General features: G+C 66.5%; 109 protein-coding genes and 1 riboswitch (1 of these 110 cut by a window edge). Of the genes, 64 read left to right on the top strand and 45 right to left on the bottom strand.

From position 1 onward, the window contains the following. Positions 1-589, bottom strand: the beginning of a protein-coding gene (locus tag AC1D0A_RS05325) for a DNA polymerase III subunit alpha (protein ID WP_476945326.1). 2912 nt of this gene lie to the left of the window's left edge; only the first 589 of its 3501 coding nucleotides appear in the window; it begins with the start codon at positions 587-589; its stop codon lies off the left edge, out of view. After that, positions 586-921 (bottom strand): DUF6504 family protein, encoded by a 336-nt coding sequence (locus AC1D0A_RS05320; RefSeq protein WP_028277549.1) that lies wholly within the window; start codon positions 919-921, stop codon positions 586-588. The genes AC1D0A_RS05325 and AC1D0A_RS05320 overlap by 4 nt, the downstream gene beginning before the upstream one ends. A 230-nt stretch (positions 922-1151) precedes the next feature. Here AC1D0A_RS05320 and AC1D0A_RS05315 point away from each other — a divergent pair, with 230 nt between their 5' ends. Beyond that, the gene (locus AC1D0A_RS05315; protein WP_018773194.1) at positions 1152-1538 is read left to right on the top strand and encodes a hypothetical protein; all 387 of its coding nucleotides are present in this window, start codon (positions 1152-1154) and stop codon (positions 1536-1538) included. Positions 1539-1545: 7 nt separating this feature from the next. On the opposite strand, the gene AC1D0A_RS05310 is transcribed toward AC1D0A_RS05315, so the two are convergent. Next, a complete protein-coding gene (locus AC1D0A_RS05310) occupies positions 1546-1872 on the bottom strand; it encodes a chorismate mutase (protein ID WP_028277548.1) in 327 nt (108 codons plus the stop codon). A 14-nt stretch (positions 1873-1886) separates the two neighbouring features. Here AC1D0A_RS05310 and AC1D0A_RS05305 point away from each other — a divergent pair, with 14 nt between their 5' ends. Then, on the top strand, positions 1887-2309 hold the full coding sequence (locus AC1D0A_RS05305; RefSeq protein WP_459384960.1) for a VOC family protein: 423 nt from the start codon (positions 1887-1889) through the stop codon (positions 2307-2309). 67 nt (positions 2310-2376) lie between these two features. Here AC1D0A_RS05305 and AC1D0A_RS05300 read toward each other — a convergent pair whose 3' ends face one another. Continuing rightward, positions 2377-3123, bottom strand: a complete 747-nt coding sequence (locus AC1D0A_RS05300; RefSeq protein WP_279293845.1) for an SOS response-associated peptidase — start codon at positions 3121-3123, stop codon at positions 2377-2379. Positions 3124-3407: 284 nt separating this feature from the next. Here AC1D0A_RS05300 and AC1D0A_RS05295 point away from each other — a divergent pair, with 284 nt between their 5' ends. From AC1D0A_RS05295 to AC1D0A_RS05280, 4 genes are all read left to right on the top strand, one after another. Next, the gene (locus tag AC1D0A_RS05295) at positions 3408-3665 is read left to right on the top strand and encodes a mycoredoxin (RefSeq protein ID WP_011692168.1); all 258 of its coding nucleotides are present in this window, start codon (positions 3408-3410) and stop codon (positions 3663-3665) included. A 132-nt stretch (positions 3666-3797) separates the two neighbouring features. Beyond that, positions 3798-4883, top strand: coding sequence for an S-(hydroxymethyl)mycothiol dehydrogenase (locus AC1D0A_RS05290; RefSeq protein WP_243177339.1), 1086 nt, complete (start codon positions 3798-3800; stop codon positions 4881-4883). An 11-nt stretch (positions 4884-4894) separates the two neighbouring features. Beyond that, entirely contained in the window at positions 4895-5542 is a 648-nt protein-coding gene (locus AC1D0A_RS05285) for an MBL fold metallo-hydrolase (protein ID WP_476945325.1), read from the top strand. 67 nt (positions 5543-5609) lie between these two features. Next, entirely contained in the window at positions 5610-6110 is a 501-nt protein-coding gene (locus AC1D0A_RS05280; protein WP_243177337.1) for a DinB family protein, read from the top strand. A 527-nt stretch (positions 6111-6637) separates the two neighbouring features. Here the strand turns inward: AC1D0A_RS05280 and AC1D0A_RS05275 are convergent. Then, on the bottom strand, positions 6638-6775 hold the full coding sequence (locus tag AC1D0A_RS05275) for a hypothetical protein (protein WP_243177336.1): 138 nt from the start codon (positions 6773-6775) through the stop codon (positions 6638-6640). Between the two features lie 254 nt (positions 6776-7029). On the opposite strand from AC1D0A_RS05275, the gene AC1D0A_RS05270 reads away from it, so the two are divergent. Both AC1D0A_RS05270 and AC1D0A_RS05265 read left to right on the top strand, forming a co-directional pair. Next, a complete protein-coding gene (locus AC1D0A_RS05270; RefSeq protein ID WP_476945324.1) occupies positions 7030-7788 on the top strand; it encodes a VOC family protein in 759 nt (252 codons plus the stop codon). A gap of 56 nt (positions 7789-7844) precedes the next feature. After that, positions 7845-9287, top strand: a complete 1443-nt coding sequence (locus AC1D0A_RS05265) for an AAA family ATPase (RefSeq protein WP_476945323.1) — start codon at positions 7845-7847, stop codon at positions 9285-9287. A 28-nt stretch (positions 9288-9315) separates the two neighbouring features. On the opposite strand, the gene AC1D0A_RS05260 is transcribed toward AC1D0A_RS05265, so the two are convergent. Beyond that, complete coding sequence (locus AC1D0A_RS05260) at positions 9316-10104, bottom strand: GNAT family N-acetyltransferase (RefSeq protein WP_243177333.1); 789 nt, start codon at positions 10102-10104, stop codon at positions 9316-9318. A gap of 292 nt (positions 10105-10396) precedes the next feature. On the opposite strand from AC1D0A_RS05260, the gene AC1D0A_RS05255 reads away from it, so the two are divergent. Together AC1D0A_RS05255 and AC1D0A_RS05250 are read left to right on the top strand one after the other, a co-directional pair. Next, entirely contained in the window at positions 10397-12034 is a 1638-nt protein-coding gene (locus tag AC1D0A_RS05255) for an FAD-dependent oxidoreductase (protein WP_476945322.1), read from the top strand. Between the two features lie 54 nt (positions 12035-12088). Continuing rightward, positions 12089-13429, top strand: coding sequence for a cytochrome P450 (locus AC1D0A_RS05250; protein ID WP_476945321.1), 1341 nt, complete (start codon positions 12089-12091; stop codon positions 13427-13429). Positions 13430-13528: 99 nt separating this feature from the next. On the opposite strand, the gene AC1D0A_RS05245 is transcribed toward AC1D0A_RS05250, so the two are convergent. Further along, positions 13529-13840, bottom strand: a complete 312-nt coding sequence (locus tag AC1D0A_RS05245; protein WP_476943489.1) for a hypothetical protein — start codon at positions 13838-13840, stop codon at positions 13529-13531. Between the two features lie 209 nt (positions 13841-14049). Continuing rightward, positions 14050-16605 carry an AMP-binding protein gene (locus AC1D0A_RS05240; protein ID WP_476945320.1) on the bottom strand — a complete coding sequence of 852 codons (2556 nt, stop codon included), beginning with the start codon at positions 16603-16605 and terminating at the stop codon, positions 14050-14052. Between the two features lie 224 nt (positions 16606-16829). Here AC1D0A_RS05240 and efeO point away from each other — a divergent pair, with 224 nt between their 5' ends. The 4 genes from efeO to AC1D0A_RS05220 are packed head-to-tail and all read left to right on the top strand — an operon-like array spanning position 16830 to position 20103. Further along, positions 16830-17750 carry an iron uptake system protein EfeO gene (gene efeO / locus AC1D0A_RS05235; RefSeq protein WP_243177328.1) on the top strand — a complete coding sequence of 307 codons (921 nt, stop codon included), beginning with the start codon at positions 16830-16832 and terminating at the stop codon, positions 17748-17750. Next, positions 17747-19159: an iron uptake transporter deferrochelatase/peroxidase subunit gene (efeB, locus tag AC1D0A_RS05230; protein ID WP_476945319.1), complete on the top strand. Its 1413-nt coding sequence runs from the start codon at positions 17747-17749 to the stop codon at positions 19157-19159. The genes efeO and efeB overlap by 4 nt, the downstream gene beginning before the upstream one ends. Positions 19160-19174: 15 nt before the next feature. Next, the gene (locus tag AC1D0A_RS05225; protein ID WP_476945318.1) at positions 19175-19654 is read left to right on the top strand and encodes a metalloregulator ArsR/SmtB family transcription factor; all 480 of its coding nucleotides are present in this window, start codon (positions 19175-19177) and stop codon (positions 19652-19654) included. Continuing rightward, positions 19654-20103 carry an SRPBCC family protein gene (locus tag AC1D0A_RS05220; protein ID WP_243177326.1) on the top strand — a complete coding sequence of 150 codons (450 nt, stop codon included), beginning with the start codon at positions 19654-19656 and terminating at the stop codon, positions 20101-20103. Before AC1D0A_RS05225 ends, AC1D0A_RS05220 begins: the two co-directional genes overlap by 1 nt. Positions 20104-20189: 86 nt before the next feature. Here the strand turns inward: AC1D0A_RS05220 and AC1D0A_RS05215 are convergent, their stop codons facing one another. Both AC1D0A_RS05215 and AC1D0A_RS05210 read right to left on the bottom strand, forming a co-directional pair. Beyond that, the gene (locus AC1D0A_RS05215; RefSeq protein WP_476943486.1) at positions 20190-20723 is read right to left on the bottom strand and encodes an N-acetyltransferase family protein; all 534 of its coding nucleotides are present in this window, start codon (positions 20721-20723) and stop codon (positions 20190-20192) included. A 23-nt stretch (positions 20724-20746) separates the two neighbouring features. Continuing rightward, positions 20747-21007, bottom strand: a complete 261-nt coding sequence (locus AC1D0A_RS05210; RefSeq protein ID WP_476945317.1) for a hypothetical protein — start codon at positions 21005-21007, stop codon at positions 20747-20749. Positions 21008-21186: 179 nt separating this feature from the next. On the opposite strand from AC1D0A_RS05210, the gene AC1D0A_RS05205 reads away from it, so the two are divergent. Next, the gene (locus AC1D0A_RS05205; protein WP_243177323.1) at positions 21187-21444 is read left to right on the top strand and encodes a DUF1387 domain-containing protein; all 258 of its coding nucleotides are present in this window, start codon (positions 21187-21189) and stop codon (positions 21442-21444) included. A gap of 349 nt (positions 21445-21793) precedes the next feature. On the opposite strand, the gene AC1D0A_RS05200 is transcribed toward AC1D0A_RS05205, so the two are convergent. Further along, on the bottom strand, positions 21794-23113 hold the full coding sequence (locus AC1D0A_RS05200; RefSeq protein WP_243177321.1) for a carboxylesterase family protein: 1320 nt from the start codon (positions 23111-23113) through the stop codon (positions 21794-21796). A 12-nt stretch (positions 23114-23125) separates the two neighbouring features. Continuing rightward, positions 23126-23833 carry a FadR/GntR family transcriptional regulator gene (locus AC1D0A_RS05195; RefSeq protein ID WP_028276186.1) on the bottom strand — a complete coding sequence of 236 codons (708 nt, stop codon included), beginning with the start codon at positions 23831-23833 and terminating at the stop codon, positions 23126-23128. Positions 23834-23956: 123 nt separating this feature from the next. Between AC1D0A_RS05195 and AC1D0A_RS05190 the strand changes: the two genes are divergently transcribed. The 3 genes from AC1D0A_RS05190 (at position 23957) to AC1D0A_RS05180 (ending at position 28306) form a co-directional block, all read left to right on the top strand. Next, a complete protein-coding gene (locus AC1D0A_RS05190) occupies positions 23957-25366 on the top strand; it encodes an SLC13 family permease (protein WP_476945316.1) in 1410 nt (469 codons plus the stop codon). Positions 25367-25448: 82 nt separating this feature from the next. Then, positions 25449-26714 carry a CaiB/BaiF CoA transferase family protein gene (locus tag AC1D0A_RS05185; protein WP_476945315.1) on the top strand — a complete coding sequence of 422 codons (1266 nt, stop codon included), beginning with the start codon at positions 25449-25451 and terminating at the stop codon, positions 26712-26714. After that, positions 26708-28306, top strand: a complete 1599-nt coding sequence (locus AC1D0A_RS05180) for a carboxyl transferase domain-containing protein (RefSeq protein ID WP_476943481.1) — start codon at positions 26708-26710, stop codon at positions 28304-28306. The genes AC1D0A_RS05185 and AC1D0A_RS05180 overlap by 7 nt, the downstream gene beginning before the upstream one ends. Here AC1D0A_RS05180 and AC1D0A_RS05175 read toward each other — a convergent pair. Further along, complete coding sequence (locus AC1D0A_RS05175) at positions 28279-29025, bottom strand: lipoate--protein ligase family protein (protein ID WP_476943480.1); 747 nt, start codon at positions 29023-29025, stop codon at positions 28279-28281. The genes AC1D0A_RS05180 and AC1D0A_RS05175 overlap by 28 nt on opposite strands. A gap of 16 nt (positions 29026-29041) precedes the next feature. Between AC1D0A_RS05175 and AC1D0A_RS05170 the strand changes: the two genes are divergently transcribed. After that, a complete protein-coding gene (locus tag AC1D0A_RS05170) occupies positions 29042-29425 on the top strand; it encodes a DUF2177 family protein (RefSeq protein ID WP_028276183.1) in 384 nt (127 codons plus the stop codon). 1 nt (position 29426) lies between these two features. Here AC1D0A_RS05170 and AC1D0A_RS05165 read toward each other — a convergent pair whose 3' ends face one another. Then, the gene (locus AC1D0A_RS05165) at positions 29427-30230 is read right to left on the bottom strand and encodes a thioesterase family protein (protein WP_243177316.1); all 804 of its coding nucleotides are present in this window, start codon (positions 30228-30230) and stop codon (positions 29427-29429) included. Positions 30231-30416: 186 nt separating this feature from the next. Here AC1D0A_RS05165 and AC1D0A_RS05160 point away from each other — a divergent pair, with 186 nt between their 5' ends. Beyond that, positions 30417-31136, top strand: coding sequence for an endonuclease/exonuclease/phosphatase family protein (locus tag AC1D0A_RS05160; RefSeq protein ID WP_028276181.1), 720 nt, complete (start codon positions 30417-30419; stop codon positions 31134-31136). A gap of 61 nt (positions 31137-31197) precedes the next feature. Here AC1D0A_RS05160 and AC1D0A_RS05155 read toward each other — a convergent pair whose 3' ends face one another. Continuing rightward, positions 31198-32313, bottom strand: coding sequence for an alkaline phosphatase family protein (locus AC1D0A_RS05155; protein ID WP_476945314.1), 1116 nt, complete (start codon positions 32311-32313; stop codon positions 31198-31200). Between the two features lie 151 nt (positions 32314-32464). On the opposite strand from AC1D0A_RS05155, the gene AC1D0A_RS05150 reads away from it, so the two are divergent. Then, the gene (locus tag AC1D0A_RS05150) at positions 32465-33505 is read left to right on the top strand and encodes an isopenicillin N synthase family dioxygenase (RefSeq protein ID WP_028276179.1); all 1041 of its coding nucleotides are present in this window, start codon (positions 32465-32467) and stop codon (positions 33503-33505) included. Between the two features lie 80 nt (positions 33506-33585). Here the strand turns inward: AC1D0A_RS05150 and AC1D0A_RS05145 are convergent, their stop codons facing one another. The 4 genes from AC1D0A_RS05145 to AC1D0A_RS05130 form a co-directional block, all read right to left on the bottom strand. Beyond that, a complete protein-coding gene (locus AC1D0A_RS05145; protein ID WP_476945313.1) occupies positions 33586-34053 on the bottom strand; it encodes an SRPBCC family protein in 468 nt (155 codons plus the stop codon). A 50-nt stretch (positions 34054-34103) separates the two neighbouring features. Continuing rightward, complete coding sequence (locus tag AC1D0A_RS05140; RefSeq protein ID WP_243177313.1) at positions 34104-34301, bottom strand: YegP family protein; 198 nt, start codon at positions 34299-34301, stop codon at positions 34104-34106. A gap of 218 nt (positions 34302-34519) precedes the next feature. Continuing rightward, positions 34520-34723: a DUF5671 domain-containing protein gene (locus tag AC1D0A_RS05135; protein ID WP_476945312.1), complete on the bottom strand. Its 204-nt coding sequence runs from the start codon at positions 34721-34723 to the stop codon at positions 34520-34522. Further along, a complete protein-coding gene (locus AC1D0A_RS05130; RefSeq protein ID WP_476945311.1) occupies positions 34720-35241 on the bottom strand; it encodes an LpqB family beta-propeller domain-containing protein in 522 nt (173 codons plus the stop codon). Before AC1D0A_RS05130 ends, AC1D0A_RS05135 begins: the two co-directional genes overlap by 4 nt. Before the next feature lie 103 nt (positions 35242-35344). Between AC1D0A_RS05130 and AC1D0A_RS05125 the strand changes: the two genes are divergently transcribed. After that, complete coding sequence (locus AC1D0A_RS05125) at positions 35345-36799, top strand: DUF5129 domain-containing protein (protein ID WP_476945310.1); 1455 nt, start codon at positions 35345-35347, stop codon at positions 36797-36799. A 15-nt stretch (positions 36800-36814) separates the two neighbouring features. On the opposite strand, the gene AC1D0A_RS05120 is transcribed toward AC1D0A_RS05125, so the two are convergent. Next, positions 36815-37009 (bottom strand): DUF1918 domain-containing protein, encoded by a 195-nt coding sequence (locus AC1D0A_RS05120; RefSeq protein ID WP_243177309.1) that lies wholly within the window; start codon positions 37007-37009, stop codon positions 36815-36817. A 293-nt stretch (positions 37010-37302) separates the two neighbouring features. Here AC1D0A_RS05120 and AC1D0A_RS05115 point away from each other — a divergent pair, with 293 nt between their 5' ends. From AC1D0A_RS05115 to AC1D0A_RS05105, 3 genes are read left to right on the top strand one after another with little or no spacing between them, the layout of a single operon-like run. After that, positions 37303-40494, top strand: coding sequence for an efflux RND transporter permease subunit (locus AC1D0A_RS05115; protein ID WP_476945309.1), 3192 nt, complete (start codon positions 37303-37305; stop codon positions 40492-40494). Continuing rightward, positions 40491-40958: an efflux RND transporter periplasmic adaptor subunit gene (locus AC1D0A_RS05110; RefSeq protein ID WP_028276172.1), complete on the top strand. Its 468-nt coding sequence runs from the start codon at positions 40491-40493 to the stop codon at positions 40956-40958. The genes AC1D0A_RS05115 and AC1D0A_RS05110 overlap by 4 nt, the downstream gene beginning before the upstream one ends. Before the next feature lies 1 nt (position 40959). Then, complete coding sequence (locus tag AC1D0A_RS05105) at positions 40960-44100, top strand: efflux RND transporter permease subunit (protein WP_476943473.1); 3141 nt, start codon at positions 40960-40962, stop codon at positions 44098-44100. A gap of 27 nt (positions 44101-44127) precedes the next feature. Here the strand turns inward: AC1D0A_RS05105 and AC1D0A_RS05100 are convergent, their stop codons facing one another. Then, positions 44128-45234 carry a serine hydrolase gene (locus tag AC1D0A_RS05100; RefSeq protein ID WP_476945308.1) on the bottom strand — a complete coding sequence of 369 codons (1107 nt, stop codon included), beginning with the start codon at positions 45232-45234 and terminating at the stop codon, positions 44128-44130. Positions 45235-45384: 150 nt separating this feature from the next. Here AC1D0A_RS05100 and AC1D0A_RS05095 point away from each other — a divergent pair, with 150 nt between their 5' ends. The 5 genes from AC1D0A_RS05095 (at position 45385) to AC1D0A_RS05075 (ending at position 49319) form a co-directional block, all read left to right on the top strand. After that, positions 45385-45942, top strand: a complete 558-nt coding sequence (locus AC1D0A_RS05095; RefSeq protein ID WP_476945307.1) for a dihydrofolate reductase family protein — start codon at positions 45385-45387, stop codon at positions 45940-45942. A 138-nt stretch (positions 45943-46080) separates the two neighbouring features. After that, the gene (locus AC1D0A_RS05090) at positions 46081-46890 is read left to right on the top strand and encodes a phosphatase PAP2 family protein (protein ID WP_476945306.1); all 810 of its coding nucleotides are present in this window, start codon (positions 46081-46083) and stop codon (positions 46888-46890) included. Between the two features lie 2 nt (positions 46891-46892). Continuing rightward, positions 46893-47636 carry a DedA family protein gene (locus tag AC1D0A_RS05085; RefSeq protein WP_476945332.1) on the top strand — a complete coding sequence of 248 codons (744 nt, stop codon included), beginning with the start codon at positions 46893-46895 and terminating at the stop codon, positions 47634-47636. Between the two features lie 5 nt (positions 47637-47641). Beyond that, positions 47642-48319: a response regulator transcription factor gene (locus AC1D0A_RS05080; RefSeq protein WP_476945305.1), complete on the top strand. Its 678-nt coding sequence runs from the start codon at positions 47642-47644 to the stop codon at positions 48317-48319. Continuing rightward, a complete protein-coding gene (locus AC1D0A_RS05075) occupies positions 48312-49319 on the top strand; it encodes a sensor histidine kinase (protein ID WP_476945304.1) in 1008 nt (335 codons plus the stop codon). Before AC1D0A_RS05080 ends, AC1D0A_RS05075 begins: the two co-directional genes overlap by 8 nt. Positions 49320-49464: 145 nt before the next feature. Here the strand turns inward: AC1D0A_RS05075 and AC1D0A_RS05070 are convergent, their stop codons facing one another. Beyond that, a complete protein-coding gene (locus AC1D0A_RS05070) occupies positions 49465-50151 on the bottom strand; it encodes a hypothetical protein (protein WP_476945303.1) in 687 nt (228 codons plus the stop codon). A 7-nt stretch (positions 50152-50158) separates the two neighbouring features. Beyond that, positions 50159-50361, bottom strand: a riboswitch (cyclic di-AMP (ydaO/yuaA leader). A gap of 202 nt (positions 50362-50563) precedes the next feature. Here AC1D0A_RS05070 and AC1D0A_RS05065 point away from each other — a divergent pair. Together AC1D0A_RS05065 and AC1D0A_RS05060 are read left to right on the top strand one after the other, a co-directional pair. After that, complete coding sequence (locus AC1D0A_RS05065) at positions 50564-50812, top strand: hypothetical protein (protein ID WP_223916806.1); 249 nt, start codon at positions 50564-50566, stop codon at positions 50810-50812. After that, on the top strand, positions 50809-52014 hold the full coding sequence (locus AC1D0A_RS05060) for a cation:proton antiporter (RefSeq protein ID WP_476945302.1): 1206 nt from the start codon (positions 50809-50811) through the stop codon (positions 52012-52014). Before AC1D0A_RS05065 ends, AC1D0A_RS05060 begins: the two co-directional genes overlap by 4 nt. Positions 52015-52072: 58 nt before the next feature. On the opposite strand, the gene AC1D0A_RS05055 is transcribed toward AC1D0A_RS05060, so the two are convergent. Further along, the gene (locus AC1D0A_RS05055) at positions 52073-52777 is read right to left on the bottom strand and encodes a DNA alkylation repair protein (protein ID WP_476945301.1); all 705 of its coding nucleotides are present in this window, start codon (positions 52775-52777) and stop codon (positions 52073-52075) included. Positions 52778-52902: 125 nt separating this feature from the next. Here AC1D0A_RS05055 and AC1D0A_RS05050 point away from each other — a divergent pair, with 125 nt between their 5' ends. From AC1D0A_RS05050 to AC1D0A_RS05040, 3 genes are all read left to right on the top strand, one after another. Beyond that, positions 52903-53508: a hypothetical protein gene (locus tag AC1D0A_RS05050; protein WP_243177299.1), complete on the top strand. Its 606-nt coding sequence runs from the start codon at positions 52903-52905 to the stop codon at positions 53506-53508. A gap of 350 nt (positions 53509-53858) precedes the next feature. Further along, complete coding sequence (locus tag AC1D0A_RS05045) at positions 53859-54656, top strand: esterase/lipase family protein (protein ID WP_476945331.1); 798 nt, start codon at positions 53859-53861, stop codon at positions 54654-54656. A gap of 268 nt (positions 54657-54924) precedes the next feature. Further along, on the top strand, positions 54925-56028 hold the full coding sequence (locus AC1D0A_RS05040) for a glycoside hydrolase family 16 protein (protein ID WP_476945300.1): 1104 nt from the start codon (positions 54925-54927) through the stop codon (positions 56026-56028). A gap of 91 nt (positions 56029-56119) precedes the next feature. On the opposite strand, the gene AC1D0A_RS05035 is transcribed toward AC1D0A_RS05040, so the two are convergent. Then, complete coding sequence (locus tag AC1D0A_RS05035) at positions 56120-56773, bottom strand: aspartate/glutamate racemase family protein (protein ID WP_476943463.1); 654 nt, start codon at positions 56771-56773, stop codon at positions 56120-56122. A 305-nt stretch (positions 56774-57078) separates the two neighbouring features. Here AC1D0A_RS05035 and AC1D0A_RS05030 point away from each other — a divergent pair, with 305 nt between their 5' ends. Further along, entirely contained in the window at positions 57079-57417 is a 339-nt protein-coding gene (locus AC1D0A_RS05030; RefSeq protein WP_243177296.1) for a hypothetical protein, read from the top strand. A gap of 9 nt (positions 57418-57426) precedes the next feature. Here the strand turns inward: AC1D0A_RS05030 and AC1D0A_RS05025 are convergent, their stop codons facing one another. From AC1D0A_RS05025 to AC1D0A_RS05010, 4 genes are all read right to left on the bottom strand, one after another. Further along, complete coding sequence (locus tag AC1D0A_RS05025; protein ID WP_243177295.1) at positions 57427-58224, bottom strand: glycoside hydrolase family 16 protein; 798 nt, start codon at positions 58222-58224, stop codon at positions 57427-57429. A gap of 43 nt (positions 58225-58267) precedes the next feature. Continuing rightward, positions 58268-59239, bottom strand: a complete 972-nt coding sequence (locus tag AC1D0A_RS05020) for a dienelactone hydrolase family protein (RefSeq protein WP_243177294.1) — start codon at positions 59237-59239, stop codon at positions 58268-58270. Between the two features lie 186 nt (positions 59240-59425). Then, positions 59426-59896 (bottom strand): nuclear transport factor 2 family protein, encoded by a 471-nt coding sequence (locus tag AC1D0A_RS05015; protein ID WP_476943462.1) that lies wholly within the window; start codon positions 59894-59896, stop codon positions 59426-59428. A gap of 189 nt (positions 59897-60085) precedes the next feature. Beyond that, positions 60086-63652, bottom strand: coding sequence for a choice-of-anchor D domain-containing protein (locus AC1D0A_RS05010; protein ID WP_476945299.1), 3567 nt, complete (start codon positions 63650-63652; stop codon positions 60086-60088). A gap of 345 nt (positions 63653-63997) precedes the next feature. On the opposite strand from AC1D0A_RS05010, the gene AC1D0A_RS05005 reads away from it, so the two are divergent. Together AC1D0A_RS05005 and AC1D0A_RS05000 are read left to right on the top strand one after the other, a co-directional pair. Continuing rightward, a complete protein-coding gene (locus AC1D0A_RS05005) occupies positions 63998-64693 on the top strand; it encodes a maleylpyruvate isomerase family mycothiol-dependent enzyme (protein WP_243177291.1) in 696 nt (231 codons plus the stop codon). 105 nt (positions 64694-64798) lie between these two features. Continuing rightward, the gene (locus AC1D0A_RS05000) at positions 64799-65839 is read left to right on the top strand and encodes a Gfo/Idh/MocA family protein (protein ID WP_476945298.1); all 1041 of its coding nucleotides are present in this window, start codon (positions 64799-64801) and stop codon (positions 65837-65839) included. A gap of 48 nt (positions 65840-65887) precedes the next feature. Here the strand turns inward: AC1D0A_RS05000 and AC1D0A_RS04995 are convergent, their stop codons facing one another. Then, positions 65888-67006 (bottom strand): aminotransferase class V-fold PLP-dependent enzyme, encoded by a 1119-nt coding sequence (locus AC1D0A_RS04995; protein WP_243177289.1) that lies wholly within the window; start codon positions 67004-67006, stop codon positions 65888-65890. A 12-nt stretch (positions 67007-67018) separates the two neighbouring features. Next, a complete protein-coding gene (locus tag AC1D0A_RS04990; RefSeq protein WP_243177288.1) occupies positions 67019-67534 on the bottom strand; it encodes a mycothiol transferase in 516 nt (171 codons plus the stop codon). A gap of 207 nt (positions 67535-67741) precedes the next feature. On the opposite strand from AC1D0A_RS04990, the gene nicT reads away from it, so the two are divergent. Both nicT and AC1D0A_RS04980 read left to right on the top strand, forming a co-directional pair. Continuing rightward, positions 67742-68851, top strand: a complete 1110-nt coding sequence (nicT, locus tag AC1D0A_RS04985; protein ID WP_476945297.1) for a Nickel transporter NicT — start codon at positions 67742-67744, stop codon at positions 68849-68851. Positions 68852-69255: 404 nt separating this feature from the next. Continuing rightward, complete coding sequence (locus AC1D0A_RS04980; RefSeq protein WP_476945296.1) at positions 69256-70272, top strand: alpha/beta fold hydrolase; 1017 nt, start codon at positions 69256-69258, stop codon at positions 70270-70272. A gap of 2 nt (positions 70273-70274) precedes the next feature. On the opposite strand, the gene AC1D0A_RS04975 is transcribed toward AC1D0A_RS04980, so the two are convergent. Further along, positions 70275-70775 (bottom strand): TetR/AcrR family transcriptional regulator, encoded by a 501-nt coding sequence (locus AC1D0A_RS04975; RefSeq protein ID WP_243177285.1) that lies wholly within the window; start codon positions 70773-70775, stop codon positions 70275-70277. A 234-nt stretch (positions 70776-71009) separates the two neighbouring features. On the opposite strand from AC1D0A_RS04975, the gene AC1D0A_RS04970 reads away from it, so the two are divergent. The 6 genes from AC1D0A_RS04970 to AC1D0A_RS04945 all read left to right on the top strand — a co-directional run bounded on the left by AC1D0A_RS04970 (position 71010) and on the right by AC1D0A_RS04945 (position 77383). Beyond that, positions 71010-71516 carry an LURP-one-related/scramblase family protein gene (locus AC1D0A_RS04970; protein WP_243177284.1) on the top strand — a complete coding sequence of 169 codons (507 nt, stop codon included), beginning with the start codon at positions 71010-71012 and terminating at the stop codon, positions 71514-71516. A 14-nt stretch (positions 71517-71530) separates the two neighbouring features. After that, positions 71531-73750, top strand: a complete 2220-nt coding sequence (locus tag AC1D0A_RS04965) for a transglycosylase domain-containing protein (RefSeq protein ID WP_243177283.1) — start codon at positions 71531-71533, stop codon at positions 73748-73750. Positions 73751-73881: 131 nt separating this feature from the next. Continuing rightward, positions 73882-74439, top strand: coding sequence for a hypothetical protein (locus AC1D0A_RS04960; RefSeq protein ID WP_243177282.1), 558 nt, complete (start codon positions 73882-73884; stop codon positions 74437-74439). 2 nt (positions 74440-74441) lie between these two features. Then, entirely contained in the window at positions 74442-74990 is a 549-nt protein-coding gene (locus tag AC1D0A_RS04955) for a hypothetical protein (RefSeq protein ID WP_476944646.1), read from the top strand. Between the two features lie 269 nt (positions 74991-75259). Continuing rightward, positions 75260-76561 carry a wax ester/triacylglycerol synthase domain-containing protein gene (locus AC1D0A_RS04950; RefSeq protein WP_243177280.1) on the top strand — a complete coding sequence of 434 codons (1302 nt, stop codon included), beginning with the start codon at positions 75260-75262 and terminating at the stop codon, positions 76559-76561. 135 nt (positions 76562-76696) lie between these two features. Continuing rightward, on the top strand, positions 76697-77383 hold the full coding sequence (locus tag AC1D0A_RS04945; protein ID WP_243177279.1) for a TM2 domain-containing protein: 687 nt from the start codon (positions 76697-76699) through the stop codon (positions 77381-77383). Between the two features lie 62 nt (positions 77384-77445). Here AC1D0A_RS04945 and cls read toward each other — a convergent pair whose 3' ends face one another. From cls to AC1D0A_RS04920, 5 genes are all read right to left on the bottom strand, one after another. After that, positions 77446-78912 (bottom strand): cardiolipin synthase, encoded by a 1467-nt coding sequence (cls, locus tag AC1D0A_RS04940; RefSeq protein ID WP_308197205.1) that lies wholly within the window; start codon positions 78910-78912, stop codon positions 77446-77448. Positions 78913-79295: 383 nt separating this feature from the next. After that, the gene (locus tag AC1D0A_RS04935; RefSeq protein ID WP_459385017.1) at positions 79296-79700 is read right to left on the bottom strand and encodes a universal stress protein; all 405 of its coding nucleotides are present in this window, start codon (positions 79698-79700) and stop codon (positions 79296-79298) included. Next, complete coding sequence (locus AC1D0A_RS04930) at positions 79697-81229, bottom strand: tripartite tricarboxylate transporter permease (protein ID WP_459385018.1); 1533 nt, start codon at positions 81227-81229, stop codon at positions 79697-79699. Before AC1D0A_RS04930 ends, AC1D0A_RS04935 begins: the two co-directional genes overlap by 4 nt. Before the next feature lie 9 nt (positions 81230-81238). Next, on the bottom strand, positions 81239-81826 hold the full coding sequence (locus tag AC1D0A_RS04925) for a tripartite tricarboxylate transporter TctB family protein (protein ID WP_028277912.1): 588 nt from the start codon (positions 81824-81826) through the stop codon (positions 81239-81241). 5 nt (positions 81827-81831) lie between these two features. Beyond that, positions 81832-82833: a Bug family tripartite tricarboxylate transporter substrate binding protein gene (locus tag AC1D0A_RS04920; RefSeq protein WP_476945295.1), complete on the bottom strand. Its 1002-nt coding sequence runs from the start codon at positions 82831-82833 to the stop codon at positions 81832-81834. A gap of 142 nt (positions 82834-82975) precedes the next feature. On the opposite strand from AC1D0A_RS04920, the gene AC1D0A_RS04915 reads away from it, so the two are divergent. The 8 genes from AC1D0A_RS04915 (at position 82976) to AC1D0A_RS04880 (ending at position 92462) form a co-directional block, all read left to right on the top strand. Next, positions 82976-83860 carry a LysR family transcriptional regulator gene (locus tag AC1D0A_RS04915; RefSeq protein WP_476945294.1) on the top strand — a complete coding sequence of 295 codons (885 nt, stop codon included), beginning with the start codon at positions 82976-82978 and terminating at the stop codon, positions 83858-83860. Positions 83861-83989: 129 nt separating this feature from the next. Beyond that, entirely contained in the window at positions 83990-84904 is a 915-nt protein-coding gene (gene kdgD, locus AC1D0A_RS04910; RefSeq protein ID WP_028277909.1) for a 5-dehydro-4-deoxyglucarate dehydratase, read from the top strand. Between the two features lie 11 nt (positions 84905-84915). Continuing rightward, positions 84916-86547: an aldehyde dehydrogenase (NADP(+)) gene (locus AC1D0A_RS04905; protein ID WP_243177274.1), complete on the top strand. Its 1632-nt coding sequence runs from the start codon at positions 84916-84918 to the stop codon at positions 86545-86547. Continuing rightward, entirely contained in the window at positions 86544-87872 is a 1329-nt protein-coding gene (locus AC1D0A_RS04900) for an enolase C-terminal domain-like protein (protein ID WP_476945293.1), read from the top strand. Before AC1D0A_RS04905 ends, AC1D0A_RS04900 begins: the two co-directional genes overlap by 4 nt. Positions 87873-88057: 185 nt before the next feature. Further along, complete coding sequence (locus AC1D0A_RS04895; RefSeq protein WP_476945292.1) at positions 88058-88978, top strand: AEC family transporter; 921 nt, start codon at positions 88058-88060, stop codon at positions 88976-88978. Positions 88979-89078: 100 nt separating this feature from the next. Next, positions 89079-90206, top strand: coding sequence for an L-talarate/galactarate dehydratase (locus AC1D0A_RS04890; protein WP_028277905.1), 1128 nt, complete (start codon positions 89079-89081; stop codon positions 90204-90206). Positions 90207-90216: 10 nt separating this feature from the next. Continuing rightward, positions 90217-90921: a FadR/GntR family transcriptional regulator gene (locus AC1D0A_RS04885; protein WP_243177271.1), complete on the top strand. Its 705-nt coding sequence runs from the start codon at positions 90217-90219 to the stop codon at positions 90919-90921. Positions 90922-91097: 176 nt separating this feature from the next. Continuing rightward, positions 91098-92462, top strand: coding sequence for an MFS transporter (locus AC1D0A_RS04880; protein ID WP_476945291.1), 1365 nt, complete (start codon positions 91098-91100; stop codon positions 92460-92462). Between the two features lie 65 nt (positions 92463-92527). Here AC1D0A_RS04880 and AC1D0A_RS04875 read toward each other — a convergent pair whose 3' ends face one another. Both AC1D0A_RS04875 and AC1D0A_RS04870 read right to left on the bottom strand, forming a co-directional pair. Next, a complete protein-coding gene (locus tag AC1D0A_RS04875; RefSeq protein ID WP_043436522.1) occupies positions 92528-92716 on the bottom strand; it encodes a hypothetical protein in 189 nt (62 codons plus the stop codon). A 75-nt stretch (positions 92717-92791) separates the two neighbouring features. Next, positions 92792-93262 (bottom strand): MarR family winged helix-turn-helix transcriptional regulator, encoded by a 471-nt coding sequence (locus AC1D0A_RS04870; RefSeq protein ID WP_223916881.1) that lies wholly within the window; start codon positions 93260-93262, stop codon positions 92792-92794. Positions 93263-93343: 81 nt separating this feature from the next. Between AC1D0A_RS04870 and AC1D0A_RS04865 the strand changes: the two genes are divergently transcribed. After that, positions 93344-94054 carry a hypothetical protein gene (locus AC1D0A_RS04865; protein ID WP_028277901.1) on the top strand — a complete coding sequence of 237 codons (711 nt, stop codon included), beginning with the start codon at positions 93344-93346 and terminating at the stop codon, positions 94052-94054. A 337-nt stretch (positions 94055-94391) separates the two neighbouring features. On the opposite strand, the gene AC1D0A_RS04860 is transcribed toward AC1D0A_RS04865, so the two are convergent. Continuing rightward, the gene (locus tag AC1D0A_RS04860; protein WP_459385023.1) at positions 94392-94772 is read right to left on the bottom strand and encodes a DUF7793 family protein; all 381 of its coding nucleotides are present in this window, start codon (positions 94770-94772) and stop codon (positions 94392-94394) included. A gap of 163 nt (positions 94773-94935) precedes the next feature. On the opposite strand from AC1D0A_RS04860, the gene AC1D0A_RS04855 reads away from it, so the two are divergent. Next, complete coding sequence (locus AC1D0A_RS04855) at positions 94936-95238, top strand: DUF4193 domain-containing protein (RefSeq protein WP_028277900.1); 303 nt, start codon at positions 94936-94938, stop codon at positions 95236-95238. Between the two features lie 33 nt (positions 95239-95271). Here AC1D0A_RS04855 and AC1D0A_RS04850 read toward each other — a convergent pair whose 3' ends face one another. Next, positions 95272-95829: an FtsX-like permease family protein gene (locus AC1D0A_RS04850; RefSeq protein ID WP_476945290.1), complete on the bottom strand. Its 558-nt coding sequence runs from the start codon at positions 95827-95829 to the stop codon at positions 95272-95274. 229 nt (positions 95830-96058) lie between these two features. Between AC1D0A_RS04850 and AC1D0A_RS04845 the strand changes: the two genes are divergently transcribed. Next, the gene (locus AC1D0A_RS04845; protein WP_476945289.1) at positions 96059-97609 is read left to right on the top strand and encodes a M1 family metallopeptidase; all 1551 of its coding nucleotides are present in this window, start codon (positions 96059-96061) and stop codon (positions 97607-97609) included. A gap of 51 nt (positions 97610-97660) precedes the next feature. Here AC1D0A_RS04845 and ggt read toward each other — a convergent pair whose 3' ends face one another. Then, positions 97661-99481, bottom strand: a complete 1821-nt coding sequence (gene ggt / locus AC1D0A_RS04840; RefSeq protein ID WP_476945330.1) for a gamma-glutamyltransferase — start codon at positions 99479-99481, stop codon at positions 97661-97663. Positions 99482-99677: 196 nt separating this feature from the next. Here ggt and AC1D0A_RS04835 point away from each other — a divergent pair, with 196 nt between their 5' ends. Next, the gene (locus AC1D0A_RS04835; protein WP_476945288.1) at positions 99678-101339 is read left to right on the top strand and encodes an HNH endonuclease signature motif containing protein; all 1662 of its coding nucleotides are present in this window, start codon (positions 99678-99680) and stop codon (positions 101337-101339) included. Positions 101340-101481: 142 nt separating this feature from the next. Continuing rightward, the gene (locus AC1D0A_RS04830; protein WP_243177265.1) at positions 101482-102000 is read left to right on the top strand and encodes a DUF2087 domain-containing protein; all 519 of its coding nucleotides are present in this window, start codon (positions 101482-101484) and stop codon (positions 101998-102000) included. Positions 102001-102139: 139 nt separating this feature from the next. On the opposite strand, the gene AC1D0A_RS04825 is transcribed toward AC1D0A_RS04830, so the two are convergent. Then, a complete protein-coding gene (locus tag AC1D0A_RS04825; RefSeq protein WP_028277894.1) occupies positions 102140-102445 on the bottom strand; it encodes a hypothetical protein in 306 nt (101 codons plus the stop codon). Between the two features lie 233 nt (positions 102446-102678). On the opposite strand from AC1D0A_RS04825, the gene AC1D0A_RS04820 reads away from it, so the two are divergent. The 3 genes from AC1D0A_RS04820 to AC1D0A_RS04810 all read left to right on the top strand — a co-directional run bounded on the left by AC1D0A_RS04820 (position 102679) and on the right by AC1D0A_RS04810 (position 105915). After that, positions 102679-104241: a phospholipase D family protein gene (locus tag AC1D0A_RS04820; RefSeq protein ID WP_243177264.1), complete on the top strand. Its 1563-nt coding sequence runs from the start codon at positions 102679-102681 to the stop codon at positions 104239-104241. 239 nt (positions 104242-104480) lie between these two features. After that, positions 104481-104861: a nuclear transport factor 2 family protein gene (locus AC1D0A_RS04815; protein ID WP_243177263.1), complete on the top strand. Its 381-nt coding sequence runs from the start codon at positions 104481-104483 to the stop codon at positions 104859-104861. Between the two features lie 247 nt (positions 104862-105108). After that, positions 105109-105915, top strand: a complete 807-nt coding sequence (locus AC1D0A_RS04810; RefSeq protein ID WP_476945287.1) for an SDR family oxidoreductase — start codon at positions 105109-105111, stop codon at positions 105913-105915. Positions 105916-106000: 85 nt separating this feature from the next. Here AC1D0A_RS04810 and AC1D0A_RS04805 read toward each other — a convergent pair whose 3' ends face one another. Together AC1D0A_RS04805 and AC1D0A_RS04800 are read right to left on the bottom strand one after the other, a co-directional pair. After that, the gene (locus AC1D0A_RS04805; RefSeq protein WP_476871718.1) at positions 106001-106861 is read right to left on the bottom strand and encodes a 3-hydroxyacyl-CoA dehydrogenase; all 861 of its coding nucleotides are present in this window, start codon (positions 106859-106861) and stop codon (positions 106001-106003) included. Positions 106862-106886: 25 nt separating this feature from the next. Next, entirely contained in the window at positions 106887-107519 is a 633-nt protein-coding gene (locus tag AC1D0A_RS04800) for a TetR/AcrR family transcriptional regulator (protein ID WP_476945286.1), read from the bottom strand. A gap of 69 nt (positions 107520-107588) precedes the next feature. Between AC1D0A_RS04800 and AC1D0A_RS04795 the strand changes: the two genes are divergently transcribed. Together AC1D0A_RS04795 and AC1D0A_RS04790 are read left to right on the top strand one after the other, a co-directional pair. Continuing rightward, positions 107589-109997: an alpha/beta fold hydrolase gene (locus AC1D0A_RS04795; protein ID WP_476945285.1), complete on the top strand. Its 2409-nt coding sequence runs from the start codon at positions 107589-107591 to the stop codon at positions 109995-109997. Between the two features lie 242 nt (positions 109998-110239). After that, entirely contained in the window at positions 110240-110875 is a 636-nt protein-coding gene (locus tag AC1D0A_RS04790; RefSeq protein WP_476945284.1) for a hypothetical protein, read from the top strand. A 448-nt stretch (positions 110876-111323) separates the two neighbouring features. Here AC1D0A_RS04790 and AC1D0A_RS04785 read toward each other — a convergent pair whose 3' ends face one another. After that, a complete protein-coding gene (locus AC1D0A_RS04785; protein ID WP_028277887.1) occupies positions 111324-111749 on the bottom strand; it encodes an acyl-CoA thioesterase in 426 nt (141 codons plus the stop codon). Between the last annotated feature and the right edge of the window lie 519 nt (positions 111750-112268).

Raw genomic sequence — 112268 nt, 5'->3', positions numbered from 1 at the left:
TGCTCAGCGGTTCCCCGGGCGGGCTGAGCTGGGACACAACCTCTGCCGCCAGCGTTCCGGGGGGCATGGCGTCCAGCCAGCGTTTGAACAGGGTGCGGGGCCGCAGGTAGCGCCGGCCGCCCATGGCCCGGCCGACGTCGGAGTCCGGGCCGATCAGCACTGTCAGGACCGGCTTCAGGGTGTCCGGGTGCAGGGTGCGGGAAGCCAGTTCCGCCCGGGTGACGGCCACCGGCACTATTCCCTGCGCCTTGCCCGTAGTGCGGGCGTGGGCGTCGGAGATCAGCCGGCACAGCGCCCGGTAGCCGGCACCGTTGTTGTGTCCGTGCGCCAGCACGACGACGCGTCCCCCGAGCTGGGTGCGGTGGTCGCCGTCGTCGTCAAAGACCGCAAGGTCCACCCCGACGATTGCATCCAGCCCGGCTGCCATGCACGCCTTCAGGTGCTTGACGGTTCCATACAGGCCGTCTCGGTCCGTGCAGGCCAGCGCGGTGGCGCCGTCAGCGGCGGCCGCGGCGGCAAGTTCATCCGGCCAGGAGACGCCATAGTGGGCGCTGAACGCGGTGGAGACGTGCAGGTGGGTAAAGCTCATGCTGATTCGGGCTTCCGGAGGGGCTGGAGGGCGTCGTGGATCTTCAGGAGCCGCCACCGGCCGCTGCCGACATGCCGGGTCAGGTCAAGGGTGAGGGTGGAATCCGCGGCGTGATCCCCGGCCGCACGCACCTGTACCCGCCAGATCTCATGATCCACCAGGCCCGGCCCGCTTCCGAGTGGCGCCCGGCGTTCCTCGGCCCACCACTGGCGGCGTTCGTACCAGCGGACGGGGTCAGCGCAGACCGTGTAGCGCCGGCCGGCCCAGTCGAGGCGCAGGGGCTGGCCGGAGGGCGTGCAGATGACATCCACGGACTCGCTGAAAATACCCACGTTGCCTCCCGACCCAGTCCGGGCTGGAGCCGGCCCAGTCCCCGCTTCGACTTCCTACGTCCATTCCGCTTCCGACGCCTTCTGTTTCAGCGCCCTCTGTTTCAGCGCCTTCTGTTTCACGCCCTTTATTTATTCGAACATATCTTCGAATAAATCCAGTCTACGTCGCGGAGCCGACAAAACCCAGATCGGGGGTGGACGGACGATTGCACAGGTAGCAGGATTGAGCCATGAGCTCCCATATCGCACTCCTGAAGCACGTAAAGATCGCCGCCAAGAATTCAACCTTGGTGGCGACCTTCGATATAGACGGAAATATCCCGGGGCAAGGCGCCTACGTGGTGGGCCTGCTGGCAGCCGGGCCGGACTACTCCCATCAGCGCAGACTGGGCATTGAGTTCATGAACGGCGAGGCCGTGTCCTTCTACTACTTCAACCATGACGGCACGGAAGAGAACTTCGACCTCAAAGGCGTGGAACACTCAGGAAACACCATCACGGGAAACTTCCCCATCGCGACTGTGCTTGGCCTGCCCAAGGGCCATCTCATGACGGCCTTCAGCGATTGTGACGGCCGGGACTACCAGGCCAACGTGCCTGTCGAAGAAGCCCTCTAGGCACCTTCTAGGAGCTGGACTTGTACACTTCCAGCTCGAGCGTGATGAAGGCATCGATCATCGCCCGGTAGGTCTTCTCGACAAGCTCGACGTCGATGTCCTTCTTTTCCGCTGTGGCGCGGACGTGTTCGATGACCCGCTCCACACGCCCGGGCGCACGGACCTCGGCGCTGTCCGCCTTGAGGGTCCCGGCGATCCGGATCAGCCGTTCCCGGCGCCCGATCAAGGACACGATCTGCTCGTCCACCTCGTCAACAGCCACCCGCACGGCGGCGAGCTGTTCGCGGTCGGCCTGGGCGGCCTTGTCGTCTGCGTGATTTGTGGGCATGTGCATGACAGTATCGAAAGATGCAGCCACGAGTCGACTTCATATCGCTAGGTGTCCGCAGTGTTGACGCCTCACGCCGCTTCTACGTCGATGGCCTCGGATGGCCGGTCCACCGGGAAGTCCCCGGGGAAGTGCTCTTCATCCAGGTCAACCACGGCCTCATCCTCTCGCTCTGGGACGCGGGTCAAATGCAGTCCGAGGCGGCCACCGATCCCCCTGCCGGCATTGCCTGCATCACGCTCAGCCACAACCTGGCCGGCACGGCGGACGTCGACCGGGTGATGGCCGAAGCCGGGACCGCGGGAGCCCGCATCGTTGCGGCACCGAAGACCCAGCCCTGGGGCGGCTACACCGGCTACTTCGCCGATCCCGACGGCTACCGCTGGGAGGTCGCCTTCAACCCCGACTGGTCGGTCGACGGCGACGGCAAAGTAACGCTCTGACCTCAGGTGACCATTACCGCCCCGTGCCTCGGCAGCCGCCGGGCACCTTGACAGGGCGGAGTACCCGCTAGAACAGGCTCCCCACCGGCTGGATGAGTTCCGGTGAGTCATTCCTGACGTTCCCGACTGCGGTTCCGACGGCGTCGATCGTCCAGCCTTCCGCGACGTCGTGCGCCCCGGCCCGGACCAGATCCACGAGCCCGGCCGCGTCATCGGCCTGCGGGTCCAGCCACGTCTGCATGGTCTCGCGGTTCATGGGCAGCGGAACCCTGTCATGCAGCGCGGTCAGCTCGGCCAGCATTCCCCCGGCGTAGCCCTCCGGCGGCGAGTCGGTGGTCATGATCGAGGTCGAGAGCATCCAGCGCTCCGGGTCGCCCTCTTCCTTGGACGGGTCCCGCCACCATTCATAGAGTCCCGCGAAGACAATGGGGCGTCCGTCCTTGGGATGGACGTAGTAGGGCTGCTTGGTGCGGCCCTCACCCTTCCACTCGTAGTAGCCGTCAGCCGGGACGGCGCAGCGACGGGCGCGGGTCGCTTTCCGGAAGGCGGGCTTCTCCAGCACGGTCTCGCTGCGGGCATTGATCATCTTCGACCCGATGCCCGGGTCCTTGGCCCAGGACGGCACCAGGCCCCACCGCGCAATGTGCAGTTGGCGGACCGGTTCTCCCTCCACCAGCCGTTCGAGCAGGATCGGCACATCCGCCGTCGGGGCCACGTTCCACGACGGCGGAATCGCGATCTCATCCTCCAGCCCGGCATCGAATTCGGCCAGCAGGTCTCCGACGGCCCGGGCCATCACGTAGCGTCCACACATGGCACCAGCATGCCACCGCACCCATCCCATGTCATCCGCCCAGCCGCCGTCGCGCACCCTGCGGGAAGACCATTTTGAGCCCGCCGAGGTCGCCGGCAACGTGCGAACTCGCCGGAACTTTCCGGCGACTTCGCATCTTTACCGCGAATTCGCGTCCGACGGAGTAGGGGGCAGCCTTCTCTGCGGGAATAGCGGGCTGCGGGGTACGGTTGATGACAGTGACGTACGACTTCAGTGGGGCCGGCCCGATACGCCGGCCCCACCACTTACTTGAGGAGAACTTCGTGGACTTCACCCCGGAATCCGGCACCATCACCATGTTTTCGACCACGTGGTGCGGCTACTGCAACCGGCTGAAGAAGCAGCTGGACGCACAGGGCATCGGGTACACCGAGATCAACATCGAGGAAGTCGAAGGCACGGCCGATCTCGTCGAGCAGCTCAACGGAGGCAACCGCACCGTCCCCACCGTGCTGTTCCCGGACGGCACCGCCGCCACCAACCCCTCCGCAGCTGAGGTCAAGAGCCGCCTCGCCGCCTAGGCCCTTCCTGCATCCAAGGACACCACCAAACCACGACGGCGCGGCCTCCCAAGGGCCGCGCCGCCGCCCGTTGTGCCAGTAACCAGTAAGTCGTGCCAGCAATCCGCGTTCCAGAACAGAGGAGCTTGTTTCATGGTCCATAAAGTCAAAGCCGCAGTAGTCCGTTCCAAAAATGCCGACGTCACCCTGGAGACGATCCTGGTGCCGGACCCGGGCCCCGGCGAGGCCCTCGTGGACATCCTCACCTGCGGTGTCTGCCACACCGATCTGCACTACAAGCAGGGTGCCATCAACGACGACTTCCCCTTCCTGCTCGGCCACGAGGCCACCGGCGTTGTCAGTGCCGTGGGACCGGATGTCACCGAGGTCGCCCCCGGGGACCGCGTGGTGCTGAACTGGCGGGCCGTCTGCGGCGAGTGCCGCGCCTGCCGCCGGGGCCAGCCGCAGTACTGCTTCAATACCCACAACGCCACCCAGAAAATGACGCTTGAGGACGGCACCGAGCTGACGGCCGCGCTGGGCATCGGCGCCTTCGCCGAAAAGACCCTCGTAGCGGCAGGCCAGTGCACCAAGGTGGACGACGACGCCGATCCCGCCGCCGTCGGCCTGCTCGGCTGCGGCGTCATGGCAGGCATCGGCGCGGCGATCAACACCGGAAACGTCCAGCGCGGCGATTCGGTCGCCGTGATCGGCTGCGGCGGAGTCGGCACGGCGGCCGTCGCCGGCGCAGCGCTCGCCGGCGCCACCACCGTGATCGCCGTCGACATCGACGCCAAAAAGCTCCAGCGCGCCACGGAGCTCGGCGCCACCCACACGGTGGACTCCTCCGCCGTCGACCCCGTCGAAGCGATCCGCGAACTGACCGGCGGTTTCGGCGCCGATGTGGTGATCGACGCCGTCGGCCGCCCGGAAACATACAAGCAGGCCTTCTACGCCCGGGACCTCGCCGGCACGGTGGTCCTGGTGGGTGTGCCGAGCCCGGAGATGACCCTGGAACTGCCGCTGCTGGATGTGTTCGGCCGCGGCGGCTCGCTGAAGTCCTCCTGGTACGGCGACTGCCTGCCTTCGCGTGACTTCCCCACGCTCATCAGCCTCTACCGGCAGGGCAAGCTGGACCTGGACGCCTTCGTGACGGAGCGGATCACGATCGACCAGATCGAGGAAGCCTTCACGAAGATGCACGCCGGCGCTGTGCTGCGCTCGGTGGTGGAACTGTGAGCGCCGGCCCCATGAGCATCCGGATCGACCGGCTGGTGACCTCCGGGACGTTTTCCCTCGATGGGGGCACCTGGGATGTTGAGAACAACGTCTGGATCCTCGGGGACGACGCCGAATGCGTCATCATCGATCCGGCCCACGATCCCGCTGCCGTGGCCGCGGCCGTCTCGGGCAGGAAGGTCACGGCAATCCTGCTCACGCACGGCCACGATGACCACATCGGCGCAGTCGGAGCCCTCCGGATGCTCGTGAACGCGCCCGTGTACCTGCACCGGGCCGACTGGATGCTGTGGGAGCGGGTGTTCCCCGGCACCGAGCCGGACCACGCCATTGCCGACGGCGACACATTCGACGTCGCAGGGGCAAGGCTCGTGGCACTGCACACCCCCGGCCACTCGCCCGGGTCCGTGTGCTTCCTTCTCGAAAGCGAAGGCACCGTGCTCAGCGAAAAAACAGTGTTCAGCGGGGACACGCTGTTCCAGAGTGGCCCCGGGGCGACGGGCCGTTCCTTCAGCGACTTCCCGACCATCATCGAGTCCATCCGGACCCGGCTCCTGCCGCTCCCGGCCGACACGACGGTCCGGACCGGCCACGGGGATCCCACAACGATCGGCGCCGAAGCACCGCACCTTGAGGAATGGATCGCCCGCGGCCACTGACCGCGTCCGCGGAAAGGCCCGGCCCACCGCTTCCGGACCGGGCCTTTCAGCCATAGGATGTGGGGCCATGAGCTCTCGCACCAGCATGGATCCGGCAACACTGGCCGCGGACCTGCGTACCCAGTTCGATGCATTCCTCGATGAGCATCGCGCGGACCTGCACGCCTGCCTGGACGGGCTCACCGAAGAAGAGGCCCGGGCCTCGCTGGTGCCGTCGCGGACCACCCTCCTCGGGCTGGTGAAGCACGCCGCCTTCGTGGAGAAGGTCTGGTTTGACGAGGCCATCACGTGCCGGCCCCGGGCGGAGATCGGCATTCCGGCCACCCCCGACGAATCGTTCATCCTGGCGGATGACGACACCATCGCGGACCTCCAGGCCGCCTACCTCCAGGCCTGCGGGGACTCACGGCGTCGGGCCGCTTCGCTCGGCCTTGACGACCTTGTCAGAGGCAACCGGCGCGGCCCGCTGCCGCTGCGGTGGGTCTACCTGCACATGCTCAGGGAACTCGCCCAGCACTGCGGCCACGCGGACATTCTGCGCGAGCAGATCCTCGCTGCGCGCACCTGACGGCACCGGCCTCCCGGGTCAATGTTCTGAACCAAAAGAGCGGCATTGAACAAAGGGTGCTGGTGAGCGCGGATGCGGCCACCCCCGATTGGTTTTCACAGGGCCGCATCCGCGCTGGTCTAGGGAAGCCCGGGTTCAGGCTCTGGTCCCGCGTGCCGGCCGCGTAATCGCGCCCCGATCAGCTCAGACACCACAGCGGGGGCGCGCAAGGAAGCAGGCCAGCCGGAAGTCGTGCCCGATCTAAAGGCCAACGCCGTGAACTGGACTACGGCACTGCCGGGGACAACGACTCTGGTGGCCATGAGATAGGAACTCCCGCAACGAAGATTGCAGCCTCTGCCTGACCAAATTCAGAATAGCAATTGCATTTGCCTTGCAAAAGGAAAAGCGAGTAACAATTGATATGCTGTTATTCCGGCCGATATCCCGTGGTCCGGCTCACCGTCTCCAGGCCCCGGTGTTTGTAAGGACCACCGTCCGGAAAGATGTGGGATGCGGATGAGGTCAACCGGCCGGTGCGCTGGCCGTCATTTCGTGGACGGGGCGTATTCCGGGTAGTAGCGCTGGATCTCCTGAACGGTCTTGCCGGCCCTCACCATTCGCTCAACGGACATCATGCTCCGGACTTCCTCGTCCGAGGACCGGGTGCTGTTCCACGGTCCCATCGTTCGGTAGCAGAAGTCATTCGGATCGTTCAGCCTGGCGAGTTTTCATTCCTCTATTCATGGTTCCCCAATTGGCCAGAAATATGTTGGCGAGCCTACCGCACAGGTGCCAGGTTTCCCGAGCGACGGTGTTTTCCGCTCGGTCATGGAGGTTCGGCAGTTTGCCTCGCCGGAATCGCAGATGGGTCTTGATCCACTCCGCGGTCCTGGGAAACAATGTTCGCGGAATAATGGGCCCCGGAGAAAGGGTTTCAATGACAGCGCGGGATACCTCCTCAGTCGGTGCTCCGTGCTGGGTCGACACCTGGCAGCCCGACCCCCAGACGGCCAAGGACTTCTACGGTCCGCTCTTCGGGTGGACTTTCGACGACCCGACGCCGATGCCGTCCGGTTTCGACGGCGACTATTACGCTGCGCGCCTCCGCGGTCGGCTGGTTGCCGGAATCGGACAGGCGCCGCCGCAATCGCCGCCGGGGTGGATCACCCACGTGCGTGTCGTAAACGTCGGGGAAGCCTTGGCTCGTGCCGAGCGGGCGGGGGGCAAGCGCCTGGGGCCGTTTGGTGCCGGCCCGGATAACCGTATTGCTGTGCTCGCCGATGCCACCGGCATCCCGTTCTGCCTGCGGCAAGCAGGAGGGAACGACGGCGCCCAGCTGGCCAATGAGCCGAATTCCTGGGCCATGAGCTCGCTGCACACCACAGATCTCGGGCGGGCCCAGGCGTTCTACGGTGCAATGTTCGACTGGGAACTCGAACCCGTCCCGGACGCCCCCTTCTCGCGGTGGCTCCGCTCCGGCCGGGTAGTGGCAGTGGTGGCAGCCACGGACGGCGTCGCGGTCCCGCCGCATTGGAGCGTCAATTTCGCCGTCCGCGACGCGGACGCCATTGCCCGGCAGGCCCTAACACTGGGTGGCAGCATCTTGATGGCGCCCATGGACTCGCCGGGATTTCGCAGCGCCGTGATCAGGGACCCCCACGGCGGCACCATCGCGGTCAGCGCAACTACCGGCTGACGCTTGCTGGAGAGCATGAGCGCCACACCGATTTGCGGCGCTGGTAGGGTCAGCCCATGGATGAAATTTTGGGGAAGTTCATCAACGATTTCGCGCGGCTCGTGGAGCTTGCGCAGTCCGGGCAGCGTCGGGGGCAACCGGGTACCCAGCTGCTGACTGCGCTCACCGAGCATTTGGCGGTCCGGGCCGAATCAGTGTCAGTAGTGGTTGAGGAGATTCCGCCGCACCGATTCGTGGACGCAGACATCCTCATGGAAGAGCTCGCCGCAGAGGATCCTGAGTTCCGGCTCGTGGGCATCGGCGGCGGCGACCAACGCCACCATCACTCGCTGAGCGACATGCTGCAGCAGTCCCAGCTATATCCGCAGTTCCCCCTGTCCCAGCCGGACTACGCCAACTTGGCTGTCGGGCCGGACGAACAACGGCAGGCCGTGGCACTGGGGCTCTGGCTATTCAGCCATGGAGGCAGTCCGATCGCCGTGCTGCAGCGGGACGCCAACCCCCGGTACGGCCGGCAGTCAGCTTCCCTTGAGGTTTTGGCCGGCGCTACAGATAAGGCCGCACGCTTCCTCTCGGAGTTCCGCAATCGGATGCAGCACCGCAGCGTGCTCAAGGGACAGGTCATTTCCCTGGTGATGGGCGAGTATGGTCCCAGCGCGGCCGGGGTGACGTTCCATGCACGGCCCGTCCTTGCCGCGTCGGATGTCATCCTGCCGGATGGCCTGCTGGAGAGAGTGTCGGACCACGCCTTAGGTATCGCCGAGCACCGTGAGACTCTGATCAGGTACGGCCAGCACCTCAAACGCGGCGTCCTGCTCTACGGCAGGCCGGGGACGGGCAAGACCCACACGGTACGGTATTTGTTGAGCCGGAGCGAAGGTGTCACAGCAATCCTTCTTTCGGGAGGATCGCTCGCCAGGATCTCAGAAGCCGCCACCATGGCCAGGGCGCTGCAGCCCTCCATCGTCGTCCTTGAGGACTGCGACCTCATCGCCGAGGACCGCAGCTTCGGGCACGGACCACAGCCGCTGCTATTCGAGGTGCTGGACGCCATGGACGGTTTGACCAGCGACGCGGACGTGGCGTTCGTCCTCACCACCAACCGCGTGGACATGTTGGAACGCGCCTTGGCCCAGCGTCCCGGCCGTGTGGACCTGGCCGTGGAAATTCCTATGCCTGCCCGGGCGGAGCGGGTTGCGCTGATCACACTGTATGCCCGCAGTATTCCCCTCAGCCCGAGCTCGATTGAAGACGCCGCCGCCCGCACCGAAGGAACCACCGCCTCGTTCGCACGCGAACTCGTCCGCCGCGCGGTCGTTGCCGGCGCATTGGACGGCGCGCCGGTGGCGGACCATCATCTTCAGAAGGCTGTGGATGACCTGATGGCCGACAGCGCCGCGCTCACCCGAAGCCTCCTCGGCAGCGGCGCCGGAGACGGCTCTGAGGGCATGGGCGGACCGTTCCCCGGACCGCCGGCGGCCTTCCATCCCGGGGGCTAGGACGCACCGCGCCAGTGCAATTGGGCCCTCAGCGCCGCCACCGGTACGGGGTGGTCGTTGAGACTCGCAGCAATCCATAGCGTTCCAGGATCGGTCGCGAATATTCAGTCGAGTCACTGTGGATGAGTTTCTTCCCGAGCGCCAGCGCGGCCCGGGCCCGGGCGGCGGTGAGGGCCCGGTAGATACCCTGGCCACGCCATTCTGGACGCGTCGCCCCGCCCCAGATGCCCGCGAATTCCGTACCCGGCACCGGCTCGAGGCGGCCCGCGCTCACGATCAGTCCTTCGTGTTCGGCCACCCACAGTTCCATGCCGTCATCGCGCGCCATGCGTTGCAGGATTGCGTCGGCGTTGCCGTCGGAGACGTCAACGCCGAAAACCTCGTCCTGCATCGCGCTCATGGCGCGGATGTCCCGTTCTGCGCTCACCGGCCGCAGGCTGACGCCGGGCGGGAGCTGCACGTCCGCATTCAACGCGTTTGCCGGTCCGATCATGATCGACTCGGTCTCATCGGGCTCAAATCCGTTGTCGAGCAGTGCCCCGTGGAGTCCGGGTGCATGATCGTGGCCGCGGGTTTTCCACTCGACCCGCACGATCGCGGGATCGCTGCGGTAAAACGCGAGCGCTTCGGCCACCCACTGCGCGATCGTCCGGGCGTTGGCCCCATCGAGGTTCTGATAGGTCACGAAGCCCCTGCCGCCTGCGAAGGTCACCAGCCGCAGCGGACCCAGCCGTTCAACGCCGCTGGCACCGGGCGTCTCGGCAGCTGTCCGGAGTTGCTGGTCGTACGCCACAAGAAGTTCTTCAGAAAGAGTCATCGGCGTCCACCCTACAGCCACACCGGACACCGGACGCCGGATACAGGACACCCGGCGCTCACGTTCCCTCACCGAGGGGCAACTCGGCCGGAGCGATGGCTAAGTGTCACCTGCACTCCTGCCGCCGCCCCGAGCGCGGCCGCATGGCGAAGGTCCGCCTCCGCCGCAAGACCCCCCACGCTCCGCTCTGGAGGGCGTCCGCAGCCTCGCCGTACCCGGCCCCAGGCCTCTTCCGCGGCCAGCCCGCGAGGCTTAGACTCGATTGGCTTGAGCAAACAGGGAGAAGTTCGGCATGAGGCTCGTCGTCGATCTCACTAAGTGTCAGGGTTACGCACAATGCGCCTTCCTCGCCCCGGAGGTCTTCACGATCCAGGGGGACGAGGCACTTACCTACGATCCGGCCCCTGACGAGGCGCAGCGCACGAGGATCCGGCGGGCCGCCGCGGCCTGCCCGGTCCAGGCCATCCGCCTCGACCAGCTTGAAGAGCCGCAGAGGCCGCGGCCTCCCGAAGAAGCCCCGGGAACGGCCGCTGCCGCCGGAGGCAACGGGGGCACGTTCCTTCGATCCGGCAGGATTGTCATCGTGGGCACGTCACTGACCGGGCTGCGCGCGGCGGAGCGGCTGCGCGAGGAAGGGTTCACGGGCTCGCTGACTCTCATTGGTGAGGAAGCGCACGAGCCGTATGACCGGCCGCCGCTCTCGAAACAGGTCCTGGCCGGGTCGGTGCGGTCCGCTGACACGTCGCTGCCGCGCCGCCGGGGAATCGACGCCGACTGGCGCCTGGGCGTCGCGGCCACGGGTCTGGATCTCGCCGCCAGGCAGGTGCACCTCGCCGACGGTGGCCGGATCGGATTCGACAAGTTGTTGATCGCCACTGGCGTGCGGGCCCGGTCCTGGCCAAACGCGGCGGAGGCGGCGCTGGCAGGCGTGCTGACATTGCGGACCCGGGAGGACGCGGCAACGCTTCGGCAGCTCCTGGCCGCATGCCCTCGCCCTCGCCGGGTCCTGGTCATTGGCGCCGGGTTCATCGGCTGCGAGGTCGCTTCGGTGTGCCGCGAACTTGGCCTGCCGGTCACCGTGGCGGAGGCAGGCCCGGCACCGCTTGGCGCGGCGCTCGGCAGCGTGATCGGTGCAATTGCCGGAGATCTGCAGATCGAGAACGGCGTGGATCTGCGCTGCGGCGTCAGGGTCGTTTCACTGGAAGGCGATGCCGGCGGACAGCTGCGCCGCGCCCGCCTCTCCGATGGCACAACACTTGACGTGGACATCGCGGTCACCGCGCTCGGGACCGTTCGTAACGGTGACTGGCTCGCAGGCTCCGGATTGGCGAGCGGCGTGTGGGGTGTCGCGTGCGACGCCGGCTGCCGGGCTTTCGACGTCAACGGGCTGGTCACCGATGACGTCTTCGTCGCCGGCGACGTTTCCCGCGCCCCGCAGCCGATGTTCGGCTACCAGTTCCTCGCCGTCGAGCACTGGGGCAACGCGGTCTCCCAGGCCGAGGTTGCAGCGCACAACATGGTCAGCGGCGAAACGGCACGGTGGCCGCACCTGGCTGTGCCCAAATTCTGGTCCGTCCAGTTCGGCACCGAAATTAAGAGCGTGGGCGTGCCCTCGGTCGCCGATGAGGTCGCCATCGTGCAAGGATCGGTCGGATCCCGGCGGTTCCTGGCCGTTTACGGCTACAAGGGCCGCATCGTGGCTGCAGTGGCGTTCAACCAGAACAAATGGCTTGACTTCTATGAACCGCTGATTGACCAAGCGGCGTCCTTCCCGCCGACTTTCCACCATATTGACGAGCCGGACGATGCGCAGCCCGTGCCGGCCGGGTTCCAGCCTGCCGCCAGCCCCACCCAGGATGCGACCGTCGTCGTGACCGGCCACTATCCCAATGAGCGGCGCGCCAGATTGACTGACCGCCGCCTCCCGTAATGCGCCGCACCGGAGACCGGCAGCGACCGGCCCACGACCCAAGGAGCCTTCGCCATGGCCGAGCCCAGCACCTGGGAGCAGATCCTCGACTACACCAACCGGGCTAACCCCTACCCGTTCTACGACGAACTCCGCAAAACCCCCGTGAGACGCCTTCCGGACGGAAGCTATCTAGTGAGCACCTACGCGGAGATCGCCGCCCTGTTGCACGATCCACGGGTCAGCTCCGACATAACCCGCAACCCGGCTGCCGCCGCGGCGGGCGCCACGATTGGTGAGGACGGGGACGGCGCCGGCATGACGCCGACTTTCCTCAGCATGGATCCCCCGGATCACGACAAGTTCCGGCGGATCACCATGCGGCACTTCGGGCCGCCCACGACGCCTGGCAGGGTGGCCGGGATGGAGGCGCGGATGGCGGAAATTGTCACCGATCTGGTCGACAACATGGCGGACCGCAGCCGGATCGACGTCGTCGATGATCTGGCGTATCCCCTGCCCGTCACGGTGATCTGCGAACTTCTCGGTGTGCCCCCCGGAGATGAACAGCGCTTCCGGGTCTGGGTGGACCTGGCCCTGCAGTCCACCGATCCCGGACTCGATCCCGAAACCCAGCAAAAGAAGAGGATTGAGGCCGGCACGGAACTGCGCGCGTTCATGCAAGAGCTGGTCGACGCCCACCGGCAGGCCCCGGGGACTGACCTGCTTTCAGCGATGGCCACCGATGATGGCCCGGAGGGCCGCATGCCGGACGAACAACTGGTGAGCACCGGGCTTCTCCTGCTCATCGCCGGACATGAAACCACAGTAAACCTCATCTCCAACGGCGTGCTGACGTTGCTCCGCCACCCAGACGAGCTCCAGAGGCTGCGCGCTGACCCCGGCCTGGCCATCCCGATGGTCGAGGAGCTGCTCCGCTACGAGCCGCCCGTGCATTTCGTCCCGTTCCGCACCGCCCTCGACGACATCGACATCGCCGGCACCACCATCCCAGCCGGCGCCTCGCTCACCCTGGTCCTTGCTGCGGGCAACCGCGACCCCGCCCACGTCGCTGACCCCGGGCTCTTCATCCCTGACCGGGCCAACAACCAGCACCTCGGTTTTGGGGGCGGCGTTCATCTTTGCTTCGGGGCGCCCCTGGCCCGGCTGGAAGCGCAGATCGCACTCACCGAATTCGCCACCAGGCTGGAGAACCCGCGGCTGGTATCGGACCCACCGCCGTACCGGCCGAGCCCGTTCCTGCGCGGCCCCTCCCACCTCCCGGTAGACATCGACGGCGTCCTTGCCCCTGGCCGGGCAGCCGACGGGCTAGCTGCACGCGGCGGCGATCAACTGCCGCGCCAGGGCGAGGCCCTGCCTGGCCGGGCCTTCAGCCCCCAGCACGGCGGCCGTTGACAGCGTGCCGTTGAGGACCAGCAGGAGCTGCTCTGCCAAGATCCTCACCCGGGACCTCAGCGGGTAAGCCCCTGCCGACCGTCGCCCGGAAAATGCACTTCAGCGGGTGACGGTCAGCGGCTTCATCGGCATCACGCAGGACACCCGTTCGAGGCGGACGTCGCCAGCGCCCGCCACGCGGTTGTTCCTGCCGGTGTCATCGCACCAGTCAATGTTGTAGGGCACCGCGGTTACGGCGGCATCCCCCGCGGCTGTCCGGGCGGGCACGACAAACGTGTAAGTGAACCCGCCGGCGTCGTTCATGGCGCTGGTGGTATTCACGACTTCCACCCCGGTTGCGTCGGTGACGCTTACCTGGATGCGCGCGTTGTTGCCGTAGCGGGGGTTGCAGCCAGCGTCCGGGGCTGCCACCGTCACGCTTTGCCCCGGTGCGGCCGTCGTCGGGGTCAGCGAATAGGCGGGCGGAAAGCATGGCGGCTCCCCGCCCGTGGAGGACGAGCACCCCGATAGCGAGGCAGCCAGTACCAATGCGCCAACCGTGGCACGGATCGTGGAGCGTCGCCCGCTGTCTTTCAGACAGAAAACCATGCCGTCAGTGTCGCTGGTACAGCAGTCGGCGCCTACTGTTGTGCTGAATTCGTGCCCGGATCGTTGCCGGCGCCTGCCCGCCGGCGGTTGACCGCCCCCATCAAGCGCAGGCAGAGCGCCCAGTAGGCTACCCCCGCGGCCAGCGAGCCTGCCACGGCCAAGGCGGGGCTGATCCCGGCCAGCGGCGGATAGACCACCCAGTGGACAAGGTATGCGTAGAGGGAGGCGCTGGCGAGTACCACCATGAGTCGGCGGAGGACCTGCGGCACCGTAATGCTGGGGAGCCAGATGAGCAGCAGGATCCCGGCGAGGAGCGTGGCCTCCCGGCCGGGGTTCTCGAAGAATCCTGGAATGGTCAGGACTGCAATGACCGAGACCAGGCAACGCTGTGCGACGGTCCGGGACCGTGCGATAGCCCAGCCCAATGCGAAGAGCCAGAGCGCGGGCGCCGTGTGCGGCACGCCCGGGTTGACCAGCTCATACCGGGTCAGGAGCCCCACGCCGGTCAGCGCCAGCGGAAAGAGCAGCGGGAACCGCCGCTCGGCCCGGTCCGCCCACGGAATGGCCAGAAGCGCCGTCGCCGCGAGAAGCAGGTAGACGAGAATTTCGATGAACCAGAAGTGCCACTGGGTGCTCACCCCCTCCGGCCCGAGGACGGCGTTGAGCAGCACGATATTGGCGGGCGCGTAGTTGTCGGTGATCAGGAAGGCCACCGCGATGAACGCCATGCTCGGCACGATGATTCTTGCCACGCTGGACAGCTGCCTCCGCAGCCGCGGGAACCGCGTCCCAGAGAGCTGGAAGCGTGCGAAGTTGTAGCCTGCCACCGCCATGAGCACGTGGGCCGCACCCTGCCAGCTGAACAGCCCAACGTGCGTGCTGACGATCAGGACGATCCCGACGGCCCGCAGCACGATGCTCGTTTCCACGGGCGCAAAGAAGCGTCGACGCGTCCGGCCCGGTGCAGTTCGCGGCGGCACCAGGGCCCGGACCGGGGTCACGTGCCAATCCGGCGGGAGATGGCCCAGCGCCTGTTCCAGCCGTACCGATGCGGCCACGTAGGACAGTGAGTCCCCGCCCAGGGACACGAACGTGTCGCTGTCCGCGATGTCGGCGCACTCCAGCACGTCCTGGAAAATCTTCCGAACGCTGTCCGGAGCATTATTGTCCGGCGCGCCGGTTTCCGTCGCGGGGGCGGGTGCTGGCCCTGGTTTCGGCGCGGACAGGGCCAGGACGCCCCTGTAGTCGAGCTTGCCCGTGGCCAGGCGCGGGAGATGTTCGACGGCGTGGACCTCGAGGGCGGCTCGCGGCAGCCCCATGCCCTGGGCGAGGACCTTGCCCAGCAGGTGCGCGTCGTGGTCGCCTTCAACGGCGACGACGACGCCGTCGTCCGTCCCGGCGCTGGCCGCCTGCACACCGAGGTCCGCCAGGAGCCGCTCCACCTGCCCCAGGTCAACGCGCAGCCCGACGATCTTGACGAACCGGCTGCGCCGGCCCACCACTTCGTAGACGCCCGTCGGGTGCAGCCTGGCAAGGTCGCCGGTGCGGAGCTCCGTAACGGTCCGGCCCGCGGCGAGGTCCGCCGGGCATTCGGCATAGCCAAGCATGACGTTGGCGCCGCTGTAGACAAGTTCGCCGTGCTCCAGCCCCGGCACGGGGTCGATCCGGAACGAGCCGCCGGGCACCGGGATACCCACCGCGCCCGGCACCTCGGCCGCCAGTTCAGGAGGCAGATATGCCATCCGTGCCGTCGCTTCGGTCTGGCCGTACATCACGAAAAATTCCCAGCCGCTGCGGCGGCCAAGTTCGGCGTATTTCCGCACCGAATCCGGCCCCAGCCGGCCCCCGGCCTGGGTGACGTAGCGCAGGCCGGGCAGATCCATGTCCGCAAACCCGACCCGTTCCAGCAGTTCAAAGGTGTATGGAACGGCCGCGAAGGACGTGGCTCCCCGGCGTCGGAAGAGCTCCCAGAAGCACGGATCAACCACGGAAAGGCCGGTCAGGACCAGCCCGGCGCCCCGGAGCAGGTGGCTGTTGATCACGGACAGCCCGTAACAGTAGGACATCGGCAAAGTCGTCACGGCCCGGTCGTCGGGCCCGATGTTCAGGTACTGGGCAATCGACTCGGCGTTGGCCTGCAGGTTCGCATGCGAGAGCCGCACGAGCTTGGGCGAGCCCGTGGATCCGGACGTGCTGAGCAGGAGCGCGAGGTCCGGGTGAAGCTCATGGCGGGTGCCGGTCCGGCGTTCGTCCAGCAGGAGCTGACCGTTGCCGGATTGGACAACGACGTCGGGGTCGTAGGCCGCAACGAGGGATTCCAGGGCGGCCGGCTTGTCCTCCGGCAGGAGGATCAGCGGGTGGCCGCCGGCCAGGGCCGCCAGATAGACCACCAGAGAGTCGACGTCGTTGGCTGCGGCGAGCGCCACGAGGCGCCGCGKGGCGCCAAGCCGGAGGGCGAAGGCATCGACCCGCTCCGCCAGCTCCCGGTACGTCATTGCCAGGGTGTCAGTAAGGATGGCTGGGCTGTCCCCGTAGCTCGCAAGATCGGCGGCAAAGGGCACCCGCATCAAGTCAAGCTGCGTGGTCACCCGGACGATGTTATTAGATTAGGCTTACCTAATCCAAATTAGGGTACGAAAGGTTTGCGTAATCGCCGCGAATCGGTATCCTCCTTACTTAGGTGTACCTAAGTCGGGCCTGCCTCGGCGATGTTGCCGGGACAGCCCACACGGTCCCGCACCCCTGCCTCCGCACCCCTGCCTCCGCTCCCCCACACCGCACTGCTCCACCCCCACCGATCCAAGGAAACACCATGCCCAGCATCCCCCTGCCCAAAAACGCCCCCCGGTTCCGGAAGACGCTTGCCCTGTTGGCCGCGGCAACCGCCGTTCCGCTGGCCCTGGCCGGCTGCATGGGCAACCCAAAGGACCCGGGCGCCGCCGGACCCATCCAGGTCACGAGCAGTCCCGCCGTCGACGCCCACCTTCAGGGCCTGCTGGACACCGGCACCCGGCAATACTCCGCTTTCGTCGTGGATCAGACGGATCAGCTGGTTACCGGCACGAGGGCATTCGCGGCGGCTTACGCCGCCGGGGATGCGACGAAGGCCCGCGGGCTCTATGCCGCCACGCGCATGCACTGGGAGCGCATCGAGCCGGTCGCCGAGTCGTTCGGGGACCTGGACCCCAAGCTCGATGCCCGTGAAGCCGACCTCGAACCCGGCCAGGAATGGACCGGCTGGCACCGGGCCGAGAAGGACCTGTTCCCGCCGGCCGGCTACACGCCCCTCGCACCGGCGGAGCGTGCCACCATCGCCACGCAGCTTGTTGCCGACACCGAGGACCTGGCCCAGCGGACCCGCACTGTGGAACTCTCCGCGGACAAGATCGGCAACGGCGCCAAGGAGCTCCTGGACGAGGTGGCCACCGGCAAAGTTACCGGGGAGGAAGAAATCTGGTCCCACACCGATCTCTGGGACTTCCAGGCCAACGTTGACGGAGCCCGGACCGCCTTCGAGAGCCTGTTGCCTGCGCTGCAGCAGAAGGACCCGGACCTGGGCGAAGCGCTCGAGGCCAAGTTCGCTGCCTTGCAGGCCGGGCTCAAGCAGCATTCCACCGGCGCAGGCTTCGCCTACTACAACGACCTCAGCCAGGACCAGGTGCAGCAGCTCGCCTCCCTGGTTGATGCCCTGGGCGAGCCCCTGGCCAAGCTCACTTCGGCAGTAGCCCCGTGACCGGCTGCCCCTTCGGCGCCAACCCCCGCCGGGCCCCCGACGGCGGCGCCCCCGAATCAGCTAGCGCACCGGAACCAGCCAAGGCATCGGGAGCCGCCGCCATGCCCGCGCCGCCGGCAGCCCCCGATTCGGGAAAGGGCCGACTGTCCCGCCGCGGGCTCCTGTCCCTGGCAGGAGCCGGCGGCGCGGGCGCCGTCGCCGGTCTGGCCGCTGGCTTCCTCAGCCACGACGCCGTCGAGGCCGCGGCCGCCCCAGTGGCAGAACCCGGCGACATCATCGCCTTCCACGGTGTCCGGCAGGCCGGCATCGTCACGCCGGCCCAGGACCGTCTTCACATTGCAGCCTTCGACCTGGTCACGGAGGACCGTGCAGAGCTCATCCGGCTCCTGAAAGACTGGACGGACGCCGCCGCGGCGATGACCCAGGGGCGCAGCACGGGCAGCAGCGGCGCCGTCGATGGCCCCTACGACGCCCCGCCCGAGGACACAGGTGAGGCCCTGGACCTCGGGGCCGGCAGACTCACCCTCACCTTCGGGTTCGGCTCCGGCCTGTTCGAGAAGGACGGCAACGCCCGCTTTGGACTCGAGGGGCGCCGCCCGGACGCCCTGATCGACCTGCCGCACTTCCCAGGCGACGACCTCCAGCCCGGACGCACCGGCGGCGACATCGTGGTGCAGGCCTGCGCCGACGACCCTCAAGTGGCCGTCCACGCGATCCGCAACCTGGCCCGCATCGGCTTCGGGCAGACGCGCGTCCGCTGGTCCCAACTCGGCTTCGGGCGGACGTCGTCCACGTCGAGGTCACAGGCCACCCCGCGGAACCTTTTCGGCTTCAAGGACGGCACCAACAACCTCAAGGCCGAGGACACCGCTTTGCTCGAGGAGCATGTGTGGGCAGGCCAGGGAACGCGCCCGGAAGAGGGCTGGATGGCCGGCGGCACGTACCTTGTGGCGCGCCGGGTCCGGATGCACATCGAAATCTGGGACCGCACCTCACTGCGGGAACAGGAGGCGTTGATCGGGCGCACCAAGGGCGCAGGGGCCCCGCTCTCCGGCGGCGAGGAATTCACCGCTCCCGACTTCCAGATCCAGGGTCACGGCGGGGAACCGCTGATCCCGATGGACGCCCACGTCAGGCTCGCGCACTCGAGCCAGAACGACGGCGTCAAGATGCTCCGGCGCGGCTACAACTACGCCGACGGCTCGGACGGCCTGGGGCACCTCGACGCCGGACTGTTCTTCATCGCGTTCGTCACGGACCCCAGGACCCACTATGTGCCCATGCAGCTGGCCATGGCCAAGGAGGACACGCTGGCCCTGGAATACCTCAAGCACACCGGCTCGGGCCTGTTCGCGGTTCCGCCTGGCATCCGGGCGGGAGGCTTCATCGGCGAAGGTCTCTTCGCATGATGGCGGCAGTCACCGGTGCCCGCAGGCCGCCGGGCCCAGCGGAACCCGGCGAACTCCACGGCCCGATCTTCCGGACCCCAGCACCAGCGGACCCGGCAGGCTGACAGGCAGCCAGAAAACTTGACCCGTAGGAAATATCCTACCTATTATTGGTCCGTGCCAGTCAGAACGAAGGATTCTCCCACTGACCTTCTCTTCGGAGCGTTGGCTAACCCCACCAGGCGGGACATTCTGACGCTCCTGCTGGAGGGGCCACGAACCGCTGGCGAGATTGCCGAACGATATGACATGGCCCGACCAAGCGTGTCCGAGCATTTGAGGGTGCTGCTCGATCGGAACCTCGTCTCGGAGGAGCGGAGGGGACGGACAATTCGATATTTACTGACACCCGAGCCTCTTGCCGACGTTGCCTCGTGGCTGTCGCCTTTCGAGAAGTTCTGGCGCGCCCGCCTAAAAGACCTGAACCATACTCTCGAAAACCTGAAGGACACCTGATGTCATTGACGTTGACGGCCATAGAGCTCGACGAATTTCTCCCCCACCCGCCCGCAAAGGTGTGGAGGGCGCTCACGGAACCGGCCCTGATCGCGGCGTGGCTGATGGAAAACGACTTTGAACCCGTCATTGGGCACCGCTACACCATGCGCGGGACTCCTGTCCCGGCCGTAGGCTTCAGCGGTCTTGTCGCCAGTGAAGTTCTTGAAATTGACCCCGAACGGCTCCTGCGGATCTCCTGGCGGGACGCAGAAGCGGGCAACAACCTGAACAGCACAGTCACATGGACCCTGGTCCCCGAGGGGGCAGGGACACGACTGTTCCTCATCCACGAAGGATTCGACCCGGAAGAGCCGAGTCATGTGATCGCTCACCGCATTATGGGTGGCGGCTGGCGCGGACAGATCCTCAAGAAGCTGACGGAAACGTTGGCCCAGATCGGGGAGTAAAGAATCGGGGAGTAAAGACTCGTCAGGTTGAGGCGCTGGCTCTGAACACGGCGCTGGACGGGAGCCTGACGCCGGGGAGTCCTCGGCTAGCGCCCGGCGGGGAGGATCCGGCTGTGGCGCTTCTCGGCCACCGCCGGATCGAATCTCGTATCTTCCAGAGCCCCTCCGTCGTCGAGCCAACGGCGGTTGGTGTAGAAGCTGATAGCCCGATCGTTGCCCTTCTCCACCCAGAGAAATGCCCGTTCATAGCCGAGTTCGATCAACTGTTGTTCCGCGGCCGCGAACAGGACGGAACCTACGCCCTGCGCCCACCAGTCCGGATGCACGTTGATCGCGTGGAGCTGACCGGTTCCCGGGTCCGGGTCGCCGGCAGCAGGGCCGAGGATGGCGAACCCGGCAACCGCATCGGCGCTTTGGACGACGAGGTGAATGGTCCCTTGCCTGGGTTCAAGGATGTTTCGGCGCCAGGCGGATGCCGCGCGGTCGACGTCAAGGCCGTCCAGGTAATCATCGGTCAGGACGCCGCGGTAAGTGGCCCGCCAGGCCGCGATGTGGATCTCGGCCAGCCGTGCGGCGTCGTGCACGGTTGCGGCCCTGACACTGATGTCCGGAGTGGTCATGGTCCAGAATCTATCAACTGCGGTCACCGGGGCCGGGCGGCGCGCGCGAGGCGGCGGGCAAGGTAGCCGATGACGAGGACGCTGGCTGCGGCGAGGAGCCACGTGCCCGCGGATCCAAGGGCCGGGCCGCTCGTGCAGGTGCTGGCGGCGCCGGATTCCGCCGTGTAGTCGATGCACTCGCCTGTCCGAAAGCCGAGAAGCAAGGCGTCGACGGCGATCACCAACAAGATGGCACACACCCAGGGCCAAATCGGACGCCGGCCGGGCCGAGGCGTTTCTTCCACGGCCCTCCTCCGCATCTCCGTAAATGGGCTAGCCCTTGGAACTCCTGGCAGACATCACACTAGGGTCGATTCCGTCAGCGCGGTACCCTGCATTAACACCGTGTCGGCCTCCACCGGCCACGTCGACCGCTGCGGACCGGGCCGGCCGAACGGAACCGTTTTCTGGAAAGGTCCACGCAATGTCAGAATCTGATCTTTCGGCACTCCGGGAGCGGGCTGCCCGCGGTGACAACGACGCCATCGGCGAGCTCATCGAGCTGGCCGCGGAGCGGGAAGATTTCGAGGAGCTGCGAAAACTTGCCGACGGCGGCAGCCGCGACGCTGAGGATCAGCTGGTTGAACTCGCAGCTGAGAAGGAAGATCTGGATGAGCTTCGGCGTCTGGCAGCTGCCGGCAATACGGACGCCGCAGAAGTGCTGGCCGAACTCACTGAGTAAGCACTCCCGTATTTCGGCCGGGTCACCACAGCTGAAGTTGACTACGTCAATAGTCGCTGCAGCCTCTATGCTGCGCTGAGTCGCAAACGCGTCATCAACTCTGGGGGTTTGAAATTGGACCTTGGTCTGCTTGTTGCGGTTCTTTACTGGGCCTTTCCGGTGGCGGCGGTATTCGTCCTGGCGCGAACCGTATTCCGGCTGAACACGTATCTGAGGCTGCGGATCGCACAGCTTCGCGCGGAGGCCCCGGCCATTGACGCGGCAGAGCCACGACCCCATTTCCGTCCACAGGATTGATCAAATGTCGTCGATCCCTCCGAAAGCGCACGCCGTGTGAGGCCTCGGGAGTTCAGACCGAGCGGTACCGGAGCGAGCCGGGAATCTCTCCCCGGGATCCGAGGCCTTCCCCGTAGGCGAACCGTGCCCACAGCGCCCGCATCGCCCGGCCGTGGGCATTGACCTCGTCCCACGTCGCCCCCGCCAGGAGTCCGGCACCTTCCCACGTGCGCTGGTGGCCGAAGAGCAGGGGCAGGTCAACGGTGTGCGCGGCGCCATAGAGATTTCCCGGTGCGCGCCAGGACAGCACGTAGCTGTGGGCCCGCCCGCCCGCCCGGACATGCCGCCTGGCAAATTGCCTGGCCGCTTTGCCGTACACCAATTCCGTAACCACCCATGTGACCGTCTTGAGCACTGCGCTGCCGACCACGGGAATCCTCGCCACCCGGCCCAGGCGCGGGCTGCGCGGCAGAAACAGCCGGGCTTCCTCCGCTGTGTAGCCGATCAGGATGTCGATCGCCGGGGCAGCGGCATTCCAGGCCCGGTCAAGCCCGGATTCCTCGGGCAGGGGTGAATGCCCGTACTGGATCCCGAACGGCATGGCAGCCATCAGACCGAACTTCCTCGCCGCCCGCGCCACGTCTTCTTCAATAGCGACGACGTCCATCGCCGGAGTCGCGGCGGTAACCGCCTCCGCGGCCACCCCCATGGCGGCGGTCATCCTTTCCCGCCCCCGGGTAATGCCCAGCGGCGCACTTTGAATGATGGCGCGCTGGAAGAGTGACGCCGCGTCAGGGGTCGCCATGAGGTGCGCGACGGCGTCTCCGCCCGCGGATTGCCCGAACGCGGTGACGCGGCCCGGATCGCCGCCGAAGGATGCGATGTTGCGCTGCACCCACCGGAACGCCTCGATCTGGTCGAGCAGGCCGAGGTTGGCGGGACGGCCGGTGCTGGTGGACAAATATCCGAAGAGGCCCAGCCGGTAGGTCACCGAAACGACGATCACCCGGGTTTCGGCAACCAGCGCTGCGGGGTCGAAGATCGCCAGATCCCCGGAACCGGACGTGTAGGACCCGCCGTGCAGCCACACCATTACCGGCAGCCGTTCACCGTCGTGGAGATCGGCCGGCAGGGTGATGGTCAGGCGCTGGCAATCCTCGCTGCCCGGAAGTTCGCCGTAGCGGGTGCCGAGCACGTCATCCAGGAAGGGCACCGGCGCCTGCGGGCACGCCGGAGACAGGGATGTCGCCTCGAGCGTCTCGGACCAGTCGGGTGCCGGCGCGGGCGGCTGAAAGCGTTCCGCGGTGGCGTAGGGAATGCCGGCGGCACGCACGACGGCGCCGTCGCGCCATCCGGTGATCGGGCCACACGGCGGATCGAAGGAAAGGTTCACGTTTGTTCCGGTCTAGCTGTTCTTCAGGAGGGCAACGTCGGAGACAAGATCAATGTGCTCCAGCATCGCCGCCGCGGCGGCCGCCGAGTCCCCGGACCTGATCGCGTCGGCGATCTTGCGGTGGGAGGCGAGCGACTGCTCCGGCCGGCCGGGCTGTCCGAGCGATTCGAGGCGCGTTTCCAGGACCATGCCGGCAATGAAGGTCATGAGCTGGGCCAGGACCGCCGAGTGGGCCGCGGCGGTGACGGCCTGGTGGAACAGCTCGTCGCCGCGTGCGCCGCGGTCTCCCGAGGCGACCTCTGCCGCCATGGCTTCGAGGGCGTGATCGATCGCGTCCATGTCCTGCTCCGTGCGGCGGGCCGCGGCCAGTTCGGCCAGCTTGACCTCCAGCGTGCTCCGCGCCTCAACGATCTCGGGCAGACGGCTCCGGTGTTCGCGGAGGCCTTTGATCACGGATGGAACGTTCGGCCGGTAGACCAGCACCGCTCCGGTGCCGTGCTGGACGTCGATCACGCCAAGCACCTCGAGGGCCACCAGGGCCTGCGCCAGAGTGGCACGCGAAACACCCAACCGCTCGGCAAGTTCCCGTTCGGCCGGCAATGTGTCCCCGGGGCCCAGCTGGGCGGACTCGATGAAGTCCATGATCTGCTCCACCAGCTGCTCGTAAAGCCGGGGCCGCGAAACGCGGGAAATCTGATGCGTTGCCGCCTGCTTTGCCATGCGCGTCCTTCCAGCCTGTCCTGACCCCTAAGACTACCGGAGAACTATTGACAAAGACACCTAGTGTCTAGGAGGCTAGGCCACTAAGCCAGTAACGACCCACTTCGATCCGGAGGAACAACGATGTCCGCTCCCGTCCTGTCCATCATCATCCTGGCGGTGATGTTCCTTCTGGCCACGGTGCTGCCACTCAACATGGGTGCCTTGGCCTTCGTCGGCGCCTTCCTGCTGGGCTCCGTGGTGCTGGGGATGTCCACCAACGACATCCTGGCCAACTTCCCCGGCGGCCTGTTCCTGACCATCGTCGGGGTTACCTACCTGTTCGCCATCGCGCAAAACAACGGCACCATCGACCTGCTGGTCCGGGGCGCCGTCCGGCTGGTCGGCAGCAAGGTCGCCCTGATCCCGTGGGTCATGTTCGCCATCACCGCGGTGATTACCGCCGTCGGCGCCCTCTCCCCGGCCGCCGTGGCCATCATCGCGCCGATCGCCCTCAGCTTCGCCGCCAAACACAAAATCAATCCGCTCATGATGGGCATGATGGTGATCCACGGCGCGCAGGCCGGCGGCTTCTCCCCCATCGCCGTTTATGGCGTCACCGTCAACAGCATCATTGCCAGGACGGAGCTGGACGCCAACCCGATGGCGATCTTCCTGGCGAGTTTCCTCTTCAACCTGGCCATCGCGCTGGTGCTGTTTGTCGTCCTCGGCGGTGGCAAACTGCTGTCCACCCCGGGCGGGCGGCTGGTGGAACAGGCCGCAGAAAAGCGCCTGTCCGTCAGCGTGGGTGCCCGCGCGGCCGGCGTCACGCTGCAGGGATCCGGGTCCGACATCTCCGCCGCCGGCGTCTCGGCCAAGGGCACCTCAGGCTCTGGAACATCCTCGGCCGCCGGTCCCGCCCCGGCCGGCGCACCTCCGGCCAGCGGCGCCCGTGCATCCATGCCCCAGCTCATCACCATCCTTGGCCTGATCGCCCTGGCCGTCATCTCGCTCGGATTCAAGGTGGACGTCGGCTTTGTTTCAATCACCATCGCGATCGTCCTCGCCCTGGTGTCTCCCGCAGCGCAGAAGGGCGCCGTCAACAAGATCAGCTGGTCCACGGTCCTGCTTATCTGCGGCATGCTCACGTTCGTGGGAGTCCTCGAAGAAGCCGGCACCATCGCATTCGTGTCCGGCGGAGTGGCGGATCTCGGCATGCCCCTGCTCGCCGCCCTGCTGATCTGCTACATCGGTGCCATCGTCTCGGCCTTCGCCTCCTCCACTGCCATCCTCGCGGCCCTCATTCCATTGGCGGTGCCGTTTCTGGCCACCGGCGAGGTCGGCGCCGTCGGCGTGATCGCCGCCCTGGCCGTGGCCTCAACGATCGTGGATGTGTCCCCGTTCTCCACCAACGGCGCCCTGGTCCTGGCCAACGCGCCCGAGGACGTGGACAAGGACAGGTTCTACAAGCAGATCCTGGCCTACAGCGGCATCGTCGTCGCCGTCGGACCGGCCGTCGCCTGGCTGGTCATGGTAGTCCCGGGCTGGATGTGACCGCTGGATGTAGCCGACAAATCAACCAACCGCGCAAGCCCACCGCGCACCCGCCACGACCGACCAATGAAGGAACACGTCCATGAGCACCGAACCCATGCCCGACGCCGAAGGCCCCCTCACCGGCTATCTCGTAGTAGACCTGAGCCGCGCCCTCGCCGGCCCGCATGCCGGGATGATGCTGGCTGACCTCGGCGCGCGGGTAATCAAGGTGGAGAACCCCGGCACCGGCGACGACACCCGCGGCTGGGGGCCGCCATTCGTGGGCCCCGAGGATGATCCGCAGGCCACGTATTTCCTGTCCTGCAACCGCAACAAGGAATCCATTGCCCTGGACTTGAAGAGCGACGACGGGCGGGCAGTGCTGCGGGAGCTGCTGGAACGCGCCGACGTGGTCATCGAGAACTTCCGTCCCGGCGTCCTGGACCGGCTCGGATTCTCCGCCGCGCAGATGCACACCCTGAATCCGGCACTGGTGGTCCTCTCCATCACAGGATTCGGGCACGACGGGCCCGAATCCCAGCGCAGCGGCTACGACCAGATCCTCCAGGGCGAGGCCGGGCTGATGTCCCTGACCGGATCCGGGCCGGACGATCCGCAGCGGGTCGGGGTCCCCATCGCCGACCTCCTCTCTGGCATGTACGGGGCGTTCGGCACCCTCGCGGCGCTGCTCCAGCGTGAGCGGTCCGGCCAGGGCCAGATCGTCCGCACCTCATTGCTCGCGGCCCTGATCGGGGTCCATGCCTTCCAGGGCACCCGGGCCACGGTTGCGGGCGAAGTGCCGCAGGCGCAGGGCAACCACCACCCGTCCATTGCCCCCTACGGACTGTTCCACTGCCGGCAGGGCAGGGTGCAGATCAGCGTGGGAAGCGAGAAGCTCTGGAAGACGTTCGCCTCGACGTTCGGGATCGACGCCGCGCGGCCGGAGTTCGCCACCAATGCGGACCGCGTGCGCAACCGCGAGAAAGTCATCGAAGAAGTGGAGCAGGTGTTCTCCGATTTCGAGGCCGAGCCGCTGCTCACCAAACTCAACGACGCCGGCATCCCGGCCGGCAAGGTCAGAACCCTGGACGAAGTCTACGAATGGGAACAGGTCCACTCGCAGGGTCTGGTGATCGACGTCGAGCATAAGATCCTCGGCACCGTGAGCCTGCCCGGCCCGCCGCTGCGGTTCTTCAGCGCCGCCGGCACCAACGAAACCACGCTGACGTCCCACACCGCACCGCCGCTGCTGGACCAGGATGGGGAGCAGGTCCGGCGGTGGCTGGGGCTGACACCCGGCACCCCAGCCGGCGCCCGAGCAGGCGCGGCCACAGTCGCCGGCCAGGAAGGCCCCCGGGCATGCTGACCCGGCAGAAGGTCCGGCACCTGGACGCCACCGAACTCATCGCCGCGGTCCTCGATCCCGGGTCCTACCGCAGCTGGGACGCGCCCGTGGTGGACCCCGATCCCGGCCCCGAGTACCGGCAGGAACTGGCCGCCGCCCGGGCCAGGACCGGCGTGGACGAATCCGTCCTTACCGGCGAAGGCCTGATCCGGGGCCGCCGGGTGGCCGTCATCGTCAGCGAGTTCCGGTTTCTCGCCGGCTCCATCGGCCAGGCCGCCGCGGAACGGATCGTCACCGCCGTCGAACGGGCCACCCGCGAAGGCCTGCCCCTCCTCGCCGGCCCCGCGTCGGGCGGGACCCGCATGCAGGAAGGGACCATCGCGTTCCTCTCCATGGTCAAGATCAGCGCCGCCGTCCGCACCCACCGCAAGGCCGGACTGCCCTACCTGGTCTACCTGCGTCATCCCACCACGGGAGGCGTCATGGCCTCGTGGGGGTCCCTCGGCCATATCACCGCCGCCGAGCCCGGCGCCCTGCTCGGCTTCCTCGGACCCCGGGTCTACGAGGCCCTCCACGCCACCCCGTTCCCGGAGAACGTTCAGACGGCCGAGAACCTTTTCGACAAAGGGCTGATTGACGCGGTGGTCCCTCCCTGGCAGCTGTCCGACGTCGTCGACCGCGCCTTGGGCATCCTGGTCACCGGCCCCCGCCCGCCGGTCGCCGCGCCCGCCACGCTGTCCGTGAAGCCGTCCGGCGCCGGCGCCTGGGAATCGATCGGTATTTCCCGCGACCCCCGCCGGCCGGATGTCCGGCAACTGCTGGCGCACGGGGCCCGGGATGTTCTGCCGCTCAACGGCACCGGCCAGGGCGAAAAGGAGCCCGGCCTCCAGCTGGCCCTGGCCCGTTTCGGCAGGGAATCCTGCGTCGTGATCGGCCACACCCGGCCCCGGGCGACGCGGCCGACGGGCATGGGACAGACCGCGGTGGGGCCGGCGTCCCTCCGGGAGGCCCGGCGTGGCATGCGCCTCGCCGAGGAACTCGGGCTCCCGCTGGTCACCATCATCGACACCGCCGGTGCCGCCCTGTCCCAGGAGGCCGAGGAAGGCGGCCTGGCCGGCGAGATCGCCCGCTCCCTGCACGACCTCATCGGACTCAACGCACCCACGGTGTCCGTACTGCTCGGACAAGGATCCGGCGGCGGGGCACTGGCCCTCTTGCCCGCGGACCGCACCATCGCCGCCCAGCACGCCTGGCTCTCTCCTTTGCCGCCGGAAGGCGCGAGCGCGATCGTCCACCGGAGCACGGGCTTCGCCGCGGCCATGTCCGAGGCCCAGGGCGTCAACGTCGCGTCGCTGCACGCCAACGGACTTGTGGAGCACATCGTGGACGAACGGCCCGATGCCGCCGACGAGGCGCAGGCCTTCTGCCAGCGCCTCGGCCGGGCCATTGAATACGAACTCGCCATGCTCTCCACCGCAGGAGTCGACGAACTGCTCCCCGGGCGTCTGGCGAAGTACCGCAATCTGGGCAGCGTCCTTGCGCCAGTGGCGGGACGCCGCCCGGCGGGGTCACCGCTGGATGAGGCTCAGAGCAGGCTCGAGAACTCCGCGTAGCTGAGCGGGGCGTAGCGTCCGTAGGCGGCGATCACCGCGGCCTCGACCGCATCGACGTCGAGGCCCGGCACCAGGTCATCGGCCGCGCCGGCCGTCGCGGGGTCCCATTCGAGGCCGAGGGCGGCGTAACTGGCCTCCAGGACCGCGCGGATCGGGGCGGAGTCCGCCACCACGATCACGGAGCTGAAGAGCCAGCCGCCGGCGACCACCCGCTGGGCGGTGCCGACCAGCTTGATTCGGTGTTCGGGGACCTCCGGGTCGCTGCCGTGCACGCTGAACTCCCCGGGGCAGTACTCCCCCGGGATCTCGCCGACGCCGGCATCCACGCCGGCGTCGCGCAGTGCCCCGGCGAGCAGTTCGCCGAACCGCGAAAACCTCCCCTTGGCCCCGGCAATCGCGTCCGCATCGGGTTCCAGGTGATCGATGACGAGCGTTCGTTCGTGGTAGGCCGCCGCGCGGCCTCCGGCCTTGCGGACCAGCGGCTCGAAGCCCAGCTGCCGGCAGGCGTTAGCGGCGGCCTCGAAGCCGGGCAGGTGCGTGTCGCGCTGGCCGAAGGCGACCGTGGGGACCGGCCGGTACAGCCGCAAGGTGGGACCGAGTGAGCCGGTCTTGACCTTCTGGAGGAGCCCGAGCGCGAAGTCGAGGTCGGCCGCGGCGCCAAGTGATTCCTGCTGCCGCACCACCGTCAGTGTCCGGGACCCGGCTGGCGCCTGCGGCATGTTGTTATGCTCCCTTATGGTCATTCTGCAATTCCTCGTCGTAGCCGCCGCATTCGCCGTCATCGACGCCATCTGGCTCAAGACGATGAACCCGTTCTACCGCCGCCAGATTGGTGACCTGATGGCCGACAAGCCCAATCTAGGTTACGCGGTGGTGTTCTACGTGATCTACATTGCCGGGATCGTGTTCTTTGCCCTGACGCCAGCGCTCGACGGCGGCAGCTGGCTCAGCGCTGTGGGCTACGGTGCCGCGCTGGGCGTGTTTGGCTACGCCACCTACGATCTGACAAATGCCGCCACGCTCAAGACGTGGCCGTGGCAGCTGATCGTCGTGGACATCCTGTGGGGTGCCGTGTTGACGGCGCTGGCCACGTTGGCCGGCTGGCTCGTCTTCCACTGAGCTAGGACCTGCGCAGCGTCAGGATCTGTTCCGCGCGTCCGAACGGGCCTGTGAGGTCATGCAGCACCGTGGAGGTGAGCCCGATCCCGTCCGTACCGAACGTGACTTCGTTGTCCAGCCCCAGCCACTCCCCCTCCGGCTGCCGGTACATGTGGATCTGCAGGTCCAGGTTGGGGAAGGCGTAGCTGCCCTTGCCCGGCGGGACCCGGGCGGCAATGCCGTTCGCCGTGTCCACGAGGCCGACCAGCCGGGCGAGGTCGCCGCTGTCCGCCCGGTCTGTCAGCGGGTAGTCGGTGCGGAGCCAGACGGTTCCCGAGCCCGCCCGGTGGCCCTCGGCGATCCGCATGTGCAGGGAGGCGATGTAGCCGCCGGGCCAGACGGCCGCGGCGTCGTACGGCTCGCAGTCCTCCGGCGCCGGAATCCTGGGATCCTCGAAGGCCGCGATGGCGGACGTGTCAGAGGTGATCATCCGCCAGGCCGTGGCGCGAATGGCCGTGCGCCCGCCGGAAACGAGCTCGGCCTGCACCAGTTCGATGGTCCGGCCCGGGCGCAGGGTGGAGGTCACGATCTCGAACTCACCGCCGGGGATCAGCCCGAGGATTTCGTAGCTGAGCCGCGCCATGCGCATATCTTCGCGGGGCTCGTGCCGGGCCAGGCGGTCGGCCATGATGCCGGACGCGGGGGCCATGTGCTGCTCGTGTTCGTTCCAGGCGCCTTGGGCGTGGATGGTGGAGCGGAACCGCCCGTCCCCCAAGGCCTCGTAGTAGAAATCGCCCTCGGCAAGTTCCGGTAGTGCAGCAGTCAACGTCCGCCCTTTCGCATGGCTGGTGATTCCAGAACACACTATCCTGCTGCGCTTTCCGTGATCCCGGCCGCTGTGTTTCCGGCTCCGATCCGGCGCGGACCCCGGACGCGCGCTGCGCTTGTTCCCAACCGATCCGCTCGGACTGGGTAGACTCGGGTGAGGTTTTAACGACTATTCACCGAAGAGGTGCTCCCCCTGCTTAGAGTCATCAGCTACAACCTCCGCAAGCACGCGGCCAGCGGCGAGCTGGTCGATCTGGCACGTGATTTCGAGATTGATGCTTTGTGCCTCCAGGAGTGCGATACGGACGATCTGCCGGAGACCATCGGGGATCTGCACCTGGCCGATTCCACCAAGGGCAACCGGCTGGGCCTGGCGATCTATTACCGCATGAGCCGTTTCACGGCCTACGAGACCAAGACCTTCGCCCTTAAGAAGTCCATGCACGACCGTGTCCTCTCCCCCGCGCACGAGCGGCTCATCGGCACTCGTGTGACCGACAACGAGACCGACCACGAACTCGTCATCGCGTCCTTCCACGCGGCGCCGCTGACGGCGTCGAACTCTCTGCGGCGGAACCAGATCCATGCCGCCCACGCCGAGCTGCTCAGCATGGGTGGCGGGCTGATGTCACTGATGGTGGGCGACTTCAACTATCCGTTCTTCACCAAGTCCCTGACCGAGAAGATGAAGGACGCCGGCTACGACCTCACGATGAGTGACCGCCGGACCTATACCCGGTACAAGGTCTTCAAGGGCCATTTTGATTTTGCCACTTCCCAGGGGCTGGAGATCGAAAGCGTGGAGACGCTGCCCCGCGGCGCCTCGGACCACCTGCCCATCCTGATCTCGGCCGAATACGGCCAGGAGGCGCCCCCCAACGGTTCGGGACCTGCGGAGCATTAGCGGCCGGTCCTGCCGGGTCGGTGCTGACCGCCGGCGCTGCCGCTAGGAGATAGGTGACGCGCTAGGACCCCGCATTGAAGACGTCCCCGCCGAAACTGTCCAGGCCCGGCGCCCCGGCGTATCCGAGGCGCGGGAGCGAGAAGGCGTCTTCGATGCTGGCCAGGAGGCTGAAGTGGTTGTACGGCCGGTCCGACGTCGTGCCGCCCTTGGTGAGCGGCGAGAGGACCAGTGCACCAATCCTGCCGCCGGCCGTTCCTCCGGGCAGCAGCCCTGAGGGCCCAACTGTCTTGCCCTCGGACTCGTCGAAGGTGATCACCAGCATCCCGTCCTGTTTGAAGGCCGGGGAGTCCAGGATGGCCGGGACCTGCTGGCTCAGCCAAGTGTCGGCGGTGGCCAGTCCGCCTGCACTGCCGTCGACGCAGGGGTTGTCGTGGCCGTCATTGCAAAGATTGGGTGAGATGTAGGACAGGTTGGGGGTGGTGGCTACCGACTGGAGGTCACCGCGGAGTTCGCTGAAGTCCACCACGTTGCTCTGGCAGTCCGGCGACGAGGTGATGGCCTGGAAATACACGAACGGGTTGTGCCGCGTTGCGTACTGGTCACCCACCTTGGCGCCCTGGCTGGTGTCATGCCCGCCGAGGTCGGGATGACGGCACGGCGTGCCCATGTCTTCCATGTAGCCCTTCCAGGTCTTGCCTGCGGCACTGAGCTGCCCGGCGACCGTGGGGACCGAGGCCGGATAGACGCAGCCGGCGCCCTCCGCCAAGCCGAGCGCGCCCGTCCCCGTCAGCTCAAACGCGGCGTAGGTGGGGCAGTCCTCCCTCGTCATGGCGTTGGACGGCTGGCCGGAGATCTGGGCCAGGTAATTCGGGTTCGAATTGTGGGCGATCCCGTAGTACTTGGAAAGCAGGACACCCTGGCTGCGGAGCGTCTGCGACAGGTAGGGGGCCTCCGAGCCTGCGCCCCACACCTTGTTGTAGCCCTTGTTCTCGAGATTGATGACGAACACGTGCCCGGGCTTCGACGCCGCCCCCGCGGTGGCGGTGCCCCCGGCAGTGGGACCCGGATTGCCGCCCGGCGGCCCCGGCTCGCACGCCGCCGCCGATGCCACCAGGACTGCTGCAACAAGCAGCCGCGCGGCGATTCGTCGATTATTTTTCGTGGCAGTCCGGCTCATGGATTCCGGCTTTCTGATTGACCTGTCAGCGTGGCCTTGGCGGCTTCAGTGTCTGCACTCTTTCACACCGCGGTCAAGAAAACCCGCGAGGACCCTGCACAGTTGCTGGGAATGAGTTCAGTAGTGAATGCTGTGGTGGTAGTTTGCACTCATGGGCGCACCATCGGATTCCATTCCGCTCCTGGACCTGAGTACCGCCAGGGGGCGGGACGGCACGTTTGACCCGGCGTTTATTGATGCACTGCGCGACGCCACGCACCGGGTGGGCTTCTTCCAGCTGACGGGTTACGGGGCCCCTGCCGCCGAGGTGGACGAGCTCTTCGACGTCACGCGGCGCTTCTTCGAGCTTCCGCTTGAATCACGGCTGGAACTGGACAACCGGCTCTCGCCCCATTTCCGCGGTTACACGCGGCTGGGCCACGAAATCACCCAGGGGCGGCCGGACGCGCGGGAGCAGCTGGATTTTGGACCGGAGCGCCCCGCCGTCGAGGACTACCCGCCGGATCAGCCGTATTGGCTGGTCCAAGGGCCGAACCTGATGCCGGACCGGGCGTTGCCCGAGCTGCGCACCGTGTGCATGGCCTGGGCGGAACGGATGTCCGGCGTCGGGGCCGAATTGCTCAGCGCCATCGCCGTGTCGCTGGAACTGCCCGAAGGATACTTCGATGAACCCTTCCGGGACTCACCTGCCTGGATGGCCAAGTTGGTCCACTACGTCGGCGGCGTCGTCGCCGATGCCGGTCCGCAGGGTGTCGGCGCGCACGCGGACTACGGCTTCGTCACCTTGTTGCTCCAGGACCAGGTCGGCGGCCTGCAGGTACTCCCGCCGGGCACGGACAGCTGGATTCCAGTCGAACCCATTCCGGGGGCCCTGGTCATCAACCTGGGCGAAATGCTCGAAGTCGCGACCCAGGGTTACCTGGCCGCCACCATCCACCGCGTCGAGGCGCCCCCGGCCGGCGTCGACCGCTACACGGTCCCCTTCTTCTTCTCGCCCCGGCTTGACGCCGTCATTGAGCCAGTGCCCCTGCCTCCCGCACTCGCGGCCCGGTCCCGGGGGGTCACCGATGATCCGGACAATCCGATGCTCGCGTCCTACGGCGCAAACGTGCTCAAGGGCTGGCTGCGGGCCCACCCCGAGGTCGCCCGGATTCATCACCCGGAACTGGTCCGGACCACCGGGCAGGCCTGAACGGCAGCAGCACACCGGCCAACGTGCCGGGAATGACGAGCCGCCCGGCCCGAACGGCCCGCCCGGCGGCGTCCCCCCGCTCAGGCCTGTCGCTGTTTCACGGCGCCGGCCAGCGCGGCCAGGCCCTTTTCGAAGTCAGCGCCGACCATTTTGTCCATGTTCATGAACAGGGCGAACACTTTGCCGATGCCCTTGTTCTCCCCGGTCATCGTCCAGGTGACCTGGGTGCCGTCACCGGAGGGCGCGAACGTGAAGGAGGTGGGGTTGACCGCTTTGAAGGGCTTGGTGAATTCCAGACGGATCTTGATGTTGCGCGGCTCGGCCGTGTCCACGATTTCCATGGTGCCGGAGCCTGCCTTGCGGTTTCCGCTCCAGGTGTATTTGGCACCGACGCCGGAGTCGCTGCCGGAGTAGCTCCGTTCCATGGCCGGATCAACGGCCTCCCAAGGGGACCATTTGGTCCATTCGTGGAAGCTGTTGACCAGCGGAAAGATGTCCTGCGCCGGGGCTGGAATGACTGCGCTGCGGGTAACTTCATAAGTAGACATGCGGCAATCCTAGGCGGTGACCGGCCCAACCGGACGCGTGCCCTGCGGGTTCACCCCTTCTCAGCAGTTGCCTCCGTCAGATCGACCACCGGCGAGGCCGCGTTCTTCTTGACGGACTCGACCCCGCCCATGGCACTCGCCTTGGTCTTGTAGCTCTCCGAGGAGGCGATCACCTCGCCGTTGGAGGCCTTAAGCCGGAACCGGAATCCGCCGGACTTGTCTTTGTAGACCTCATACTTGCCAGCCATGGTGCATCCCTGATTTCTCCGTTGTTGTGGCCGGCCGGGGAGCCGGCACGGATCAGATTAGCGCCGCCGCAACCGGCTGACCAGAGTCCTTCGGTTGCCTGGCCCGACCAGGCTCAGGACAGGCCGGTCAGCCCTGCGAGCAGGTAGGCACCTGCCAGGTAGAGACCCCAGCCGATGGCGGACCGCTCCTCCGGGTCCTCGAGCCGCCGCCACACCGCCTACCACAAAAGGGCCGCGAGCGGCCCGCCAATCAGGGCGAACGCCAGCGAGCGCGCGAGCCCGGCGACGTCGTCCGGGGCCAGCTCTGTCCCCGCCACCAGCAGGCGGCCCAGCAGTCCGCTGAGCCCGACGGCGGTTGTCACCACCAGTGCGAACAGCAGCTCGTAGGTGATGAGCCGGCGCACTGTCCCTTGGGCGCTCATTGCTTCGCCTCGCCGGTGCACACTGCCAGCGGCCAGGGCACGGTGTCGATCAGCCAGCCATTGCCCGCCCGAACGAGATCGAACGCGTCCTCCACCTGGTATTCGGCGCTGCCGAAGGGACCGCCCGGCTCGGACACAGTGATGAGCACCCTCACGTCCGCGGATTCCGGCCGCTCGGTGGTGGACACCAGCGTGACTCGCAGGTTCCGGGCCGAAGGGCGGGCCCCGGTTGTGCACTTGCTCCGGGCGGCCGGCGTCAGGTAGGCAGAGGCGGCCGTCTCATCCCCGGCAATGACGGCTGCGGCATAGCGCTGCGCGACGCCGGCGGGCGTTGACTCGGCCAGGGGCGCGGGCTCCCTGCGGGTGAAGACCACTGCCAGCGCGATGATCACGATCACCGCGATCGCGGCCATGATGGCCAGCAGGGTCCGGCCAGGCCTGGTGCGGCGCGGCTCCCCCGCCTCCCCCGGCTTTTCCGGGCCGGGCTCCTCCGGCGGTCCTTCAGGCGGCGGCCTCATGGCCAAAGTATGGACGCCGTCCAGCGCACGGTCACGATGTCTTTCGTCCCCTTTCCGCGGCGTCCGCGTCGACGCGGCCGAAGCCAGCCACTACGCTCGGAAAATGGGAATCATGCGCAACGCCCTCGCCGCTGCTGTTGTACTGATGGCCGGCCTTCTCGGCGGCGCCCCGGCCGCGCTCGCCACGACGCCGACCGCCGTCGTCGTCGAAGACCGCGCCGGGGTGTTGGACCAGCGGACGCTGCTGCCGGCGGTACAGGCCACCGACTTTTATGAGCCCACCAAAGTTGCGGTGTACACCTATAACGGCACTGCCGCCGACAATCTGAACGAAGAAGTCCTGCGGTTCGCCCGCACCGAACATCCCGAATGGATCAGTGCTGACGGGCAGAAGTGGGCAGACGGACTGTTCATCTTCGCCCTGGATCCGGTGGGCCGGCATGTGGGGACGTACATGGGTGAGGACCGGAAGGTCTCCCCCGAACAGCGCGAGGACATCCAGAGCGCCGCCAAAGAGCTGCTTCGCGACGCGCAGTGGACCGAGGGCACCATTGCCGGGATCCGCCGCGGCGCCGAACTCATCAATCAGCCGTGGTACCGTTCCACAGCCTTCCTCGTCACAGCCTGGGCGGCGGTGGCCGCCGCGGTCTGCGCAGCCGCGGCGTGGCTGATCGTGCGGTGGCGGACCCGGGTGTCCAGCCGGAAGGAACTGGCCCGGGGCGACGCCAGCTACGCCAGTGTCAGCATGGACCTGCAGGTGACCGAGCTCAACGCCAGCACCATTCCCGAGTCCTCCCGGTACGGGAGCACGGTGCTGGAAAAACACCGCACGTTCGTGAACCGCTACGGCACGGCCACCGAACTTTCCAACCAGGTACACGCCCTTGGCAGCCGGGACCTGAGCCGCCGGCCCAACCTCAAACTGGTCCGGAGTTACGCCGATGCCGCGGCCGAACTCGACGCCCTGGACGACGTGATCGCCGATACCAATGCCCTGCTCAACCGGGGCTCGTCCTGGGCGGCCGCCTGGGACCGCCAGCTCGCGCCGTTCCGCAACGATCTGGACGGCGTAGAAGACCTGCTCAGCCAGCGCCGGGCCGAGGGAACCTCAGCGACGGCGGTGGCACTGCGGTCCTTCCGCGATGAAAGCCGGCGTAACATGGAGCGCTGGTCGACGGAACTGGCGGACGGCTCCATCACACCCGAAACGGCGCTGGACCGGTTGCGTGACGCCCGGACCCACCTCTCGGAGTTGTTGAAAAGTCACGCCGACACCCTGATCCAGGCCTTTGCCCGCAATGAGAAGGAAGCCGGGCTCATGCGCGAGGAAATGGACAGCGCGCAGGCGGGAACGAAGGCAAGATACGGCCGCACGTACGAGCCGAGCATCCTCGGAACGGTGTACCCGTCCTACTACTTCTTCTCGGTCCCGAGCTTCAACACCGGCTTCAGCAGCGGCGTCAGCAGCGTCAGCAGCGCGCGCGGCGGCGGCACCACCACCGGGTACGGGTCCAGCGGCGGAAGCTTTTCCGGGTCCGGAAGTTCGTCGAGTTTCTAGGGCGCGCTAACGGACTTAGGGCCCGCTCGCGGCCTTTTCGACGGCGAAATCTCCACCGGGGAACATGATCGTCTCGTGGCCGTCGTCGAACCGGACCAGGTACGGCGGCGCACCGTCGGCACCCTTCACTTCAAGGATCAGACCGTGCCGGTCCGTGGATTCGACCGTGGTCCCCCGGATGACGATGCGGTCCCCTGCGACTGCTTTCATGGCGATCACCTGTATCTCTATTGACGCCTGTGTGCCCGAAGATCATTATGGCTCTTATCGGCTGGGGGGCGCTATGGCCTGAGGTTGAGGAGCCGCGCCGTGAACCGTAAATGTGCAGTTGGCCAAGCAGGAAAAGCAGTCAGCACCCTTTTCCCGGTGATCGGTTTCGCGGCAGGACCGCTCCACGACCGGCTCCGTCCCTCCGCCCATCCCGACGGCCCGGGCTGCCGACGACGCCGAAGCTTCACCGACCTTGACGTGCACACTCCTGTGGGGCTTGCGGGGTACCGGCCATGATGCGGGCAATCGTGCGCTGGACGCTGCAGTTCAGGCTCCTGGTCCTGGCAGCAGCCGCGGGAATCCTGGCCTTCGGGCTCACCAGCCTGCCGAGCATGTCCGTGGACGCCTTCCCGGAATTTGCCCCGCCCCAGGTGGAGATCCAGACCGAAGCCCTGGGACTGTCGGCCGCCGAGGTTGAGCAGCTCATCACCTCACCCATGGAAGCCGACCTGCTGAACGGCGTCGCCTGGGTGGAGGCCATCAGGTCCAAATCCGTCCCTGGCCTGTCCTCGATCCAGATGGTCTTTAAGCCGGGGACCGACCTCCTCCGCGCACGCCAGCTGGTCTCGGAGCGGCTGACCCAGGCTCGCGCACTGCCCAATGTTTCGGCGGCGCCCGTGCTGATGCAACCGCTGTCCTCGACCAGCCGGGTCATGATGATCCGGCTGACCTCCAAGGACATGTCGGCCATCGACATGTCCGTCCTGGCCCGCTGGACCATGAAACCCGGGCTCCTGGCCGTGCCAGGCGTCGCCAACGTGGCGATCTGGGGCCAGCGCGACCAGCAACTCCAGGTCCTGGTGGACCCGGCGCAGCTCGAAGCCAAGGGCGTCACGCTGGATGAAATCATCAAGACGACCGGCAACTCCGTGTGGGTCTCGCCACTGAGCTACCTGGAGGCGTCCACACCCGGCACCGGCGGCTTCTTCGAGACGGGACACCAGCGGATCGGTGTCCAGCATGTCCTGCCGATCACCACGCCGGAGGACCTGGGCCAGGTCCCCGTCCAGGGTGCGCCAGGCAATCTCCTGCTCAAAGACGTGGCCACGGTGTCAACAGACCACCAGCCGCTGATCGGCGATGCCCTGCTGAGCAAGGAAGCCGAGTTGTTGCTGGTCATCGAGAAGTTCCCGGAGACCAACACGATGGACGTGACCCGGGGCGTTGACGAGGCCCTGCACGCACTCCAGCCCGGCCTGCCCGGGGTCGCGATAGATACAAGCGTCTACCGGCAGGCGTCCTTTATCGACGAAGAAATCGGGACGCTCGGCGCCGCCCTGCTCGTGACACTGCTGCTCATTGTCGCCCTGTTTGGGGCCTTCTTCCGCTCCTGGCGCACCGCCTTGATCAGCCTGATCACGATCCCGGTGTCGCTGACCGCGGCGGCGCTGGTGCTCGACTGGCGCGGCACCGGGATGAACACCATGGTCATGGCCGGCCTGGTGCTGGCACTGGCGGTCATCGTCGGAGACGTCGCGGAAGACCTCAGCGGCATCGCCCGGGCACGAAGGGCCGAGGCCAAGTCCCGCCGCGAAACGGCCGACGGCGGGACTGAGTCCACGCCGGCACAGGATGGGCAGCCACGTGATTCAGTGATCCCGGGCGCCCTGCGGGCAGCCCGCACGCCAATGCTCTACTCACTGCTGATCATGGCTTTGGCCCTCGCGCCCGCACTGTTCATCCCGGGTGAGAACGGCGCCCTGTTCGGACCCTTGGTGCAGAGCTACCTGATCGCCCTGGTTGTCTCGATGATCGTCGCCCTCACCGTCACGGCCGCCCTCGCGTTCGTCCTTCCCGCGGGTTCCAAGGCCCCGGAGAGGCGGTCCCTCAGGCGGCTTGAAGGCGCCTACGGCGGCTACGTGAAGCGACTGGCAGGGAAAACCCGGTGGGTGTTCGCCGCCGCCGTTGTGGCGCTGGCCGGACTGGCACTCGCACCCCAGCTGGCCGGAACCCATCCCGTGGTGCCCGTCCTGGCGGACAAGACCCTGGTGGTGCACTGGAGCGCGATCGCCGGAACCTCGGACCAGGAAATGAGCCGGATCACCGAGGCGGCGGCCGACGAACTGCGCACGTTGCCGGGCGTGGCCAACGTTGGCGGACACATCGGGCGCGCAATCACCTCCGATCAGGTCGGCGACGTCAGCTCCGGCGAGCTGTGGGTGACCGTGGCCCCCGAGGCGGCCTACGCCGACACGGCCGCCGCCGTCGACCGCGTGATCGCCGGTTATGCGGGCCTGACCAGCAAGGTCTCCACCTACCCGCAGGAACGCATCGACCAGATCCGGGAAGAAGCCGACAGCGGCTTTGCCGTCCGGGTGTTCGGACTCGACCCGGCGATCCTGCGGCAGAAGGCGGCGGAGGTCAAAACAATCCTGGAGCACACGGCCGGGGTGGCTAATCCCCACGTCGACCTGCCCGCCGAACAGCCCATCGCCGAAGTCAAGGTGAACCTCGCCGCGGCCCAAAAGGCCGGCGTCGTCCCCGGCGACGTCCGGCGCGCGGCAGCCGCCCTCCTGCAGGGCATTGAAGTCGGCAACCTGTACGAAGAGCAGAAAGTCTTCTCCGTCATCGTCAAGGGCGCCGCGGCCACCCGCAGCAGCCTGGACAGCGTCCGCAACCTGATCATCGACACCCCCAACGGCGGGCACGCCCGCCTCGGCGACGTCGCGCAGGTGACCATGGTCGGGAATGAATCCGTGATCCTGCACGATGACACCTCGCGCCGCATTGACGTGAAGGCTGACATCCAGGGTCGCCCGCTGGGCGACATCCAGCGTGACATCAACGCGTCCCTGCAGCAGATGCAGTTCCCGATGTCCTACCACGCCGAGATCCTCACCCAGTACGCCCAGCAGCAAAGTAATTACCAGTGGCTCTGGCTGCTCGCTGCGGTCGCCGCAGCCGGCATCCTGGTGCTGCTGCAAACGGCGACGGGGAGTTGGCGGCTCGCCGCCCCGCTCTTCCTGGGCCTGATCCTGGCACTGTCCGGCGGCGTGCTGGCCGCCCAGGCCACCGGGGGCGTCAACGCCCTGGTCGCCCTGGTCGCCTTCGCCGCAGTCCTGGGTATCGCCGTCCGCGGCGCCCTCCTGCTGGCAAGCCACGTACGGGACCTGCGGGCAACCGATGCTGAAGCGCCCTGGCCCGCGCTGGTGGTCCGCGGAAGCAGGGAGAGGCTGGGACCCGTCCTGATGTCCACCGTGATCACGGCCCTGGTGCTGTTGCCCCTGGTCCTGCTGGGCGGCGTCGTCGGAGCGGAAATCATCCTGCCGCTGGCCGTGATCATCTGGGGAGGCCTGCTGACAACTTCCTTCTTCACCCTGTTTGTCGTGCCCGCTGTGCTGCTTCGGTTCGAGCCGCAGCAGGCACCCGGCGCGCCGGCCGGCCCGGGCACCGCTGCACCAACTGAAAGCCGGGATGGGTCATGAACTCCACACCTTCGCCGCGGGGCAACAAGGTCGCGGTTTTCATCACTGCATTGATCGTGACGGCGTTCACGGCGCTCTCCGCTACAGGTTGCGCCCAGGCACCGGAGGCCGCACCGTCCGAAGGCGAACCGGCGGCGATCGCTGAAGTCCCGGGCACGGACCTTCACCGGCTCACCCTCACCGACCACGCCGTCGAACGGGTTGGGATCGCGACAGCGGTGATTGCAGTGGATCCCAAGACCGGGAAGCTCACTGCCCCCTACGGGGCCATCCTGTACGACAGCTCGGGCAAGGCGTGGGTCTACACCAACCCTGAGCCCCGGGTCTATGTCCGCCAAGCGATCACGGTCCAGCGCATCAACGGCGACGTTGCCGTCCTGACGGACGGGCCGCCGGCAGGGACCGTCGTCGTCACGACAGGTGCCGAGGAACTTCTCGGGACCGAATTCGATACGGCCGAGTGACATGCGCTGGCTCATCGGGATCAGCCTCCGTTTCAAGACGGTTGTTGTCGCCCTCGCGTGCGCCGTGATGCTGCTCGGTTCCCTGCAGTTGGGCGCCGCATCCGTGGATGTCTTCCCGGAATTCGCCCCGCCGCGCGTCGAAATCCAGACCGCATGCCTCGGGTTGACCGCCCAGGAAGTCGAAGAGCTCGTCAGTGTGCCGATCGAGGCCGCCGTGAGCGGCATGCCGGGCCTGGACGAGATACGGTCCAAGTCCGTGCCCCAGCTGTCCTCGATCGTGCTGCTCTTCCATCAAGGCACTGACCTGCTCAACGCCCGTCAGCTCGTCTCGGAACGGATGGCGTCGGTGACCGCGGCGCTGCCGACGTGGGCGGCCCCGCCGGTGATGCTGCAGCCGCTGTCCGCGACCAGCCGCGTGATGAAGATCGGGATGACGTCGTCGGAACATTCGCTCATCGAAATGTCCATGCTGTCCTACTGGACCATCCGGGCCCGTCTGCTGCGGGTCCCCGGGGTGGCCAACGTGGCCATCTGGGGCGAGCGGCTCCAGATGCTGCAGGTCCAGGTGGAGCCTGACAAGCTCAAGGCCCAGAACGTCTCCCTCAACCAGGTCATGGAAGTCACCGCCGGCGCCCTCGACGCCGGGCTGCTGAAGTACTCGCCGGGACGCTTCATCGGCACCGGCGGCTTCATTGACAGTCCGACCCAGAGGATGGGCGTCCGCCACGTCCAGCCGATCCAGACGCCCGCGGATCTGGCCCAGGTGACGATTCGGGAAAAGGACGGCGTGGCGCTGCACCTGGGCGACGTTGCCCAGGTTGTCGAGGACCATCAGCCGCTGATTGGTGACGCCGTGATCAACAACGGTCACGGGCTCATGCTGATCGTCGAGAAGCTGCCTTGGGGCAACACACTGGACGTGACCAAAGGCGTGGAGGAGGCCCTCCACGAGCTGCAGCCGGGCCTGCGCGGCATCAACTTCGACACCACGATCTTCCGGCCCGCCAGCTTCGTCGAGGAGGCGATCTCCAACCTCAGCATCGCGCTGTTGCTGGGCTGCCTGCTGGTGGTCATGATCCTCGTCGCGTTCCTCTTCCAGTGGCGCACGGCCCTGATCAGCATCATCGCCATTCCGTTGTCCCTGCTTACAGCCGCACTGGTGCTTTACTTCACGTCCAGCTCCATCAACACGATGGTCCTTGCGGGGCTGGTCATTGCGGTGGGCGTCGTGGTCGATGACGCGATCATCGACGTCGAGAACATCATGCGCCGCCTGCGGCAGCGACGCGCCCGGGGCAGTGACGAATCTGCGGCATCGGTGGTCTTGAAAGCCTCCCTGGAGATGCGCAGCCCGATCGTTTACGCGACCCTGATCATTGTGGTCGCCGCCGTACCGATCTTCTTCCTGGACGGTCTGACCGGCGTCTTCTTCCGGCCGCTGGCCGTCTCCTACACCCTGGCTGTCCTGGCCTCGATGTTCGTGGCGCTGACAGTGACGCCGGCTCTTGCCCTGATTCTGCTGGGCAACGCCAAACTCGAAGAACGCGATGCGCCGCTGGTCCGGGTGCTCAAACGCGGCTACCACGCCGCCCTGTCCAAGGCCATGAACCGGCCCCGGTTCGGCTACGCGGGCTTTGGCGTGCTGGCGGTGGTGGGTTTGGTCCTCGCTCCCCTGATGGGTTCTTCCCTGTTCCCCACGTTCAAGGAACGGGACTTCCTGATGCACTGGATCTCCGAACCGGGTACGTCTGCCGCCGAAGAATTCAGGATTTCCCAGCGCGGCTGTGAGGAATTCCTCAAGGTCCCCGGCGTCCTGAACTGCGGCACGCACATCGGGCAGGCATTTGCCGCGGACGAGATCGTCGGTGTCAATGCCGGCGAACACTGGATCAGCATCGACCGCCACGCCGACTACGACGCGACAGTGGCCGCCGTGGAGGACGTGGTCAACGGCTACCCGGGGCTGCACCGTGACGTCCAGACTTATCTGAAGGAGCGGATTGAAGAGGTCATCACCGGCGCCAGCGAACCCATCCTGGTCCGGGTCTACGGAGACGACCTCAATGTGCTCCGGGAACAGGCGCAACGGGTCAAGACCATCATGGACTCGATTGAGGGCACCGAGGACCCGCATGTGTCCCTCGAGGTGGAAGTCCCCCAGATTGCCGTGACGGTTAATCTGGCCGCGGCGCAGAAGTACGGCCTCAAACCGGGCGATGTCCGGCGCGCGGCCGCGACACTCGTGGCAGGCGAGGAGGTCGGCGACGTCTTCCGGGACGGCCGGGCCTACGACGTCCAGGTCTGGAGCACCCCGGCCACCCGCTCCTCCGTCACCAGCATCGAGGATCTGCCCATCGATACGCCCAGCGGAGCGCGGGTGCGCCTCGCCGACGTCGCGGACGTGAGCCTGCAGGCTACGCCGAACCAGATCGACCGCACCAACGGATCCCGCCGCGTCGAGGTGGGATCCTTCCTGGCCAACGGTGCGGACATGGGAACAGTGGTCGGTGAGTTGAAATCGCGGCTGGAGAGCCTGGAGCTCCCCACCGGCTACAGCGTGCAGCTGCTCGGCGAATACACCGAACGCGAGGCGGCAACGAACCGCCTGATGATCTACTCCGCGGCGGCACTTGTCCTGATCCTCCTGCTGCTGCAGGCGTCCTTCCGCAGCTGGCGGCTGGCCGTCCTGTCGCTGCTGACGCTGCCGGTCGCCCTGGTGGGCGGGGTCATAGCCGCCTACATGACCGGCGGCGTCCTGTCCCTCGGGTCCCTCGTTGGCTTCCTCACGGTGATGGGGATCGCCGCGCGCAACGGCATCCTGCTGATCAACCACTGCCAGCATCTGGAAACCTTTGAAGGCCAAACCTTCGGCCGCGACCTGGTGATGCGCGGGGCGGCGGAGCGGCTCTCGCCCATCCTCATGACCACCCTGGCCACCGGGCTTGCCCTGGTACCCCTGGTTGTCATGGGCAACATCCCGGGCCATGAAATTGAACACCCCATGGCCGTGGTTATCCTGGGCGGCCTGGTCACCTCCACCTTGCTCAATCTGTTCATCGTGCCCTCGCTCTATCTCCGGTTCGCCAAGTCCAGGAAGACCAGGGAGAAGGAACGCGCTGCCGCCGGGCCGGTGTCCGTCTAACAGCGGCAGGCGTCAGAACCTCAACCATCAGAACAGGGCGGCGGTCACGGTCCGGGTGAGCTGCTGAATGATCTGGGTGCGGGGGCCCATATCGGAGTAATTCCTGCCGCGGGTGTACACGACGAACACGAAGGCGCGGCCGTCCTTGTCCAGGACGGCCGCGTCATGCAGGTTTCCGAACAGCAGCCCGTACTTGTGGTGAACCCCTACTCCGGGCGGAACCGCCGGCGGGATCAGTGTCTCAAAGTTGGTGTTCTGCATATAGGACAAGAGCTGGGCGGTGTTGCGGGCATTGAGCAGCTGTCCCGTGTAGAGCAACTGGAGGGTCCTCGCCATTTCTGCGGGCGTCAGAAGGTTGACCGTGCGGTCGTAGGTGATCCCGATCGAGGCGGCGTAATCCGTGATGCCCCGCGCGCCGACCGCCCGCAGGATCAGTGCCCACGAGTCGTTGTTGCTCTGCTGGACCATCCGGCGGATCTGGGTACCGGCCGTCGAGTTGCCCATGGGGGCGGTCAGCGAGGCGCGGCCGGTCTCAACGAGGTGGTAATACGCCGACGCGGCCAGAATCTTTGCCGTGCTGGCGGCCACAAACTTGTCCTGGATCCCATAGCCATGGACCACGCCGTCGGAGACATCGATCAAGGACACCCCCAGGGCATAGGCACCGTTGGCCGCGATGATCCCGTTGATCTGGCTGTCCAGTTCCGCGTCAATGGCCGGGACCGCGACGGCAGGCACGGCGGGGATCTCAGCGGGCTTCCCGGCGGCCGCCGAGACGGCGCCGACCGCGGGCGAAGCAGTAGTTGGCGAAGCAGTTGCGGGCAGGTCAGACGCAGGCGGAACGGTCCGGCCGGCATCCGTGACCGGCGCCGGCGGCGTCGCTGCAGCGGCCGGCGGGTCAACGGGTAGCGCCGCCTGGACGCCTGCATAGACGCCGGCACCCACAAGGGCGAGTGCGACGGCGGCCGCCGTCAGATACTGTCGCCGGGTCCTTCCCGCACGCCGGGCGAGGGACCGCGGACCGGGCCGGGAACCGTCGTTGGCCCGGTGCCCGCCGGAGCGGTAGTGGCGCGGCGCCGGCTCAGGCTTCGGGACCGGCCCCGTGCTGTTGTTCGAATCGTTCGCAGGCATCATGCTTCCCCGAAGGTGACTGACCGCGGTGGGGCCATAGACTTCCAGCATTCTTCCCCCTGGCGGCTTCCCGCGCAAGGGTACGGCTCCGGGAAAAAGTGGGTCTGCCCTCCGAAGCAGCGGCGTACGCTGGTGAAAACGTAAGGAGCGGCGATGCGCAAAATCATCCTGGCCATGCAGGTGTCCCTCGACGGATTCTTCGAGGGCCCGGACCGCGACATTAGCTGGCACATGGTCGACGACGAGCTGCACCGCCATTTCAACCAACAGCTCAGCACCATGGGTGCCTTCCTTGACGGCCGCGTCACCTACGAGCTGATGGAAGAGTTCTGGCCCACCGCGGACCAGGACCCGGCCGCCGGCTCAGTGATGGCCGAGTTCGCCCGGATCTGGCGGGACATGCCCAAGATCGTCTACTCCCGGACGCTGACATCTGCCGCCTGGAACACCACCGTGGTCCGGGAGGTGGTGCCGGAAGAAGTGCTGGCCCTGAAAGAGCAGCCGGGCGGGGACCTGGCCCTGGGCGGGGCAGAACTGGCCGACACCTTCCGGCGGCTCGGGCTGATCGACGAATACTGGCTGTACGTCCATCCGGTCCTGATCGGACGGGGCCGGCCCCCGTTCAAGGCTGCGGACAGCATGGCCCATCTCCGGCTGCTGGAGACGCGCGCCTTCGGCAACGGGGTGGCGCTGTTGCGCTACGCCGCGTAGCCGGCACGGAGCAGCCGGGCTTGCGGCACACCGCTGCGGCCGGCGACGCGTCACTTTCTTAAGCGTTTCTTAACGGGCTGGCGGAAGAGTGGGAGTCGTCGCCTGTCCGGGCGCCCTTGTCCCGAGCCGGAGGATCCCATGACTGGACCTGCCCCTGTTAAGAGCGATGCGCCGCTGGGCGGTGCTGGAGCACTCAGCCGAAGTGGAGCACCAAGCCGTCCCGACGCCGTGCGCCCCGCCGCGGGTCCCCGGCTGTGGGCCCTCCCCCAGGTCCGCCACTGGTTAGTGCTGGGCGTCCTGCTGTCGGCCGCCGTCGTGGCATTGGGCCTGGCGGCGCAGCTGACACCCGGCTTCAGCGCCGCCGAGCTCGGGGTCGATCAGGACCTGAGCCAGCACCACGCCGCTGCCCTGACCGCCGTCGCGATGGCGCTGAATGTCGTGTTTGGCCCGGTGGCGGGCCTCGCGCTGATCGGCGCCGCGGCGCTGTACATCTGGCTGTTCCGCGGCGGCCTGGCCAAGGCGATTGCCTTCGGCCTCGTGGCATCATCCGGCTGGGTGGCAAGTGAATTCTTCAAGCTCCTCGTGGCCCGCCAGCGGCCCAGCCCTGCCCTGCTGTTCGATCCCCTGGCTCCGGAAACGGGTTCCAACAGCTTCCCGAGCGGCCACGTGTCCTTTGCTGTGGCACTGGGATTCGCAGTGTACTTCCTGGCCCGTGGAACCCGCTGGGCCAAGGTCACGGCCGTCGCGGCGTCGTTCCTGGCCCTCGTCGTAGCCTGGTCACGGCTTTACATCGGCGTCCACTACCCCACGGATGTCGCGGCGTCGTTCCTGGCCTCGAGCGCAGCCGTGGTCCTGCTCGCGGGACTGTGGAACCTTCTCGCGCCACGGATAGCGGAGCGGATCCGGGCCCGTTCGGGCAGCCGGCCGCTGGGCGCCGAGGAGAAATGAGAATGCCCGTCCTGGACGTTTTTGCCTCCCTTCCGGCCGTCCACGCCGCCGGAACATTGTCCCTGCTGGACCCGGCAAGCCTGCTCGCCGGGTTGGGCCCGGCCGCACTGGGTGTGATCGCCGTGATGGTCTTCATCGAATCGGGCGTGCTCTTTCCCTTCCTGCCCGGCGACTCCCTGTTGTTCACCGCAGGACTTCTGCACCAGCAGCTGCAACTGACGTTGCCAGTGCTGATCGGCGTCGTCACCGCGGCCGCGGTCGCCGGGGACCAGGTCGGCTACATGCTCGGACGGAAATTTGGCCGGCGATGGTTCAAGGACGACGCCCGGATCCTGAAGACAGCGCACCTGACCACCACGGAGGACTTCTTCCGCCACCACGGCGGGGCCGCCGTCGTGCTGGCCCGCTTCGTCCCCATGGTCCGGACGTTTGCTCCACTGACCGCCGGGACCGCGCGCTATGACTACAAATCCTTCACCCTGTGGAATATCACCGGCGCCGTCGCCTGGGCGGCCTCCGTGACGATGCTTGGCACCTGGCTGGGGCATTTTGACATCATCGCCAGGAACATCGACGCCATCGTCGTGGCCATGGTGCTCGTCTCCGTCGTGCCGGGGGTGGTACAGCTCCTCAAACGCCGCCGGAACTCCCGCCGCGCCGCCGCAGCCGCAGACAAAGCCGCCGGCGACACGGCAGAAGAACCTGGGGCCGGACTGCGGACTGAGGAAATGGCCGCGGAAGAATAGCTGACATGACCTCCACTGACCTTCCGTCCCTGCTGCTCGTCGAGGACGACGCCGTCCTGGGACCGCTCATCGCCGAGCTCCTGGACCCGGACTACCGGATCCAGTTGGTCACCAACGGCCGCGACGGCCTCCACCACGGGCTGACCGGGAGCTGGGACGTCATGGTGGTGGACCGCGGGCTGCCCGCCATGGACGGCATCGCCCTCATCACGGCTTTGCGGTCGAAAGGCATTGCCACGCCCATCCTGATCCTGACCGCGCTGGGCGATGCCGACGAAAAAGTCAGGGGCCTGGACGCCGGCGCCAACGATTACGTGACCAAGCCGTTCGATGCCGGCGAACTGGCAGCACGCCTGCGCGCACTGACGCGGACTTTCACTCCCCCGGCCCCGGCACCGGTGGCGATCGGGGACTGGGAACTGGATCCAACGCAGCGCTCCGTCCGTTCCGTCTACGGGCAAACGGTGTCACTGACCGCAAAGGAAGGCCAGCTGCTGGCAGCCCTTGCTGCGGAACCGGACCGCGTCTTCACCCGGGATGAGCTCCTCGCGGCGTGCTTCCACGCCTCGGAACAGCCCGGCGTGATCGATACCTATGTTCATCACCTGCGCCGGAAGATCTCCAAAGCCGTGATCCGCACGGTGCACGGCCTCGGATACCAGATCGGCGAAGCCCATGAGTGACGGCTGGCCGGCCGGCGGAAATCCGGACCACTCCATCCTGCGCAAGGCTTCCCTCAAGGTCGCGGTGCGGATCAGTGCTGCGTGCGCGGTCATGGTTCTCGGGCTGCTCGCCGCCACGGCACTGTACCTCACGAACCAACTGGCCCATCCTGAAGTGCCGGGCTCGGCGACGGCCGGGACGGCCTACACCTACCTGGATTCCAAGGATGTCCTCGAAGCCATGATCATCGCCGGGGTAGCGGGAATCCTGCTGGCCGGCATCGTCGGGTGGCTCAGCGCGCGCAGCGCGATTCGTCCCCTCAGTGATGCCCTGGCAAGGGAGCGGCGTTTCGTCCAGGACGCCAGCCACGAATTGCGCACGCCATTGACCATCCTGGACACCAGGATCCAGCTGGCCCAGCGCAACACTGTGCCCGGCTCCAGGCAAAGCCACGACCTGGCCCGGATCCGGGAGGACGCCGCGACGCTGACAGGGATTGTCAACGAACTGCTCCTCGCGGCAACCGCGGAGGCCCCGGACCGCTCCGCGCCCCCTGCCGACCTCGCCGACGCTGCCGCCAGCGTCGCCGGCAGCCTCCAGCAGGTGGCAGAGCAGCGGCAGGTGCGCCTGGAATTCTCTGCCGCTGCCCGGCCGCTGGCCCGGATCGAGACGAATGCGCTGCGGCGTGCCGTGCTGGCCCTGGCGGACAACGCGCTGGCCCACACGCCTGCGGGCGGCCGCGTGTCCATCACGACCTCAATCGAGCAGAAGCGCGCCGTGATCACGGTGGCGGACTCCGGGACCGGAATCACCGGCGTCGATCAGGCCCGGATCTTTGACCGGTTCGTGCGGACGGCCGGCACCGGCACCTCACAGGGACAGCGGAGCTTTGGCATCGGCCTGGCCCTGGTCCGGGAGATTGCCGTCGCGGCCGGGGGCACCGTCGAGGTGGCCGCGACGGGCGGCGAGGGAACCGTCATGAAATTGACGCTTCCGCTCATGGGCAGCGGGAATCCCTGAGGACCCTGCGCCGGGGAAAGCTATGCCATCGGGATCCCGGACCCCCGAATGCGGAGACAGGAAAGACCGGCGGTCGAGTTGCCCCCAAGGGAACTCGACCGCCGGTCTTTCCGGACTGTCTGGCCCCGGGTCGGGGCCGTGCGGCTTAGGCGCGGACGAACGTCACGCCGCCGGTCGCGGTGAGCCAGGACAGCGGGTGGACCATGGTCTGGTTCTTGCCGTTCATGCCGCCACTGACCACCTGGCCGTTGCCGGCGTAGATGCCGACGTGGCCGGACTGGACCACCATGTCACCGGGCTGCGGCGTCGCTACAACGGTTCCAAGGCCAAGGAACGCGCGGGGACCGATGTCGCCAACGGGCTTACCCGCGGCGCCAAGGGCCTTTTCCACCATGGCAGTGCAGTCCTGGGTGATGCCCACCTGGCTGTAGGCGGCCGAGAGCATGATGGCGTTGCGTCCGCCCGCGGGCGCCGCGGCCGGCGCTGCTGCCGGAGCTGCTGCCGGAGCGGCCTGCACCTGGATGACCGGCTTGGCCGGAGCCTTGGCCGCCGCCGCCGGGGCTGCAGTGGGAGCCGGAGCCGGCGCGACGGGCTGTTCGATGACCGGCGCGGCAACAGAATCCACTGCGGGGCGATCGAAGCTGATCTTGACGTTTGAATCGGCACTGACGGGGGCACTGACCTGTCCGGCGATGTCGACGTTCGACGCCGGAGCAGAGTCACGCTGCACGGGGGCGGTGGCGGCGTTGGCCGCCATTCCGCTGGTCAGGACCAGGCCGGATGCGGCGGCGAGGACGGCGGCATGGCGCGCAAAAGTATTGACTGAAGTCATGAAAAATGTAGCCTCTCCCAATGCCTGCGAGGTGAGCTGTCGGATTCGGATGGGAGGCACCCGGCCGCACTCCCGGGCCCGTCGTTGCGGGCACTGTGCGGCTTCACCCCAAGACCTGCATATCAGCAGGTCAAAAGTGGTTTCCCCGTCTCTGCCGGACGTTGATGCGAGTTACCCCCGGGCCGCGGCAGAGTTAGGCAATCGGCTGGGGAGCGCCCGTATCGGAGACAACAGGCACTCATTAACCGTAGCGCGAACCGCACCCGAAAGTCACATTCAGGTAACGGAGCCATGATGCCGGGCCGCAATTTTGCCCATAGGGCGGCGCCGTTTCCGAACATAGGATGATGCCATCAGCACCACCGGAAGCGGAGGCCCGAAAATGAACAGCCATTGTGTCGCCATCTGCCAGTTGAGCACTCAGCCCCAAGAGGATTTCGACGTCAACACCGAGCTGCTGATCCTCGACGGCGGGGACGTCCACGTGAGCACCTGGGACGCGGAACCGCGCGACGGGGGTTTCGACGAGCACATCCTCAATGACCGGGTGGACGCGCTCGGGTACATGGTTGTCAACGACTGGGCCTTCCTGGACGGCAAGGCCTACGCGGTGGTGGAACGGCGGTCAGGCCCGGCGCCGGCCGGCCGCCGCGAACCGTGACCTTCCTGTCCCTGGCGCTGATCGCCGTCATCGCCCTGGCTGGCCCCCTGCTGGCCCTGCCGGCGCGCTGGCACTTGCCTGTCATGCTGGGTGAGCTGCTGGCCGGCATCGCGATCGGGCGCTCAGGGCTGGCCCTGGTGGACCCCGCGGACCCGACGTTCACCCTGCTGGCCAATATCGGGTTTGCGCTGATGATGTTCGTGGCAGGCACCCACGTTCCCGTGCGGGATCCGCACATCCGTGGCGCCCTCGGCAAAGGCTCCCGCCGGGCGATGGTGGCCGCAGCGGCAGCGGTGGTGGTCGGAACCGGCATCGGACTGCTGTTCGGGACTGGACATGCTCCCCTCTACGTCGTGCTGCTGGCGTCCTCGTCGGCAGCCCTGGTGCTTCCAATCGTCGATTCCCTGCGCCTCGGCGGGCCAGATGTCGTCGCTATGACAGCGCAGGTGGCAATTGCCGACACAGCCTGCATTGTGGCGTTGCCGCTCCTGGTGGATCCGCCCCACGCAGTCCAGGCGGCGCTGGGTGTCCTCGCGGTGACCGGGTGCGCGGTAGTGCTCTTTGTCGGCTTGCGCTGGCTGGAGCGCCAGGGAATCCGTCGGCGCGTGCACCGGCTCTCGGAAAGCCGCAAGTTTGCCCTGGAGCTACGGATCCAGCTGGCCGTGCTCTTCACCCTGGCCGGTGTCGCGACGTGGAGCAATGTGTCTGTGATGATGGCAGGCTTTTCTTTCGGCCTGGTGATGGCTGCGGTCGGCGAACCGCGGCGGCTGGCCCGGCAACTGTTCGCGCTCAGCGACGGCTTCCTGGGTCCGCTCTTCTTCGTGTGGCTGGGTGCATCGCTGACGCTCAAGGACCTGGCCGGGCACCCGGACATGATGGCCCTCGGCCTGTTGCTGGGGGCCGGGGCCCTGCTGGCGCACGCCGACCTGGCTTTCCTGGGACTCCCGCTGTCGCTGGCGGTGTTGTCAGCGGCGCAGCTTGGCGTACCGGTGGCTGCGGCGAGCATCGGCACGCAGCTTCAGGTCCTGCTCCCAGGCGAGGCCGCGGCCCTGCTGGTGGGAGCGCTTGTCACCATAGCCGCGAGCGCAGTCGCCGGGTCACGGGCGGCGAGGACTTTCGCGGTCCCGGCAAATGCTGGCGGCAAGTCCGGAAATTCCGGCAGCGCCGTCGAGCAGGGCGATCCGGGGGGTCCGACGGCCTGACAGTCCGAAGGTCTACATGCCCGGACCAAAGCCGAGCCGGCGGCGAAGGTTCGGATCGTCATTCTCCAACGGATGTGAATTGCAGCTCCGGCCTCCGCTTTGCCATCTCTGCCAGGACCCGGGAGACGGCATCCCGGACAGCCGTGCCGTCGGCGTCGAACATGCCGCCCGGTTCGCCGAGCACCGCGTTGGCGTGCCGGACGAACCTGCCCCAGTCCCCCGCGCCCGCGCGCAGCGCCAGCAACGGCGAGAGAAGCGCGGCCCGGCGCAGCCAGGCATCGGGCTCGCGCACCCACCGGTCCAGCACGCTGTCGGCCCGCACCCTGGCCAGAACATCGAGTCCGTCCACCAGGGGTCCGACGACGTCGACGGCGAGCGGATCCACAAGGTCCCGCACCCGCGCCTGCCGGATGAAGCCCTCCAGCCGGGTGAGGTCGGAGTTGGTCAGCAGCTTCACGTTGGCCTGGAGCAGGACCACGGCGGCCAGCCGGCGCTCGAAAACCGGCGCAGGCCCCCGGCCGGAGCCTCCGGGCCCGGAGCCCCACAGTTCGGAACTCAGCAAAGTGACCTCATCGCGGGACAGCCCGGGATAGCGGCGGCCGGCATCCCGGACCGTGCCGCGCACGGCGCCCACGGACGTGCCGTAGAACCGGAGGCCGCTGCCCGCCGGCTCCGTTTCCAGCCGCGCCTGAAGCTGCTCAGCGCGGCGCCCGGAAGCTTCGCGCTGCAGCGAGAGGTCGATGAATTCGCCGGCATCACTCACCTGCCCATTCTTTCCCCTCGCGGCTCCCGGCGGAAACGCGGTGCCAAGCCGTCCTGGGCGGCGGGCCCGGACCATCTGCCTAGACTGAACTGGCAAGCCTCCGATCGAAAGCGGTTTACGCAACCATGCACACCAAGCTGACACTCGCCATCGCACTTTCCGCCATGACGCTGGGGGTGGCAGGGTGCGCCGCCCCTGCGCCATCTACCGCACCGTCGCCTGAGTCACCTGCGGCATCCGCGGCGCCGGCCCCTGATTTTGCTTTAGACATCACGGGGGCGCCCGGCCGGATCACCCAGGCCGGCCTCACGGTGCTGACGGCGGAGGGCAACGTGGACCACTATCACGCACATCTGGACGTGCTGAAGGAAGGCAAGCCCATCGCGGTGCCGGCAAATATCGGCATCACCGCCGGAGCTGACCACAGGGCCAACGGCATCTCAGCACTGCACACCCACGACACCACGGGCGTGGTCCACATCGAGTCACCCACCGCCGGCCAGGCCTTCACCCTCGGGCAGCTCCTGACGGAGTGGGGCGTCCTCGGTGGCACCGGCGCCCCCGGCACCGGTGGGGGTTCACTGGAAGGCTGGACCGTTTACGTGAACGGCCGGAAGTTCGACGCCGGGATCCGGGACCTCCCGTTCAAGGCGCACGACGAGATCGTCCTGTCCTACGGCACCGCGCCGGCGACGATCCACGCCTCCTACGATTTCCCGCCCGGAGAGTGAGGTGACCGGAGAGTGAGGTGGCCGGAGGCGACGGCGGGCGGCATGCCCGTACCTGCACAACTGTGCAGCAGTCTCCCCACGCGACCCCAACTGTCACCATTTACCATTGCCGTCGAAAAATGCATGCACAAACGTGCATGTTGGAGCGATCCGCGGAGCACCTTCCCTAGCGTGAATTGAGAGACGTGAGTCGGATCACAACGGGGGCTGATCCCTACCTCACTTCCATTCCCACAGACCGTCACAGATGACGCGTCCAACCGAAGAGGTAATCCGTGCCATGCCCGAAAACGCCCGCAGCATTCGCAACGCTGGCAGCTGCGACCTTGGCGCTGCTTGGCGCATCCCTGATGGGTGTGCCGGCGGCCCAGGCCGACACCATTGACGTTTCGCCGCCCGGCGCGAATGACTGGTCCTGCAAGCCCTCGGCAGCCCACCCCTACCCGGTGGTCCTGGTGCCGGGAACCTTCGAGAACATGGCGAAGAACTGGGCGACGATGTCGCCGGCGCTAAAGAGCCAGGGCTACTGCGTTTTCGCGCTGAACTACGGTGCGACCAACGGCGTCGACGCCACCGGCCCGGTGGCAGACTCAGCCCGTCAGCTCGCCCCGTTTGTCGAGAAGGTACTGGCCTCGACGGGTGCCAGGAAAGTTAATCTCGTGGGCCACAGCCAGGGCGGCATGATGCCGCGCTACTACCTCGGATTCCTTGGAGGCGCGGACAAGGTGAACCACCTTGTGGGCATCGCCCCGTCCAACCACGGAACCCGCGGGCTCATCACGCCGACACCGGACGCCGTTCCGCCGGCCACCTCAGTGGGAGGGTCGAATTGCCAGGCCTGCGCCGACCAGCAGGCTGGTTCTCCGTTCCTCACCGAGCTCAACTCCATTGGCGACACGGTTCCCGGTCCGGCCTACACGGTGATCTCCACAACGCACGACGAGGTGGTGACGCCCTACCCCAGCCAGTTCCTCGCCGGCCCGGCCCAGCAGGTCACCAATATCACCATCCAGGACAAGTGCCCGGCAGACGTGATTGACCATGACCAGGCGCCCAACGACCCCGTCACCCAGCGTCTCGTGTCCGACGCTCTTCGTCAGCCGGCCGGCCGCCCGGGCAACCCGGCATATCAGCCCAGCTGCGTGTAGCGCGGCACCCCGGGCGGAGGCGGCGTGCGGAACGTCATGCATCCGGGAGGTTTGCGGGCCGAGGTAACGGTCCGGTAACGTTGGCCGCTGGCCGCGAGGCCCGGCCCGAATGCAGGGCCCCGGACCGCCCCTTTGCAGGGCCCCGTTGCGCCGTTCGGCGTCTGCTCGCCCCTGCCTTGCGGCAGGGGCCGGATGAAACTTCCCGCATTATCCGCCGCCCTGGCAGCGTCGGTTGTGCGTGCCAGCCACGAAAGCCCGGAGGGGTCCGTTGTTCAATAAAACACCGCTGTTCAATAAATCAACGTTCAAAGATGCACGGCCGAAGGCACGCTCCACGGCACCACAGCTGAACAAAGTAGCGATTGCTCTGAGCCTGGGCGCACTGTCCCTGACCGGCTGCAGCGCCGGACCCGCGACGGGCGCCGCAGCAGTTTCACCGGCCACCGGGGCCGCGCATTCCGCTGCGGACTCCACGTCCTCGGCGGCAACCCAGGCCGCGCATCCTGCCGCGAAGGCCACGGCCCCGGTGGCCGCAGCGCCGAAGCCGGCGGTCCCCTCGGCCCCCAAGCCTGCCACCGGTACCGCCGGCCCACCTGCGGCTCCCGGAGCCGATGCGGCTTCCGGAGCCCTTGGGGCACCTGCACGGGCCGCCGCGCCTGTTGCTCCGGCAGCTGGCGCCCAAGCGGCAGCCGCTCCGGCGCCGACGGCGGTAACGGCGCCCGTCGCTGCCCAGGCCGCCACGGCACGGGGCTGGGGTGCGGTTGTCGCGGGCGACGAGTTCTCCAAGGCCGGCGCCCCCGACTCCACCAAGTGGAGCGTCTTCAAGGGATCCGGACATGCCGGCAACGGTGTCAGGAGCCCGCAGGCCTGGTCGGTTGCCAATGGCGTGGCCACGGTCAGCGGCGACTCGGCCGGCACCACGGGCGGCATGTCGGCCAAATTTGCCCAGCAGAAATACGGCAAGTGGGAGACGCGCATGCGGACCAACGCCCGGGACCCGGAGTACCACCCCGTGCTGATCCTGTGGCCCAACAACAACACCTCCCCCAACTGTGCCGAGATCGACTACGCCGAGGGCAGCACCAACACCGCACAGATCAAGTTCTTCCTGCACTATGCCTGCGGCGGCTCGAACTTCCAGACCACGGCGGCCAAGACGATCGACACGACGCAATGGCACAACTATGCAGTCGAGTGGACCCCGGCCGGCATCACCGGTTACATCGACGGCGTGAAGACCTTCTCCGACACGAACCCCGCGCACCTGCCCTCCGTGGGCATGCACCAGACACTGCAGCTGGACTGGTTCCCCGACGGGTCGGCCACCAAGCCTTCACAGATGCAGGTCGACTGGGTCCGCGTCTACAAGTAGGACCGGCAAATCGCCAGGCAGCCCCGCGCCGTATTGCGGCGCGGGGCTGCCTTGGTGTTGGCCGAGGACGCGCCGCTACAGGCGGCAGGACTCAAACCCCTTGAAGTTCCCGGGCGGCTACCGCTGAGACCAGCATTGACCCGGCCGCCGTCACGGCGTCGATCACCGGAACCCCGAGCCGGCGGCGGAGCACGTCCGCCATGCCGATGCTGCTCAGGCCCGTGCTGGCCTGGACGATCATGTCGGCGCCGGCGTCAACCAGCATGTGGGCCGCGGCGAGGGCGTCGAAAATCCCGGCAGGCATGAGGAACGCGTCGGGTGTTTCGATCCTTCCCTGCCCGTCAATGAGCAGCATGCGTTCGCCCAGTGCATCCGAGATCGGGCCCGGTACGTGTGCGCCGAGACCCAAAACTCCAATCCGGCCGCCGAAGGTCAGAGCCGCGGCCGCGGCTGCGGAGCCCGCCCCGATGACCGGGATATCCACGGCTGCCCGGGTGGCGGCCAGCCCGGGGTCGGAGGCGCAGCTGATAATCAGGGCGTCAGCATCCCCCGCCATGACCCTCGCCAGCCGGACAACCTTGGGGGCCGCAGATTCGAGCGACGCCTGGTCGTAGACGCCGGACGGCTGGTCCGGAATACAGCGGGATGTGACGGTAAATCCGAATGCTTCCTGGAGGAGTTTCCCGTGGGCGTGGAGCAGGCGTCGGTCCGACGTCGTCATCACCCGGATCAGTCCAACACGCATGGCGTACTACCTTTCGAACGGATTCGTTGGTTCGAGGCTACCCGGCGAGTATTTCCGCGTCTTTTCGGGCAGATGACCAACACAAGCGCTGCAGCGGATACGCCCCGTGGCGCCGGCCGCCGTTAGCATTCCGCGGGCAGCGGCACGGCGCCTTGTGCATGAAACTTGGCGAAAACTTCGCTTCCGTGTGGGGTTGGCGGCCCGGCGTCGTTGTACGTTTGTCACGGTGGCCCGTCTTAGGACCCGGGTACAGTACCCGGGGATTGGGGGAAGGCGGCAGGCCGGTTCCGGACTCAGCCGGAACGATGACCAAAGGAACAGCCATGTCGGTGGAGCCGTCGTCCACTCCAGGACGCCTCGAAGAACAGGATCCCGAGAACCTGGTATCCGGTGCGGAACATGCCGCATCTGCCGCCGGAATCCGACATCAGGCCGCCAGAATCATTGACGCCGTCCTCGACGACAGCGCCCCGGAACAAGCCCGCGCACGGGAACTGCTGCGCCAGCAGCTGGCTGCCCATCCCGGACATCCGGAACGGGCCCTGCTGGAGCACCTTGCGGCGTTGAAGGCATTGGACGGGCACCGCGAAGGGGCGTCGGAGGCTGGCGGCCCGTTCCGGCCGGAATTTGCCTCGGGCGAGTAAGCGCAACGCTTACTTGTAAACGCGGATCCAGTCGACCTGCATCTGGCTGGGTTTGGTGGGCGTCCCGTTGGGAAACCAGTCCAGTTGCACCGTTTGGTGCATGCCTACCGTGGGCTGATGCGTCGGGTTCGTGTCCACAAACCACAAGGACCCATCGAGGTATCCGGTAATTCCGGCGGGGGTCCACTCGACTGCATAGTTGTGCCATTGCGTCGTGTCGATCGTCTTGGCCGCGGTGGTCTGGAAGTTCGGGCCACCGCAGGCGTAGTGCAGGAAGAACTTGATTTGGGCGGTGTTAACGCTCCCCTCTGCGTAGTCAATCTCGGCGCACGTGGACGAGATGTTGTTGTTCGGCCACAGGATCAGGACAGGGTGATATTGCAGATCCCGCTGTCCAATTTTCATCCTGGCCTCCCAGCGGCCGTACCGCTGCTGGGCAAACCTGGCGGACATGCCGCCAGTGGTGCCCGCGGCGTCGCCGCTGACAGTCAAGACCCCGCCGCCTACACCCAGCGCATCCGGACTCCGGATCCCCTTGCCCGCGTGCCCAGGGCCCGCGTAGACAGTCCATTTCGCGGGGTCAGGCGGCCCTGCATAATTAAATTCGTCGCCCGCCACCACCGGTCCCCAGCCGTGGCCGACGGCGGCCTGCGTCCCGTCGGAGACGGCGGCCTGCGTCCCGGGGGTCACGGCGGCCGCACGGTCTATCGCCGGCGCCCGCTCCCTGGACGCTGGTGCGGCACCACACCCGGCAAGGGCCAAGGCGCCTGCAGCGCCCAACGCCGCGGTCCTGCGGTTTGCGAACATCGCGTCTCCATCCGGTCGAGAGGTGTCTCCGGCGGCCCCGCCCTTACACGTAATTGCCAAACCAGGCGAGCGTGTCGTTCCATGCGGCCGTGGCCTGCTCCTGGTTGTAGCGCGGCCCGGTGTCATTGTGGAAGGCGTGGTCCACGCCGGGATAGATCTTGAGCTCGTTCCGGACATCAGTTTTGGCCAAGGCATCCCGGAGCGCCGGCATGGCGCCGGTGATCCGCTGGTCAAGTTCGGCGTAGACGCCGAAGACGGCCGCCTTGATGGCCGGGACCTTGTCCAGGTCAGGCGCGGGTCCGTAGAACGCCGAGGTCGCCAACAGGCCCGGGATCGCCGTCGCCGACTGCCACGTGATGCCGCCACCGAAGCAGAAGCCGTTCATGGCGATCCGCCCGTGATCAACGAAGTCCTGGGCGTTCAGGTAGTCAAAGCCGGCCGTGAAGTCGGAAACGTGACGCTGCGCCCCGGCCTGGGTCAGTGCTCCCGGGACAGCGTCCGGATCCATACCTGCGGTACCGCCTTCCCTGCTCAGCAGGTCCAGGGCCAGTGCGGCGTATCCGGCTTTGGCGAAGCGGCGCGCCACATCCTGGATATGCGGTGTCAGCCCGCGGTTCTCGTGGCAGACCAGCACGGCCGGCCCGGCGGCCCCATGGTCGGGCCGTGCGAGATAGCCGCTGATGTCGGTGCCGCCCGAGGCGAATTGCACGGTCGCCGTCGTGAGTCCGGCCGCGCCCTCCGGGACCGACAACGGGCTCTTGGCCCCCGGCACCGCGCCCGCGGACGCGGTGCCGGACCCCGGCGCGGACGAAGTCGGCGTCGGCATGGGGTCGGTACTGCGGGGAACCTCCTCGGGCGTGCAGCCCACCAAGAGCATCGCTGCCGAGGCCGCCGCCATGCTGCCGGTGATGAACGCCACCCGGCGCGTGAACGTGTGCTGGCTCATGGCGCCGGAGCGGTAGTCGTCGAAGAATTCCTCAATCAGGTACTTCTCAAACTTGCCAAGCTGGGTCATGGCGGGCCTCCTCAGTGTGCCGATCATCCTCCTCCGAAGTCAGATGTCCGGCAAGGGGCCTGCACAGGCCGGCCCGACGGCGCCACTTGCCAACAATGACGACGACGCCTCGACGCAGCCCCGGCACGAGGCCACAACGGTCAAACGCGCGCGCAGCCTTCTCCCAGCCGCCTGAGGCCAGCCATTTCAGTCCTCGGGTTCCGGGGGCCGGGCAGGCCGGCGCCCCGACAGCGTCTGGACTGCCTCTGCGATGCCCTCATCCCCTCGTTCGATCTCTTGCATGTAGAGTCTTCCGCTCGTAATGAGGCCGTCCTCGATCTCGAAGATCGTCACCCCGCGCATGTCGAAGGGCCGCCCATCAGTCCGGGTGCCGGCCCAGGTCCATTCACTCCACGTGGTATTACCGTCGTCCACGGAGCGGAGCACTTCTGCGTGAAAATCGGGAACGCCAGCGAACATCGCTGCCCAGTTCGCGTGCATCTGCGCCCGTCCCACAAATGCCCTGCCCGGGTGGACCGGCTGCACGCTTTGGTACGACTCATGGAACAACGCGGCCGCTGCCTCAAGGTCGTGGTCATTGAACGCAGCAAGCAGGCGTTGGATATATTGGCTGACGTGATCACTCCTCGGTGTGGCGGAGCTCGTGCTCTGTTTCATGCACAGCCCCATTAACGGGCCCCCACTAGGGCCGGGATCCGGCCAGCCCGCATCGTCAATCTACGCCTCCGCCGTCGCCCGGTTCCAGACCGACTAGGTCTGGCCGCACAGGTCCGGACCGATCGGGCCCAGACCGGTGAGGTCCAGGCGCCAATCGGTCCGGGAATTCCTGAACTGACGCGGGCACCGCTAGCCAGTAACCTTGTAGGTGCTCGAATTCCATGTCAGGCGGCCGCGTTGAAAGTCCGAGGCCCGGCCGACAGAAACGGCATACTCGTCCCGGGTCGGATAGCCCAGCCGGCTCCTCTCCCAGCCGAGGGAGGCCCACCTCGCCCGGATCGCACCCAGCACATAGTGCGCCCCTGACTTCGGCGACCAGAAAATCGAGTTTCCACCTCCGCCGGAAAAGTGCTGGTACTGCCCCACGCCATCAGCGGCGCCCCTCTCGTCTGTGGTCGGGTAGCCCAGGCCCGTCTCCCAGCCCACGGCCGCCCACTTGGCCCGGATCGCACCGAGCACATAGTGCGCCCCGGTCTTCGGCGACCAGAAAATCGAGTTTCCACCTCCGCCGGAAAAGTGCTGGTACCTCCCCACGCCGTCAGAGGAGCCTCTTTCGTCTGTGGTCGGATAACCCAGGCCCGTCTCCGCGCCCACTGCCGCCCACTTGGCCCGGATCGCACCTACAATTGCGTGTGCCTGGGTCGATTTCGACCAGTAAATCGAGGACCCGCCCGAACCGGAAAAGTCGCTGTACCGCCCCACCCCGTCCGGACTGCGCTTCTCATCCGTGATCGGATAGCCCAGGGCCCCTGTCTCCGCGCCCAGCGCCGTCCATTTGGCCCGGATCGCACCGAGGACAAAGTGGGCCCCGGTCGTCGGGGTCCAGTAAATCGAGGACCCGCCCGCCCCGGAGAAGTGGTTGTACCTTCCCACTCCGTCCGTCGAGCCCTTCTCGTCGGTCGTCGGGAAGCCGAGCACGCCCGCGGCAGCGCCCGCAGCCTTGTAGCGTTTGTAAACCTCTCCACGTACCGAATGTGCCCCGGTCGCCGGGGACCAGCAGATCACACCCTTCACATAGTCCTGGCACTTCCCTCCGGCAACGGGATACTCCAAAGTCAGCGACCGGCCAAGGTTCGACCGCGGGTCGCCCGCACCGATTTTCCACGCGTAGGCGGCGATGGGGTCGTCGGTGCCCTTCCCGGTGAGCATCACCTTCAACGCACCCTGGCCGTCGTCCGCCGTGATCAGGTAGTAGGTTTCCGAAGTTCCCGCCTGCCCAAAGGCCGTCGGCGTGAAAGTTACGCTCTGGAAGGCGGATTCGCCCGCAGGAATCTTCAATCCCTCGGCAATGGGGGTGGTAGTTGAAAAGACCCCCAACGGCGCTTTCGCCTTGGTGATCGTCATGGGTACGTTACCGGTGTTGGTGATCTGGAATGCCCTGGTGGCGGAGGTCCCCACGGGGACGTCACCAAAGTCCAGAGTGCGTGGCATCTGCAGGTGCGCCGCGCCCGAGACGGCGGTCGCGGTCACCTTCACGGTTACCGACCCGCGGTCACTGGTGACGACGAGCGTGTCGGTCACGGGACTCGTTGACGTGGGACTGAACGTCATGGACACTGCCACCGACGCGAGGGGCTGGATGGTCTGCCCCACGCCCGGCACCGTGGCGGGGTCGACGCGGAGCTGTGCGTTGGCCGGCAGCGTGACCCCGGTGATCCTGGCGACGGTTGTGCCGGTGTTGACGATGTTGACGGTCTGCCGGCTGATCGTTTTTGTCGGGACGTCGGTGAACTGCACCGTGGCCGGAGTCGCGCCCAGGCCCTCCTTCGTGCCGACGCCGTGGACGCCGAGGAGGTCGGTTTCGCCGTCGGCCGTTTTGACCGTCAGGGTGCCGTCCGCCTGGCCTGGAACGGTCGGCGAGAAGCTCACGGGTACCGTCATGCTTGCGCCCTTGGCCAGGTTCCGGGGCAGCGTGAGCGTGGTTCCGATCTTGAACGGGGCGCTTGTTGTGATGGAGCTCACCGTTACCGCCCGTGACGCGGTGATCGTCACGTTCCCGGTCACGGTCTTCCCCACCGCGACGTTGCCGAGGTCGGTGTTCTTTGCCCCTACCGCTGATGTTGTCGGGGCGCCGAAACCCAAGACCTGCCCGTCCCGGGTGCCCACGTAGACGCGGCCCTTATCAGTGGCCACCGCGGAGAACTTGGCCCCTATGCCCAGGGGGGCGCTGAACACTTCCTTGAGGTTCCCGGTGTTGTCCGGTATCGCGCGGTAGGCGCGCAGTTCGGCGCCGGCTCCGGTGCCTCCGCTGACATAAACCACCCAGACCAGGGCGGAGGACCCGTCCTTGCCGGAGGACGTCACCACCGGCGAACCGGAGCTGAACCCGAACGTGCCGGCGGAGGTCCCGACGGCGGCGAGGCTGACCCCGCCCGAAGCGCCTGGGACGATCTTGAAGGCGCGAAGGTACCCGTTGTTTTCGACGACATAGAGGTAGCCACCGTTGCTTGTCCCGAGAAACGCGGGCTTTCCCCACACTCCGCTGTACGGACCGGCCTTGTCCAGGACGGCGTCGGTTCCGCCAGGCCCCTGCGCCATGCCGCCCAGGTTGTCCCGGTCCAGAAGGTACATGTGGCCGTCTTTGCCGATTTGGGCCATCAGGTGCGGGTGCGCTGCGGTGCCATAGCCGTCCGGGATCCCGACGGGAGCGCCGGACCCCAGATCGGCGTCGTTGCGGTTCAGTTTCGCGTTGTCGGCCGGGCTGAAGAAGTCGGTGGCTTTCAGGTTGCCGTCACTGCCGACCCGGAGCCGGACCACCGCCTCCGCCAAGGTGGTGGGCGGCTTCGATCCCGGGCCAGGATTGGGTGAAATTCCGTTTCCCGTGGTGAACAGGATTTGACCGGGACCGTCGGACACGAGTCCTCCGCCGGATTGCCAGATCCCACCCTCCGCATTGGCGTTGCCGGATTCGGTCGCCCACATTGTGGTCTGCCGGCCCGCGGTAGATACGCCGACGACGTAGCCGACGAAGGGCGTGTAGTCGCAATGGCTGGCAAATCCCGCATACACGACCCCGTTCATGAGCAGCAGCCCGGGGCGCTGCATCGCGGTCATGGCATTGAACGGGCGGCTGGGGTCGTTCGTCGGCGCGCCATCGATGACGACGGGGAAGCCGGGCTTCTCCACCCCGGTGGCCACATCGAGGGAATGCATGTACCAGTGCGGGAGCTGGGCCGTCGCCCCGTCGTTGGCCTTCGACAGCAGGAAGACACTCTTCGTAGCCGGGTCGTAAACGGGGGTGGACGTGATTCCGATGTTGGGCGTGAGGTCACTGCAGCGCACCGTCGACGCCGGCCACGACGGTCCGAGTTTGCGCGACCACTTGGCCGCACCCGTCGCGCTGTCCAGACCGTAGACGGCATTGTTTTCCGTCGCGGCAATCACGGTCGTGCCAACCACGAGAGGCTGGGCGTAGACCTGCCCGTCCACTTTTGCGGAGAACAGTTTGCCGAAATTTGAGGATGCGACAGCCGACGGCGAGAGTCCGGCCTCGTCCTGGTCCCATCCGGTCCTCAACGAATCGTGGGCGATGGTCCCCACGTCCGCGACGGCGGTCCCACCGACGGACAGCCCGGCGAGGGCGAGCGTCGCCGTCAGCAGGGACGCCCACGCGCCGCGGGACCACCCGCGTCGTCGGGGCTCAGTGGCGTGGATCCCGGCCGCCTGCTGCCGCCGGAGATGCGGTGCCCCACCCATATGTCCACCGCGCAGTCGGCCTTTTTGGAATTGGCCGGACGACACCCAAGATTCTGTTTGATCATGCATGGCTGAGACCCGTTTCTGACCACTACATTGACTTTATTAACCCAGTACTTTGGAGCCTAGAAGCGGGGTGTGATGAGCGCGCGAGTGGAGGCTACTCGACTTTTCGACGGCGATTCCCGTTTTCTTCCGAGTGCTACTTGCACCGTCGGCGGGCGCGCCCGAGTGACTACTTGCCGGGCCGCGGAATCGCCCCAGCATTCCGGCCCGGGCCGCGGAATCGCCCCAGCATTCCGGCCCGGGCCGCGGACTGCCCCGGCGTCGCGTTAGGCTCCCCCCATGTCGCCCGATCGATTCCTTGCCGAACTGGCCCACTCCCTGGACCACCTCGGCACGCTCGCCCGGCAGCCGCGGGGCACGCTTGCCGGCGCCGTTCCGGCGTGCCCCGCCTGGACGCTCGAGCAGCTCTTCGGGCATCTCGGCTCAATCGAGAGGTGGGCAGCCGGGGTGGTCCGGACGGGCAGCTTTGTCCAGGAACCTGCACCGCCGGCCGAGGGCGCCGCGGCCTGGTTTCTGGCGGGCACCGCACCCTTCCTCGAGACAATGACGGGCCTTGATCCCGAGAGCGAATGCTGGACCTTTGGCCCGCCGCCGCGCACCGCCCGGTTCTGGCTTCGGCGACAGGCCCACGAACATGCCATCCACCTGGTCGACGCCTGCCAGGCGCTTGGCCTGGAGATCCCCGCGCTGGCCGACAACTTCATGCTCGACGGTGTCGACGAGGTCCTGGCGATGTTCGCGCCGCGGCAGCTGCGGCTGGACCGGATGGCGCCCCCGGACAAAGCTGTGACCTTCCAGGTGCCAGGGGCCGCCAGCTGGACACTGGGACCTGGTGCCGCCGTGGCCTTGATTTCCGCCCCAGTGCCGGTCATGTATCTGGGTCTTTGGGGTCGATCCAACCTGGCAGAGAACGCCGTCATTGAAGGTGACGCCGCCGCGGCCCTGCGTGTGCTTCGGGGTCCGCTCACACCGTGAGTTCCGGCATCGGGATTAGGATACGAACACGTCCCGCGAAGCCGTGGACGCTCCACGAGCCGCACGATGCTTTCGTGACCGCATGGTCGAAGGGAACCCAAACGCATGTCAGAGCAGGCCACACCCGGCACCGCAGGTCTCTCCACGCCCCGGGCCAGATGGGGAATTCTCGGCACCGGGTTCATCGCCGGGCTGCAAACGCCGGACCTGATCGACAACGGCTCGGTGGTCCAGGCCGTCGGCTCCAGGACCATGGCATCCGCGACCGAGTTCGCGGCCCGGTTTCAGATCCCCACGTCCCATGGAAGCTACGCCGACCTCGTGGCCGACCCGGACGTCGACGTTGTCTACGTTTCGACGCCGCACCCGTTCCACCACGAGAATGCGCTGTTGGCCCTTGACGCCGGTAAACACGTGCTGATCGAAAAGCCCTTCGCCATGAACGCCTGGCAGGCCCATGAGATCGTGGAGCTCGCCGAGACGAAAGGGCTGATCGCCCTTGAGGCCATGTGGACCCGCTACCTTCCGCACATGGTCCGCATCCGTGAGCTGATTCGGTCCGGCGCCCTGGGCGAGGTCCGCACAGTGATCGCTGACCACAACCAGAATCTGCCCAAGGATCCGACGCACCGCCTCAACGACCCGGCGCTGGGCGGCGGAGCGCTCCTGGACCTGGGCATCTACCCCGTCTCCTTCGCCTTCGACGTCTTCGGGGCGCCGACCGGGATTCGGGCAGCGGCCAGCATGACTGAAACCGGAGTTGACCGGCAGACCGCGATGATCTTCGAATACGGTGGCGGGCAGCAGGCCGTGCTGCACTGCGCGCTGGACACGGCAGGACCAAACCAGGCCTCGATCATCGGAACCGAAGGCCGGATCGAGATCCCGTCAGTCTGGTACACGCCGTCGGCCTTCACCAGATACGACGCCGACGGAAACGTCGTCGAGCGATTCGATGAACCCGTCACCGGCCGCGGCATGCAATACCAGGCGCAGGAAATGGAGCGGCTCATTGCGGCCGGCTCCATGGCCACCGACATCCTGCCGCCCCGGCAGAGCGTTCAGGTCATGGAGGCCATGGACGAAGTTCGGCGCCAGATCGGCCTCGCGTACGCCAGCGACGACAAGGACCACGGGCGCGCCTAGTACCGGTGCTGGGGCGGCCCCAGTTTCCATGAGAGGCACCGCCGCCGCTCACCCTCTCCCGATCAGCCCGGCCACGCGATCGAGTTCTTCATCCAGATTGTAGAAATGTACCGCCAGCCGGATTCTGCCCTCCCGGACCGATGCCACCACGTTGGCCTGGCGGAACCGCGCCAGGACCGCCTCGGTGTCTGTCACCGGCACGGAGAAGATCGTGGAGCGGTGCTGCTCGGCGAACGGCCTGAACGCGGAACCCTGCGCCGCCAGGGCATCCTGAAGACGCAGGGTGAGCCGGACGTTGCGATCGAGCAGGGCCCCGATGCCGAACCTGCGGAAGATGCCGAGCGCCGCCTGCTCGGCCAGGGCTGGAAACCAGGCCAAGGAGGCGTCGAGCTTCGAGGCCGTGGGTGAGAGGTCCATGGCCGGTCCGTAGAAGCTCTCGGCCGGGTTGCGCGCGGCCTTCCAGCCGGGACCGACGGGCTGGATCCGGTCAAGCAGCCCGCTGCGGACATAGAGGTAGCCCATGCCCCTGGAGCCGAGCAGGAACTTGTGGCTCGCGGCGGCCAGGAAATCCACGCCGTCGCGCACGACATCCAGGGGCACCGCGCCCGCGGCCTGGCAGGCGTCGACGAAGAACCAGGCGCCGGAGCGGGCCGCAACCTGGCTGAGTGCGGCCAGGTCCGCCCGGTAGCCGTTGGCCGAATGGACGGCACTCACTGCGATGAGACGGGTGCCGCCGTCGGCCGCCTGGCCAAATTCCTTGGCCGTCATGCCGTCACCGCCCGGTGCCACGGCCCGGACCTCGTAGCCGCGGTTGCGGAGCAGGAGCCAGGGGTAATAGTTCGAGGCGAATTCGTTCCCGGCAACCACGACGTTCTCGCCGCGCTTCGCCGGCGGCAGGTTGGCGGCTACTATCCCGGCGGCTGTGCTCACGGCCGGGACGATCGCGATCTCCCCCGCCGTTGCCCCGACGATCTCCGCGAATATGGTGCGTGCCTCCTCCCCTGCCCGCTCGGCATCCATCCAGTCGAACCTGCCGGCGGACCAGCGCGCGACGGCCAGTTCGTAGGCCTCGCGGGCGGGTGCACAGCCGACGTTCATCGAGGCGGTGTTGAGATAGATGGTCTCCTGCAGGCCCGGGAAGAGTCCGCGAATATCGGCCGCCTGCATGGCAGGGACCTCCTAGCCGTGCCCGCGCGCGGAGTCCAGGCCCTTTGCGTAGGCCGCCTGCCCCACGTGCTGGAGGCAGTCGGCAACCGTGCTGACCAGCCGCACCCCGAGGGTGACGGGCGGGTCCCAGCGGGTATCGACGATCCGGTCGAGGTCGTCGTCGCCGAGGTTCTCCAGGAAGTTCACGGTCTGCCGGTGGACGGCTTCGTAGTATTCGAGCAACAGTTCCGGCGGTGCCTGCACCGCGTCTACTTGGCCGCTCGTATGGCCGTAGCCGGTGTCCCGTTTGGAGAGCGGCAGGCCGAAGCGGGCGGCAAACCCCTCGGAGGTCCACACCTGGTCCAGGCCCGCGGCGGAGGCGACTTGCGCGTCCTCGACCCTGCTGAGGTGCCAGATGAGCCAGGCCATTGAATTCCCGTTGCCTCCGGGCCGTCGGAGCAGGGTGGCATCATCCACCCCGGCCAGGGCCGCGTCCACCGTCTCACGGATCCGGCCGAAGGCATCCAGCAGCAGTTCATTGGATTTCATCGCGTCCCCTCCCTGTGCATGATCGGAGTGCTGTGCATGATCGGTGATCCCCATGCTTGCATGGAGGCCGCACCGGCGGATAGGGCCGGGCATCGCCGTGCCAACCGCGCACGCGGAGACGGTGCCGGGGGGGCAACACGGCCACGCGCAGTTCCGCAGTCCGCCAGGTCTTGGCAGCGGCGACCCCCGCGCCTACCCTTACGGATTATGAGCAACTTGTTGCCTGTAGCGCAGCCGGTTCGGGCGACGTCCAGTCGCTGGGAACGCCGGGACAAGTTCCATCTCGCCGGCATCACCGGCTTCGTCTTCCTGCTCAATGTGGTCGGCTGGAGTGTGCTGACCCTGGCCGTGGCTCCGCAGAACTTCGCGCTGGGCCGCTCCGGCGTGTACGGGGTGGGGCTGGGCGTTACCGCCTTTCTGCTGGGGGTGCGGCACGCGTTCGACGCCGACCACATCGCCGTCATCGACAACACCACCCGCAAGCTGGTCGGCGAGGGAAAGGCCGCGCTGGGGGTGGGCTTCTGGTTCTCGCTGGGCCACTCCACCGTGGTGTTCGGCGCGGCGCTGCTCCTGGCCCTCGGCGCGAGGGCCATGGCCGGCACCGTGCAGGACGGGGACTCGGCGCTGATGCAGACGCTTGGACTGGTGGGAAGCGTCGTGGCTGGAACGTTCCTGATCCTGATCGGCCTGATGAACCTCGTCTCGGTGGTCGGCATCGCCCGGGTGTTCCGCGGAATGCGGACCGGGGAACTGGACGAGGCTGAGCTTGAGCACCAGCTCAACAACCGGGGCTTCCTGGCAAGGCTCCTCGGCGGAACCATCCGGCGGATCACCAAGCCATGGCACATCTATCCCGTCGGTCTGCTGATGGGCCTGGGATTCGACACTGCCTCCCAGGTAGCCCTGCTCGTGCTCGCCGCCGGTTCCGCGGCCTTCTCCCTGCCCTGGTACGCCATCCTGGTCCTGCCGGTGCTGTTCGCCTCCGGAATGAGCATTTTCGACACCGCCGACGGCGTGTTCATGTCGAGGGCTTATGGGTGGGCGTTCCTGAAGCCGGTCCGCAAGGTCTTCTACAACCTCACAGTCACGGTGCTCTCGGTGATTGTGGCCCTGGTGGTCGGTGTCACCGTGCTGCTTGGGCTCGTGGCGGGCAAGTTGGGACTCGAATCGGGGCCGGCGGCCGCCATCGGTTCGCTGGACCTCGAAAACGTCGGGTACATCATCGTCGGCCTCTTCGTCATCATCTGGCTGATCGCGCTCGCCGTCTGGAAATTTGGCCGGATCGAGCAGCGCTGGAGCCACGCCGGCACCAGCTGAGCCGATGCTGGCACAACGTAGGTCAGCAGCTGGGCGAGTCGAACTCGTAGGCCCCCGAATCGGCAGCGGCCGTCCCGTTGCAGTCCCCGTCCTGGGGCACGGGACTTCCGGCGAGGTCGACGGCGGACAGGCTCGTTCCGGCGCGGTCGATGGCCGGGCCGGTGCCGGGAGGCCCACCGCCAACCAGCCGGCCGTGAGGATCAGGGGCTTACGGCTGCGCGGGCAGAATTGATTCTCATGGCGTGTGGGCGGGGGTTGTAAAAAGCTTGGGCATGATCAACCAGAGCTTTATCTCAAACAGCGCTGTATAATTTATTTTGGTCAACAAAAGTGCCTGACCGGACCGGTCCCAGCGCGGAGACGTCGCACCGCCTACCTCAGTTCCTTCGTTCTGGAGTCTTGCCATGATGCCGCGCCCTACCCGCCCAGCCCTGGACAATCCGCCCCGCAGGCGTCGGTGGAGGCGGGGCCTGCGCATGGCGGGGGTGGTGGCGCTGAGCGTTGCCGGCTTGCTCGCCGCCTCGACGTCGGCCAATATCATCCTGGAACAGATCGAAAAGTCCCACACGGTCGCATACGGCGAAAAGGTTCACCTCATTGAGGGAACCATCAATGTCATCCGCACCGGCGAGACCGGGCCGACGGTCGTGCTGCTCAGTGGACTCGGGACCCCTGCCCCGGGGCTCGATTTTGCCCCCTTGGTCCGGGAAATGCGCGGCTTCCGAACAGTGATTGTTGAGGGATTCGGCTACGGCTTAAGCGACATGACTGCCCGGCCAAGGACCGTAGAAAACATCGCCGAAGAACTTCATGAAGTGCTGTCAAAGCTCGGCATCAGGGCGCCCTACACTCTCATGGGCCACTCGATCGCCGGCTTTTCCACGCTGTACTACGCGAACAAGTATCCAGCGGAGGTGTCCGCCGTTATCGGCATCGACCCCACCGTCCCGGCCAGCAGGATGTCTACGGGCGGAACCACCGACCACGCCGAGGTGCCTGCAGCGGACTACTGGTGGGCGCATGCACCCTCGACCACAGGCCTGGTCCGCTGGGCCACGGCGCTGGGTTTTGGAGAACCCGGCGGCGGCAGCTTCACGGCAGCTGAACGCCAACAAATGCGTCAGATAGCGAGCTGGAACTTCGGCAACCCGGCAGTCACTGATGAAACTCTCCGGATGGGCGAGAATGCCGCCAAGCTCCAGGATCTCCGCTACCCCGACGCCCTTCCGGTGCTCTACTTCCTGTCACAGGACACGATGAACCAGCAGCCGGACTGGTACGGCGCGCACGAACGGCAGCTGGCCAACGTACGGCGCCACGAGCTGGTGGTCCTTGGGGGCGAGCACTACCTGCACTGGACGCAGTCCAAGGCCATGGCAAAGAAGATCACCGAGTTCCTGCGCCACGGCGGCACCCAGTAGATCTAGTGGAGAGATTTATCGGTCGGCAGGTCCGGCGGGACCAGGAGGGCCCGGATCGTTGACGGAAGGATCTTTGCCGCCGCCACCTCATCCAGTCGTTCCGCCCGGATTTCGGCCGCCGCGCTGTGGAGGATGGCGTAGAAGCAGGCGGCCTGCCACGTGAGGGAATGATCGGTACGGAAGATCCCCTCACTCCTGCCCTTTTCCAGTACCGACACCACCCGGGCCAGCGGCTTGTCGTGGTGAGCCCTGATTTGGTCGGCTGAGAGGTATGGTTCGGCCGCCGCCAAAAGCGCGTTGAATTGATGGAGGACCCGCCAGGATGACTGGACGATCTCCTGCAGGGAGTTCCAGGTGTCTTGCTCGATGTCTACAGCGGCGAGTTCGGCCTCGGCGCGGTCCATGGCCCTCTCGAACACGGCGCCAACCAGGTCCTTCCGGTCTGCGAAGTGCCCGTAGAGGGTCACCCTGCCCACCCCCGCAACCCGAGCAATTTCAGCCATGCTTGCCCCGGGATTGTCACTGAGGCGTGTCAACGCGGCGTCAATGATGGCATCTTTGTTCCGGACGGCGTCCGCCCGCTTGGTGCGTTCTTTCTGCACTTCCGGCACCGGCCCTCCCAGCCCCTTCGACTACTCAAACAATGATGTTCAGGTTACCAGCGAGAACACTTCAGCGGCCCGGACCATCCGGTTCGGGTGAGGTGCCGGCCGGCGGAGCGGTCCTATGGTCAGGGCATGGGACTATTGCGGCACCGGCATGACGAACCCATGGGCGAGCGGTTTCAGATGCGCGAGAAACTGCTGTCGATCGGGGACGACTTCTGGATCGAAGACAGCCACGGCCAACGCGCCTACAAGGTCAACGGCAAGGCGGTCCGAATCCGGGACACGTTCGTTTTGGAGGACGCCTCGGGAAACGAGGTGGCGCGCATCCAGGAGCGCAAGCTCTCGGTCCGGGACAAGGTGGCCATCGAACGCGGCGGCGACACCGCCGCGACGGTGCACAAGGCCCTGGTAGGGTTCCGGGACCGCTTCTCGATCGACGTTCAAGGCGGCCCCGACATGAAGGCACACGGCAACATCGTCGACCACGAGTACGAGATCGAGCGCGACGGCCATACGGTCGCCACGATCTCCAAGAAGTGGTTCCGCGTGCGCGAGTCCTACGGCGTCGAAATCGCGGGCGGCGAGGACGTCCCGCTCCTCCTGGCGATCACCGTCGCCATCGACTCCTTGACCTAGCCTGTCCAGGCACCATGTCGCCCAGGAAAAGCACCGGATCCCTAGTAGCCGCGACCCTGTGGAGGCTGTTCGGCTTCCTGACGGCGAGCGCGGTTTGCGGCGTCCTGGCCGCCAGCCTTCTGGTCCCCACGGTGGCCGCGACCGGCGTCGCCGTCAGCGACTCGATCAAATTGTTCAACAGCCTCCCCTCGGAACTGACAGTTGATCCGCCGTCGGAATCGACCAGGGTGCTCACCGCCGACGGGAAACCGATCGCCACCTTCTATGCTGAAAACCGCGTGAAGGTCCGGCTCGACCAGATGTCCCCGTACATCAAGGACGCGATCGTCGCGATCGAGGACCGCCGCTTCTACGAACATGCCGGCATTGACCCCCAGGGGATTCTCCGGGCGCTGGTGTCCAACCTGACCGACGGCGGCAGGCAGGGTGCCTCCACCCTGACCCAGCAGTACGTCACCAACGTGCTCAACGAATCCCTCGTGTCGGCGGACAAGGGCGACCAGATTGTCCTCAACGGGCAAAAGAGCATGGCCGACAAGATCCGCGAGATGAAGCTCGCCGTCGAACTGGAAAAGAAATACACCAAGGATCAGATCCTGGAGGGGTACCTGAACATCGTGTTTTTCGCCCGTGACGCCTACGGCATCGAAGCCGCGTCCCGCTACTTCTTCAACACCACTGCCAAGGATCTCACCCTGCCGCAGGCTGCCCTGCTGGCAGGCCTCGTGAACAGCCCCAGTTTCTACAATCCTGACGTCCATCCGGAAAGCGCCGTCCAGCGGCGCAACCAGGTTCTCGCCAAGATGCTCAGCTATGGCGCCATCACCCAAGCGCAGCACGATGCGGCCGTGGCCGCCCCGGTGGATCTCAAGATCACCCCCGGGAGGCAGGGGTGCGCCGGCGCGGAAATGGCACCGTACTTCTGCGACTACGTTTCCCACCTCATTCTCAACAACCCGGCCTACGGCGCGGATATTGGCGAACGCGAGCGGAAGCTGTTCCGCGGCGGCCTGACCATCACCACCACCCTGGACAGCCGGCTCCAATTGGCCGCGCAGGCGCAGGTCGATGCCACGGCCGGGGCGAACCCGGACAAATGGGGCGCCGCGATGGTCTCCATCGCACCCGGCACCGGCAAGATCCTGGCGATGGCGCAAAACACCGTGTTTCTCCCGGCACCTGGCAAATTCGACACGCAACTGAACTTCAACGTCGATTCCAAGGACGCCAACGGCAACGATCTCAACGGCGCCGGCGGATTCCAGCCCGGTTCCACCATGAAACCGTTCACGTTTGCCGAATGGCTCAACGAGGGCAAATCCCTGACCGCCATGGTGGACGCCTCCAGGCGGTCCTATCCCCTCGGGTTTCCATGGAGGTCCAGCTGCGGCAGGGTGCTCGGCGCCTACAGCACCAGCCAAAAACAGCTCGGCGCCGCGGATGACCTGCAGAACAACGACCCCGGGTACTACCGCAGGATGCCCGTCAACTACGGTCTCTACAACTCCATCAACACCGCCACCTTCGCCGAGGCCACTCAGCTAGATTTCTGCGGCATCCAGAAGATGGTGGACGCCGCAGGGATCCACAGCGGCGTGGACAACGCCCGGGTGAACATGCACCAGCTGGGCAACCTGCTGGGCGCCATCGGCGTGGCGCCGCTCCATCTGGCCAACGCGTTTGCCACCTTCGCCAACGACGGAAACTACTGCGCACCGATTGCCATTTCGGCAGTGAACGACGCGGCGGGACAGAAACTGCCGGCCGAGACCAGCGCCTGTCACAGGGCGATCAAGCCCGAGGTCGCCCGCGGCGTGAACGCCGTGCTGCAGGACGTGCTGAAACGCGGGTCCGGCGTTTACATCAAGCCCAAGGTCCAGGAGCGGTTCCCGGTCGCGGCCAAGACGGGCACGTCCAATACCAATGGCGCCACCTGGGTGGTGGGCTACACAAGCGGCCTCGCGACGGCTTCCTTCTTCGGCGACGCCTTGGAGGGCCAGAAGCGGCCCGGGCAGAACATCACCGTCAACGGCAAGTTCTACAAGGCCATTGACGGGTACATGCTCGCCGGCCCGCAGTGGGCGAACTACATGCTGCAGGTCGCCGGGTACTACCCCACCGCCCCCTTCCCGGCGCCGCCGGAGTCCATGACCCGGACGCCCTCCGCGAGCCGCACGCCCCCTACGACCCGCACGCCGTGCTTCCCCGGTTTTAATAGTGCGTTGTGTCGCTGACACTGGCCCGAAATGCTCTGGATCCAATGCCGCGCTCTATGCCAACGGGGCCCGGAGCCTCTATCCTCTTGCCATGGGAGACGGGGCCAATTTCCGGCGAGGGGAATCGCGCCACCGCGCGCGGGTGGCTCATGAATCCCGATAGCGCCCAGCCTCACGACAACTACGACGCGTTCCTGTCGAGGCTGGACGCCGCCACCAGCAGCCTGAGCACCCGGGCCGCGTCGCTGGACAAAGCACTGGCAGCCGTTTCCCTCCTCTTGGGACCATCTGAGTCCGCCGTTCGGAAATGGGAACGACGGCGCCATTACGTCGGTGAGCAGCTCGCCGTTCACTCGGGGTCCCCGCAGTCCTACACCGCGCTGTGCGAGCTCCACGTCGTGGCAGGAAAGATGGAAGCAATGCTCCGGGGCCGTGTCCAGCGTGTCACCGAGAAGCTGGCGGTCATGCAAGGGCGTCGTGAGGCCATCGACAAGTCATTGCTGGAGCTTGAGCTGAGCAGAATTAAGCTGACGTCGTCCCGGATGCTGTCACAGGACCGCGAAAAGTTGAGCAGCATCTTTTCCGAAATCGCCGGCTCCACCGCGGCCAAAGGAGCCATTCCCGATATGGGGTTGCTGGGCGATCTCAAGGAAGCACGCGAGGCAATCATCCTGGCCGAAGCGCTCATGGAAGTGAAGGGGTACTAATCATGGAAATTTCACGGCGCGATCAGCCCCGGAAGGACATCGTCGCCCTCGTTCGCTGGTCAAAGAAACCGGGCGAAAACCCCGTCTTCAAGTTCGTCATGTCGAGTATTTTGGGGCTGATCGTGTGCCTGTTCCTGATGATCTTTCTGCCCTTCCTCAGAAGTTTCGGTGCCCTGGTTTTGTTCACCCTCTTCTTCGCCGCGCTTCTGACGGTGCGCACGGTCATGGCCCAGCAGCGCTTCATGCGGGGGCTGACCAAGAGGATCAATGACACCCTCGCAGAGGTCACGAGCAGCCCGGGTGACCAATTGTCGGTCAGGCAATTCCGGCACATGACCAAGACCGGCGAGCAGCTTCCGCTCCTTGTCAGCGGCGTACCCGGGCTGAACCTGCATGTGGCCCGGGCGTCAACGCTGGAGAAACATGCCCCCGAGAAATGGGTTGCGGTCTTCACGGTTGTGCCTCCGGAGAACGGAACCGCCAGCTTCGACCGCCTGGTGGCGGCAGCGGTCAACGCCGGCCCCGGTACCACCAGCGCGAAAGCGTCCTAGCGGCGGGAGCCTGCCGCCGGTTGCTCCAAATCATTCAGCGCCCGCTGGGGGCTGCGTCCTCGGTTACGCAGAACGGGCAAGCGGGACGTTCTGCCCTATCCTCTGGGCCCCATACGCCCAACAGTGAGGACATGACGACCACGTCGGGTCGCCTGCTGTCTCTGCTCAGCAACTTGTGGGTTGCTGTCTTCTTCCCTCCCAGGAGTGCAGAGAATTCAGGGATCTGGTTCCGGGGACCGAAAATGACGCCAAGACAACATGTTGACAGGGTGAGCGCCGAGGACATGATGTCCTTGGACGCGGACATCGGCTCAGCGCCAATGCAAGTCGGGGCCATCCTCATGCTCAGCACGGAAGGCAGCGAAGATTCGGCACCCCTCCTGGAAGCACTGGCGCGTCGGCTCGGCACTGTCCCCCGGCTGCGCCAGCGGCTGGTCTCTGTCCCCTTCGGCTGCGGGCGGCCCATTTGGGCGGATGATTCCGGCTTTGATCCGGCACACCATCTGGGCGTGATCGCCTGTCCGGCGCCCGGCGGTGAGGAAGCGGTGCTGAACATTGCGGCCGAAATGCTCGCTGCGCCGCTGTCCCGCGACCGTCCTCTCTGGTCAGCCAAGCTCATCACCGGCGTAAGCCCGGACCTGTCAGCGCTTGTTTTCGTCTTTCATCATGTCCTCACAGATGGAATTGGAGGTCTCGCCGTCCTGGATGCCCTGGCAGCCGCGGAAGCCGGGTGGGACGGTCGCCGGGAGCCAGAGATTCCATACTCGGCGCTGCATCTGGCCATTGATGCTGCAAGGAGCCGAGTCAACGCACTGGCCGGGCTCCCGGCCGCACTGCGGACCGCAGCCGCCGGAGCCTCCGAACTGCGGCAGACGGGCAAACCCCGGGCTGCCCGCACCTCACTCAACCGCCCGACAGGTCCGCAACGGACGCTTGCCGTCCTCCGCTGCGACATGGAGGCAGTCAGAACCGCCGCGCACATGCAGGGAGCGACGGTCAACGATCTCATCCTCACCGCCGTCGCGACAGCCCTGCACCGCCTGCTCCTGGCACGGGGCGAATATGTTGAAGAGTTTGTCATCTCCGTGCTGTTTTCTGCACGCCGCCACACGACAATCACCTATCTGGGGAACCGGAGCGGCATCATCCCGGTGACCGTTCCCGCGGTCGGTCCGGCCAAGGGAAGGGTGGCAGCCGTTGCCGCAACGATGAGGAGTGTCAAGCAGCGGCCTCCCGGGGCCTCCACTGCAATCATCGGCCCCATATCCCGGGTCGCAGCGCACCTTGGCGCCTACCGCTTCGTCATAGACCACCAACACCTTGTCCATACATTTGTCACGAACCTGCGGGGACCCGAACGCACCTTGGTGGTCGCGGGCAGGCCGGTAACCGGGATCATTCCACTCGGAGCGATCAGCGGCAACGTAACGGTTGCCTTTGCAGTCCTCTCCTACGCCGGCACGCTGACCATCACCACTATCGCCGATCCCGGGGCGTGCCCGGACCTGACAGGACTGCGTGACGAACTTTCCAGCGCCCTTGAAGCTCTGATGGTGACTGGGCCTTCATAAGCTTCGACCCGAGGACATCCGTTCATGAAGAGCCGTCGGCTCGGCGCATTCTCCGCGTGTGGATCCTAAGGGACTGACCGAGCGCACACCGGATGCCTGTGGACATCCGGACGTGGCTGTTCCAGAATCGGGAATGTGCCCAGGACCGAGCAGTACGGGCTTGTCTTCGACGGTGACCTGCCGCCGATGCGTTCCCTGCGCACGGCGTGGCTGCTGGCATTGTTTCTGGGCTTCAGCGGAGCGGACAGGTTCTACCTCCACAAGCCGGTTACCGGCACCTTGAAGCTGTTGACGCTGGGCGGCGCCGGCATCTGGTGGCTCATTGACCTGTTCCGGATCACCAATGAGTACGCCGCCGACGGGGCATCCATGCCGTTGGCCGGGACCAACTCCCTGCGACGGGGCCTGCGTCTGGCCTCGACTGTCCTGGTCGTCACCCTCGCCGGTGCGTTGGTCTGCGTCAGCGCCGCCCCCGTCACCGGGACTGTGACCGCCACAGTTGCCGCGATGAACGCAGTGCTGCATCCGGCCCCGCCGCCCCCGGTGAAAGAATGGGTCACCGTCGCGGAGGCCTCCGGCACGAAACCCCCGGCCCCACTCGTAACCCTCACCGGCAGGCTTCACATTGAGTACACCTTCACCGGGGCCGCCATTGCCTATCTCCAACCCGTGAATGGACCTGCCCTCACCGTGCTGTCCCTGGCCATGGCCGGCGCCGGGGCGATCGGCATCAGCCTGGCTCCGGGGACATACGCGCTGATAGTCAGCACTAATGGAGCCGTCTGGCACCTTACGGCCCAGGAATACCGGCCCTCCGGGTAGCGTCACGGTGCGCCGTCACATACCGGGCCGACGACAGGGAAGGACTGGGACCTGACCGTTCCCTATTGAAGAGACGCGGTCAGGCGCGCCAGATTGTCGAATACTTTTTGGGCTACGGGCCGCCGGATCCAGTCTTCGAGCTGCAGCTCGCGGCTTTCCACGCGGTACCCGTCTTCGATCCCGCGAATGGCGTCCACAAAATCGCGCCCGTGCACAAGTACGGATACCTCCATGTTGAGGCTGAAGGAACGCACATCCATGTTACTGGACCCAATCACCGCAACTTCCTCGTCAATAGTGAAGTGCTTGGAGTGCAGCACCTTCGGTGCCCGGTAAAGGTAAATCCTGACGCCCGCGCGGAGCAGTGCTTCGTAGTACGAACGCTGCGCGTGATAGACCATGCTCTGGTCACCGACTTCGGAAACAAAGAGCTCGACGCTTAGCCCCCGCGCAGCTGCCGTGACAATAGCCATCAGGATGGATTCGTCCGGGACAAAGTATGGACTGGTGATGCTGACGCGTCGCTCAGCTTTGTGGATAAGCGTCGCGTAGAGCTTCAAATTGTTGTCGTTGTCGAAGCTGGGGCCACTGGGCAGGACTTGCGCGTCGACGAGCGCAGAATGATGGCTGACGCCGATGGCGCTGGAATCCAGTGGCAGTATCACACCCGCTTCGCTGTACCAGTCCGTCGCGAAGACCGCATCCAGCTCCCGGACCACTGGTCCCTCAACGCGCATCATCAGTTCGTGCCACTGAAGCCCGCGCTTCAGGTTGCCCTTCGTGTCGTAGCTCGCGTCGATGAGGTTCTGGGACCCCGTGAATCCCACGCGGCCATCGACGACGCAGATCTTCCGGTGATTGCGCAGGTCCGGCCTCTGCCATTCGCCACGCCAAGGCCGCACCGGCAGCATGGGGCGATATTCCGCCCCTATCTCCTGGAGGAACTCCAAGGTTTCTTTCCGGCCGGGGAACTTCAGGCCAGCCAGGTGATCGGACAGAACCCGCACGTCAACGCCGCGCCGTCGTGCCCGGGCCAGCGACTGAAAATACGGCTCTGTCGTTGCGTCCAGCACGAGGATGTAAAACTCCACGTGCACATAACTTGTGGCCGAATCAATATCAGCGATCATGGCATCGAAAGCTCCGTTGTAGTCGCCCAACAGGGTCGCACTGTTGCCCGCGACCATTGGGAGCGCCCCAAGGTTGCTGTTCAACACCACCGCCGAATGCAGCCATTCCGGCCAATCAAGGCCGCGGCTTATGAACGGACTGCCTTCAGTCCGGGCCAGGACCAGAGCGTTGACTTCGCGCTGCTTGTCCCTGCGCGCCTTGGGCAGTTTCGAGTAACCAACAAAGAAATATGCGACGGCACCAAGGATCGGTATGAAAATTATGGCGAGCACCCAGGCAATAGCAGAGGATGGACGGCGATTCATCGACACCAGGACAGCTGCGACGGTCACGAGTAGTATGTGGGCCGCCAGCAGGAGCAAGGCAAAAGTTTCAGCGTCCTGGAAGGATCCGCGCACGGCTGCCTAAACGTACTTCAAGGCACGAACGCCGTCAGACCAGCACCCGGCTCTTGGTTCCGTCAAAATATCCCAATAGTCTTCCCGGAAACTCATTTGCTTTTCCTGCTCTCAAAGATGCGTTCTCGTTTCCGGGACGGCATGTCCCTCAGCCCTACCTTTGGAGGGTATGACCATTGTTTGCATTAGGTCCGGCATGGGCCTCACCCGCTGCGGGTGAAATTCCGGAAATGCGTGGCGCGAGCTCCGAGTCGTGTTCGACCAGCTGGGCCGGCAGGCGACTGCCATGGCCCCTGGTGGCTGCGCGCCCGCGCTCAAGCAAACGGGCCGGACCCCACCTAGGGGGTCCGGCCCGTCCACTCTTTGAGAGCCGCGGGAGCTTTCTAGGAGAGGGCCCCGTCCGCCTTCACGGCAAGGACGGGCCGGTCGGCCTGCATGAGGATGCGCTGGGCGTGGCTGCCCAGGATGAATTTGCCGACCTGTGAGCGGTGCCGCAGGCCAATGACAATCAGGGATGCGTTGACCTCGCGGGCGACGTCCAGGAATTCATCGGCAAGGTCGTCACGGTACGGCGGCTGGATCACCGTTGCCCTGATTCCGGCCTCCGTGGCCCGGCGGCCGGCCTGCTCCAGGATGTCGGAGCCGGCAACGGCTTTGTCCACCAGGGCGCCTTCGCGGGCGGAGTTGACGATCACCAGGTCTTCGTTCCTGAGCATGGCTTCGGCAATGCCGGCGGTCAGCGCGGCCTCCCCTGCCGGTGTGGGGACGAATCCGACGATGATGCTCATACCTTCTCCTTGATTTTCGTGGTGATGGGCTGTTCGCTTGGCGCCGTCGTCCTCTTGGCCAGCAGAGTCCGGATGCCCGGGAGCACAGCTACCAGGACGAACACGATGAGCAGCGTCGCGGAGATGGGTCGGGTGAAGAAGCCCGTGGGATCGCCGCCGAACACGAGAAGTGAACGGCGCAGTGAGCTCTCCAGCAGGGACCCGAGGACGAACGCCAGGACCAGCGGACCGGGTTCAAAGCCGAACTTCTTCATCAGGTATCCCACGATCCCAAACACCACGACGAGCGTCACATCGAACATGCTGTTGTTGATGGTGTAGGCACCGAGCAGCGTGATGAGGGCGGTGACCGGCGCCAGGATCGCGGCGCGGACGCGGAGGATTTTCACGAAGATTCCGACGAGGGGCAGGCTCATGATCAGCAACAGGATGTTGCCGATGTACATGGAGTTGACCACGCCCCAGAACAGCCCGGGGTCCTGCTCCACCAACTGCGGGCCCGGCGTCACACCCTGGATCAGCAGGGCACCGAACATCAGGGCCATGGTGGCGTTAGCCGGGATTCCGAGGGTCAGCAGCGGGATGAACGACGACGTTGCTGCGGCGTTGTTGGCGGTTTCCGGTCCAGCGACGCCCTCCGGGGCCCCTTTACCGAATCGTTCCGGCTGCTTGGCGCGCTTCTTCTCCATCGCATAGGAGGCCATCGATGCGATGGTGGCGCCGCCACCGGGCAAAATGCCGAGGAAGAACCCGAGGACAGAACCGCGGGCGATCGCGCCGGAGGCCTGCGTGAGATCGGTCCGTGATGGCCAGACGTTCGTGACCTTGGACGGCGCCTTGGCGGCGCGGTGCCGCTCTTCGAGGTTGTAGAGGATTTCGCCCAGGCCGAAGATGCCCATGGCGATCGGCACGAAATCAATTCCGTCGGCCAGTTCCAGGTTGCCGAAGGTGAAGCGGCTTTCGCCGGTGAAGATGTCCCGGCCGACCGTTGCCAGCAGCAAGCCGACGGCGGCGGCGATGAGTGCCTTGGTCTTGGCACCGTTGCTGATGGTGGCCACCAACAGGATGCCGAGCAGTGCGAGCGCCGAGTATTCGGCCGGGCCGAAGTCGAGGGCAAAGCTCGCCACGACGGGCGCCAGGAAGGTCAAGCCAACGATTGAGGCGGTGCCGCCGATGAACGAGCCGATGGACGCCAGGCCGAGTGCGGTACCGGCCTTCCCCTGTTTGGCCATCTGGTAGCCGTCGAAGACGGTCACCACGGACGAGGCTTCGCCGGGAAGCCTCAGGAGCACGGAGGTGATGGTGCCGCCGTACTGTGCGCCGTAAAAGATGCCCGCGAGCATGATGATGGCGGTGACGGGTTCGACGTTGTAGGTCAGCGGCAGCAGGATGGCGATGGTTGCCGCGGGCCCCAGACCGGGCAGGACACCGATCAACATGCCGATGACGACGCCGATCAGGCAGTAGAGGAGGTTGCTCGGCTCCAGGACAACGGCGAATCCGTTGATCACGGGATTTAGAAAATCCACGGGGTTCTCCTAGAAGAGGTGGGGAATGGAGGTGTTGAGCGCAAGGACGAAGATTCCGTAGAACGCCGCCACGACGATCGCGCTTACCAGCAGGGTGGAGCGCCACGTTTCGCCGCCGAGGAAGCGCATCCAGATGATGCACAGGACGAGGGCGGGCAATTCAAAACCGATGGCCGGCATCAGCGCGACCATGGCGGCGAGGGTGACGAGCCCTGTCAGGGGTGCGGAGGACATGCGGGTGAACTTCTCCGCGTCCCGGTTGTGCCGCCCGACGGTCAACTGGAAGAGGCCCAGGACCACCATGACGCAGCTGATCATGAACGGCCACAGCCCGGGCTCCGGCGCTGCCGGAGTGCCGAGGCCCATGGCAACGGACAGGACCAGGGCGCCGGTGCCGACGCCGAGAACCACTAAGGAGGATGCCGCATTTGCCAGCGCTCCGGCGGCGGGCGGCTTCTCTTCCTCCCACTGCGCGGCGAGTTGCTCCGGCGTGAGGTCCTCCAGAACGTCGTCCCCGGGAGCTTGGGGGGCGTTCCCGCCGGAGGGGGCCGCGGGGCGGCTGCCCCCTCCGGCGGGCACTGAAGGTGAAGACGACACTTGGATCACTTCGTTCCGCTGAGGCTGATGTCGTACTTCTCCACCAACGACTTGTACTTGGCGGCGTAGTCCTTCCACTGGGTGACGACTTCCTCGCCGGAGATTTCCTTCGGGGTCAGCATGTTCTTCTTGTTGAATTCCTTGTAGGAATCGGACTTGAAGGTCTCCTTGATGGCTGCGAGCAGCTTGTCCTTCACGTCCTTGGGCGTTCCTTTGGGAGCGGCGACGGCGCGATACTGCGCCACGGGAACGTCGTAACCGGATTCCTTGGCCGTAGGCACATCCGGGAGGAAGGAGTTCCGATCCTCCGAAAAGACGAGCAGCGGTGTGACCTTTCCGGCCTTGATCTGCGGCATGGCTTCGCCGAGCTGGATGGTGGACACTTCTACCTGGTTGCCGAGGACCGCGGTGAGGGCTGGCTTGCCGCTGTCGAACGGTACATCGGTGCCCTTGACGCCGGCCTGCTTGAACAGGACGGTCTGTGCCAGCTGGCTGCCGGTGCCCACGCCGGTGGTGCCGAACGTGATATTGCGCCCTGCTCCGGTCAGGTCCTTGATGCTGTTGAAGCCGGAGGCCTTGCTGGCGACCAGCACGTAGTCGTCCTGCGACAGGCCGGCAATGATGTCCAGGTCGTCGATGCTGACGGCCTCATCCGCGGTGACCGCAAGCGGGGTGATCGTGATCAGGGACGCGGTGACCAGAAGGAGGTTCTGGCCGTCGGCGGGCTTGCCGGCCACTTCCTTTGTGGCCAAGGCGCCGTTGGCCCCTGGCTTGTTCACCACAGGCATCGGGGCGCCGAGGGTTTTGGAAGCGCCCTCGGAGATGGCGCGGGCAATCAAGTCGGTGCTGCCGCCGGCGGCCTGGCCCACGGTGAGGCTTACGGGCCCGTTCGGATATTTTGAAGAATCGGTACTGCCGCCGGCAACATTGCCGCAGGCCGTCAGCGCCAAGAGCGTGACGGCGGATGCCGCTCCAAGTACGGTGCGGCGCGAAGGGAAGTGCATCATTGAAACTCCTCATTGATGGTCAGGGCCAGCGCCCCGGAAGCATGTGAACCGCGTCACTGCCGGTTCGCTGTGTCGAGTGTAGGGAGCGGCTATGATGCATGTCTAAGCCCAAATATGCATCGAGTGATACCGGGAAGGCATCATGTTTACCTTTGACCAGCTGGCCGGATTCATCGCGGTGGCAGAAGAGCTTCACTTCGGCCGCGCGGCGGAACGCCTGAACATGACCCAGCCTCCGCTGAGCCGGCAGATCCAAAAGCTGGAGAAGGCCGTCGGCGCCGAGCTGCTGGAACGGGACAACCGGAAGGTCCAGCTGACCCCGGCGGGAACCGCCTTCCTGGAGGAAGCCAGGCGGTTGCTGGCCCTCGCCGAACGCGCCCCTGTCACCGCCCGCCGGATCGCCTCGGGCCGCTCCGGCCTTCTGCGAATCGGTTTCACCGCGGCCAGCGGGTTCAGTATCTTGGGGCCCCTGCTGGAGGAGATTTCAGCGATCCTTCCCGACGTCGACGTCGACCTGCAGGAAATGGTGACCGGTGAACAGATCCAGGCCCTGGAAACGGGAGAACTGGACCTGGGGCTGGCACGTCCGCCCTTCGACAAAGACGTTTTTGATTCGCGGCTTCTGTACCGCGAATCCATGATGGTGGCCGTTCCGGCCGGCCATCCCCTGGCCCGCCGCGGCGGCATTGTCGGGAACGAGGACCTCAAGGACGAGGCCCTCATCATGCATTCGCCACTGCAGGCCCGGTACTTCTACGACCTCGTGATCCGCATGCTGCCGGTGCAGCACGGCAACGTGGTCCACACGGTCAGCCAGATCCTCACCATGGTCTCGCTGGTGGCGGCCAAACGAGGAGTCGCCTTTGTGCCCCGGTCCGCCACAGCGCTGGGCATCCAGGGGGTCGAATTCCTCCCGCTGGCCAGCAGCCACGGCGAACCCGTGGAGCTCCATGCCATCTGGAGCCGTAAATTGAGCAATCCCGCCCTGTCGCGGCTGCTCGGCGCCCTGGACTTTCAGCTGGACTAAGGTCGCCACAATGCACTGAAGGTATCAATGCATTCAATAATGCACTTGGACAGGCATGAGGCAGCAAACCTAGTCTGAAGGGGAACCGCACTTCCCCGCCGACTCGGCGCATACCCGGAGGACCCCACCGTGGCAAAATACGCACCCCAGGAACTGGCCAACGTCCTCAAGGACGGCCTGCTCTCCTTCCCCGTCACCTCGTTCGACGAACAGCTCCAGTTCGACGAAGAGAACTACCGCAAACACCTCGCCTGGCAGGCCAGCTTCCCGGTCGCAGGACTCTTCGCGGCCGGCGGAACCGGGGAGGGCTTCTCACTGACCCCGGCCGAGTCCGAGCGCGTCGTCCGCGCCGCCGTCGGGGAAGTCGGCAGCATCGTCCCGGTCCTGGCCTCCGCCGGCGGCTCCACCGCCCAGGCCATCGAAAACGCCCGCGCCGCCGAGGCCGCCGGCGCCGACGGCATCCTGCTGCTCCCGCCCTACCTCACCGAGGCGGACCAGGGCGGCCTGATCGACCACGTCAGCGCCATCTGCCGGTCCACCTCCCTCGGTGTCATCATCTACAACCGTGCGAACGCGATCTACAAGGACACCACCGTCGCCACCCTGGCCGACCGCCACCAGAACCTGATCGGCTTCAAGGATGGAGTCGGAGACCTCGAACACGACGCCCGGGTCTACGCCAAGCTCGGCGACCGCCTGTTCTACCTCGGCGGCCTCCCCACGGCCGAGACGTTCGCCCTCCCGCTGCTGCAGCTGGGCATGAGCACCTATTCCAGCGCCATGTACAACTTCGTGCCGCAGTTTGCGCTGGACTTCTACCAGGATGTCCGCAACCACGACCGGGTGGCCGTGAACAAGAAGCTGAACGAGTTCGTGATCCCCTACCTGGACATCCGCGACCGGGTGAAGGGCTACTCCGTCTCGATCGTCAAGGGCGGATTGGCCGCGATTGGCCGCTCCGCCGGCGGGGTCCGCCCGCCGCTGCAGAACCTGGCGCCCCAGGACCTCGCAGACCTCAAGTCCCTTATCGCCACCGTTTCCTAGGAGGATGCACCGTGACACTCACCGGACGCTCACTCATTGCCGGCCAGGCCGTCGCCGGGGACGGCGCGACGGCGTACGCCTTCAATCCCGCCACGAACGAACGGCTCGAACCCGGCTACACGCTGCTCACCGGGGAACAGCTGAAGGACGCCACCGCAGCGGCCGCCGCGGCCTACCCCTCCTTCAGCACGCTCGACCCGGAAACCCACGCCCGGTTCCTTGAGGCCATTGCCGGGAACATCGAGGCGATTGGCGAGGAACTCATCACCCGAGCGGGCCTCGAGACCGGACTACCGGCCGCCAGGCTCCAGGGCGAGCGGGCGCGCACCACCGGCCAGCTCCGGCTCTTCGCCGGCGTCGTACGCCAAGGGGATTACCGCGGGGTCCGGATCGACCCGGCGCTGCCGGACCGCGCTCCGCTGCCGCGGGCGGACATCCGGCAGCGGCAGATCCCGCTTGGTCCCGTCGCCGTTTTTGGTGCGAGCAACTTCCCGCTGGCCTTCTCGACGGCGGGCGGCGACACCGCCTCCGCCCTCGCCGCCGGCTGCCCCGTGGTCTTCAAGGCCCACAATGCGCATCCGGGCACCGGCGAACTCGTCGGCCAGGCCATCGCCAAGGCCGTCCGCGACACCGGGCTGCACCCGGGCGTGTTCTCGCTGATCTACGGTCCGGGCACCAGCATCGGCCAGGCGCTCGTCGCCGATCCAGCCATCAAGGCCGTCGGCTTCACCGGATCGCAGTCCGCCGGCATCGCCCTGATGCGCACCGCCGCCGCCCGGCCCGAACCCATTCCCGTCTATGCGGAAATGTCCTCGCTCAACCCGGTGTTCGTCTTCCCCGGCGCCCTCGACGGCAACGCCGAAGAAATCAGCGTTCTCGCGCGGCAGTACGTTGCCGCCGTCACCGGCAGCTCCGGGCAGCTGTGCACCTCCCCCGGCCTCCTGTTCGCCCCCGCCGGCGCGGCCGGCGACGCCTTTGGCGCCGCCGTAGGCCGGGCCGTGTCCTCATGCGCCGGGCAGACCATGCTGACCGAAGGCATCGCCGGGTCCTGGCACGCCGGAGCCGATGCACTGGGTTCCGCCGGGAACGTCAGCGTCGTCGGCCAGGGCGCCGACGGGGCGACGAAGAACGCCCCGGCTCCGGCCATCTTCGGCACGTCTGTCGCCGAGTTCGTGGCCAACCCCGTCCTGCACCAGGAAATCTTCGGCGCCGCCAGCCTGATGATCCGCTACTCCACCACCGAGGAGCTCGTTGACGCCGCCCAGCGGCTCGAAGGCCAGCTCACGGCCTCCCTGCAACTGACCGAGTCGGACTACCGCGCCGCTGCCCCCCTCATCCCGGTGTTGGAGCAAAAGGTCGGCCGGATCATCGTCAACGGCTGGCCGACCGGCGTCGAAGTTGGCCACGCCATGGTGCACGGCGGCCCGTTCCCCGCCACATCCGACACCCGGACCACGTCCGTGGGTACATTGGCAATCAGCCGGTTCCTGCGCCCCGTCGCCTACCAGAACCTGCCACAGGAACTGCTCCCGGCGCCGCTGCAGGACCCCAACCCGTGGCGGCTGAACCGCCGGATCGACGGCGTCGTTCAAGCCTCCGCAGCAGAAGAGGCAGCAACAGAGAAAGCAGAGGTCAACGCGTGAGCACGCAGCCCACCATTGCCCACGTTGAAGTGGTCCCCGTTGCCGGGCACGACAGCATGCTGATGAACCTCAGCGGCGCGCACGGCCCGTTCTTCACCCGCAACATCGTTCTTATCACCGATTCGAATGGCCGCACCGGACTCGGCGAAGTGCCGGGCGGGGAAAAGATCCGCGCCACCATCGAGGAAGCCGGCATCTTCCTGGCCGGCCAGCCGGTGGCCCGCTACCGCTCCCTGCTCCGGGACGTCGCGGCGAAGTTCGCCGACCGCGACGCCGGCGGCCGCGGCCTGCAGACCTTTGACCTGCGCACCACCGTCCATGCCGTCACCGCGATCGAATCCGCCCTCCTTGACCTGCACGGTCAGTTCCTCGGCGTCCCCGTCGCGGAACTGCTCGGCGACGGCCAGCAGCGCAGCTCGGTGCCCATGCTCGGTTATCTGTTCTTCATCGGCGACCCCGGCCGAACGGATTTGCCGTACCTGGTGGAGGACGCGCCGGCGGACCGGTGGGAAAAGCTCCGCCGGCAGGAGGCCATGACACCGGAGGCCGTGGTGGCCCTGGCCGAAGCCGCCCAGGAACGCTACGAATTCAGCGACTTCAAGCTCAAGGGCGGCGTGCTCTCCGGTGACGCCGAGGTGGATGTGGTGACGGCCTTGGCCAGGCGTTTCCCGGAGGCCAGGATCACCCATGATCCCAACGGCGCCTGGCTCCTGGAGGAGGCCGTCCGGCTGGGCCAACGCATGCAGGGCATTGTGGCCTACGCCGAGGACCCCTGCGGCGCGGAAGGCCGCTTCTCCGGACGCGAGGTCATGGCCGAATTCCGCCGCGCCACCGGGCTGAAGACCGCGACGAACATGATCGCGACGGACTGGCGCGAAATGTCCCATGCCATCCGCAGCAACGCCGTGGACATCCCCCTCGCGGACCCGCATTTCTGGACCATGCACGGTTCCGTCCGGGTGGCCCAGATGTGCGCCGAATTCGGCCTGACCTGGGGATCGCACTCGAACAACCACTTCGACATCTCGCTCGCCATGTTCACCCACACCGGGGCGGCCGCCCCGGGAGAAATCACGGCGCTGGACACGCATTGGATCTGGCAGGACGGCCAGGGGCTCACCAAGGAACCACTGCAGATCAAGGAAGGTGCGATCAGGGTTCCGGACGCTCCGGGCCTCGGAATCGAGCTGGACCGCGCCGCTCTGGACAAGGCACACCAGCTGTACCTGGAACACGGCCTCGACGCCCGCGACGACAGCATCGGCATGCAGTACTACATTGACGGCTGGTCCTTCGACCCCAAACGGCCCTGCCTGATTCGGTAGAGACTGCTCGATAGGGACTGCTCACTAGGGTCTGTTCGCTAGGGACTGTCCGCCGGGCAGCATCCCTGAGGCGGATCCCCACCGCTGCCGCACGGCCGGCCCTCCTGGCGCAGGAGAGGCTTCGGCCGTGCGGCAGCCCGCTKCCGGCTCCCCTGGCCGCAGGCACCCGACACGAAGGACCAATCTTGGGCGGCGTTCTCACCGGCATACTGATCGTCGCCTCCGTCATCGCCGTCGGATATCTCTCGGCCCGGCTGCGGATCCTCGGACCGGAAGTCCAGGGCGCCCTGACCCGCACGGCGTATTACATCACCAACCCGGCACTGCTGTTCACGGTGGTGGCCGGCAGCGATATCCGRGCCGCGCTCGGAACTGATGCCCCGCTGGCGCTGCTTTCCGCGGCGGCCGTGGGGCTGCTCTATTCCCTGCTGAGTGTCCTGTTCTTCCGCCGGCCGGTGGCAGAGACAGCCGTCGGCGCGATGGCCAGCAGCTACGCGAACGCCAACAACATCGGGATCCCCGTCTCCCTCTACGCCGTGGGAACGGCCCAGCACGTGGCTCCCGTCCTGTTGGCACAGATCCTCGTCCTGGCGCCGGTCTATTTGACCCTGCTGGGTGTCGCATCGGGGTCCAGGATCTCTTGGCGGAAAATGCTGCTGCAGCCCTTAGCCAACCCCATGATCATCGCCTCCGGCCTGGGCGCGGCGGTCGCACTGACCGGCTGGAGAGTTCCGGAACTGCTGCTGAAACCCGTCGACATGCTCGCCGGCGGCGCCGTCCCCATGGTGCTGCTGGCCTTCGGACTGTCCCTGGCCGGCAAGGCCCCGCTGCAAAAGGGCGACGGGCGCACTGAATCGCTCGTCGCCACCTTCCTGAAGATCGCAGGCATGCCCGTGATCGTCTGGGCGCTGGGCCGCTTCGTCTTCGGCCTCGAGGGGCAGCACCTGCTGGCCATCGTGATCATGGGCGCGCTGCCCACGGCCCAGAATGTCTTCCTCTTCGCCTCCCCGTACCAGCGCGGCGTGATCGTTGCCCGGGACGTCATCCTGTGCACCACCCTGCTCTGCGCCGGCTCTTTGCTGGTCATCGCCTGGCTGCTTGGCTGACTGAGGCGAAACACTCTGCCAGCACTTGTTATACAAGTAAGTAACTTGTAGCCTAAGTTGAGCGAGGCGGAGTTGCCTCGCAGGAATTTCAGGGAGAACCATGACCAGCGTTGATCTCATCCGCCATGTAAAGCTGTCCACGGCCAGGCTTCCACTCGCCGTTCCGATCAGTGACGCGAAAGTGTTCACCGGACGCCAGAAGCCGATGACCGAGGTCGTGTTCCTTTTCGCCGAAATCACCACCGAACAGGGCCACAGCGGAATCGGGTTCAGCTACTCCAAGCGCGCCGGCGGGCCGGCCCAGTACGCCCACGCCAAGGAAGTCGCCGAAGGCATCATCGGCGAGGACCCGAACGACATCGGCCGGCTCTACACCAAACTTCTCTGGGCCGGTGCGTCCGTGGGCCGCTCCGGAGTGGCCACCCAGGCGCTGGCCGCAATCGACATCGCGCTCTACGACCTCAAGGCCAAGCGCGCCGGCCTGCCGCTGGCCAAGTTCCTGGGCGCCTACCGTGACTCCGTGCAGACCTACAACACGTCAGGCGGCTTCCTCAACGCCTCCCTGGCCGAGGTCAAGGCCCGCGCCACCGTCCTGCTGGACGAAGGCATCGGCGGCATCAAGATCAAGGTCGGCCTTCCGGACACCGCCGAGGACCTGCGCCGCGTCGCCGGCATCCGCGAGCACATTGGCTGGGACGTCCCACTCATGGTGGACGCCAACCAGCAGTGGGACCGCGCCACCGCACTGCGGATGGGCCGCCGGCTGGAAGAATTCAACCTCGTCTGGATCGAGGAACCGCTTGACGCGTACGACTTCGAAGGCCACGCGGACCTCGCCCGCGCCCTGGACACCCCCATCGCCACGGGCGAGATGCTGGCCTCGGTCGCGGAGCACAAGGGCCTGATCAGCGCCAACGGCTGTGACATCATCCAGCCTGATGCCCCGCGCGTCGGCGGTATCACCCAATTCCTGCGCCTGGCCGCCCTGGCCGACGAGCGCGGACTCGGCCTCGCCCCGCACTTCGCCATGGAAATCCACCTCCACCTCGCCGCCGCCTACCCGCGCGAGCCCTGGGTGGAACACTTCGACTGGCTCGATCCGCTGTTCAACGAGCGCCTCGAAACCAAGAACGGCCGCATGCTGGTCCCGGACCGCCCCGGGCTGGGCATCTCCCTCAGCGAGCAGGCGCGCGCCTGGACCACAGAATCTGTGGAATTCGGCAAGTAACCTTGAAGCCATGAGCCGGAACCTGACCGCGGACCTCGCGAGCGATCTTCGACGCCGCATCGTCGACGGCGTCATTGCGCCGGGCGCGAAGCTGCCCAGCGAAAACACCTTGATCAGCGAATTCGGCGTCAGCCGGACCGTGGTCCGTTCGGCACTGACCCGGCTGCAGGCTGAGGGGCTCGTGGAAACCGAACGCGGGCGGGGCAGCTTCGCGCTGACCCCGCCGCCGGACGGCCCGCAGCAGGCGGCCGGCAGCCGCCCCGTGGCCAGCCTGGAAGACCGCCTGTGGCAGCTGGAGTTCCGCATCGCGGTGGAGTCCGAGGCTGCGGCCCTCGCCGCCCGGAACCACACAGACCGGCAGCTGAACGCTGTCCGGAAGGCTTTTGAAGACTTCGTGGACAGCGCGGCCCACCCGGGACACGCCATGAAGGCTGACTACGAGTTCCACCGGGCCATTGCCGCAGCCTCCGGAAACCCCTTTTACTCCGACTGCCTCGCATCCCTGGGGCCGACCATGATCGCGATGCCCCGCGGCCGGCTCGTGGGCAGCGGCGAGCCTGATGCGCGCGGGCATTTCGACCAAGTGGTGCAGGAACACGAATCAATCGTCGCCGCCATCGCGGAGGGCGACGGACCGTCGTCGTCAGCGGCGATGCGAAGCCATCTGGCAAATTCCCGACGGCGGCTGCGCGCCGCCGCTCCCGGCCACGGTTGACCCCAGGGTCCGGACATCGGGCGGGGGACTTCCAGTCCCTCAAGGTATCCATCGATGCAATTAATGTGTTGGACGGGCATTACCGCCGCCGAATAAAGTGAAGAATCGCTGTGGCGAGGGCCACAATCAACTGCCCGCCCCGGCCGACCAGCTTCGCCAATTCAAAGGAAATCTCCATGCAGTCTGTCGACAACGCTGTCACGGACGTGGCCTTGGCCACGAAAAAGTTCTTCAAGCGGGTGCTGCCAATCATGCTCGTCATGTTGGTCTGCAACCAGCTCAACCGGTCCAACATCGGCTATGCCCAGGAGCATCTGCACGCAGATGTCGGCATCGGCGCCGCCGCCTACGGGTTCGGGGCCGGGCTGTTCTTCATCGCCTACGCAATCTTCGAACTGCCCAGCAACGTGATGATGGAGAGGTACGGCGCCAAGGTCTGGCTGGCCAGGATCATGATCAGCTGGGGCATCGTCTCTTTTCTGATGGTGTTCGTGCAGAACGAGACCATGTTCTACGCCCTGCGGTTCCTCCTCGGCGCAGCGGAAGCCGGTTTCTTCCCCGCCGTCATCTTCTACTTCGCCCGCTGGGTGCCGGCCGGGCAGCGGGGCAAAGCAACAGCGATCTTCATCGCCGGCTCCTCGGTCGCCGCGGCGCTCTCCGGCCCGATCGCCGGAATGCTGCTCAGCCTCCACGACGTCCTGGGATTCCGCGGCTGGCAGTGGCTGTTCGGCTTCGAGGGGTTGCTTTCCGTGGTTGTCGGCATTGCGGTGTTCTTTGTCCTTGACGCCAAGATCGCGGACGCCACATGGCTGACAGCGGGCGAGAAGGTTGCCCTCACCGCGGCGATTGCGGACGAGGACGCCCAGCACGCCCCCGCCTCAGGCGGGAATCCCGGCGGGAAGATCAACCGCTGGAAGATGCTCCTGAACCCCCAGATCCTCCTCCTTTGCGGCATCTATTTCTCCGTGCAGCTCTCCATCTACGCCAACACGTTCTGGCTGCCCAGCATCGTCAAGCAGATCCCGGGGACCACGGACCTGAGCGTCGGATTCCTCTCCGCCATCCCTTGGGTCTGCGCCGTGTTTGCCATGTACTTCGCCGCCAAGTGGCAGGACAAGGCCAAGTCCAAGCGGCCCCTCCTCGTCGCTGCGCTCCTGGTCGCCGCCGTCGGAACGCTCGCAGCCGCCGTCGCCTCCCCGGTCCTGGCCCTCGTGTTCCTGGCCATCGCCGCCATGGGATTCAAGAGCGCGTCACCGTTGTTCTGGACCATCCCCCAGTCAGGCCTGCACCCCCTCATCCTCGCGCCGGCCATTGCCATCATCAACTCCCTGGGCAACCTCGGTGGCTTCGTGGCGCCGTTTGGTTTCGGCATCATCAAGGAGCAGACCGGCAGCGTCATCCCGGGGCTCTTCGCCCTCGCAGCGGCATCGACAATCGCCGCCGGCCTTGTCTACTTCCTCAAGGAGCGCAAGTCCGAGGCCGCGGCAGGGCACGTGGCTGCGCCCGAGGAGGCGCCGGCGTTCGCCGTGGCCGCCAAGTAGACGGGCACGGAAAGGACAGGCAGGCGCCCGACGGGCGCCTGCCTTTTCCATCGCCCATGCCGCGCTCAGTGGCTCTTGCGTGCGTCCTGCAGGTGCCGGTCGAGCTTTTCTTCGGCTTCGCGGCGCCGCTGACCGATGATGCGCAGCTGCTGCGTGATCGGATTTCCGTAGCCATCAACGTCGCGGTGATGCGTGCCCTTCAGGCGCTCGGGGCCGGAGGGCAAGCTCACCCGCGGTTCAGTATTTTCGCCCATACCGGGATGATCCCACACTGCCCGCCGGCTGAAAAGGACGGCTATTGCCCCGAAGAACCGGTCGGCACGCCGGGTTCATTCCGGCCTCGTGTCCCGATGCAGGTCCGTGTCGAGGGCATGGGCGCTGGCCAACCTGGCCAGCAGGATACCCAGCTGCGCAGACTGTTCGCTGGTGAGCGGGGCCAGGAGTTCGGCCTCGTGCCGTTCGGCGATTCCGCGCAGTGCCCCGAGAACCTTCGTGCCCTCGGCCGTCAGCCTGAGCTCGTAGTTCCGCCGGTCGGCGCTGCTGCGCACGCGGGCCACCAGCCCTCGCGTTTCCAGCGAGTCGATGAGGGGAACCACGCGGCTCGGCACCGCCCCCAGGCGGTCGGCCAGGGACCGCTGGCTCAGTCCGGGGCTCCGGCCGAGCAGGCGGAGGACACCCGCGTCGCTTGGGGTCAGGCCGAGTTCGCGCGTGCGCTCGGCGAAGCGTGCCGATGCCAGCGCCCCGAGCTGGGACAGCAGGAAAGCGGTTCGTTTCGGCCGCGGCGGATCCGGTGAGTCCATGCCCCAATATTACGCCATTGACAGAATCATTCAACAGGTGAATCATTTTAGTTGTGACGTAATTATCGGAAAGAAGCCATCATGACTGACCTGTCCTCCCACCACACTGCTCCCTCGACCCGATCCGGCGGCCCCAACCCGGGCATCCTGGCGGCCGTGAGTCTGGGACTCACGATCGCGGCCCTGCTCAGCAGCGCGATCCTCACCAACGGGCAGGCCTACGTCTCGCCCTTCTCCCCCGCCGGCCAGGTCGCGGCATATTTTCACGGGAACACCGACGCCGTGCGGCTCGCCAGCCTGTTCCAATTCGGCTCAGCGGTCCCGCTCGGCATCTTTGCGGCCACCGTTTACGCCCGGCAGCTCCGGCTTGGCGTGCGCGTCCCCGGGCCCGCAATCGGCTTCTTTGGCGGCATTGCCGCCTCGGTGTTCCTCATGCTCTCGGCCGCCGTGGGGTGGGTCCTGAGCCGCCCGGAAATCACCACCGATGTGCCATTGACCCATGCATTGTCGTTTCTCGCATTCATCACGGGCGGCGTCGCCTATGTGGTCGGCTTGGGACTCCTCATCGCCGGAATCGCCGTCCCCGCCCTCATCCTGCGCTTCGTGCCGCGCTGGCTGGCCTGGGCCGGCCTGGTCATCGCCGCCCTGTCCGAACTGAGTTTCCTCTCCATGGTGATCGAGCCGCTCCAGTTCCTGCTGCCCGTCGGGCGGTTCGGCGGCCTGCTCTGGCTTGTTGCCGTCGGATTCCTGTTACCGCGGAGCCGGGCTGCCGCGAATCGACGCGAACCCTGAGCCTGTCGAGCTGGCCGCCCGGTCTAGGCTCCCTCCCCGGAAAGGCCTCCGAGCACGCCCGCGTCCGCGCGGCCATAGCGCACGCGCTCGATGGGACGATGATGCAGCAGGGGTTGACGGGCGGCTGAACGGCGCCCGGGCGACCGTCCGGCGCCTGATATCGAGGGCTGTGCGGGCGTTTCCGCCGCCCCTTCAACCGGCCACGATCCCGAGAGCCCTGCATACCTTCCTGGAGCCAGCGGGGCGGAAAACCGTGAAGACACTTTACAACGGGAAAGACCGGTCTGTCTCGGATCGGGGACAGATTTGAATGCAGCGCCAGGCCCTGTGGCAATTCCTAATCGCGGCTCTGGATGACTTCCTTCAGCCATGCGATTGCGTCGGTCCTGGATGTAAAGAACTCGTGCGGGTACTTGGTCTCCCGGCTCGTGGCGGAAGCGATCACCCTGTCGACTGTGCTGGATCCGAGGACCGCGATGGCCACCACGCCCCTGCTCTGCGCGAACTGATATCTGGCCGCCGCGCTGAACACCACGTCGGTCATCTCAGAGAGCATTGGCATCGGCGTCCCGCCACTGATCCGGTCCACGGCAAGCATGGCGTCCCGGGCGTCGTCGGCGTCCACGAAGGAACCCGGGCGCCAGACGCTCTTGAGTATCCCTGCATCGACGCTGAGCGAGTTCTTCCCGTCGGCGGCGTCGATTGGTCCCTGCATCATGCCGTTGATCCTAGGCCCGAACTGCGGCGGCGCCCGGCACCGCGCCCATGGTGTGGCCGGCGAACGCCGCACGGCGTGGATTCTGGCCTCGCCTGAGGAACAACCGCGGGGTGCCGTACGTTGCACTTAGCCTAGTAAAGACTCGAGAAAGAGAACAAGCCACGTGGCAACCGATTACGACGAAGTCCGCTCGGACGTTAAGGAAACCCAGGAAAACTCCCTGGAAGCACTCCAGTCCGCCAACGCACCGGACGCCCGCAGCGTCGTCCAGGAACTGGACGAGGCCGACGGGCTGGACGGGGCCGGAGTCCCCGGCGGCGAGTTCATCGCCGAAGAGCTGATTGTCCAGGTCATCCCGCAGGCCGACGACGAGTTCACCTGCAGCTCCTGTTTCCTGGTCCGGCACCGTTCCCAGATCGCCCGGCAGTCCGGCACCGATATCTACTGCACGGACTGCGAGGGCTAAAAGCGGGGAAGGCCCAAAGCCAGGTCTATGGTCCTACTCGAACCGGGTGGCCGGGATAGCGGTGCTGGAACGGACCAGTCCGAACGCCGCTGTCACTGCGGCCAGTGCGAGCAGGATGCTGAAGGACACGGCGGCGTAGTATACGGGGCCGGGCCAGGTGATGTTCCGGCCCCCGCCAAATGAGATAACCATCAGCCAGGCCACGAAGAATCCGAGCCCGGCTGACAACAGAAGCACTGCCACAAGGGGAACCGCGGCCTCTCTTGCGATGACCCCGCGAACAACTTCAACGGGCATGCCCATCAGCCGCATCAGGCCCAGCACGCGTTTTCGGTCCAGCATCGCGGCAGCCGTGGACACGGCCAGAGAAATGCCGGCGATGACGACGGCGACGAAGGTGCCGTCCGGGGCAAGGATGCCGGCCAGGCAGTGCAGCAGGGTGGACTTACCCGACCCCGACGGGCCCATGACCGCGAGTACCTCACCGGCGTGAACGTCGACGTCGATACCGCGCAGCGCCTCGGTCTGTCCGAACGCGTGGCGGACACCGCGGGCGCTGAGGATGGGTGCAGTGGTGTCGATCGTGCCCATGCGCTCTGGAGTCCGAGTCCAGCGCATCGGCAGGCTTCCGTGGGCCTGACGGCCTCAACTTGGACAGGTATAAAGGTTTTCCCAAGTTGCGGTGGGGATCATGGGCGACATTCCACAACTGCATTGGGGGCACGGTCATGACTTCTCAGACCGAGATCGTTTTTCGGGACAACGGTTCTGCTGTTTCACCCAAATGGACATCCCGAGACCAGGATGGAGGAAATGGGTGATGAGGCAGCACTTCAGAGGGCTCCTGCGATGGACAGCGGTCATCCTCGTCCTGGCGGTGGCCGGCGTCGGCGCAATCAGCGGGGCCGCGCAGGCCGCGCCCAGCCACGACAACCCCCATTACACGGCGGGCGCTCCCGGCAGCGGGGACGCGTATTTCCCGTTCGCCGGCAACGGCGGCTATGACGTCCTGCACTACGACCTCGCCCTCCGCTATACGCCACCGACCAATCCCGCGGTGCTCGCAGGCCGCCTCAGCGGGGTCGCGACTGTCACCGTCCGTGCGAAGCAGAACCTGGAGTCGCTCAACTTCGACCTGCGCGGCCTGGGCGTCACGTCGGTCCAGGTCGACGGCAAGGCAGCCAAGTGGTCCCAAGTGCAGAACGACGCGAACCGGATCTGGGAACTCACGGTCGGGCTGCGGCCGAAGCTGAAGGCCGGACAGACGACGTCGATCGTGATCGAGTACGGCGGAACCACCGGCCGGCCGCTCGACACCACCGGAGCGCTCTACGGTTGGGTCACCACCGCTGACGGTGCGATGGTCGTCAACGAGCCCGAGGGCGCGGCGACCTGGTATCCCGTGAATGACGACCCTGAAGACAAGGCGACCTATACGTTCCGCATTACGGTGCCGGCGGGGAAGACGGCCGTGGCGAACGGCCTGCCCGTCGGCACGCCGGCGACGAAGACGGGATGGACCACATGGACGTGGAAGGCCTCGGACCCGATGGCCAGCTATCTGTCGACGGCGAACGTCGGCGACTTTGCCCTGTCGTACGACGTCGGTCCACACGGGCTGCCCATCATCAATGCGATCGACGCGGACGTGACGGGAGCGGCACTGGCCGAGACGAAGGCGTCGCTTGCGTTGCAGCCGCAGATGATCGCATTCCTTGAGGGCCAGTTCGGGCGGTACCCATTCGAGGCCTTCGGCGCAATTGTCGACGACGACACGGTCGACTATGCGCTGGAGACGCAGACGCGGCCGGTCTACTCGGAGGTTGCGGACGAATACACGGTGGTGCACGAACTCGGGCACCAGTGGTTCGGAGACGCGGTGAGCCTGTCCGACTGGCAGGACATCTGGCTGAACGAGGGCTGGGCGACGTACATCGAGTGGCTGTGGGCCGAGCACCAAGGCGCGGCCACGATGCCGGAACAGTTCGGAGACGCGGTGGCATACCTCGACGCGAACAACCGCTGGGCGCTGAACATCGCAGACCCGGGCCGTGACAACTTGTTCGCGGGCCAGGTCTACCTCCGCGGGGCGGCTGCCCTCTACGCGCTGCGCGCGAAGATCGGCGACGCGGCATTCCTCAGCGGCACCCGGACGTGGTTGAGCCGCTACAACGACTCGACGGCGACGACGGAAGACTTCGAAGCCGTGATGGAAAACGCGTCCGGCCAGCAGCTCGACGCGTTCTTTGACGACTGGCTGCGCAAAGGCGACCGCCCGGCGATGCCACAGCAAGCGGCAGCAAAAACTCAAGTGATCCCAGGACCGGCCCCCACGCATTCCCACAACACGCCGAGGAGCACGCTCCGGTAGTGGTGAGGAACTTCCGGCCTGGCGCGACACCCGCGCCAGGCGGCATCCGCCCTACCTCCGCGACGCCCTAACGGCCATCGCCGATCCCCCGCCGCGCCTCACGGGCTCGGCGGCTGCGACCATGCCGCCGTCAGGCAGGAACTCGATGGCGGTCGCGGCGCCGATCTCCGCTGCCGAGGTGAACGCATCCCCAGACGGGGTGAACTGATGGCCAAATGGTGCCAGCTGGCTGCCGTACTTGGCGATGAACTCCGGTTCGGCCGTGACCTTGGCCGTATTCCGTTGCGAGGCACGCGGTGCAGCGATCGCCCCGGAGATGGTCATGCCAAGGTCCACCCGGTTCAGGATGGTCTGCAGGACGGTTGTGATGATGGTCGATCCGCCGGGCGAGCCGAGGGCGAGGAACGGCTTGCCCTCCTTGAGGATGATGGTCGGCGACATGGACGAGCGCGGGCGCTTCCCCGGCTCGATCCGGTTCGGGTCGGCCGGATCGTAGACGGTCGAGAAGTCGGTCAGCTCGTTGTTGAGCAGGAAGCCGCGGCCGGGGACCACCATGCCGGACCCTCCGGTCTGCTCGATCGTGAGCGTGTAGTCGACCACGTTCCCCCACTTGTCCGCGACGGTCAGGTTGGTCGTCGAGATGTTCTCGGTGTCCAACTCGACCGCGGGCGCGACGGCGGCGGCCGGGCACGCGCCGTCGTACGAGGACACGTTCCCCGGCGCAACCGGCTTCGCTGCCGCGTGCAGCGGGTCAATCTGGCAGGCACGCTCCTTGCCGAACACCGGGTCCGTGAGCGCGGCGGTGGGAACGCTCACGAACGCGGGGTCCCCCACGTACTTGCCACGGTCCGCGAAAGCAAGCGCGCTGGCCTCGAGGTAGTGGTGCAGGGCGCCCGGCGTGGACATCCCGGACAGGTTGGACGGCTCCAGGATGTTCAGCGCCTCGCCCACGGTGGTGCCGCCGCTGCTGGAGGGCGCCATGCCGTAGACGTCCAGGTCGCGGTAGTCCACGTGCGTGGGCGCCTGATCCAGGGCGCGGTATGCGGCGAGATCCGCCGTCGTCAGGTGGCCTGCCGGAACGGGAAGCTTTGTGTTGGAAGTCTTGGGCGGAGCCTGCACCGTGGCCGCGATCTCGGCCGCAAGCGGCCCGCCGTAGAAGCCGTCCGTGCCCTTTTTCGCGAGGAGCCGGTATGTCTCGGCGAGGTCGTGGTTCTGGAAGACACTGCCGACGGCGGGGGCGTCACCGCCCGGGAGGTAGAGGCTGCTGGTCGAGGGAAACGCCTCGAACCGGGCTTTGTTGTCGAGGGTCTGCTGGCGGAACGTCTTATCGACCACGAATCCACGGGTGGCCACCTTGATGGCAGGCTTGAGGGCATCGCCGAGGCTCAACGTGCCCCACCGGTCCAGGGCACGCGCCCAGGTAGCCGGGGTGCCGGGGACGCCAACGGAGACGCCGCTTGTGACGAGCTCGGGCGTGAAATTGAAGGGCTTGCCGGTCGCTGGGTCGATGAACGCGTCGTGCGGCATTCTGGCCGGTGCGGTCTCGCGGCCGTCGATCGTGCCCACCTTGCCGGTCTTCGCGTCGTAGAACACGAAGTAACCTCCGCCGCCAATCCCGGCACTGTACGGCTCAGTCACGCCAAGGGTCGCGGCTGCGGCGACGGCGGCATCCGCTGCGTTGCCGCCCTTGCGGAGGACCTCGATCGCCGCTGCGGATGCCTCCGGATCCACGGTGCTCACCGCTCCGCCGTAGCCGGTGGCGGTTGACGTCTTTGCGGTCTCCCGCGGATCGGCCTGCGCAGGGGCGGCGACGGCGCCACCCGTCACGCTCAATGCCAGGGCCGCCGTGACAGCCACCAGCCCCCGTGTCATATATGCCATGATCGCTCCCGAGTCCGTGTTACGTGTATTGACAGTGCTTGTCACGCTACTACGCAGGCGTGCGACACTCAACACTCGCGCCGATGGCATTGGATGCTCTTCCGGCAGCTGTCAGAAGTGGACTGCCGGGTGCTCGGTCACTTCAGTTTCATCAAAAATTGTCGGTGGCTCCTGAGATGATCTGAGTGTGGAGAGCAGGACAGTGTTGAGTGCGGAGAGCGGGGCGACCGTGGAAGCCGTCGCGGCGTCGGTTGCCGCGCTTGCCGCCTTGGCCGGATCGGCCGCTAGCGACGCCAATCCTGCGGTCGTCGATTCTTCGCCGGACGCGGATCCGCTGCGGCGGCTGGCGGACGGTTGCCTGGACGGGCTCGCCGAGGTCGCCCGGCTGGAGGCCCGGACCGCGGCGCTGAGGGTGCGGCTGACCGCCGACTACGCGCAGGCAACCAGGTTCCTGGCGCCGCCGGCGCCGTCCCCGCGGGACCGCGCCGCCCAAGCGATGGCACTGGTGGCCGAGGTCGCCTGTGTCCTGACCGTCAGCGAACGCGCCGCCGGGGCGCTGCTGTCCGAATCCCGGGCCCTGACGACGGCGCTGCCGCTGACCCTGGCCGCCCTGCAGGCCGGCACGATCTCCTGGCAGCACGCCCGGACCATCGTGGACGAAACCAGCAGCCTGGATGCGGCCGGTACGGCCGGGCTCGAGGCGCACTTCCTGGACCCCGAAGCGCCCAACCCTGCCCGCGGCTGCCCGGCGGGGGACCTCGTTCCGTCCCGGTTCCGGGCCAAGGCCCGCGCCTGGCGCGAACGCCACCACCCCGCCAGCATCGAGGAACGCCACACCAGGAGCGTCGCGGACCGGCGGATCGAGTACACCCCGGACCGGGACGGCATGGCCTGGCTCTCCGCCCACCTCCCGGCCGACACCGCCGCCGGGATCTGGGACCGGACCACCGCCGCCGCCCGCGCCCTCCAGGGCCCGCACGAGGCCCGGACCCTCGCCCAGCTCCGCGCCGACATCACCGCCACCTGGCTCCTCAGCAACGGCACGCCCGGCGGCGGAACAAACGGCGGAACGGCCGACCGCGGCACCACCGGCGGACAGTCAGACGGCGGCACGGGGGCGGGTGCAGGTGGGCTTGTTCCGGTCCCGCGTGCGCAGGTCCTGGTCACCGTCCCGGTCCTGTCCCTGCTCGGCGCCACCGACGAACCGGCCGTCCTGGACGGGTACGGTCCGATCCCGCCGTCGATGGCCCGCCGCCTGATCGCCGACGGCGCCGGTTCCTTCTCCCGGGTCCTGACCGACCCGCGGGACGGTGCCCCGCTGGAAATCGGCCGGACCAACTACCGGCTGACGACGGCCCAGCGCCACTGGCTCCGGCTCCGCGACGGCCGGTGCCCGTTCCCCGGCTGCGGCAACCACTCCCTGGACAACGAGGCAGACCACCTCCTGGCCTGGGCCGACGGCGGCACCACCGGCATCTCGAACCTCGGCCAGCCCTGCCCGAAACACCACCGGCTTAAACACGCCTCCGCCTGGACACCGGACCGGGCCAGCAGGGACCACCCGCCGGGCTGGACCTCCCCGTCCGGACGCTACTATCCCAGCGAACACCAGGACTGGGAACCACCCCACTGGCCCGAGGACTGGCTGCCCCACATCCAGGCCACGGACACACGCCCGGAACCCGACCCCGACACAGGCCCCGATCAAGGCCAGCCCGCGGATCCGGACGCAGGCCTGCCCCCGGACCCGTTCCCGGACTGGCACCAATTCACCGCCGGGCACCCATTCACGGCCGGACACCAATTTCCCGACGCAGTGCCGGAATACCGCCTGCTTCAACCCACATGAAAAGCCAACCGTCAATGTCCGGGCCATCAGCCTGCCGTCTGTAGGCCCTGTCCGCCACACCCGCGCAGGACTACGATTTTGCCTGTTGACCAATTGCCGTGACCAGCACAGGCGGGGGCAAATGCAGAGTGAGGAAAACGCTGTGACGGTAACGACGATGGTGAGTGGACCGCACTGGCGGCGTGTAGTGGCAGCCCTCGCTAACACGGACGCTCGGACCGCCTACGCGCAAATAGTGCTCGGCGCCGAGCTCCCCGACGTGCTTGCTGACCTGAATGACCACCGGCGAAACCGGGCTATCGCTGCCCTCCTTGAGTCAGGACTCGTGGAACGCAATGCCGCCAGTGACCTTGAGGCACCCGAGGCGATCTTCCGCGACCTCCTCAGGCAGCAACCCCGGCGGCAGCCGCAGACCGGATTGGCCCGCTTCATGCGCTTGGGGAGGATCGAGAGGTATCCAGCCAACATGACGGAACGGCGGGAGCTCCTGGCGTGGATCGTCAGCGAAACTATAGAGCCGGGCGAACACCTAACGGAAAAGCAGGTTAATGAACGACTGCTCAGTTATAGCGATGACGTCGTAATGCTGCGCCGCTACATGATCGACTTCGGACTCTTGGAACGGACGGCCTCGGGTTCCTCATACTCCCGGCAGGCATAACGCGGGCTCCAGGCCGGCATTAGGTGGGCTTTGAACTCGACGCTCTTTTAGCGCCCAAACCTGCCCGAGAGCCAACATTGGCACCCACGGGATGCAGCGGTTTCTTGTTCCACCGCGAGGCGAGCAGGATTCTCAGCGGTCAGCCCGCGCCCTGCCCCTCGCGGGCCACTTCTTCCAGAATCCTGGCTGTCGGCGCTGCCGTCATTAGCTGCCCGATCACCTCAGGTTTGTCCCACACCTGGCTGCGCAACTTTTCCAGAAAGCCGGTCGCGGCGTCCCTGGTGTCGAAATCAAGGAGCACGGCCACACTGTTCTGGTCCTCTGTGTCCCGGAACAAGCGGACTGCCCGGGCGCCGGAGGCGGCTCGGCCTGCGGGATCGGTGTCGAAGACCTTCTTAAAGGCCTCGTAGTCCCGGACCGGATAGCTAATCTGCAGGGTGAACATCGTCGTTCCTTTCCCTCGGGCTATGTCAGGACCACGATAGGCCGTCCAGCGTCATCCCGGTAGGGCCGGAGAGCGGGTTTGATCCGGTGCTTACGACCCGGTCGGTGACATTAGGCATCACAGTCGCTACGTTGAAGACCGGACACTAGTGCCCTGGGTTCGGGCGCCGAAAGAAGGACTGAGTGGACAGTGATGCTGGTACGTGGTTTCTGAGCCGCGCTGAGCGGGGAAATTTGGCCACAGACGTACACGCGGGCGGTGCCGGATCGCCGCCGTGGTCGGAGGGCAATCTCGTGCGGCCCCTGGTTCATGGTGCGACCTACTTCGCCCGGCTGCATGAGGAGTTGACGGCGCTCCAGGCGGGAGACCGCGTGTGGTTCACCGACTGGCGTGGCGACGCCGACGAGCGGCTGCTGGCGGACGGACCGTCGATCGGCGAGGTGCTCGCGGGCTTGGCCGGTGAGGGAGTGGAAGTGCGGGGGCTTGTCTGGAGATCCCATGGAGAGCGCGTATCGGCCCCGATCAGCGGCCGTTCCAATGAGCTCCTAAGCCGTCAGGTCAACGACGCCGGCGGAGAGGTGCTGCTGGATCAGCGTGTACGCGTGTTCGGCTCCCATCATCAGAAGCTCTTCGTCATTCGCCGTCGTCACAATCCGTCGCTGGATGTCGCGTTCGTTGGCGGGATCGACCTTTCCCACAGCCGTCGGGACGACGCCGACCACGCGGGAGACCCGCAAGCGGTGAGCATGGATTCCCGGTACGGTAAACGACCGCCATGGCACGATGCCGCCCTCGAACTGCGCGGCCCCGTGGTGGCAGATGTGCTGGCAGTGTTCGCTGAACGGTGGAATGACCCCCATCCCTTGGACCGTCACACCCCCTACCGGATGCTGCTGCAACGACTGGCCCGTATGCCCAGGCACCCCGAACCGCTCCCGGCCACTGCTCCGCCGCCACCACCGGCGGGTCCTCATTCCGTGCAGCTGCTGCGCACTTACGGCGTTAGGCGTCCCCCGTTTCCGTTCGCGCCTGTTGGGGAGCGCAGCATTGCCCGCGCCTACACGAAAGCTTTCGCCCACGCCCGCTCGCTGATCTACGTCGAGGACCAGTACCTGTGGTCGAAAGAGGTCGCAGCCGGAATCGCGGAGGCCCTCGACCGGAATCCCGACCTGAAGGTGATCGCCGTCGTACCCCGTTACCCCGACGCTGACGGGCCTCTCGCAGGGCCGGCGGCCCGGATCGGGCAACTGCATGCCATCAGCATGCTGCGTAGGGTTGCGCCCAACAGGGTCGGCGTGTTCGACCTGGAGAACCGCGCGGGAACTCCGATCTATGTCCACGCCAAGATCTGCATCATCGACGACACCTGGTTCACCTGCGGCTCAGACAACTTCAACCGCCGGTCCTGGACCAACGACAGCGAGCTCACCTGCGCCGTACTCGACACGACTGTCGACAACCGGGAGGCGTCCGGCACAGACAACAGCCGCGACACTTTCCGGCCTTTGGCCCACGAGCTCCGGCTCCAACTCTGGGCCGAACACCTGGGCCTGGAGCAGAACGATCCCCAGCTCGTCGACCCGGCGGCCGGGCTCAAACTTTGGAACACCACCGCGGACGCTCTCGACCGCTGGCATGAAGCCGGCCGCCGTTCCACCCGCCCCGCCGGACACGCGCGCCACCACACTCCAGAGCCGGTGTCGGCCCGCCAACGCCTCTGGGCAGATCCGATGAGCCGTCTTCTCATGGACCCAGACGGCCGCCCGCGCCGACTGCGCGGCACTACCCAGTTCTAGGCAAGACGCTGACGGCCGCGAACCAGCAGAACGCCTGAACGGCTCCGGGGACTGTAGCCCCGCCACGCCGCTGAAACGACGGCGAGTACCACGCCCCGGCGAAAGCCTTCCTCGACGTCGTGACTTCTGTACTCAACGGATATAACCTGACCGGCGACGATCCGGTCCAAATTGAACCGCGTTCACCGCCTCATCGATGTGCAGAGCTTGAAGTTTTCAATCTTAAGGAGGAGCTGCCGATGTCCCCGCTGAGCAAGGCTGCGCCAGACGTACTCCAACGCTACTACCGGATCCTGGCCGCCGGCATAGAAGCGTTCGACCCCGACGGCGAGCTGCGCACTTTGCTCGTCGACGACCTCGAATTTGAAGGTCCGATCGCAGGGAAGCGCACAGGGGCCGCCGGATTCTGCCAAGGCGTAAAAGGCTTCATCGCCACAGTGTCGGACCTCGAGATCATCCAAGAGGTCCACGGCGCAGATGGCTCCGCGATACTCTACGACGCCCGCATGCCGGCCGGGCTTGTCCGACTCGCAGAGTTCTTCCGCTTCGACAACGGCAAGATCTCGACACTCCGGATCCACTACGATCCCGCCGACTACGTGCGACAAGGCGGCCGCTGATCTTCCTCCCCGCCCGAGGCAGACGCCGCCGGCGTCGCGGAATGATTCAGTCTAAATCCGTCCGCGACGTCCCGACAGACCCTCGATAATTGCCCCGATGCGATGGAACAGCGCCGCCGGGGAACCACCCGGCGGACAACCACCTCGGAACTGTCACCATGCCTGCCCTCTTGCTCTCCCCGGCCGCTGCGCGTATGAGAGAAGCATGGGTTCGCGACGAGATGTGCTCCGCGGTCGCGTGGCAGTCGTGACTGGCTCGACGCGCGGCCTGGGGTTGGCCATGGCCCGGTTGCTGGGGCATCACGGTGCGACGGTGGTGCTGGCGTCCAGGTCGGACGCCGACGTCGAGGCCGCCGTCGAGCGGCTGCACGCGGAAGGGATCGCGGCATCCGGGCGTCAGTGCGACACCGGTGAACTGGCCGACGTCGAGGCCCTGCGCGACGAGGCCCTTAGCCGCGGGACGCTCGACATCTGGGTCAACAACGCCGGAGCTTCCGGTGTCTTCGGGCCGACGGCGTCCACGCCGGTCGAGGACTTCACACAAGTGGTGCGCACGAACATCCTCGGCACGTTCCACGGGTCGAGGGTGGCGTTGCCGGTGTTTATCGGCCAAGGTCGCGGCGACCTCGTCAACGTGTACGGCCACGGCGACCACGGACCGGTGGCGCTGCAGAACGCGTATGCGTCAAGTAAGCGTTGGGTCCGCCAGTTCACCGAGACGTTGCGAGTGGAGACCAAGGGCACCGGCGTCCGGGTGCATGGCATGAATCCGGGCCTGGTGATCACGGACATGCTGGGGCACGTCACGTCCCAGCCCGGGTACCAGCATCGACTGGGCGGGCTGCAGGTCGTCGTCGGGCTGTGGGGGCAGACCCCTGACGACGCCGCGCGCCCGCTCCTGGACCTGGTAACGTCGGACGCCGCCGAGTTCCGGTATCTGACCAAGACGACCATGGTGACCCGCGGGGTGCGCAACGTGCTGGCCGGACGCCTCCGTCGCGCCAGGCGTATGCCCCTGGACGTCACCGTCCTGGACTCGAACCGCCAGGGCTGACCGGGTCCGTGTAAAAAGCGGTTCCGCAGCCACTCCCCCTCCGCTGGGCCGTCCGTCAGCACCGTCCGTCAGCCCATGCGAAGACCTAGTAGGTATAGAAACCCTCGCCCGTCTCGACGCCGAGCTTGCCATGGTCGATGTAGTTGGCCTTGAGGTACCGAGCGAAGGCTTGAGATCCGGGGTCTGGCGATGAGGCGGCAATGTTGTAGGCGGTTCCCAGCCCGACGACGTCGTAGATCTGGAACGGACCGCTCGGCGCTCCGGTGGCAATGCGCCACGTCTTGTCGATCGTTTCCGGGCTGGCGACGCCTTGCAGCAGCAGGCCGGCGGCCGCGTTCAGGAGCGGGACCAGCAGGGAGTTCAGCACGTAGCCGGCCTTCTCCTTCCTGATCTCGATCGGCTCCAGCCCGCTGTTTCGCGCGAAGTCGACGACGGCGTCGAAGACTGCGGGATCGGTTTCGGCGGTGCCCATCACCTCGGCGATGTTCTGCGCCCAGATGTTGTTGGCGTAATGGATGGCGAGGAAGCGGTCGGGGCGGCCGGTGGAATCTTTAAGATCACTGGGCAGCAAAGTTGATGAATTCGTGGCGAAGATGGTCTTGGCGGGGGCCAGATCTGCGAGCGTGCGGTAGACGTCCCGCTTCACCTCGAGCAGCTCAGGAACGGCCTCGATCACGAGGTCTGCATCGGCGACGGCGTCCCCGAGGTTGGCGGTGAGGCGGAGGTTTTCAAGAGCTGCCTCGGCTTTGCTCTCTCCGGCACCGCCGACGTTGGCCGCCCGGTAGATGCCGACAAGCCGGGCGAAGCGCGCCCGGGCCTTCTCCAGGGCGTCGCCGTCGACGTCGTAGGCGGTGACAGCGAATCCGTGGAAGGCGGCCTGATAGGCGATCTGGGAACCGAGCACTCCGGTGCCGAGCACGGTCAGGGTCTTGATCTGGTGGGGCATGCGGGTTCTTCCTTTCCACCCGGCGCTAGGAACGGCCGGGGTTGACGGACCCGTAGATACTGCGGATCCAGATGGTGGATAACACGTCCAGGGCATGGGACTCCGCGATCGCGGGAATCTCCCGGTTGAGGACGGCGGTGATCACCCGCTCGTTCATGAGATTGAGGCTCACGGCCAGGTCATGGGCGTCGATGCCGTCCGGCGCAGCCCCTCGGGCTTGCTCGGACGCGATGACATCGCTCGAGAAATCGACCCAGGACTGCATCGATTTGGACCAGAGGGCGCGCACCTCGTCGTTGCGGGCCCGCGCTGCAATCGCCGCGGTGGCGACGCCGCGATGGGCCACGAACACCTCAACGAACATGCCAATGGAGCGCGCCCAGGCTCCCGCGGGGTCACTTTCGAAATTTCGCGGCAACTCGCTGACCCGGTGTTCCACCTCGGAGATCACCCGGTCCAGAAGGGCCAGCAGCATCTCATCCTTGGACGAGAAGTAGAAGTAGAAGGTGGGGCGCGAGATGCCGGCGCCGCGGGCCAGCTCCTCGATCGAAACGTCGTCGAAGGACCGCTCGCCAAGGAGCGCCTCGGCGGTGGTGAGGATCGCGTCCTGGCGTTCATCCCCCGAGACCCGTGCTGTACGTCTTCCACGTGGAGCCATGCGCCCATCCTAACGCGAGGTATCAACACGGTGTTGACTCTCTCGACTTTAAGTCGATAGCGTGGCGTGATGAGCGCGCACGTGGATGTGTTGATTGTCGGAGCCGGGCTGAGCGGCATAGGTTTCGCGAGCCGGCTGAAACGCGAAACACCAGGAAAGACGTTCGCGATCCTGGAGTCTCGGGGCACGGTGGGCGGCACCTGGGATCTCTTCCGATACCCGGGCATCCGCTCCGATAGCGACATGTACACGCTCGGCTATTCCTTCCGGCCCTGGGCCGGTGCCAAGGCGATCGCCGACGGCGATGCGATCCGCGACTACATCGAGGCGACCATTGCGGACGAGGGCCTTTCCCCGCAGATCCGGCTGAACACCCGGGTGGTCTCTGCCGACTGGTCCAGCGACACCGCGCTCTGGACGGTGACGGCCGTCCGCACCTCCGAGGGCGAATACCGGCACGGCGACCCGGGACCCGGCACCGCCGAGGCGGTCACGTTCACATGCTCTTTCCTGTCTGTGTGCTCGGGCTATTACCGCTATGACGAGGGGTTTACCCCTGCCATTGAGGGCGCCGACACCTTCGCCGGATCGATCGTCCACCCGCAGCACTGGCCGGCCGACCTCGATTACGAGGGCAAGCAGGTGGTGATCATCGGCAGCGGGGCCACCGCGGTGACACTTGTGCCGTCCATGGCGAAGTCGGCCGCGAAGGTGACGATGCTGCAGCGCTCCCCCACGTACATCGCCCCCGTGCCGTCCCGCGACCACCTGGCCGACCGCCTCCGGGGCAAGCTGCCCGCGCAACTGGCGTACGACGTCGTTCGGGTCAAGAACATTCTCTTTTCGATGTTCACGTACCAGCTCAGCCGACGGCGGCCGGAGACCATGAAGGCGATCCTGCGCAAATCGGCGGTCGCCAAGCTGCCGCAGGGCTTTGCGGTGGACACGCACCTGGCGCCGTCGTATCAGCCGTGGGACCAGCGGGTCTGCGCGATCCCCAACGGGGACCTCTACCGCGCGATCAGCGCAGGCACTGCCGACATCGTCACCGACAGGATCTCCCGGATCACGCCGGACGGGATTGACCTGGTCTCGGGCGGGTCGATCCCGGCCGACGTCATCGTCACGGCGACGGGATTGAATCTGCTGGTCATTGGCGGCATGACGCTCACCGTCGACGGCGATCCCGTGGACGTGGGCAAGACCCTGACCTACAAGGGCATGATGCTCGACGGCGTGCCCAACTTTGCGCTCACCATCGGGTACACCAATGCATCGTGGACCCTGAAGGCGGATCTGGTCGCAGGCTACGTCTGCCGGCTGCTGAAGCATCTTGACCGGCGGGGACTGCATTGGGTGGTGCCCGCGGCGCCTGCCGATGTCGTCAACGGTGAGCTGTCCTCCCTGATTGACCTGAAGGCCGGCTACATTTTCCGCGGGGCCGATCAGCTGCCCCGGCAGGGTGCCGGTTCACCGTGGCGGCTGCACCAGAACTACTTCAGAGACTTTGCCCTCCTGAGGGCCGGCAGGTTGACCGACCGGGTCCGTTTCGGTCGGCGCGGACAACGGGTGCGGGCGTCCGGTGGGGCGCCATTTGTGCGCCGGGATCCCCTGGCGCTCCCGGGAACGGGATACGTCGACGTCGCAGGCACGCGGTTGCGCTACCGAAAGACCGGCAGCGGCGACCCGGTGCTGGTCCTGCACGGGATCGGCCAGAGCCTGGAGGACTGGAACGGGCAGCACGAGCGGCTCTCGGCACGCCACGCCGTTTACAGCGTGGACCTGCCCGGTTTTGCTTACTCGGAACGGCTTTCCGGGCCGGCGACGTTGGCGAAGCTGGCCGACGTCTTGCCGGCTTTCCTCGACGCCGTCGGGGTGCACGAGCCGCTCCCCGTGATGGGAAACTCGCTGGGCGGGGCCGTCGCCATGAAACTGGCTGCCGAACACCCGGAGCGTGTTTCGGCGCTGGTTCTTGCGAACAGTGCCGGGTTTGGCAAGGAGGTTGCACTGGTATTGCGCCTGCTCGCGGTCGGGCCGCTCGCGGCGTTGCTGATGCGTCCGGATCCAGTGGCTTCGCGCCGCACCGTCCAGTCGATTTTCTACGACAAAGCACTGGTGACCGACGCCCGCGTTGACCACGCGTTCGCTTTGTCCCAGCGGGCGTCCCACCGCCAGACCCTCCTCGACGTCGCTCGCGACCTCGGAACCATCTTTGGCGTCAGGGCCGGGTGGCGGAAGGCCCTCCTCGGGGCGTTGGCGCAGTCGGAGACTCCCACGCTCGTGGTCTGGGGCGACCACGACCACATCCTCCCGTTCAGCCACCTCGAGGCGGCAGTGGCAGCGTTGCCACACGCCGAGTCGTACACATTCTCGAAGACGGGGCACATGCCGCAGATCGAACGGCCCGACGAGTTCGCCGCGGTGGTGGAGGACTTCCTGTCACGGGTGCCGGCGGGGAGGCAGGCGGCGGCCATCTGAGGCGTGTGGGCGATCGGGAGGCAAAAATAGCTTGCCCTAGCTGTAATTACTGGCCGTGTCCCGGAAACTTTGCTTTCAAGCGGGACATTCGGCCCGCCGTTATAAGAATTGGGGGCTACACAATGCATTCACATCGCGCCAGACTCTTCACTGCCGTCACCATCGCAGGTTCTTCCATCGGCCTCGTCCTTGCCGGCTGTGGGCCACAGCCAGGGGCTCCGGCCGCCGCTTCGAGCCTTGTCGTGAGTACCATGGCAGACCGCACGGCGACGTTAACTTTCCCACCTGCTTCCACTGCAGGACCGACGGCAACTGCCGCCAGGGCGGTACCGGCGTCGGAGGTTCCCGCCTCAGCGGGTAAGCACGGGTCTCCCGCGCTGAAGACCTTCACGTTCCCGGACGGACACATCTCGTTCGCCTATCCGGAGACGTGGACCGTGCGAACCGTGCACCCGCCCGCCGGCCTTCCCGGCGTTGAGGTCACCGTTGCTGACGGTGCGGGAAACGATCTGCTCTTCCTGGCCAACGGCGTCACTGCAGGGTGTGCTGGCGGTCCCGTGACGCGTCACGTGTTCGATCACAAGGCAGTTTCCGGAATGACGGCGCCGGACGGCAAGAAGCCCGTCTTCGGATTCGCTGTGGAATCCTCTCGTGATGGCGATGCCTACTTCATGGGGCTAACTGATCCCCGGTCGCTGAAGGAGGGCGAGGGCGTCGCATCATGGTGCAATCTCGTCTCCACCGCCAACGGCGGACTGTTCACCCGGGTTCTTTTCGGCGACCCGGGGTTCCCGAACAGGGAGGCCGCGAAAGCCTGGATGGCGACAAACCAATACACCCAACTCAAAGCACTGCTGGTCAGCCTGAGCTACACCTGACCGTCGGACCGAGGATCGCGGCCGCTCGTACCCACGCAGGAGCGAGCGGCCCGATCACGGTCACTTCCAGGTGAGGCCGACATGCAGGCCGGTGGCGAGGTGGTAAGACCAAGCGGCGCCGAGAGGAACTACGCGGCAGATCCGCCTCATGAGCACACAATAAATGACCTTTGAACGAAACGACCCCGCACGCGTCTGCGTGCGGGGTCGTTTCGGGTTACGAAGGAGGTGTGAGACCCGAGGCTAGTTGGCGGAAATTGCCAGAAATTAATCACCGTCATTCCGTGGATTTTTCTCTAACGCTGTCGGATAACTGACCTAGTTGGCAAGACACTTGGAGACGGCGACTCCGGCCTGTACTTAGTCACTTAAGGTCCTGTTCGTCCCTGGTTCTGAGAGTGGTTGCCATTCGTCATCGATAAACGGTTCATAGACCGACCCGAAGCGCTCATGGGGCTTCTTTTTCGAAGAACAGCGCCATGACGTCGGCCGGCCAGTCCGTCGCGCGACTCGTTTCCTTGTCGACGTGGGCAACGGTCATGACGCAGCGCGACACGTTCGTTCCGCCGGAATCGACCATAGCGCACTCGATAAGCGCATCGGGCCCGCGGAACTCTCGCACGAACGACGTGATGGTGATCTCCTGATCGCCCCGAGCAGGCCGCAGAAAGTCGATCTCCATCCTCCGGACCCAGACCATGAACGGCAATGTCCCCAGCGTTTCCAGATCCCAACCGACATAGTCCCGCAGGCCCTCCATCCGGTGATCTGCGTAATAGGTCGCGTATTCCCCCGTGCTCACGTGGTTGTAGGGGTCGAGCTCGGAGAACTTGACCCGGTGCGTGCTCTTGTAAACGATCGGTACCTTCGACATTCAGCGCCCCTTCGCTTGCCACAATATTGCTCGCCGAACCCGCAAGCGAGCCGATCCGCCCCCAGCGGTTCAGGAGCCCGTATCCCCGTCTGAGGAGCCGCCCCTTCGGCCCCACGAGCCGAAAAGTGTGGGGCGGGCAGGACCGGTAGGCGACCGCACCCGACGGACGGCCACCATGGCACATGCCCCAATCAGCACGCCGATGAACACGAGGGAAAGACCGACGGTGAACCAACCGCCATGCCCAAAAAGCATCATCACAACGCCCGCCAGGGACAGGCCCTTCGCCGCGACGTCCAGATACAATGGGCCCCTCAGGTTCTCCATGCAACTAGGGTAAACCCGTCACACTCCACCAGCGCCGCCCGGCTATCGAGGCTCTGCGACGCCGCCATTCAGGCCCTCCTCGAACCGGACAGGAATGACCGCCCGTAACGGACGGTGGAGTGGAACCGGCGCGCAACTGGCCTGAGCGGTGAGCGCTTCGAGGATGAGCTTTGCCCATGAAGCGGAAGTGTT

The sequence above is a fragment of the Arthrobacter sp. P1_D4 genome, assembly GCF_056406115.1.
Note: the sequence above shows the minus strand (reverse complement) of the source record. Positions and strands in the feature narration are given on the sequence as shown.

Excerpts from the sequence above, each read along its gene's own strand:
- AC1D0A_RS04795 (WP_476945285.1), top strand. The coding sequence starts at position 107,589 with ATGAGCGCGCACGTGGATGTGTTGATTGTCGGAGCCGGGCTGAGCGGC.
- AC1D0A_RS05125 (WP_476945310.1), top strand. The coding sequence starts at position 35,345 with ATGGGAATCATGCGCAACGCCCTCGCCGCTGCTGTTGTACTGATGGCC.
- AC1D0A_RS05010 (WP_476945299.1), bottom strand. The coding sequence starts at position 63,652 with ATGGGTGGGGCACCGCATCTCCGGCGGCAGCAGGCGGCCGGGATCCAC.
- AC1D0A_RS04845 (WP_476945289.1), top strand. The coding sequence starts at position 96,059 with ATGAGGCAGCACTTCAGAGGGCTCCTGCGATGGACAGCGGTCATCCTC.
- AC1D0A_RS05110 (WP_028276172.1), top strand. The coding sequence starts at position 40,491 with ATGAACTCCACACCTTCGCCGCGGGGCAACAAGGTCGCGGTTTTCATC.
- AC1D0A_RS04980 (WP_476945296.1), top strand. The coding sequence starts at position 69,256 with ATGATGCCGCGCCCTACCCGCCCAGCCCTGGACAATCCGCCCCGCAGG.
- AC1D0A_RS05145 (WP_476945313.1), bottom strand. The coding sequence starts at position 34,053 with ATGTCTACTTATGAAGTTACCCGCAGCGCAGTCATTCCAGCCCCGGCG.
- AC1D0A_RS04965 (WP_243177283.1), top strand. The coding sequence starts at position 71,531 with ATGTCGCCCAGGAAAAGCACCGGATCCCTAGTAGCCGCGACCCTGTGG.
- AC1D0A_RS05280 (WP_243177337.1), top strand. The coding sequence starts at position 5,610 with ATGAGCTCTCGCACCAGCATGGATCCGGCAACACTGGCCGCGGACCTG.
- AC1D0A_RS04860 (WP_459385023.1), bottom strand. The coding sequence starts at position 94,772 with ATGATGCAGGGACCAATCGACGCCGCCGACGGGAAGAACTCGCTCAGC.
- AC1D0A_RS05250 (WP_476945321.1), top strand. The coding sequence starts at position 12,089 with ATGGCCGAGCCCAGCACCTGGGAGCAGATCCTCGACTACACCAACCGG.
- AC1D0A_RS05310 (WP_028277548.1), bottom strand. The coding sequence starts at position 1,872 with ATGCACATGCCCACAAATCACGCAGACGACAAGGCCGCCCAGGCCGAC.
- AC1D0A_RS04955 (WP_476944646.1), top strand. The coding sequence starts at position 74,442 with ATGGAAATTTCACGGCGCGATCAGCCCCGGAAGGACATCGTCGCCCTC.
- AC1D0A_RS05150 (WP_028276179.1), top strand. The coding sequence starts at position 32,465 with ATGGGCGCACCATCGGATTCCATTCCGCTCCTGGACCTGAGTACCGCC.
- AC1D0A_RS05290 (WP_243177339.1), top strand. The coding sequence starts at position 3,798 with ATGGTCCATAAAGTCAAAGCCGCAGTAGTCCGTTCCAAAAATGCCGAC.
- AC1D0A_RS05270 (WP_476945324.1), top strand. The coding sequence starts at position 7,030 with ATGACAGCGCGGGATACCTCCTCAGTCGGTGCTCCGTGCTGGGTCGAC.
- AC1D0A_RS05120 (WP_243177309.1), bottom strand. The coding sequence starts at position 37,009 with ATGAAAGCAGTCGCAGGGGACCGCATCGTCATCCGGGGGACCACGGTC.
- AC1D0A_RS05015 (WP_476943462.1), bottom strand. The coding sequence starts at position 59,896 with ATGAAACAGAGCACGAGCTCCGCCACACCGAGGAGTGATCACGTCAGC.
- AC1D0A_RS05135 (WP_476945312.1), bottom strand. The coding sequence starts at position 34,723 with ATGAGCGCCCAAGGGACAGTGCGCCGGCTCATCACCTACGAGCTGCTG.
- AC1D0A_RS05220 (WP_243177326.1), top strand. The coding sequence starts at position 19,654 with ATGTCATTGACGTTGACGGCCATAGAGCTCGACGAATTTCTCCCCCAC.
- AC1D0A_RS05100 (WP_476945308.1), bottom strand. The coding sequence starts at position 45,234 with ATGATGCCTGCGAACGATTCGAACAACAGCACGGGGCCGGTCCCGAAG.
- AC1D0A_RS05180 (WP_476943481.1), top strand. The coding sequence starts at position 26,708 with ATGCTGACCCGGCAGAAGGTCCGGCACCTGGACGCCACCGAACTCATC.
- AC1D0A_RS04805 (WP_476871718.1), bottom strand. The coding sequence starts at position 106,861 with ATGCCCCACCAGATCAAGACCCTGACCGTGCTCGGCACCGGAGTGCTC.
- AC1D0A_RS05025 (WP_243177295.1), bottom strand. The coding sequence starts at position 58,224 with ATGTTCGCAAACCGCAGGACCGCGGCGTTGGGCGCTGCAGGCGCCTTG.
- AC1D0A_RS04990 (WP_243177288.1), bottom strand. The coding sequence starts at position 67,534 with ATGAAATCCAATGAACTGCTGCTGGATGCCTTCGGCCGGATCCGTGAG.
- AC1D0A_RS05005 (WP_243177291.1), top strand. The coding sequence starts at position 63,998 with ATGTCGCCCGATCGATTCCTTGCCGAACTGGCCCACTCCCTGGACCAC.
- AC1D0A_RS04785 (WP_028277887.1), bottom strand. The coding sequence starts at position 111,749 with ATGTCGAAGGTACCGATCGTTTACAAGAGCACGCACCGGGTCAAGTTC.
- efeO (WP_243177328.1), top strand. The coding sequence starts at position 16,830 with ATGCCCAGCATCCCCCTGCCCAAAAACGCCCCCCGGTTCCGGAAGACG.
- AC1D0A_RS05095 (WP_476945307.1), top strand. The coding sequence starts at position 45,385 with ATGCGCAAAATCATCCTGGCCATGCAGGTGTCCCTCGACGGATTCTTC.
- AC1D0A_RS05140 (WP_243177313.1), bottom strand. The coding sequence starts at position 34,301 with ATGGCTGGCAAGTATGAGGTCTACAAAGACAAGTCCGGCGGATTCCGG.
- AC1D0A_RS05255 (WP_476945322.1), top strand. The coding sequence starts at position 10,397 with ATGAGGCTCGTCGTCGATCTCACTAAGTGTCAGGGTTACGCACAATGC.
- nicT (WP_476945297.1), top strand. The coding sequence starts at position 67,742 with ATGAGCAACTTGTTGCCTGTAGCGCAGCCGGTTCGGGCGACGTCCAGT.
- AC1D0A_RS05000 (WP_476945298.1), top strand. The coding sequence starts at position 64,799 with ATGTCAGAGCAGGCCACACCCGGCACCGCAGGTCTCTCCACGCCCCGG.
- AC1D0A_RS04885 (WP_243177271.1), top strand. The coding sequence starts at position 90,217 with ATGAGCCGGAACCTGACCGCGGACCTCGCGAGCGATCTTCGACGCCGC.
- AC1D0A_RS05075 (WP_476945304.1), top strand. The coding sequence starts at position 48,312 with ATGAGTGACGGCTGGCCGGCCGGCGGAAATCCGGACCACTCCATCCTG.
- AC1D0A_RS04890 (WP_028277905.1), top strand. The coding sequence starts at position 89,079 with ATGACCAGCGTTGATCTCATCCGCCATGTAAAGCTGTCCACGGCCAGG.
- AC1D0A_RS05300 (WP_279293845.1), bottom strand. The coding sequence starts at position 3,123 with ATGTGTGGACGCTACGTGATGGCCCGGGCCGTCGGAGACCTGCTGGCC.
- AC1D0A_RS05080 (WP_476945305.1), top strand. The coding sequence starts at position 47,642 with ATGACCTCCACTGACCTTCCGTCCCTGCTGCTCGTCGAGGACGACGCC.
- AC1D0A_RS04975 (WP_243177285.1), bottom strand. The coding sequence starts at position 70,775 with ATGGCTGAAATTGCTCGGGTTGCGGGGGTGGGCAGGGTGACCCTCTAC.
- AC1D0A_RS05215 (WP_476943486.1), bottom strand. The coding sequence starts at position 20,723 with ATGACCACTCCGGACATCAGTGTCAGGGCCGCAACCGTGCACGACGCC.
- AC1D0A_RS05090 (WP_476945306.1), top strand. The coding sequence starts at position 46,081 with ATGACTGGACCTGCCCCTGTTAAGAGCGATGCGCCGCTGGGCGGTGCT.
- AC1D0A_RS05315 (WP_018773194.1), top strand. The coding sequence starts at position 1,152 with ATGAGCTCCCATATCGCACTCCTGAAGCACGTAAAGATCGCCGCCAAG.
- AC1D0A_RS04970 (WP_243177284.1), top strand. The coding sequence starts at position 71,010 with ATGGGACTATTGCGGCACCGGCATGACGAACCCATGGGCGAGCGGTTT.
- AC1D0A_RS04800 (WP_476945286.1), bottom strand. The coding sequence starts at position 107,519 with ATGGCTCCACGTGGAAGACGTACAGCACGGGTCTCGGGGGATGAACGC.
- AC1D0A_RS04875 (WP_043436522.1), bottom strand. The coding sequence starts at position 92,716 with ATGGGCGAAAATACTGAACCGCGGGTGAGCTTGCCCTCCGGCCCCGAG.
- AC1D0A_RS05155 (WP_476945314.1), bottom strand. The coding sequence starts at position 32,313 with ATGAGCCGGACTGCCACGAAAAATAATCGACGAATCGCCGCGCGGCTG.
- AC1D0A_RS05175 (WP_476943480.1), bottom strand. The coding sequence starts at position 29,025 with ATGCCGCAGGCGCCAGCCGGGTCCCGGACACTGACGGTGGTGCGGCAG.
- AC1D0A_RS05195 (WP_028276186.1), bottom strand. The coding sequence starts at position 23,833 with ATGGCAAAGCAGGCGGCAACGCATCAGATTTCCCGCGTTTCGCGGCCC.
- AC1D0A_RS04880 (WP_476945291.1), top strand. The coding sequence starts at position 91,098 with ATGCAGTCTGTCGACAACGCTGTCACGGACGTGGCCTTGGCCACGAAA.
- AC1D0A_RS05305 (WP_459384960.1), top strand. The coding sequence starts at position 1,887 with ATGCAGCCACGAGTCGACTTCATATCGCTAGGTGTCCGCAGTGTTGAC.
- AC1D0A_RS04935 (WP_459385017.1), bottom strand. The coding sequence starts at position 79,700 with ATGAGCATCATCGTCGGATTCGTCCCCACACCGGCAGGGGAGGCCGCG.
- AC1D0A_RS05035 (WP_476943463.1), bottom strand. The coding sequence starts at position 56,773 with ATGCGTGTTGGACTGATCCGGGTGATGACGACGTCGGACCGACGCCTG.
- AC1D0A_RS04870 (WP_223916881.1), bottom strand. The coding sequence starts at position 93,262 with ATGGACTCACCGGATCCGCCGCGGCCGAAACGAACCGCTTTCCTGCTG.
- AC1D0A_RS04960 (WP_243177282.1), top strand. The coding sequence starts at position 73,882 with ATGAATCCCGATAGCGCCCAGCCTCACGACAACTACGACGCGTTCCTG.
- AC1D0A_RS05085 (WP_476945332.1), top strand. The coding sequence starts at position 46,893 with ATGCCCGTCCTGGACGTTTTTGCCTCCCTTCCGGCCGTCCACGCCGCC.
- AC1D0A_RS04825 (WP_028277894.1), bottom strand. The coding sequence starts at position 102,445 with ATGTTCACCCTGCAGATTAGCTATCCGGTCCGGGACTACGAGGCCTTT.
- AC1D0A_RS05115 (WP_476945309.1), top strand. The coding sequence starts at position 37,303 with ATGATGCGGGCAATCGTGCGCTGGACGCTGCAGTTCAGGCTCCTGGTC.
- AC1D0A_RS05030 (WP_243177296.1), top strand. The coding sequence starts at position 57,079 with ATGACCAAAGGAACAGCCATGTCGGTGGAGCCGTCGTCCACTCCAGGA.
- AC1D0A_RS05185 (WP_476945315.1), top strand. The coding sequence starts at position 25,449 with ATGAGCACCGAACCCATGCCCGACGCCGAAGGCCCCCTCACCGGCTAT.
- AC1D0A_RS05045 (WP_476945331.1), top strand. The coding sequence starts at position 53,859 with ATGGGTGTGCCGGCGGCCCAGGCCGACACCATTGACGTTTCGCCGCCC.
- AC1D0A_RS05070 (WP_476945303.1), bottom strand. The coding sequence starts at position 50,151 with ATGACTTCAGTCAATACTTTTGCGCGCCATGCCGCCGTCCTCGCCGCC.
- AC1D0A_RS04865 (WP_028277901.1), top strand. The coding sequence starts at position 93,344 with ATGACTGACCTGTCCTCCCACCACACTGCTCCCTCGACCCGATCCGGC.
- AC1D0A_RS05105 (WP_476943473.1), top strand. The coding sequence starts at position 40,960 with ATGCGCTGGCTCATCGGGATCAGCCTCCGTTTCAAGACGGTTGTTGTC.
- AC1D0A_RS04850 (WP_476945290.1), bottom strand. The coding sequence starts at position 95,829 with ATGGGCACGATCGACACCACTGCACCCATCCTCAGCGCCCGCGGTGTC.
- AC1D0A_RS04915 (WP_476945294.1), top strand. The coding sequence starts at position 82,976 with ATGTTTACCTTTGACCAGCTGGCCGGATTCATCGCGGTGGCAGAAGAG.
- AC1D0A_RS04920 (WP_476945295.1), bottom strand. The coding sequence starts at position 82,833 with ATGATGCACTTCCCTTCGCGCCGCACCGTACTTGGAGCGGCATCCGCC.
- AC1D0A_RS05265 (WP_476945323.1), top strand. The coding sequence starts at position 7,845 with ATGGATGAAATTTTGGGGAAGTTCATCAACGATTTCGCGCGGCTCGTG.
- AC1D0A_RS05020 (WP_243177294.1), bottom strand. The coding sequence starts at position 59,239 with ATGACCCAGCTTGGCAAGTTTGAGAAGTACCTGATTGAGGAATTCTTC.
- AC1D0A_RS04815 (WP_243177263.1), top strand. The coding sequence starts at position 104,481 with ATGTCCCCGCTGAGCAAGGCTGCGCCAGACGTACTCCAACGCTACTAC.
- AC1D0A_RS05260 (WP_243177333.1), bottom strand. The coding sequence starts at position 10,104 with ATGACTCTTTCTGAAGAACTTCTTGTGGCGTACGACCAGCAACTCCGG.
- AC1D0A_RS05130 (WP_476945311.1), bottom strand. The coding sequence starts at position 35,241 with ATGAGGCCGCCGCCTGAAGGACCGCCGGAGGAGCCCGGCCCGGAAAAG.
- AC1D0A_RS04995 (WP_243177289.1), bottom strand. The coding sequence starts at position 67,006 with ATGCAGGCGGCCGATATTCGCGGACTCTTCCCGGGCCTGCAGGAGACC.
- AC1D0A_RS05285 (WP_476945325.1), top strand. The coding sequence starts at position 4,895 with ATGAGCATCCGGATCGACCGGCTGGTGACCTCCGGGACGTTTTCCCTC.
- ggt (WP_476945330.1), bottom strand. The coding sequence starts at position 99,481 with ATGACACGGGGGCTGGTGGCTGTCACGGCGGCCCTGGCATTGAGCGTG.
- AC1D0A_RS05170 (WP_028276183.1), top strand. The coding sequence starts at position 29,042 with ATGGTCATTCTGCAATTCCTCGTCGTAGCCGCCGCATTCGCCGTCATC.
- AC1D0A_RS05275 (WP_243177336.1), bottom strand. The coding sequence starts at position 6,775 with ATGGGACCGTGGAACAGCACCCGGTCCTCGGACGAGGAAGTCCGGAGC.
- AC1D0A_RS05050 (WP_243177299.1), top strand. The coding sequence starts at position 52,903 with ATGCACACCAAGCTGACACTCGCCATCGCACTTTCCGCCATGACGCTG.
- AC1D0A_RS05205 (WP_243177323.1), top strand. The coding sequence starts at position 21,187 with ATGTCAGAATCTGATCTTTCGGCACTCCGGGAGCGGGCTGCCCGCGGT.
- AC1D0A_RS05190 (WP_476945316.1), top strand. The coding sequence starts at position 23,957 with ATGTCCGCTCCCGTCCTGTCCATCATCATCCTGGCGGTGATGTTCCTT.